Annotated in this window: 101 protein-coding genes, 2 tRNA genes and 7 pseudogenes (1 of these 110 running past the window's edge); 56 read left to right on the top strand and 54 right to left on the bottom strand. The window is 63.3% G+C overall.

Features of this window, described 5'->3' with window-relative positions; genetic code table 11:
• Positions 1–95: pseudogene (locus tag MU521_RS08820) on the top strand (IS5/IS1182 family transposase); the annotation flags it as partial.
• A 417-nt stretch (positions 96–512) separates the two neighbouring features.
• Here the strand turns inward: MU521_RS08820 and MU521_RS08825 are convergent.
• Both MU521_RS08825 and MU521_RS08830 read right to left on the bottom strand, forming a co-directional pair.
• A tRNA-Thr gene (locus tag MU521_RS08825) sits at positions 513–587 on the bottom strand.
• Between the two features lie 120 nt (positions 588–707).
• Positions 708–1,742, bottom strand: coding sequence for a class I SAM-dependent methyltransferase (locus MU521_RS08830; protein ID WP_092691430.1), 1,035 nt, complete (start codon positions 1,740–1,742; stop codon positions 708–710).
• Between the two features lie 81 nt (positions 1,743–1,823).
• Between MU521_RS08830 and dph5 the strand changes: the two genes are divergently transcribed.
• A complete protein-coding gene (dph5, locus tag MU521_RS08835) occupies positions 1,824–2,603 on the top strand; it encodes a diphthine synthase (RefSeq protein ID WP_092691433.1) in 780 nt (259 codons plus the stop codon).
• A 1-nt stretch (position 2,604) separates the two neighbouring features.
• Here dph5 and artA read toward each other — a convergent pair whose 3' ends face one another.
• Complete coding sequence (gene artA, locus MU521_RS08840) at positions 2,605–3,573, bottom strand: archaeosortase A (RefSeq protein ID WP_092691435.1); 969 nt, start codon at positions 3,571–3,573, stop codon at positions 2,605–2,607.
• A 166-nt stretch (positions 3,574–3,739) separates the two neighbouring features.
• The gene (locus MU521_RS08845; protein ID WP_175452854.1) at positions 3,740–7,009 is read right to left on the bottom strand and encodes a DUF7282 domain-containing protein; all 3,270 of its coding nucleotides are present in this window, start codon (positions 7,007–7,009) and stop codon (positions 3,740–3,742) included.
• 571 nt (positions 7,010–7,580) lie between these two features.
• Between MU521_RS08845 and MU521_RS08850 the strand changes: the two genes are divergently transcribed.
• Complete coding sequence (locus tag MU521_RS08850; RefSeq protein ID WP_092691438.1) at positions 7,581–7,868, top strand: hypothetical protein; 288 nt, start codon at positions 7,581–7,583, stop codon at positions 7,866–7,868.
• On the top strand, positions 7,865–8,302 hold the full coding sequence (locus tag MU521_RS08855) for a type II toxin-antitoxin system VapC family toxin (RefSeq protein ID WP_092691440.1): 438 nt from the start codon (positions 7,865–7,867) through the stop codon (positions 8,300–8,302). Before MU521_RS08850 ends, MU521_RS08855 begins: the two co-directional genes overlap by 4 nt.
• On the opposite strand, the gene MU521_RS08860 is transcribed toward MU521_RS08855, so the two are convergent.
• The 3 genes from MU521_RS08860 to MU521_RS08870 are packed head-to-tail and all read right to left on the bottom strand — an operon-like array spanning position 8,292 to position 10,724.
• Entirely contained in the window at positions 8,292–9,047 is a 756-nt protein-coding gene (locus MU521_RS08860) for a VOC family protein (protein WP_092691443.1), read from the bottom strand. The two genes, MU521_RS08855 and MU521_RS08860, sit on opposite strands and share 11 nt — an antisense overlap.
• Before the next feature lie 46 nt (positions 9,048–9,093).
• On the bottom strand, positions 9,094–9,612 hold the full coding sequence (locus MU521_RS08865; RefSeq protein WP_092691446.1) for a TIGR04206 family protein: 519 nt from the start codon (positions 9,610–9,612) through the stop codon (positions 9,094–9,096).
• A complete protein-coding gene (locus MU521_RS08870; RefSeq protein WP_092691448.1) occupies positions 9,612–10,724 on the bottom strand; it encodes an OBG GTPase family GTP-binding protein in 1,113 nt (370 codons plus the stop codon). The genes MU521_RS08865 and MU521_RS08870 overlap by 1 nt, the downstream gene beginning before the upstream one ends.
• 189 nt (positions 10,725–10,913) lie before the next feature.
• On the opposite strand from MU521_RS08870, the gene MU521_RS08875 reads away from it, so the two are divergent.
• Together MU521_RS08875 and MU521_RS08880 are read left to right on the top strand one after the other, a co-directional pair.
• Positions 10,914–12,374: an APC family permease gene (locus MU521_RS08875; RefSeq protein ID WP_092691451.1), complete on the top strand. Its 1,461-nt coding sequence runs from the start codon at positions 10,914–10,916 to the stop codon at positions 12,372–12,374.
• A 1-nt stretch (position 12,375) separates the two neighbouring features.
• On the top strand, positions 12,376–13,032 hold the full coding sequence (locus MU521_RS08880; protein WP_092691453.1) for a potassium channel family protein: 657 nt from the start codon (positions 12,376–12,378) through the stop codon (positions 13,030–13,032).
• Here the strand turns inward: MU521_RS08880 and MU521_RS08885 are convergent.
• Both MU521_RS08885 and MU521_RS08890 read right to left on the bottom strand, forming a co-directional pair.
• Entirely contained in the window at positions 13,010–14,254 is a 1,245-nt protein-coding gene (locus MU521_RS08885) for a cation:proton antiporter (protein ID WP_092691455.1), read from the bottom strand. The genes MU521_RS08880 and MU521_RS08885 overlap by 23 nt on opposite strands.
• A complete protein-coding gene (locus tag MU521_RS08890; protein WP_092691458.1) occupies positions 14,255–14,779 on the bottom strand; it encodes a cation:proton antiporter regulatory subunit in 525 nt (174 codons plus the stop codon).
• A 114-nt stretch (positions 14,780–14,893) separates the two neighbouring features.
• On the opposite strand from MU521_RS08890, the gene MU521_RS08895 reads away from it, so the two are divergent.
• Entirely contained in the window at positions 14,894–15,094 is a 201-nt protein-coding gene (locus MU521_RS08895) for a VNG_1110C family protein (RefSeq protein ID WP_092692014.1), read from the top strand.
• A gap of 124 nt (positions 15,095–15,218) precedes the next feature.
• A complete protein-coding gene (locus MU521_RS08900) occupies positions 15,219–15,701 on the top strand; it encodes a 50S ribosomal protein L11 (RefSeq protein ID WP_092691461.1) in 483 nt (160 codons plus the stop codon).
• Positions 15,702–15,718: 17 nt separating this feature from the next.
• Here the strand turns inward: MU521_RS08900 and MU521_RS08905 are convergent, their stop codons facing one another.
• Positions 15,719–17,272, bottom strand: coding sequence for a phytoene desaturase family protein (locus MU521_RS08905; protein ID WP_092691464.1), 1,554 nt, complete (start codon positions 17,270–17,272; stop codon positions 15,719–15,721).
• Between the two features lie 105 nt (positions 17,273–17,377).
• On the opposite strand from MU521_RS08905, the gene MU521_RS08910 reads away from it, so the two are divergent.
• From MU521_RS08910 to MU521_RS08935, 6 genes are all read left to right on the top strand, one after another.
• Positions 17,378–18,391, top strand: coding sequence for a Brp/Blh family beta-carotene 15,15'-dioxygenase (locus tag MU521_RS08910; protein WP_092691467.1), 1,014 nt, complete (start codon positions 17,378–17,380; stop codon positions 18,389–18,391).
• Positions 18,392–18,501: 110 nt separating this feature from the next.
• Positions 18,502–19,140, top strand: a complete 639-nt coding sequence (locus MU521_RS08915; RefSeq protein ID WP_092691471.1) for a 50S ribosomal protein L1 — start codon at positions 18,502–18,504, stop codon at positions 19,138–19,140.
• Position 19,141: 1 nt separating this feature from the next.
• Positions 19,142–20,191: a 50S ribosomal protein L10 gene (locus MU521_RS08920; protein ID WP_092691474.1), complete on the top strand. Its 1,050-nt coding sequence runs from the start codon at positions 19,142–19,144 to the stop codon at positions 20,189–20,191.
• Between the two features lie 31 nt (positions 20,192–20,222).
• The gene (gene rpl12p, locus MU521_RS08925; RefSeq protein ID WP_092691476.1) at positions 20,223–20,585 is read left to right on the top strand and encodes a 50S ribosomal protein P1; all 363 of its coding nucleotides are present in this window, start codon (positions 20,223–20,225) and stop codon (positions 20,583–20,585) included.
• Positions 20,586–20,741: 156 nt separating this feature from the next.
• Positions 20,742–22,706 carry a histidine kinase N-terminal 7TM domain-containing protein gene (locus tag MU521_RS08930; RefSeq protein WP_092691479.1) on the top strand — a complete coding sequence of 655 codons (1,965 nt, stop codon included), beginning with the start codon at positions 20,742–20,744 and terminating at the stop codon, positions 22,704–22,706.
• Positions 22,707–22,761: 55 nt separating this feature from the next.
• Positions 22,762–24,009: a tripartite tricarboxylate transporter permease gene (locus MU521_RS08935; RefSeq protein WP_092691482.1), complete on the top strand. Its 1,248-nt coding sequence runs from the start codon at positions 22,762–22,764 to the stop codon at positions 24,007–24,009.
• Here MU521_RS08935 and MU521_RS08940 read toward each other — a convergent pair.
• Positions 24,006–24,515: a type IV pilin domain-containing protein gene (locus tag MU521_RS08940; protein WP_092691485.1), complete on the bottom strand. Its 510-nt coding sequence runs from the start codon at positions 24,513–24,515 to the stop codon at positions 24,006–24,008. The genes MU521_RS08935 and MU521_RS08940 overlap by 4 nt on opposite strands.
• A gap of 57 nt (positions 24,516–24,572) precedes the next feature.
• Positions 24,573–24,845: pseudogene (locus MU521_RS08945) on the bottom strand (CorA family divalent cation transporter); the annotation flags it as partial.
• 390 nt (positions 24,846–25,235) lie between these two features.
• On the opposite strand from MU521_RS08945, the gene MU521_RS08950 reads away from it, so the two are divergent.
• Together MU521_RS08950 and MU521_RS08955 are read left to right on the top strand one after the other, a co-directional pair.
• Positions 25,236–25,760: a FlaD/FlaE family flagellar protein gene (locus MU521_RS08950; RefSeq protein ID WP_092691488.1), complete on the top strand. Its 525-nt coding sequence runs from the start codon at positions 25,236–25,238 to the stop codon at positions 25,758–25,760.
• A gap of 99 nt (positions 25,761–25,859) precedes the next feature.
• Positions 25,860–26,912, top strand: coding sequence for an actin-like salactin (locus tag MU521_RS08955; protein WP_092691491.1), 1,053 nt, complete (start codon positions 25,860–25,862; stop codon positions 26,910–26,912).
• On the opposite strand, the gene MU521_RS08960 is transcribed toward MU521_RS08955, so the two are convergent.
• The gene (locus MU521_RS08960; protein WP_092691494.1) at positions 26,906–27,091 is read right to left on the bottom strand and encodes a hypothetical protein; all 186 of its coding nucleotides are present in this window, start codon (positions 27,089–27,091) and stop codon (positions 26,906–26,908) included. The two genes, MU521_RS08955 and MU521_RS08960, sit on opposite strands and share 7 nt — an antisense overlap.
• Positions 27,092–27,281: 190 nt before the next feature.
• Between MU521_RS08960 and MU521_RS08965 the strand changes: the two genes are divergently transcribed.
• The 5 genes from MU521_RS08965 (at position 27,282) to MU521_RS08985 (ending at position 32,926) form a co-directional block, all read left to right on the top strand.
• Positions 27,282–28,670 carry a PH domain-containing protein gene (locus MU521_RS08965; protein WP_092691497.1) on the top strand — a complete coding sequence of 463 codons (1,389 nt, stop codon included), beginning with the start codon at positions 27,282–27,284 and terminating at the stop codon, positions 28,668–28,670.
• Between the two features lie 95 nt (positions 28,671–28,765).
• A complete protein-coding gene (locus tag MU521_RS08970; protein ID WP_092691498.1) occupies positions 28,766–30,943 on the top strand; it encodes an N-6 DNA methylase in 2,178 nt (725 codons plus the stop codon).
• A gap of 44 nt (positions 30,944–30,987) precedes the next feature.
• A complete protein-coding gene (locus MU521_RS08975; protein ID WP_092691501.1) occupies positions 30,988–32,286 on the top strand; it encodes a PH domain-containing protein in 1,299 nt (432 codons plus the stop codon).
• A 65-nt stretch (positions 32,287–32,351) separates the two neighbouring features.
• On the top strand, positions 32,352–32,516 hold the full coding sequence (locus MU521_RS08980) for a hypothetical protein (RefSeq protein ID WP_175452841.1): 165 nt from the start codon (positions 32,352–32,354) through the stop codon (positions 32,514–32,516).
• A 56-nt stretch (positions 32,517–32,572) separates the two neighbouring features.
• Positions 32,573–32,926, top strand: a complete 354-nt coding sequence (locus MU521_RS08985; RefSeq protein ID WP_092691504.1) for a hypothetical protein — start codon at positions 32,573–32,575, stop codon at positions 32,924–32,926.
• A 32-nt stretch (positions 32,927–32,958) separates the two neighbouring features.
• Here the strand turns inward: MU521_RS08985 and MU521_RS08990 are convergent, their stop codons facing one another.
• A complete protein-coding gene (locus tag MU521_RS08990) occupies positions 32,959–33,201 on the bottom strand; it encodes a DUF7120 family protein (RefSeq protein WP_092691506.1) in 243 nt (80 codons plus the stop codon).
• Positions 33,202–33,323: 122 nt separating this feature from the next.
• Between MU521_RS08990 and MU521_RS08995 the strand changes: the two are divergent.
• Both MU521_RS08995 and MU521_RS09000 read left to right on the top strand, forming a co-directional pair.
• Positions 33,324–34,238: pseudogene (locus tag MU521_RS08995) on the top strand (M48 family metallopeptidase).
• Between the two features lie 207 nt (positions 34,239–34,445).
• Positions 34,446–35,276, top strand: coding sequence for a hypothetical protein (locus tag MU521_RS09000; RefSeq protein ID WP_092691508.1), 831 nt, complete (start codon positions 34,446–34,448; stop codon positions 35,274–35,276).
• Position 35,277: 1 nt separating this feature from the next.
• On the opposite strand, the gene MU521_RS09005 is transcribed toward MU521_RS09000, so the two are convergent.
• The 3 genes from MU521_RS09005 to MU521_RS09015 all read right to left on the bottom strand — a co-directional run bounded on the left by MU521_RS09005 (position 35,278) and on the right by MU521_RS09015 (position 38,814).
• On the bottom strand, positions 35,278–36,687 hold the full coding sequence (locus tag MU521_RS09005) for a carotenoid oxygenase family protein (protein ID WP_092691511.1): 1,410 nt from the start codon (positions 36,685–36,687) through the stop codon (positions 35,278–35,280).
• A 64-nt stretch (positions 36,688–36,751) separates the two neighbouring features.
• A complete protein-coding gene (locus tag MU521_RS09010; protein WP_092691514.1) occupies positions 36,752–38,107 on the bottom strand; it encodes a cytochrome P450 in 1,356 nt (451 codons plus the stop codon).
• Between the two features lie 8 nt (positions 38,108–38,115).
• Complete coding sequence (locus MU521_RS09015) at positions 38,116–38,814, bottom strand: TIGR00266 family protein (protein ID WP_092691517.1); 699 nt, start codon at positions 38,812–38,814, stop codon at positions 38,116–38,118.
• A 187-nt stretch (positions 38,815–39,001) separates the two neighbouring features.
• Here MU521_RS09015 and MU521_RS09020 point away from each other — a divergent pair, with 187 nt between their 5' ends.
• Positions 39,002–39,583, top strand: a complete 582-nt coding sequence (locus tag MU521_RS09020; protein ID WP_092691520.1) for an FAD-dependent oxidoreductase — start codon at positions 39,002–39,004, stop codon at positions 39,581–39,583.
• 28 nt (positions 39,584–39,611) lie between these two features.
• On the opposite strand, the gene MU521_RS09025 is transcribed toward MU521_RS09020, so the two are convergent.
• Positions 39,612–40,250, bottom strand: coding sequence for a helix-turn-helix domain-containing protein (locus MU521_RS09025; RefSeq protein WP_092692017.1), 639 nt, complete (start codon positions 40,248–40,250; stop codon positions 39,612–39,614).
• A gap of 34 nt (positions 40,251–40,284) precedes the next feature.
• A complete protein-coding gene (locus MU521_RS09030) occupies positions 40,285–41,226 on the bottom strand; it encodes an alpha/beta fold hydrolase (protein ID WP_217630145.1) in 942 nt (313 codons plus the stop codon).
• A gap of 407 nt (positions 41,227–41,633) precedes the next feature.
• Between MU521_RS09030 and MU521_RS09035 the strand changes: the two genes are divergently transcribed.
• Entirely contained in the window at positions 41,634–42,623 is a 990-nt protein-coding gene (locus MU521_RS09035) for a tyrosine-type recombinase/integrase (RefSeq protein ID WP_281187042.1), read from the top strand.
• A 67-nt stretch (positions 42,624–42,690) separates the two neighbouring features.
• Here the strand turns inward: MU521_RS09035 and MU521_RS09040 are convergent, their stop codons facing one another.
• Positions 42,691–43,224: a hypothetical protein gene (locus tag MU521_RS09040; RefSeq protein WP_139171098.1), complete on the bottom strand. Its 534-nt coding sequence runs from the start codon at positions 43,222–43,224 to the stop codon at positions 42,691–42,693.
• Between the two features lie 174 nt (positions 43,225–43,398).
• Here MU521_RS09040 and MU521_RS09045 point away from each other — a divergent pair, with 174 nt between their 5' ends.
• Positions 43,399–43,740: a hypothetical protein gene (locus MU521_RS09045; RefSeq protein WP_092691528.1), complete on the top strand. Its 342-nt coding sequence runs from the start codon at positions 43,399–43,401 to the stop codon at positions 43,738–43,740.
• Positions 43,741–44,010: 270 nt separating this feature from the next.
• Here the strand turns inward: MU521_RS09045 and MU521_RS09050 are convergent.
• Both MU521_RS09050 and MU521_RS09055 read right to left on the bottom strand, forming a co-directional pair.
• Positions 44,011–44,085 (bottom strand) — tRNA-Val (locus MU521_RS09050).
• A gap of 42 nt (positions 44,086–44,127) precedes the next feature.
• On the bottom strand, positions 44,128–44,391 hold the full coding sequence (locus MU521_RS09055; protein WP_092691530.1) for a DUF7553 family protein: 264 nt from the start codon (positions 44,389–44,391) through the stop codon (positions 44,128–44,130).
• A 279-nt stretch (positions 44,392–44,670) separates the two neighbouring features.
• Here MU521_RS09055 and MU521_RS09060 point away from each other — a divergent pair, with 279 nt between their 5' ends.
• The gene (locus MU521_RS09060) at positions 44,671–45,618 is read left to right on the top strand and encodes an MBL fold metallo-hydrolase (RefSeq protein ID WP_092691532.1); all 948 of its coding nucleotides are present in this window, start codon (positions 44,671–44,673) and stop codon (positions 45,616–45,618) included.
• Between the two features lie 26 nt (positions 45,619–45,644).
• On the opposite strand, the gene MU521_RS09065 is transcribed toward MU521_RS09060, so the two are convergent.
• Positions 45,645–46,181 (bottom strand): cob(I)yrinic acid a,c-diamide adenosyltransferase, encoded by a 537-nt coding sequence (locus MU521_RS09065; protein ID WP_092691535.1) that lies wholly within the window; start codon positions 46,179–46,181, stop codon positions 45,645–45,647.
• A gap of 84 nt (positions 46,182–46,265) precedes the next feature.
• On the opposite strand from MU521_RS09065, the gene MU521_RS09070 reads away from it, so the two are divergent.
• Positions 46,266–46,856, top strand: a complete 591-nt coding sequence (locus MU521_RS09070; RefSeq protein WP_092691537.1) for a rhomboid family intramembrane serine protease — start codon at positions 46,266–46,268, stop codon at positions 46,854–46,856.
• Positions 46,857–46,920: 64 nt separating this feature from the next.
• Positions 46,921–47,088, top strand: coding sequence for a DUF7838 family putative zinc beta-ribbon protein (locus tag MU521_RS09075; protein ID WP_175452842.1), 168 nt, complete (start codon positions 46,921–46,923; stop codon positions 47,086–47,088).
• Positions 47,089–47,293: 205 nt separating this feature from the next.
• Here the strand turns inward: MU521_RS09075 and MU521_RS09080 are convergent.
• Positions 47,294–48,286, bottom strand: a pseudogene (locus MU521_RS09080) (transposase).
• 54 nt (positions 48,287–48,340) lie between these two features.
• On the opposite strand from MU521_RS09080, the pseudogene MU521_RS09085 reads away from it, so the two are divergent.
• Both MU521_RS09085 and MU521_RS09090 read left to right on the top strand, forming a co-directional pair.
• Positions 48,341–48,897: pseudogene (locus MU521_RS09085) on the top strand (IS6 family transposase); the annotation flags it as partial.
• A 103-nt stretch (positions 48,898–49,000) separates the two neighbouring features.
• The gene (locus MU521_RS09090; protein WP_139171099.1) at positions 49,001–49,252 is read left to right on the top strand and encodes a hypothetical protein; all 252 of its coding nucleotides are present in this window, start codon (positions 49,001–49,003) and stop codon (positions 49,250–49,252) included.
• Between the two features lie 133 nt (positions 49,253–49,385).
• On the opposite strand, the gene MU521_RS09095 is transcribed toward MU521_RS09090, so the two are convergent.
• A complete protein-coding gene (locus tag MU521_RS09095) occupies positions 49,386–51,200 on the bottom strand; it encodes an outer membrane protein assembly factor BamB family protein (protein ID WP_092691540.1) in 1,815 nt (604 codons plus the stop codon).
• A 261-nt stretch (positions 51,201–51,461) separates the two neighbouring features.
• On the opposite strand from MU521_RS09095, the gene MU521_RS09100 reads away from it, so the two are divergent.
• Positions 51,462–52,208, top strand: a complete 747-nt coding sequence (locus tag MU521_RS09100) for a protein kinase family protein (protein WP_139171100.1) — start codon at positions 51,462–51,464, stop codon at positions 52,206–52,208.
• 50 nt (positions 52,209–52,258) lie between these two features.
• On the opposite strand, the gene MU521_RS09105 is transcribed toward MU521_RS09100, so the two are convergent.
• The 4 genes from MU521_RS09105 to MU521_RS09120 form a co-directional block, all read right to left on the bottom strand.
• Entirely contained in the window at positions 52,259–56,848 is a 4,590-nt protein-coding gene (locus tag MU521_RS09105) for a beta-alanine-activating enzyme beta-propeller domain-containing protein (RefSeq protein ID WP_349356958.1), read from the bottom strand.
• A 96-nt stretch (positions 56,849–56,944) separates the two neighbouring features.
• Positions 56,945–58,234 (bottom strand): hypothetical protein, encoded by a 1,290-nt coding sequence (locus tag MU521_RS09110; RefSeq protein ID WP_092691544.1) that lies wholly within the window; start codon positions 58,232–58,234, stop codon positions 56,945–56,947.
• A 1-nt stretch (position 58,235) separates the two neighbouring features.
• Positions 58,236–59,687 carry a hypothetical protein gene (locus MU521_RS09115; protein ID WP_092691547.1) on the bottom strand — a complete coding sequence of 484 codons (1,452 nt, stop codon included), beginning with the start codon at positions 59,685–59,687 and terminating at the stop codon, positions 58,236–58,238.
• Between the two features lie 11 nt (positions 59,688–59,698).
• Entirely contained in the window at positions 59,699–62,827 is a 3,129-nt protein-coding gene (locus tag MU521_RS09120; RefSeq protein ID WP_092691550.1) for a tubulin-like doman-containing protein, read from the bottom strand.
• 439 nt (positions 62,828–63,266) lie between these two features.
• On the opposite strand from MU521_RS09120, the gene MU521_RS09125 reads away from it, so the two are divergent.
• Positions 63,267–66,476: an outer membrane protein assembly factor BamB family protein gene (locus MU521_RS09125; RefSeq protein WP_175452844.1), complete on the top strand. Its 3,210-nt coding sequence runs from the start codon at positions 63,267–63,269 to the stop codon at positions 66,474–66,476.
• 100 nt (positions 66,477–66,576) lie between these two features.
• Here the strand turns inward: MU521_RS09125 and MU521_RS09130 are convergent, their stop codons facing one another.
• The 5 genes and pseudogenes from MU521_RS09130 to MU521_RS09150 all read right to left on the bottom strand — a co-directional run.
• The gene (locus MU521_RS09130) at positions 66,577–67,611 is read right to left on the bottom strand and encodes a serine/threonine protein kinase (protein WP_092691555.1); all 1,035 of its coding nucleotides are present in this window, start codon (positions 67,609–67,611) and stop codon (positions 66,577–66,579) included.
• 15 nt (positions 67,612–67,626) lie between these two features.
• A complete protein-coding gene (locus MU521_RS09135; protein WP_139171102.1) occupies positions 67,627–68,040 on the bottom strand; it encodes a DUF8160 family protein in 414 nt (137 codons plus the stop codon).
• Positions 68,037–68,846, bottom strand: a pseudogene (locus MU521_RS09140) (ParA family protein). The gene MU521_RS09135 and the pseudogene MU521_RS09140 overlap by 4 nt, the downstream one beginning before the upstream one ends.
• A gap of 388 nt (positions 68,847–69,234) precedes the next feature.
• Positions 69,235–70,476: a tyrosine-type recombinase/integrase gene (locus MU521_RS09145; RefSeq protein WP_284731887.1), complete on the bottom strand. Its 1,242-nt coding sequence runs from the start codon at positions 70,474–70,476 to the stop codon at positions 69,235–69,237.
• A gap of 426 nt (positions 70,477–70,902) precedes the next feature.
• Positions 70,903–72,030: pseudogene (locus MU521_RS09150) on the bottom strand (transposase); the annotation flags it as partial.
• On the opposite strand from MU521_RS09150, the gene MU521_RS09155 reads away from it, so the two are divergent.
• The 4 genes from MU521_RS09155 (at position 72,002) to MU521_RS09170 (ending at position 80,287) form a co-directional block, all read left to right on the top strand.
• Positions 72,002–73,657, top strand: coding sequence for an outer membrane protein assembly factor BamB family protein (locus MU521_RS09155; RefSeq protein WP_092691560.1), 1,656 nt, complete (start codon positions 72,002–72,004; stop codon positions 73,655–73,657). The pseudogene MU521_RS09150 and the gene MU521_RS09155 sit on opposite strands and share 29 nt — an antisense overlap.
• A 464-nt stretch (positions 73,658–74,121) precedes the next feature.
• On the top strand, positions 74,122–77,430 hold the full coding sequence (locus MU521_RS09160) for an outer membrane protein assembly factor BamB family protein (RefSeq protein ID WP_139171103.1): 3,309 nt from the start codon (positions 74,122–74,124) through the stop codon (positions 77,428–77,430).
• A 522-nt stretch (positions 77,431–77,952) separates the two neighbouring features.
• A complete protein-coding gene (locus MU521_RS09165) occupies positions 77,953–79,554 on the top strand; it encodes a methyl-accepting chemotaxis protein (RefSeq protein WP_092691564.1) in 1,602 nt (533 codons plus the stop codon).
• Positions 79,547–80,287: a bacteriorhodopsin gene (locus tag MU521_RS09170; protein WP_092691567.1), complete on the top strand. Its 741-nt coding sequence runs from the start codon at positions 79,547–79,549 to the stop codon at positions 80,285–80,287. Before MU521_RS09165 ends, MU521_RS09170 begins: the two co-directional genes overlap by 8 nt.
• Before the next feature lies 1 nt (position 80,288).
• Here MU521_RS09170 and MU521_RS09175 read toward each other — a convergent pair whose 3' ends face one another.
• The 18 genes from MU521_RS09175 to MU521_RS09260 all read right to left on the bottom strand — a co-directional run bounded on the left by MU521_RS09175 (position 80,289) and on the right by MU521_RS09260 (position 98,725).
• Positions 80,289–80,720 carry a CopG family ribbon-helix-helix protein gene (locus tag MU521_RS09175; RefSeq protein WP_092691569.1) on the bottom strand — a complete coding sequence of 144 codons (432 nt, stop codon included), beginning with the start codon at positions 80,718–80,720 and terminating at the stop codon, positions 80,289–80,291.
• A 48-nt stretch (positions 80,721–80,768) separates the two neighbouring features.
• Positions 80,769–82,253 carry an aminomethyl-transferring glycine dehydrogenase subunit GcvPB gene (gcvPB, locus tag MU521_RS09180; protein WP_245681170.1) on the bottom strand — a complete coding sequence of 495 codons (1,485 nt, stop codon included), beginning with the start codon at positions 82,251–82,253 and terminating at the stop codon, positions 80,769–80,771.
• A complete protein-coding gene (gene gcvPA / locus MU521_RS09185; protein WP_092691573.1) occupies positions 82,250–83,587 on the bottom strand; it encodes an aminomethyl-transferring glycine dehydrogenase subunit GcvPA in 1,338 nt (445 codons plus the stop codon). Before gcvPA ends, gcvPB begins: the two co-directional genes overlap by 4 nt.
• Positions 83,588–83,667: 80 nt before the next feature.
• The gene (locus MU521_RS09190; protein WP_092691575.1) at positions 83,668–85,530 is read right to left on the bottom strand and encodes a cation:proton antiporter; all 1,863 of its coding nucleotides are present in this window, start codon (positions 85,528–85,530) and stop codon (positions 83,668–83,670) included.
• A gap of 455 nt (positions 85,531–85,985) precedes the next feature.
• Positions 85,986–86,402, bottom strand: coding sequence for an SRPBCC family protein (locus tag MU521_RS09195; protein WP_092691579.1), 417 nt, complete (start codon positions 86,400–86,402; stop codon positions 85,986–85,988).
• Positions 86,403–86,466: 64 nt separating this feature from the next.
• A complete protein-coding gene (locus MU521_RS09200; protein WP_092691581.1) occupies positions 86,467–86,667 on the bottom strand; it encodes a hypothetical protein in 201 nt (66 codons plus the stop codon).
• A gap of 45 nt (positions 86,668–86,712) precedes the next feature.
• Complete coding sequence (locus tag MU521_RS09205) at positions 86,713–87,708, bottom strand: metal ABC transporter permease (protein WP_092691584.1); 996 nt, start codon at positions 87,706–87,708, stop codon at positions 86,713–86,715.
• A complete protein-coding gene (locus tag MU521_RS09210; RefSeq protein ID WP_394327224.1) occupies positions 87,705–88,517 on the bottom strand; it encodes a metal ABC transporter ATP-binding protein in 813 nt (270 codons plus the stop codon). The genes MU521_RS09205 and MU521_RS09210 overlap by 4 nt, the downstream gene beginning before the upstream one ends.
• Positions 88,499–89,542: a metal ABC transporter substrate-binding protein gene (locus tag MU521_RS09215; protein ID WP_092691586.1), complete on the bottom strand. Its 1,044-nt coding sequence runs from the start codon at positions 89,540–89,542 to the stop codon at positions 88,499–88,501. Before MU521_RS09215 ends, MU521_RS09210 begins: the two co-directional genes overlap by 19 nt.
• 173 nt (positions 89,543–89,715) lie before the next feature.
• On the bottom strand, positions 89,716–90,099 hold the full coding sequence (gene gcvH, locus MU521_RS09220) for a glycine cleavage system protein GcvH (protein ID WP_092691589.1): 384 nt from the start codon (positions 90,097–90,099) through the stop codon (positions 89,716–89,718).
• A complete protein-coding gene (gene gcvT / locus MU521_RS09225; protein WP_092691592.1) occupies positions 90,096–91,199 on the bottom strand; it encodes a glycine cleavage system aminomethyltransferase GcvT in 1,104 nt (367 codons plus the stop codon). Before gcvT ends, gcvH begins: the two co-directional genes overlap by 4 nt.
• A gap of 75 nt (positions 91,200–91,274) precedes the next feature.
• Positions 91,275–92,735, bottom strand: coding sequence for a phosphomethylpyrimidine synthase ThiC (gene thiC / locus MU521_RS09230; protein WP_092691594.1), 1,461 nt, complete (start codon positions 92,733–92,735; stop codon positions 91,275–91,277).
• A gap of 96 nt (positions 92,736–92,831) precedes the next feature.
• Positions 92,832–93,530 (bottom strand): ABC transporter ATP-binding protein, encoded by a 699-nt coding sequence (locus MU521_RS09235; protein WP_092691597.1) that lies wholly within the window; start codon positions 93,528–93,530, stop codon positions 92,832–92,834.
• Positions 93,523–94,320 carry an ABC transporter ATP-binding protein gene (locus tag MU521_RS09240; RefSeq protein WP_092691600.1) on the bottom strand — a complete coding sequence of 266 codons (798 nt, stop codon included), beginning with the start codon at positions 94,318–94,320 and terminating at the stop codon, positions 93,523–93,525. The genes MU521_RS09235 and MU521_RS09240 overlap by 8 nt, the downstream gene beginning before the upstream one ends.
• Positions 94,317–95,432, bottom strand: a complete 1,116-nt coding sequence (locus MU521_RS09245; protein ID WP_092691603.1) for an ABC transporter permease subunit — start codon at positions 95,430–95,432, stop codon at positions 94,317–94,319. The genes MU521_RS09240 and MU521_RS09245 overlap by 4 nt, the downstream gene beginning before the upstream one ends.
• Positions 95,433–96,425: an ABC transporter permease subunit gene (locus MU521_RS09250; protein ID WP_092691605.1), complete on the bottom strand. Its 993-nt coding sequence runs from the start codon at positions 96,423–96,425 to the stop codon at positions 95,433–95,435.
• 1 nt (position 96,426) lies between these two features.
• Positions 96,427–97,701, bottom strand: coding sequence for an urea ABC transporter substrate-binding protein (locus MU521_RS09255; protein WP_092691608.1), 1,275 nt, complete (start codon positions 97,699–97,701; stop codon positions 96,427–96,429).
• A gap of 352 nt (positions 97,702–98,053) precedes the next feature.
• The gene (locus tag MU521_RS09260; RefSeq protein ID WP_092691610.1) at positions 98,054–98,725 is read right to left on the bottom strand and encodes a sulfite exporter TauE/SafE family protein; all 672 of its coding nucleotides are present in this window, start codon (positions 98,723–98,725) and stop codon (positions 98,054–98,056) included.
• Positions 98,726–99,062: 337 nt separating this feature from the next.
• Between MU521_RS09260 and MU521_RS09265 the strand changes: the two genes are divergently transcribed.
• From MU521_RS09265 to MU521_RS09325, 12 genes are all read left to right on the top strand, one after another.
• Positions 99,063–99,545 carry an urease subunit beta gene (locus tag MU521_RS09265; protein ID WP_092691613.1) on the top strand — a complete coding sequence of 161 codons (483 nt, stop codon included), beginning with the start codon at positions 99,063–99,065 and terminating at the stop codon, positions 99,543–99,545.
• Positions 99,542–101,245, top strand: coding sequence for an urease subunit alpha (gene ureC / locus MU521_RS09270; RefSeq protein ID WP_092691616.1), 1,704 nt, complete (start codon positions 99,542–99,544; stop codon positions 101,243–101,245). Before MU521_RS09265 ends, ureC begins: the two co-directional genes overlap by 4 nt.
• A gap of 2 nt (positions 101,246–101,247) precedes the next feature.
• Positions 101,248–101,643 carry an urease subunit gamma gene (locus tag MU521_RS09275; protein WP_092691619.1) on the top strand — a complete coding sequence of 132 codons (396 nt, stop codon included), beginning with the start codon at positions 101,248–101,250 and terminating at the stop codon, positions 101,641–101,643.
• A complete protein-coding gene (gene ureG / locus MU521_RS09280) occupies positions 101,640–102,254 on the top strand; it encodes an urease accessory protein UreG (RefSeq protein WP_092691622.1) in 615 nt (204 codons plus the stop codon). The genes MU521_RS09275 and ureG overlap by 4 nt, the downstream gene beginning before the upstream one ends.
• 1 nt (position 102,255) lies before the next feature.
• Entirely contained in the window at positions 102,256–103,143 is an 888-nt protein-coding gene (locus MU521_RS09285) for an urease accessory protein UreD (RefSeq protein ID WP_092691626.1), read from the top strand.
• On the top strand, positions 103,143–103,796 hold the full coding sequence (locus MU521_RS09290; RefSeq protein WP_092691629.1) for an urease accessory protein UreE: 654 nt from the start codon (positions 103,143–103,145) through the stop codon (positions 103,794–103,796). The genes MU521_RS09285 and MU521_RS09290 overlap by 1 nt, the downstream gene beginning before the upstream one ends.
• Complete coding sequence (locus tag MU521_RS09300) at positions 103,793–104,497, top strand: urease accessory protein UreF (protein ID WP_092691631.1); 705 nt, start codon at positions 103,793–103,795, stop codon at positions 104,495–104,497. The genes MU521_RS09290 and MU521_RS09300 overlap by 4 nt, the downstream gene beginning before the upstream one ends.
• A 208-nt stretch (positions 104,498–104,705) precedes the next feature.
• Entirely contained in the window at positions 104,706–104,858 is a 153-nt protein-coding gene (locus MU521_RS09305; RefSeq protein WP_175452846.1) for a hypothetical protein, read from the top strand.
• A 132-nt stretch (positions 104,859–104,990) separates the two neighbouring features.
• Positions 104,991–105,284, top strand: a complete 294-nt coding sequence (locus MU521_RS09310) for a HalOD1 output domain-containing protein (protein WP_092691634.1) — start codon at positions 104,991–104,993, stop codon at positions 105,282–105,284.
• A 95-nt stretch (positions 105,285–105,379) separates the two neighbouring features.
• Positions 105,380–105,826 carry an NYN domain-containing protein gene (locus tag MU521_RS09315; RefSeq protein ID WP_092691639.1) on the top strand — a complete coding sequence of 149 codons (447 nt, stop codon included), beginning with the start codon at positions 105,380–105,382 and terminating at the stop codon, positions 105,824–105,826.
• 40 nt (positions 105,827–105,866) lie between these two features.
• Positions 105,867–106,061 carry a DUF7557 family protein gene (locus MU521_RS09320; RefSeq protein ID WP_092691642.1) on the top strand — a complete coding sequence of 65 codons (195 nt, stop codon included), beginning with the start codon at positions 105,867–105,869 and terminating at the stop codon, positions 106,059–106,061.
• Positions 106,062–106,454 carry a PIN domain-containing protein gene (locus MU521_RS09325; RefSeq protein ID WP_092691645.1) on the top strand — a complete coding sequence of 131 codons (393 nt, stop codon included), beginning with the start codon at positions 106,062–106,064 and terminating at the stop codon, positions 106,452–106,454.
• 31 nt (positions 106,455–106,485) lie between these two features.
• On the opposite strand, the gene MU521_RS09330 is transcribed toward MU521_RS09325, so the two are convergent.
• On the bottom strand, positions 106,486–107,526 hold the full coding sequence (locus MU521_RS09330; protein WP_092691648.1) for a sodium:calcium antiporter: 1,041 nt from the start codon (positions 107,524–107,526) through the stop codon (positions 106,486–106,488).
• A 164-nt stretch (positions 107,527–107,690) separates the two neighbouring features.
• Here MU521_RS09330 and MU521_RS09335 point away from each other — a divergent pair, with 164 nt between their 5' ends.
• From MU521_RS09335 to MU521_RS21620, 4 genes are all read left to right on the top strand, one after another.
• Positions 107,691–108,533, top strand: coding sequence for a TatD family hydrolase (locus MU521_RS09335; RefSeq protein WP_092691650.1), 843 nt, complete (start codon positions 107,691–107,693; stop codon positions 108,531–108,533).
• A gap of 135 nt (positions 108,534–108,668) precedes the next feature.
• Positions 108,669–109,256: a DUF2150 family protein gene (locus MU521_RS09340; protein ID WP_092691653.1), complete on the top strand. Its 588-nt coding sequence runs from the start codon at positions 108,669–108,671 to the stop codon at positions 109,254–109,256.
• Between the two features lie 95 nt (positions 109,257–109,351).
• Positions 109,352–109,759, top strand: coding sequence for an archaellin/type IV pilin N-terminal domain-containing protein (locus MU521_RS09345; RefSeq protein ID WP_092691655.1), 408 nt, complete (start codon positions 109,352–109,354; stop codon positions 109,757–109,759).
• Between the two features lie 86 nt (positions 109,760–109,845).
• Positions 109,846–111,804, top strand: coding sequence for a PKD domain-containing protein (locus MU521_RS21620; RefSeq protein WP_092691658.1), 1,959 nt, complete (start codon positions 109,846–109,848; stop codon positions 111,802–111,804).
• A 3-nt stretch (positions 111,805–111,807) separates the two neighbouring features.
• Here MU521_RS21620 and MU521_RS21625 read toward each other — a convergent pair whose 3' ends face one another.
• Complete coding sequence (locus MU521_RS21625; protein ID WP_139171104.1) at positions 111,808–112,533, bottom strand: CAP domain-containing protein; 726 nt, start codon at positions 112,531–112,533, stop codon at positions 111,808–111,810.
• A gap of 201 nt (positions 112,534–112,734) precedes the next feature.
• On the opposite strand from MU521_RS21625, the gene MU521_RS09360 reads away from it, so the two are divergent.
• The 3 genes from MU521_RS09360 to MU521_RS09370 all read left to right on the top strand — a co-directional run.
• A complete protein-coding gene (locus MU521_RS09360) occupies positions 112,735–113,367 on the top strand; it encodes a hypothetical protein (RefSeq protein WP_139171105.1) in 633 nt (210 codons plus the stop codon).
• Positions 113,368–113,439: 72 nt separating this feature from the next.
• Positions 113,440–114,783, top strand: a complete 1,344-nt coding sequence (hmgB, locus tag MU521_RS09365) for a hydroxymethylglutaryl-CoA synthase (protein ID WP_092691665.1) — start codon at positions 113,440–113,442, stop codon at positions 114,781–114,783.
• 189 nt (positions 114,784–114,972) lie between these two features.
• Positions 114,973–115,343: the beginning of an MFS transporter gene (locus MU521_RS09370; protein WP_092691668.1), read on the top strand. 850 nt of this gene lie beyond the right edge of the window; 371 of the gene's 1,221 nt are visible here — the first part of the coding sequence; its start codon is at positions 114,973–114,975; its stop codon lies off the right edge, out of view.

Raw genomic sequence — 115,343 nt, forward strand, 5'->3', positions numbered from 1 at the left:
GCTTCGCCGTGCGAGCGCGTTCGTGGTTCCGTGAGTTCCGAGAAATCGCTCTGATGTGTGTCGTCTATAACATCAAGCGGGCTGTGAAACAGTGAATTCCATCGCAGTATGGCGATTCAACACAGCCTATGAGAGTGTAAAACACCGAGATGACCCGATTGAGCGGTTAGAACTTTATCATGCCTGGAACACGAGTGCAGCCCTAAAAAGAGGAGCAGTCGCTATTGCTATCTTGACAGCATTCATCTCTCGTAGCAAGCAAGGATACAGACTGGGTATCTTCGTTCTGGATTTTGTCACTCATAAATTGTATTTTGATGACGATAAATGGCGAGTAGATTAATTCCTGTAAACATCAGGAACGCGAGGCACCAGTGCCCTCGGAGCAATCATTTGCATCGAAACAAACAGGCAATATTGTCTGTGTAGCATGGGCAAATTGCTTCCTTCGCCAGCAGAATAATTAAGTAAGCGGGCCGCTGTCTATCCATTTGCGCTGTTCCGAGAAGGTAAGCCGGTGGAGGGATTTGAACCCTCGGCCTATTCCTTACGAAGGAATCGCTCTAGCCAGTCTGAGCTACACCGGCAGACTCGTTTTGGTCGTCTGCCGAGTCCTACATCGCTCTGCTCTGCAGGACACCGGCACGTGTCTGCGTGTATCAGACTGTGGGTGCATAACCGCAATAAGGGTTGCGAATCGGAGCGGCTCACCGCGTCAATCGCACGTCCAGCACGACGTTGAGTTCGTGTGGGGCGTACGACCGCACCGTGTGACGCGTTTCGACCGTCACGTCGTACGCCGGTTCGGCCGCCGCCCTGATCGCCCGCTCGCCGGGGCCGTAGGGATCCTCCTCGTGCTGGATGTCGTAGTAGTGCAGGACTGCCTCGTCGCCCGCCAGCGCCACCGCCGTGTCGAGGAACTCGTCGGCGCTGTGAGGCAGGTTCATCACGATCCGGTCGGCCCACCCCTCGTACTCGCCGGCCACCTCGCGAACACCGTCACTTCGCTGCGCTCGTGACGAGCCCGAGACTACGTCTCGGACGTCCCCCTCGATGGCCGTCACCCGATCCGCGACGCCGTTACGACGGGCGTTCTCCCGGAGGTACTCGATGGCCGTCCCGTTGAGATCGACGCCGACGGTCTCGGCCCCACGTTCCGCAAACGGGATCACGAACGGGCCGACGCCCGCGAACATGTCGAACGCGCGCTCGCCCTCCTGGACCTGTCTGGCGACCCGGTGGCGTTCGGTCGCCAGCCGCGGCGAGAAGTACACCTCGGCGAGATCGACCGCGAACTCACAGCCGTACTCGCGGTGAACCGTCTCCGTGGCGTTCCCGTCACCGGCTAGCACCTCCCAGTCTCTGACCCGGAGGTCGCCCTTGACCTTCGAGGCGCGGTTCAACACGGTGTGGACCGGCAGTGCCGACTCGACGATGGCGTCGGCCAGCGCGCGTGCGCGCTCGTCGTCGTCCTCGTCGACGATCGCCGCGTCGCCGATCCGTTCGTAGGAGACGTCGAAGTCGACCAGCTCCGCGGGCATCGTCTGTGTCTCGCGGACGGGTGCATCGTGATCGACCACCTCGAACTCGTCGGGCACGGCGACCGGGTCGACGACGGGGATGTACAGCCACCCGTCGGCGTGTTCGATCCCGTGAGTGTCGTCGATCAACTCGGCGGCCGCGAGGTCCTGGCGGGCACGCTCGCCGTCCTCGCGGGCGACACGCACGCATGGCACCGACATGTCTGTCCGTGGGCCACCGCGGGCGGTAAGCCTTCGGTTCCATGCCGGGCCGTTTAACCGCGCCGCCCGCCCAGCAGTGGTATGCTCACGTTCGTCGGTCTCGGACTGTACGACGAGCGCTCGATCACCGTCGCGGGCCAGGAACGGCTCCGCGACGCCGACCGGGCGTTCGCCGAGTTCTACACCTCCAACCTCGTCGGCACCACCATCCCGGAGCTGGAGGCCCACCACGGCCTCGACATCGAGGTCCGCGACCGCGCCGGCGTCGAACAGGACCCCGACCCGATCCTCGACGCCGCGGCCGAGGGGGACGCCGTCTTTCTGACCGCCGGCGACCCGATGATCTCGACCACCCACGTCGACCTCCGACTGCGCGCCCACGACCGCGGCATCGAGACCGATGTCGTCCACGGCACGACCGCACAGACCGCCGCGAGTTCGCTCACCGGTCTCCAGAACTACCGCTTCGGGAAAGCGACGACGCTCCCCTTCGAGCGCGCACACGGCGGCGACGGGGTCCCCGACAGCCTCGTCGAAACCGTCGCCGACAACGCGGATCGGGGCCTCCACACACTCGTCTACCTCGACATCAAGGCCGCCGACGGTGACTACATGACCGCCGACACCGCCGCCGACCTGCTCGCGACCGAGTACGACGACCGCCTCGCCGTCGCCGTCTGCCAGGCCGGCAGTCCGGACCCCACCGTCGTCGCCGACGACCTCGCCGCGCTGGCCGACCGGGACTTCGGCCCCCCGTTGCACCTGCTCGTCCTCCCCGGGGACCTCCACCTGCTCGAACGGGACGCACTGGTCGAACTGGCCGGGGCCCCCGAGACACTCGTCGAAGCGCGGACGATCTAGCTCACTCGCCGTCGGCACGGACCGGGGCGGCACCGAGTGCCCCCCGCAGGTCGTACTCGCTTCCAGTGGCCATGTACAGCAGGTCCTCGATGACGATCAGCACCTCGGGGAGTTCCCGCACGACCAGCCACGTAATCGCGACCAGCGCGAGGACGGACCCGCTCTGGGCGAGGATCCGGTCGGCCCAGTAGTACGACACCAGTCCCGGGTCCGCCGCCAGGTCGAACGCGAACACGCTGGCGGTCAGTTCCGGGACCAACTGCATCTTCATGTTGCCGAAGGAGAGCCCGATGAACACGTTCCGGACCAGGTTGAGCGCGTAGATCACGGGGATCGAGATCGCCAGCGCGCGGAATTTCCGCCGGAGCGGTGCGCGTACGGCCGCGATCAACCCCACGAAGATGGCCATACTCCCGATGCCGGTGCACGCGATGATGATCGTGTACGTGATCCGGTAGCCCGGTTCGGGGTTGAAGACGAACGTGTTCCGGAACGGTTCGTGGCTCGAATCGATGGCGCTCCCGAGAACGACCCCGGGCTGATAGCCCAGCAGGCTCATCAGGAACTCCGTCTGCCGGGTGACCATCTCGATGAGAACTTCCTGCAGGACGAGAATCGCCTCGAAGGGCAGGAAGACCGCCCCCATCACCGCGATGGCTCGCGAGAGGACGAACAGCGAGTCACGACCCCGTCGGAGCAAGAGTGCGACGTACAGACAGCCCGGGACCGCGATCAGCGTCCCGATCCCCTCGACGATGCTCTTCTGCACGAACGCGAAGTGGTAGATCTGGGTGAACCAAAAAAAGGCAAAGAGCCCCCAGGCGGCGACGGTGACGGTCCGGGCAACGTCACGGTGCAGGTCGTACCAGTCGAGGACTGCGCCAGCAGCGAACGTCGCGACCACCAGCCACGCCAACGGGTCCGACCACTGCGTGAACCACTCCAGGACGCCCAGCACCGTCTCGATCATTCAGGCAATCGTACGGCCAAGTCGGTCATATGTCTTGTCGTTGCTGGAGCGGCCGGTACACGACTGCGGGCTGGTTCGGTACCGCCGCGGTCACGGAGCGGCGCTGTCGCTACCCGAGTAGCGTCGAAAGAAAAGCGTCAGTTAGGGCCGGAAGGAATTCCGGTAGTTAGTCGCGGCGACGGACTGCGAGCAGCGCAGCGGCGACCAGTGCGACCAGTGCGAGCACGGCGGTGAAGCCGGGCCCAGTCTGGGTGGTCGTCTCTGCGGGCTCTTCAGTGGCAGGTGCGTCGGTTTCCGGTTCCGGCGTGTCCGTGTCCATGTCCGGCGTGTCCGTGTCCGGCGTGTCCGTGGTCTCGGGCGAGATCGTCGCGGAGTCGATCACGGCCGAGCCGTTCAGGACGTACGGACCGTCCGCAGTGCCAGAGCCGGCGAAGTCGAAGGCCTCGTTACCGTTCGTGTCCAGGTGCGCCATGGCCACGAGCGTGGTGTTTCCGGAGAGCGGGCTGATCTCGACTTCCGTCGTGAATTCGCCCGGACTGAGGTACTCGGAGTTGCCGATGATTTCACCGCTGGCCGAGCCGGAGTGGATGGCGATGAAGCCACCTTCCGACATCGTGCCAGTCACTTCGACGGTACCGTCACTGACTTCCTGGTCGTCGAAGGTGACCTGTGCCGTCGGCGCGCTGCCGATGACACCGGGGGTGTCGTAGTCATCGTCGAAGCCCTGCGCGTTTGCGACGAACGACGCGTTCTGTGCGCGGTCGGAGAGATCGACCGTGGTGCTGAACGTGCCGTTCCCGGAGACGATCGCCGTCGGGTCCTCGAGGAACGGACTGTCGCCCGTGGAGCGGAGCCGGATGTTCAGCTCCGTCCCGGGTGCGACGCTCGTGGAGCCCGAGATGACCTGACCCTGTGCGGCGGCGACGCGGATGACGTCACCCTGGTCAGTGTCGAAGTCGATGGACTGCTCGACGATGGCCGCCTCGTCGGTGACGGTCTGCGTCTCGTCACCGATGTCGGAGTCCTCGAAGGTAGTCCAGTTGGCGACGTAGTCCTCACCGTCAACCATTCCGAGGCTGGCGGCGCTGGGACTCGGAACGCTGTCCGAGAGATCCTGACGGATCAGCTGCGCGTTGGCTTCGTCGACGACGACGAACACCGAGGAGTTGCGCTCGTCCGGAACGACCTTCATGCCGTTACCGGTGGTGGCGCCCAGGAGCAGCTCCTTCTCCTGCTGGTTCGCGGCCGTCGTGCCTTCGGTCTGCACGACGCTGAACTTGTAGTCGCCGCTCTCGTCGTAGTTCGTGATCGTGTTGAACGCCTCGGCGAAGTCGTCGGAGGTCTGATCCTCGACGATCTTCAGGGCGCCGAACATGCTGGTCGACTGAACCTGATAGACCAGGACGTCGTCCTCCGCGATGGAGTTGTCCGTGGTCAGTTCGCCAGCGTTGGCGAATTCGTAGATCTCCGCGGGTTCGTCTTCGTCCACGTCGGAGAAGGCGTCGCCGGGCATCGTCCAGCTGGTGATGCCGGAGACCTGCGGTTCGACGATTTGGACCGTACCGACGTCGAGTTCGCTACCGTCCTTGGTAACGTTGACATCGTACTGTGCAGGTTCCATCGGGCCGTCGATACCGGCATCGGGCAGGTTACCGTCCTGACCGAGCGGACGCATGCCCGTGACCGAGACTTCGTCCTCGTTGTCGTCGGCCGTGACGGCGTACGTGAGCGAGAGGTTCGCTCGTGTGTTCCGTTCGGCTTCGGTGCCGGACGCGAGGGTGTTGAAGTTCACGCCACCCGAGGTCTGGACGAAGCTATTGAGGTAACTCGGGAGGTCGTCGTTCCGACCCGCGAGGTAGGTGTTGACGTTGACCGTGACGATATTGTCGTCGTTACCGTCCTCGATGTCGAACGTGGCGTTGAAGTTGACGTCGTTGAAGCCGAGGTTGACCGTCGCGGTGTCGGTCTCCTCGAGCCGGATCGGGATGACAGCGTAGTCACCCTGTGCGGCCGTGGAGACGCCACCGCGGAGGATGGTCGCCTCAACGTCTTCTTCTTCTTCGACCGTGACGGTCGAGGCGTCCGTGACACCGGTGTCCGTGACCTCGAACTCGAACTCGTAGTCGCCAACGTCGATGTCCGAGAAGTTGGCCGTGATGTTGGAGTCACTGCTCGTACCGTTGAACAGGACACCGTCACCGCTGACACCGTTCAGATCGCTCGCGTCCTTGATGCCGGTGAGCGAGTTGTCGTCGTCACCGTCTTCGAACTCGTCGTCGAAGACCTGGGTGATTTCGCTGTCGTCGAGACCGTCAGCCGTAACCAGCAGCTGGTAGCCGGTCCGTGCGGAGTCGGCCTCGAGGTAGATCTCTTCCTGTGCCGAGGAGTCGGACTGGAAGCCGACGTTCACGTTCTGGGACGTGACGGAGAAGGAAGCAGCCTGGACGACAGTGTTGATTTCGCCACCACTAGCGACTTGGCTGGTATCGACCGTACCGTCACTATCGAATTCGTCGCCGCCTGCTGCACTGTAGTCGCTGTTGCCTGCAATACCGTCGTTGTCGAAGTGGATGACGTTATTGTTACCTTGTCCGTCGGTGATCGCGTACGTCCCTTCGAGGTTTTCGGTGCTGATTATGGCTTCACCGTTGCTGTCGAGGGATACCTCTTGGACAAGAGAGCCGGACGGGATGCGTTCGCCACCGCCGTCGGCGGACTCGGTCTCGCGAATGTCGACCTGCTGGTTGGCCAGGTCGGTCTTTTTGATGACGAGGCGCTGGCCCTGCCAGTAGGTGTCACCGGAGGTGAGCGTCTCGTCGTACTGGTCGTTCTGTCGCTCGGTCGGGTTGGTGTCTTCCTGGGCTGCGATGCCACCGGAACCAACCGTCAGAAGACCGGACGCGGTCCGACCGGAGCTCTGCGGATTGATGTCGACGGTACCACCGTAGTCACCGTCGCTCGGGAACTGGACATTGGTGGCCAGCTGAACGGTGACCTGGTCACCGACGTCTAGGTCGCTTGAGCTGAAGGAGCTGGCGGCCTGGACGGTGATGGTCGAACCACCGTTGCTGACCTGTTCGACGGTCACGTCGTTGTTGTTGTTGAACGTCCCCGAACCGTCCTCAACGTTGTCAAGCCCATCGATGAAGATGGTGACGTCGCTGTCGTCGAGGTTACTGAACGCGTCCCCGAAGCTCGGGAACGAAATCTGTACTTGCTGGAAACTGTCGTCACTCTCGAGGTCAACCTCCGCGTGGAGGGTATCCGTTGAGCCTGCAGCCGGAGTACCACTTGGGTCGTCGACCCCGGAGGTACCGAACTGCGCGTTTGTAGCCGCTGCAGCCGTTCCCGAGAACGCGATGAAGCCGGCGAATACCGACGTGACCATCAGCGTCGCGAGGAACAGACTGCGAATCTTGTCGCGTGTTCCTGTCATAGTTTGTGTTTGTGCTTTTCGGGCGGTGCCAGCATCTTTCCCGAGTGACAGCCGCGGCCCGCACGACCGCCGCGGGGAGACTGCCAAACCGTACTCGATACTGTCACCATAGTTAGGGGTACGGACGGAGCAACTGGCGCTCATTATAAATGCTTTGTGGTCAAATACGCGGCTTGACACCGCCCCACATACCCAGATATCGCCGTTTCGAGCGCCTATTTCGGCGATTTGGCCTCAGATGTGAGGGTGTCAGTCGTTCGTGTCACAGGCGTCTGACACGAGCGGTCGGCTCACAGTCGTCCGCGCCTGGCGCGCAGTCGGGACAGTAGCTGGTGACTTCCGGACCGAACCCAGTATCCAACCGATAGATCGGACGGACGTTCGAGTGGGCCACCAAAGAGTACGGTGCCGAGCCTGTCGTGTAGCCGGTTCGTTCTCAGTTCGTGACGACCTCGACTTCGTGGCCGTCGAGAGCCACAATGAGCACCGGCTGGTGGTCCTACTGTTATCGGTGTCTGTTACAGCAGCAGGTGGAGAAACATTTACCCAGTAGAAGATACTACGGTTTCTCATGGCTACGTCCGTCAAGATGGACGAGGAAACCAAGTCCCGACTGGAAGAACTGCAAGCCGAGATCAAACTCGAAACGGGACGGAAGGTGACACAGCAGGAGCTCCTCGACAGGATCGTCACGCACGCGCTGGCGACCAGGTCTGAGGTCGTCGATTCCTTCAGAGAACGGACGGTCCCGCTGAGCGACGAGGAGATCGAGACGTTCAATCAAGGCACCTTCGACTCCGGGACCGAGACCGACGAGGATGACATCGACCAGCTCGTCTACGAGGAGGATCACCTGTGAGCGTCCTCGTCGATACCGGCGTGCTGTACGCCCACCACGACGAGGGCTCGTCCAGACACGACTCGGCGGTCGCGGCGGTGAACGCGATCAACCGAAGAGAGTACGGCCAACCCTACGTGAGCGACTACATCTACGACGAAACAGTCACGCTCACACGTGCCCGCGCGGACGACTTCGAACCTGCAAAGCGCGTCGGGCGACGAATCCGCGGCGCTGGCGAGTTCCCGTCTCCGTTTCGGATGCTCCACGTCACGACGGACCGCTTCGACGCCGCGGTCGAGGCCTTCGAGCGGTACGACGATCAGCCGCTCAGTTTCACCGACGCAGCCAGCGTCGCGCTCTGTGAAGAGGAGGGAATCGACCGGATCTGCAGTTACGACGACGATTTCGACGGAATCGTGGACCGATTCGACCCTTCGCGGATCAGTTCGTGACGACCTCGACTTCGTGGCCGTCCATGGTCTTCGTGAACGCGTAGCGGTTGCCACAGCTCTCGGGATCGCGGTAGTCTTCGGCGTGGCGAGTCAGCAGTGTGCCCCAGAACTCGTGGAGGTCGTCGGCCTGGACCGCGACGTGGCCCCAGGCGTCGCCGATGTCGTACGTGCGCCCGTCGTAGTTGTAGGTGAGTTCGACGGACATCTCCTCGGGGGCGGCGTCCTCGGGCTTGAGGAAATACAGCGCGAAGTCGTCGAACTCCTCCCGTCGAAAGAGCTGGTACTCCAGTTTCCGGGTGAACCAGCCGATAGCTTCGTCGGCGTCCGCCACCCGCAGCATGGTGTGATCGAGACTCCACTTCGCGCCGTGGTCGCGCTCGACGATCTCGATCTCGTGGCCGTCCGGATCGGTCACGAACGCGTACTGCCCGCCACAGGAGTCGGGGTCGCGGTAGTCCTCGACGCCGCTGTCCATCAGTTCGTCGTAGGCCTCGTACACGTCGTCACACCGGACGGCGACGTGCCCCCACGCGTCGCCGAAGTCGTAGGTCCGGTCGTCGTGGTTGTAGGTGAGTTCGAGCAGGGCCCCGTCCTCGTGTTTGTCCGCCGGGCCGAGGAAGACGTTGGTGAAGGTGTCGGCCTCCCAGCGGCCGTACTCCTCGTAGTCGAAGTGGGACTGGTACCAGTCCAGGGACTCCTCCAAGTCCTCGACGCGCATCATCGTGTGGTCGAGCGTCGCGTGCATATCCGTTGGCTGGGGTGGCGCGCCGAAAAGGATATCGACGCCGGGTTCAGTAGCGGAAGATCGACAGGAGATCCGTCCGGTAGTACCGCCAGACGAGCCCCCACAACAGGACCGTCCCGAACGGGAGGGCGAGGTACGGCCCCGGACGGCCGAAAAAGCCGAGCGCGAACAGCAACTGCCCGAACCCGGCGAAGACGAACATCGCCGCCGTGACCCGCGAGTCCTCCCGCCAGACCAGTCCGGCGAGCGCACTCGCCAGGCCCACCGCAAAGAGCAGGACGCCCAGTCCCCACGCGTTCATGTACTCCGGCCGGGCGGCCGAGAACCGAAAGTAGTAGTCGGTGATCAGCGCGACGCCCGCGGGATCGAAGTTGACGATGCCGAACGTGAAAAACAGCGAGAGGTATCCGTCGGTGAGAACGGCGTTCCAGGGCGCGAGGGCGACGGCGATCAGCACGGGAAGGCGGCGATACTGGCGGACAGCATCGGGAACAGTCCCGGACGACTCCCGTGCCTCGTCCCGAGTTTCGTCGGGTTGCCGTTCTCCGCCGTCGGTCCCGGCCATCACTTGCGGGTCACGAGTCGGAGCACGTCCTCGTCGGCGAGTTCGTGGTCCTGACCCACCTGTTGCTCGTCGTGTTTGGCGCTGGGCCCGGAGACGCGGGCGAAGCGGAACCGCTCCTCGAACTCGCCGCCGAGTTTCTCACAGGCGTCCTCGACGGTGTCGCCCGAGCGCAGGATGAGCGGCTCGTCGTAGTCGACGCCCCGACCCGGTTTGTCCATGTAGATCCGGATCAGCCCGAGCGCGTCCCAGATCCGCTCTTTCAGCGCGTCCAGCCCCTTCCCCTCCGTGGCGCTGATGAACACCGCCTCGTCGGGGTCGATGTCGTGGTCCCGGAGGTTCGCCTCGACGGTGGGCAGGTAGTCGGGTTCGATCAGGTCAGCCTTGTTGACGACCTCGATGGAGGGGAGGTAGACCCGGTTGTCCATCACGCCGTCGATGAGGCGGTCGATGTCGACCTGTTCGCCGACGGTCACGTTGGCGTTGACGAACCCCTGGTCGCGGAGGACCTGCTTGATCGTCTCCTCGTCCAGATCGAGGTCGGCGCTGGCGTTCACGTCGATGCCGCCTTTCCCCTTCCGGCGGATGGTCACCCGCGGCGGTTCCGTGTCGACCCGGACGTCGTTCTTGTATAGTTCTTCGCGCAGGCGCGCGTACTGGTCGATCTCGAACACGTCCATGACGAAGATCACGAGATCGGCCGTCCTGACGACCGAGAGGACCGCTTGCCCGTCACCGCGGCCCTCGGCGGCACCCTCGATGAGCCCGGGCACGTCCAGCATCTGGATGTTCGCGCCGTTGTACTGGAGCATGCCGGGGTTCACGTCGAGGGTCGTAAACTCGTACTCGCCGACCTCGCTGTCGGCGTTGGTCAGGGCGTTCAACAGCGTCGATTTGCCGACGCTGGGAAAGCCCACGAGGGCGACGGTGGCGTCGCCGTGTTTCTCGACGGCGTACCCGCCACCACCGCCCGAGCCGGACTGTTTTTTCTCGAGTTCCTCTTTTTTCTGTGCGAGTTTGGACTTCAGCCGGCCGATGTGGGCCTCCGTCGACTTGTTGTACGGAGTCTCGGCTATCTCCTCCTCGATCTCCTCGATCTCCTCCTCCAGGCCCATTAGGGGACAGTCGGCAACCGCGACTCAAAAGCGCTTTCGTTGGGCCCCGTCGTTGGGCCGTCGACCCCACTGACTGGGAATGACGCCGGGGAATTATGCGACACGGGTGAGCAAGCTACGGAGGGATGCACACCGGAACCGGCCGGCCTGTCGCTCCGATCCGGACTCACTGGTACCGGGAGGGTATCGATGAGTAGCGACAGTCACGGCGAACGCAAACCAGAGGCGGAACTCGGCCTGCTCGACGCGACCATGATCGGCATGGGCGCGATGATCGGCGCGGGCATCTTCGTGTTGACCGGCCTGGCCGCGGAGATCGCCGGCCCGGCCGCGATCGCCGTGTTCGCGTTGAACGGCGTCGTCACGGCCTTCACCGGCCTCTCCTACGCCGAACTCGCCTCCGCGATCCCGAAGAGCGGCGGGGGCTACGCCTTCGTCCGCGAGGTGTTCGACGACCTGAGTTCGTTCCTGATGGGCTGGATGCTCTGGTTCGCGTACATGATCGCCGGCGCGCTGTACGCGCTGGGTTTCGCCCCCAACTTCCTCGAACTGCTCCACGTCTACGGGTTCGCGCCGGCCCCCGATCAGGTGGGCGCGGTCGCGCTCCCGCTGCTCGACGCCGCCGTCCCGATCAGCGTTGGCCTGGCGTTCACCGCGGTCCTGTCGCTGGTCGCGCTGAACGCCGCCTCGGCTGCGGCCAGCGGGAGCGTCGAGACCATCTTCACCCTCGTGAAGGTCGGCATCCTCGTCGTCTTCGTCGCCTTCGGCGCGCTGTCGCCGATGTTCTCGACCGCCGAGTTTCAGCCACTTTTCCCCGCGGACGGCGGTGCCTTCGCCATCCTCCCCGCCATGGGTCTGACCTTCATCGCCTTCGAGGGGTACGATCTCATCACGACGGTGACGGAGGAGGTCGAGAACCCGCGCGAGAACATCCCCAAGGCGATCTTCCTGAGCCTCGCCGTGACCGTCGTGGTCTACCTGGCGGTGGTCACGGTCGCCGTCGGGACGCTCGGAGCGCAGGGCCTGGCCGAGGCCGGGGAGGCCGGCATCGCACAGGCGGCCACGGCATTCATGCCGACGGGGCTCCCGGTGATCCAGAACGGCGGGGCGATCATCGTCTTCGGCGCGGTGTTCTCGACGCTGACCGCACTGAACGCCGTCGTCATCGCGTCCTCGCGGGTCGCGTTTTCGATGGGACGTGAGGGACAGTTGCTCCCCTCCATCGGGCAGTTACACCATCGCTTCGGGACGCCCTTCGTCGCGATTCTCGCGAGCGCGGTCGTCATGCTGGGGTCCGTGGCCCTGCCGACCGAGAGCGCGGGCAACATGTCCAGCCTGTTTTTCCTGCTCTCGTTCATCGTCGTCAACGGCGCGGTCATCCGGTTGCGCCGGGAGCGACCCGACATGAGACGACCGTACGAGATGCCCTACTACCCGGTGCCGCCGATACTCGGAATCGTGCTGAACCTCGTGCTGACTGGTGTGCTCGTCTGGTATCTGGTGCGAACGGACCCGCTGGCGCTGGTCCTCAGCGTCGGCTGGATACTGCTCGGCGGGCTGGCCTATCTCGGCCTGAACCGGTGGCGGTCTGCCGGCGAGACCGGTGGGACCGGGACGCCTGCGGACGCGGTTCCACAGGAGGACGACTGACATGACTCAGGACCTGAACGTCATCATCGTTGGCGGTGGACGCGTCGGTTTCCAGACAACGGCCATCCTCGCGGACAGAGGCCACGACATCACCGTCGTCGAGCGTGACCCGGACGTCTGTGACGCGATGGCCGACGAGTACGTCGCGACGATCATCCAGGGTGACGCGACCGACCCGGCGATCCTCGAACAGGCCGACGTGGAACGCGCCGACGCGATCGCAGGCCTGACTCAAAACACCGGCGTGAACCTCGCCGTCTGTCTCGAAGCCACGGAGATGAACGGCGACGACCTCCGGACCATCGCTCGGGTCGACCGCCTGGGCGGCGAGGAGTACACCCGGTTCGTCGACGCCGTCGTGTTCCCCGAGCGCGCAGGCGCGCGCATGGCCGCGAACGAGATAATCGGTGGCGACGTGGAGAGCATCAGCGACGTGACCGAGACCCTCGACATCGTGCAGGTTCGGGTGGCCGAGGGTGCGCCGGCCGCGGGCAAACGGCTGGCGAACGTCAACTTCCCGACGGGGACGCTCGTCGTCTCCGACGACGACGGCGAGCGCATCGCCGGCCCGGACACCACCCTCGACCCCGGGAAACGCTACGTCGTCGCCGTCGAACCCGACGTGGCCGACGAGGTCATGAACCTGCTTCGGGGCTGACGGCGAGCTTTCGGACTCGCTCGATCGCGCTCGCGTTCTGGATCAACAGCGTTCCGACGATACTCATCACCAGCACGTAGCCCACGGCGAAGGCCGGCACGACCTCGCCGAGCGTTCCGGCGTTGCCCCCGGCAGTCGCCGCCAGCGTCGCGAGGATCAGGGAGAACTCGCCCCGGGGAACCATCCCGAGACCGACACGAAGCGACCGTCGGGGGTCGAGGTCGTACACTCGGCCCGAGGCGGTCCCACTCAGGAGTTTGCTCGCGGTCGTTACGACCACCGCGACCACCAGCAGGAGCGCCACGTCGGCCAGCAGAGTCACGTCGGTCGTCAGCCCGATAGCGAAAAAGAAGACGGCCGCGAAGAAGTCGCGGGAGGGGGCGATGACGTGTTCGATGCGTTCGGTGTGGTCGGTCCCGCTGAACGCGGTGCCGACGAAGAAGGCCGCGACGGCCTCGCTGACACCCATCACGAGCGCGACGCCCGCGACCAGCGTCGTCACACCGAGTACGCGCAACAGGAACAGTTCGTCCGAGCCAGTACTGAACAGCCGTTCGACGACGCCGGTCCCGTACCAGGCGGCGGCGAGCAACACGCCAAGGAAGGCGAAGGCGGTTCCGACCGAGACGGCGGCATCCGCCAGCGAGCCGCCGCCGAGCGCCACCGCCGAGAGGACGGCCAGATAGATCGCGATGAAGATGTCCTCGAACACCAGCGTGCCGAGGATCGGCCCGCTCTCGGGGTTTGCCACCCACCCCTCGTCGATGATCGACTTGGTGATCACGGCCGACGAGGAGATGTAGACGATCCCCGCGAGAAACAGCGTCTCGACGGGCCCGAAGCCGAAGGCCAACCCGAGTGCGAGGCCGATGCCGAAGTTGAGTGCCAGGTCGATCACGCCGATGGTCGCGATGCGACGGCCGTCCCCGAGCAACTGGGAGACGCTGAACTCCAGTCCCAAAAAAAAGAGGAGGAGGACGATCCCGAGTTCGGCCAGGCCAGCGACGAGGTCGCTGTTCGAGACCAGTTGCAGGGACACGTCGCCGACTGCGCCGAGCGCGACCGGGGAGAGGTCACCCAGCGTGGTCGGATAGTTCGGGCCCACGAGGACGCCGATCACGATGTAGGCGGGGATGACCGACAGGCCGAACCGGTGGACGAGGGAACCAGCGACCGCGAGCGCGGTGATCGCGATACCGATCTCGTAGAGCGCGACGGCCATCTATTCGTCCTGACCCTCGTCGCTGTCGGTCGCGTCGCCGGTGTCGCTCCCGCCGAGCATCGCCTCCAGGCTGTTCTGTTCCTCGCGGGTGCCCAGCGTGACCAGCACGTCGCCGCCGGCGAGTTCGAACGCCGAATCGGGGTTCGGGTGAGTGTGATCGCCGCGCTGGACGGCCAGCACGGAGATGCCCGTCTCCTGCCGGAGGTCGGTCTCGCCCAGCGTCTTGCCGGCCAGTTCCGAGTCGGCGTGCAGGTCGAGCCACTCGATGAAGGCGTCGCCGAGGGGGACCTGAACCTCGTCGGTCTCGACGGGCTGGAAGAACGCGCCCTCGATGATCGAGCCGAGCTGGCGGGCCTGCTTGCCGGCGACGGAGAACAGTTTCTCGCTGTCGGCGTCGGGGTCGGACCGGCGGTAGACCTCGCGTTTGCCGTCGTGGTGGATGAGGACGACCAGCCGCTCCCCGCCGCCGACCTCGAGCTCGAACTTCTTGCCCACGCCGGGCACCTCGGTCTCGTAGACGGTCATACCCTGAGAACGGAGTGGCTCGGGAATAAACCCAGTGTCACCAGCGACGATCGAACCCGAGTGTCGGCGACTGTTTCGATACACATATACGGCGAGATGGCGTTTTTCCCGATGATGCCCGACGCGGCTCTGCTGCGCGACAGTACGCAGATCCTGCTCCCGGAGGAAGCACTCGACGGCCTCCGGGAGGATCTGGAGCACCGGTTTACGCTAACGATTCGCTCTGAGGAGCAGGGGGTACGCATCCTCGGCAGTCCCGTCGAGATCAAGGAAGCGAGCGCGTACCTCTCTCGGAACGGTATTTCGGTCCAGTAGTCGGGCGACGCCGCCCACTGCCCCCGCTCTGTCCTCGCCGACCACGTCCGACCGCCGTGTGCCCGGTCGACACGCCGGCCGCGGAAAGCAACCGTTAAAAGCGCGCCTCCACGATAGGTTCGATATGGCTGGAACCATCGAAGTACTCGTCCCTGGCGGGCAGGCCAACCCCGGACCGCCGCTCGGCCCGGAACTCGGCCCGACGCCCGTCGACGTGCAGGCAGTCGTCCAGGAGATCAACGACCAGACCGAAGCCTTCGACGGCACCGAAGTCCCCGTCACCGTCGAGTACGACGACGAGGGTGACTTCGAGATCGAGGTCGGCGTCCCGCCGACGGCCGAACTCGTCAAAGACGAGGCCGGCTTCGAGACGGGCAGCGGCGAACCCCAGGAGAACTTCGTCGCCGACCTGTCGGTCGATCAGGTCAAGCAGATCGCCGAGCAGAAACACCCGGACCTGCTGTCCTACGACCTGAAAAACGCCGCCAAGGAAGTCGTCGGCACCTGCACCTCGCTGGGCGTCACCATCGAAGGAAACGACCCCCGCAAATTCAAGGAGCGCATCGACGAGGGCGAGTACGACGAGCAGTTCGCGGCCGAAGCCTGACCCGAACGGCCCACTTCTCATTCGCTCGTCAACCTACCCAGTAGCGACTGCGCCGTGGCGTCCTCCCGGACCGCCGTCGCCGTGTGTTCGGCACTGATCAGACACATCGGGAGTCCGATGCCCGGCGTGGTGTACCCGCCGACGTAGTAGAGGCCGTCGGCACCACCCCGGTGGCCCGGGCGGAGCGGCCCGGTCTGGCGGAGCGTGTGGGCCAGCCCCAGCGCGGTCCCGCGTGGCGCGTTGACCCACTCGGCGAACTCCGAGACGCAGGCTGTCTCCTCGAATTCGATCCGGTCGCGCAGGTCGACGCCGGTATGTGTCGCCAGATCAGCCAGCACCTGCTCGCGGAACCGGTCTCTGACTTCGGGACCGTCGTCCAGCCCCGGCGCGATGGGGACGAGGACGACGACGGTGTGGTGTCCCTCGGGGGCCGCGTCGTCGTCGGTCAGCGACGGAACGTTCACGTAGTAGGCCGGGTCCTCGGGCCAGGCCGGCTCGTCGAAAATCGTCTCGAAGTGTGGCTCCCAGTCCTCGGGGAGGATCAGCGTGTGGTGTTCGAGCGGAGCCACGTCGCCTTCGACGCCCAGGTACAGCATGTACGCCGAGGGGGCGTAGGTCCGGTCGATCCAGTAGTCGTCGTCGTGCCGACGCGCCCGTGTGGGCAAGAGGTCGCGCTCGACGTGGGCTGGGTTGGCGTTACAGACCACGCGATCCGCGCGCAGACGGTCACGCTCGGTCGTGACCGTCGCGGGCGGTCCGGGGTCGATGGCAGTGACGGTCTCGTCGGTCCGGAACGTGACCCCGTGTTCGCGCCCGAGGTCACGGAGGGCCTCGACGAGGCTGTAGATGCCGTTCTCGGGGTAGAACACGCCCAGTTCGAAGTCGACGTGGGCCATGAGGTTGTAGAGTGCGGGGGTGTTGTGGGGCGCGCCACCGAGGAACACGAGCGTGTACTGGACGAGTTGCCTGAGTTTCGGGTGGTCGAAGTAGTCGGCGGCGTGGTCCTGCATCGAGCCCAGGAAGGTCAGCCCGCGGGCGGAACGGGCCACGTCGAGGTCCACCCAGTCCCGGAGCCGGGGCCGGTCCTCGTAGACGAACCGCTCCATCCCGATCCGGTAGGTCTCGGCCGCCTCGTCGAGGTACTCGCGGAACGCCGCACCCGCGCCCGGCTCGTAGGACTCGAAGAGCTCCGCGACCGCCTCGGGGTCGTCCGGGACCGCAACCTCGTCACCGTCCTTCCAGTGGATCCGGTAGTGGGGATCGAGCCGTTCGAGCGCGTAGAAATCGTCCGGTTCGTGGCCGAACTGGGCGAAGTACCGCTCGAACACGTCGGGCATGAGGTACCAGGAGGGGCCGGCGTCGAACCGGAACCCCTCGCCCTCGATACGGGCCGCGACGCCGCCGAGGTCGTCGTTGCGCTCGATCAGGGTCACGTCGGCACCCATCGCCGCGAGGTACGGGGCCGTCGCCAGCCCGCCGACGCCGCCGCCGACGACGACGGTTCGCTCGCCGGCCAACGGGTCACCGACGAGGTCGGGACCGTCCGGTCCGCGGAAGTCCTCACCGTGCATAGTCATCCCGACTAGGGAGTGTCCCCATTTCGAGCCTGTGCCGAATTCCTGCGGGTCGGGAACGGCCACCCACCCTTTTTCCGACCGACTCCCTAGTTCGGGTCGATGTTCGGCGTCGTCGAGCGACGGCTTCCGACCGAGGACGACGGGGCGGCCGGTCGCCTGCTGGTGGCGTCGTGGGCGCTGTTCGCCGGCCTGACCGTCCTGTTCGGGGCCGCCACCGTCTCCGGGAGGACCGTACCGATACGCCTTCAGGCCATCGCGTATCTGGCGCTGATGCTCGGGGTCAGCCTCCCCCACGGCGGGTTCGAGCACGTCGCCAACCTCCGCGGGCGCGGAGAGTCGGTCCGAGCCCGCTATCTGCTGGCGTACCTGCTGTTGATCGGCGCGTCGCTGGCCGTGTTCGTCCTCGCACCGGTCGCGGGCCTGGCACTGGCGGTCGCCATCACCTGCCTGAAAGGCGGGTTCGGCGGGCTGCACGTTCTCGAATCGACGACCGGCGGCGATCACCTGCGGAGTCGGCCACAGCGGGTCCTCGGGGCGCTCGTCCGCGGGGGCGCGGTGATGGTGGTCCCGATGGTCTCGCACCCGGGCGTGTTCTACATGGTCAGCGACTACATGGTGTCGCTGTTCGAACCGGGCGCGATGGCCGGTGCCATCTGGGTGTTCGAGTCGCCCGCCCGCGACGTGCTCTGGGGCGTGTACCTGCTGGCTCTCCTGGCACATCTGGGGTGGGGGTACCTGCGGGCCGACGGCCCCGGTTCGTGGCTCCCGGAGGCCGGCGAGACGCTGTTGCTGGTAGCCTTCTTCGCGGTGGTCCCGCCGATCCTGGCCGTCGGCGTCTACTTCCCGTGCTGGTACGCGACCCGCCAGACTGCTCGGTTGAGCGCGGACGGCCGGTCGCTCCGGGCAGTCCTCGCCCGTGTCGCTCGCGGTGCCGTCGCGCCGTGGCTCGGCGCGCTGGTGCTACTGGCCGGGCTGGCGGTCGCGCTCCCGAGCGCACCGACGACCCCGACCGGGTGGGTCGCGCTGTACAGCGTGTTCGTCGCCGTGATCGCGGTGCCACACGTCCTCGTCGGGTCGTGGCTCGACCGCCAGCGAGGGATCTGGACGACGTGATCGGTCTGGTTCGACGGGTTTAAGTTTCACATTGGCGTCGTTCCGGGTGAGACAGGCTTCGCCTGTTTCACTGACCCGTAGGAGCGTTACGCGTACTACGGAGGTGAACGATGGCAGATCAGGACATAGAGCAAGCAGTATCTAGCGCAATTGAGGAGGCACCGCCGCGGAACTTCCGTGAGACGGTCGACCTCGCGATCAACCTGCGCGACCTAGACCTCGACGACCCGTCGAACCGCGTCGACACTGGCGTCGTCCTCCCCGAGGGGACGGGCCAGGAGACGAGTATCGTCGTCTTCGCGGAGGGCGAGACCGCCCTGCGTGCAGAGGACGCCGCCGACGACGTGCTGGACGGCGACGACCTCGAAGAACTGGGCGACGACGACGACGAGGCCAAGGACCTCGCCGACGAGACCGACTTCTTCATCGCGGAGCAGAACATGATGCAGGACATCGGTCGCTACCTCGGTACCGTCCTCGGCCCGCGCGGGAAGATGCCGGAACCGCTCGACCCCGACGACGACGTCGTCGAGGTCGTCAATCGAATGAAAAACACGGTGCAGCTCCGGAGCCGCGACCGGCGGACCTTCCACACGCGCGTCGGCGCGGAGGACATGGCCGCCGAGTCGATTGCGGACAACATCGACGTCATCCTCCGGCGCCTGCACGCCGAGCTCGAGAAGGGCCCGCTGAACATCGACTCGGTGTTCGTCAAGACGACGATGGGCCCGGCCGTCGAGGTGGCCTAACATGAGCGCAGAACGCAAGACAGAGACCATCCCACAGTGGAAAAAGGAGGAAGTCGACGACCTCGTCGCCACGCTGGAGCAGTACGACTCGGTCGGCATCGTCAACATCGCCGGGATTCCGAGCCGTCAGCTCCAGGACATGCGACGCAACCTCCACGGCACCGCCGAGCTCCGCGTCAGCCGGAACACGCTGATGGAGCGTGCCCTCGACGAAGTCGACGACGGGCTGGCGGCCCTCACCGAGTTCATCGGTGGCCAGGTCGGCCTCATCTGTACGAACGACAACCCGTTCACGCTGTACCAGCAGCTGGAGGCCTCGAAGACCTCCGCACCGATCAACGACGGCGAGGTCGCCCCCGACGACATCGTGATTCCGGAGGGCGACACCGGGATGGACCCGGGCCAGTTCGTCGGTGAACTCCAGGCCGTCGGTGCAGAGGCCCGGATCCAGGAAGGATCGATCCAGGTCATGGCCGACTCCACGGTGCTAGAGGCGGGCGAGACCGTCGACAGCCAGCTCGCCAACGTGTTGAGCGAACTGGGCATCGAGCCCAAGGAAGTCGGGCTGGACCTGCAGGCCGTGTTCGCCGACAGCGTCCTCTTCGAGCCCGACGAGCTCGAACTGGACGTCGAGGCGTACCAGGCGGACATCGAGGCCGCCGTCGCGGGCGCACGCAACCTCTCGATCAACGCCGTTTACCCGACCGCACAGACCGTGGGGTCGTTGCTCGGCAAGGCGTCCGGCGAGGCCAAATCGGTCGGCCTCCAGGCGGCCATCGAGGACGAGGACTTCATGCCCGACCTCCTGAGCAAGGCGGACGGGCAGGTCCGGGCGCTGGCGGCCCAGATCGACGACCCCGAGGCGCTCCCCGAGGCGCTCCAAGGCGTCGAGACGGCCGCGCCCGAAGCCGAGACCGAAGCCGAGCCCGACGAGGGCGACGACGAGGACAGCGAGGCGGACGACGAGCCCGAGGCTGAACCCGACGACACCGACGACGATGACGACGACGACGGTGATACGGGCGATGCGATGGGCGCGATGTTCGGCTAACAACTAAATACCACCAACCAGACTACGAACCATGGAATACGTTTACGCAGCACTCATCCTGAACGAGACGGGCGAAGAGATCAACGAAGACAACATCACGGGCGTCCTCGAAGCGGCGGGCGTCGACGTCGAGGAGTCTCGCGTCAAGGCCCTCGTCGCGGCCCTGGAGGACATCGACATCGAGGAAGCCGTCGAACAGGCCGCAGCGGTGCCGGCCGGCGGTGCAGCTGCCCCCGCGGGCGGCAGCGCCGACGGTGAACTCGAAGAGGGCGGCGACGAAGCCGAAGCCGAAGACGAAGGCGGCGACGAAGCCGAAGCCGAAGCCGAAGACGAAGGCGGCGACGACGAAGACGAGGGTGACGGCGGCGAAGGCCTCGGCGAGCTGTTCGGCTAATCGCGGCCCAGCGATCTTCTCCGTTTTATCTCCGTTCGGTAGTGGCGTCGCTTCGGTCCCACGCTGCCCCACAGACGGCGGTGGAACGGTCGTATCGGTACGTACTTTTACGTAGCTGTCTGTTCGAGACCGAAGCGAGGCCCGTTCTCGAACACGATGGAGGTGCAAGTAACGCCGTACACCCTGCCACTGGGGTTTGCGGTCGTGATCGCGACCGTCGGCGCGGTGATCGCCTGGCGCCAGCGGAAGGGCCGCACCGAGATCTGGGCGATGGGCGTGCAGATCTCGCTGGCGCTGTGGTCGCTGTTCACGCTGTTGACCGTCTCGACGGTGTCGCTGTTCTGGAAGCGGCTGTGGTTCGCGCTCTTTCTCCCGACGATTCCGCTGCTCGTCGTCACGGCCTGGCTGTTCACCGTCCACTTCGTGGGCCGTCGCGACTGGCTCACCCGGCCGCGAGTGATCGCGCTCCTGGCGTTCCCCGTGGTCACGCTCGCGTTCACCCTGACCGGCGGGATTCACGGGCTCTTTCTGGTCGACGTGTGCGTCGACCGGAGTGGGTCGTTCGCCCTGCTCACCTACGAGTTCGGGGTCGGGGTGTACGCGATGGGGGCTGTCGCCTACAGCATCGCCATCGGCTACAACGCGTTGCTGGCCCGGCGGATGCTCCGCTCCCGGAACGTCTATCGGCAGATCAGCGCCGTCGTCTTCGTGGCGACGCTCGCTATCGGTGTCGTGACGGTCCTCTCGTTGGTCGATCTCAGCCCGTTCCCCCACTTCATGCTCGTCCCGTTCGTGTACCTCGTGGTCGGCGTCGTCCTCCTGCTGGGGACGGGGAGCGTGACGTTCGTCCGGATGGTTCCCATCGACCGCGTACTCGCGGTGGTCGGGTCGCGATTCGACAGCACCGTCCCGCTGGCCCGTGACTTCGTCCTCGAAGCCGTCGACAACGGCATCATCGTCGTCGACGACGAGGATCGGATCGTCGACATCAATTCGACAGCAAAGCGGATGCTCGGACTGGACCAACCGGTCGGGCAGCACCTGGCCGCCGTCGTCCGGCCGGAGTGGGTGCTAGAGTGTGGTGAGGTGGGGCCGGTACTCTACGGGAACGAACCGGTCCACGAACTCGACGACGAGGCGTGGGTCGAGACGCCCGACGGCGAGCGGTGTTATCAGGTGACGATCTCCGCGCTGGGCGAGGGCGAGCAGGCACGTGCACACGTCGTCTTGCTCCACGACATCACCGACCGGAAGCGTCGGGCGGAGCAGTTACAGGAACAGAAGGAGACGTTGCGGTCACGGAAACAGCAACTCGAACACCAGAACGAACGGCTGGACCAGTTCGCGGGGATCGTCTCCCACGACCTGCGGAACCCGCTCAACGTCACGTCGGGCTACCTGGAACTGTTCGACGCACGGATCGAGGGCGACGACGATACCGTCGAAGTCGAGGCCGAAACGGTCCGCGAACTCGCACGAGCTACCGACCGGATGGAAGGCATCATCGACGACGCCCTGACGCTGGCCCGGGAGGGGAAAGCGGTCACCGAAACCGAAGCCGTCGATCTGGCCGAGACCGCCGAGACTGCCTGGGAGACCGTCGACACCGCCGAGGCCACGCTGACGGTCGACGCCGACGCCGTGATCGCGGCTGACCGTGGCCGGTTGCGAACCATCTTCGAGAACCTCTTTCGTAACGCCGTCGAACACGGTCGCGGGGACGTGACCGTCACCGTCGGCGCGCTGGATCGCAACGCGGTGACCGGATTCGTCGTCGCCGACGACGGGCCAGGCATCCCGGACGAAAAGAAAGACGAGGTCTTCGAACACGGGTTCACCACCAGCGACGACGGGACCGGGTTCGGACTGGCCATCGTCCACGACGTCGCCAGCGCCCACGGCTGGGACGTGACCGTCACCGACAGTGAGACGGGTGTCACCGCGAGTGAAACGAGTGGTGGCTCGGAAGACGAGCGGAGCGAGTCTTCCGGCGGTGCACGATTCGAGTTCACTGGCGTCGACCGGGCGGGCGGAGACCCCCGGATCGGCGGTACGCTCGACCGCGAACAGGACCCATCGCCACGACCCGAAGCCGACAATCAGCCGGCAACCGAGGACTGATACCGCCGACTGGCCCACGAGCGCTTAAGTAGGAAGGCGGGACCACCCGTTCTCGATGGCAGTCTCGACCTGGCTGGGTGTCCGGATCGCGGTCGCGCCGTCGGCCGCGGCTCTGGCGCTCGCCTTCGTCACCGGCGGTGCCGCACTCGGCGTCGTGAGCGGGTTGATCCCGGGATTACACGCCAACAACATGGCGCTGCTGCTCGCCGCGGGCGCGTCCGCGGTGCCCGGGCCACCGCGGCTGATCGGGGCGGCGATGCTGGCCGCCGGGACGATGCACACCTTCCTCGACGTTGTCCCGGCGCTGTCGCTGGGCGTTCCGGACCCCGCGATGGCCGCGAGCGCACTCCCCGGCCACGAGTTGGTACTGGCAGGCCGGGGTCGAGAGGCCCTGCGGCTGTCGGCGCTCGGGAGTGGGCTCGCGGTGGCGCTGGCCGTGCCGCTGGCGATGCCGGTCACCGAGGCGGTGACGGCACTCTATCCGACGATTCGGGCCAATCTGTCGGCCGTGCTGGCGGCCGTGGCGGTCGGGCTGGTGACGACCGAGGGGAGCTATCGTGCGAAACTCGGTGCCGGACTCGCCCTGACAGCCAGCGGTGTTCTGGGACTCCTGACGCTCGATCTCCCGACGAACGGGCTGGTGAACGCCGGCGGAACGCTGGCACCGCTGTTCGCGGGGTTGTTCGGCGCGCCAGTCCTGATCGACGCACTGGGTGGAGGGGGCGTGCCGCCACAGGACGACGCGACGCTCGCGCTCTCGAAGCCGGCAGTCGGTGGGCTCTCGGCCGCGGGCACGCTTTCGGGCGCAGTCGTGGGGTTTCTCCCCGGCGTCTCCAGCGCCGTGGCCGCGACTGGCGCGTTGCTGGCTGTCCCCTATCGGTTCGGCGCGCGGGGGTTCGTGGTAATCACGAGCGGTGTGAATACGGCGAATACGGTCTTCGCGCTCCTGGCGTTGCGCGCACTCGGGTCGCCACGGACGGGCGTGCTGGTCGCGCTCGAATCGAGCGGCGCGCCGCTGGCCTTCCCGCTCCTGCTGGCCAGCGTCGCGTTGACGGCCGCGCTCGGGTTCGTCCTCGTCCCGACGGTCGGGGACCGCTACCTATCGCTGGTCGGGGCGCTCGATTACTGGATCCTCTCGGTCGCTGTGCTGGCACTGCTACTCGGACTCTCGTTCGTCTTCGCCGGCCCCGTCGGAGTCGGCATCTTCACCGTCGCGACGGTGATCGGGCTGGTCCCGCCACGGTTCGGGTCGCGGCGGGCGACGCTGATGGGCGTGTTGCTCGTCCCGCTGGCACTGGGTTAGCAGTACGTGGCTGCCGGCCCGGTCGCCTGCCGTTCGATCTCGACCTCCTGCACGATGTGTGACGTTTCCTGGTCGGGGCGGTAGATCAACTGGTAGGTTTCGCCCGCGCAGGCGGCGTTGAGGGCACCGTCGCTGCCGTGGCCGTCGATGTGGACGTGATCGTCGGCCGTGATCTCCTCACTGCCAGTCCACACGTCGACCCAGGCCACGTCGTTCCCGTCGCTATCGACGACGAACAGTTTCGTCCCGTCGACCGTCTCACCGCCGGTGTGGGTGATGTTGAGATACGGCCGGTCGGCGTCGTTGCCCGCCCCGTCGGCCTGGTAGTGGGTGCTGACGGTGAACTGCGGCGCTGGCGTCCCCATCGACCCCCCGAAGCCGAGTGCGAGGTTCCCGACGACCGCGGCCAGGATCACGACGATCGCGACGACCAGAACGACGCCGACGACGTTCGAGACGGCGCGGTCCGCAGCCACAGACTCGAATCGGCGACGCGAGTCGCTCATTATCCGGGATAGCCGAGCGTGCCACTTAACCCCACGAACGGTGTCGACGGCCGAAAGCTACGGATATTCCATTCGTTTGAAATATACGAGCATCCCGCCGGGGATTACCACCATCAGGAGCAGGACCGCCGGGTAGCCGTACCGCCAGGTCAACTCGGGCACGTTGTAGGGGCTGGCGGCGAAGTTCATGCCGTAGACGCCGGCGACGACGGTCAGCGGGAGGACGCTGGTCGCGATGACCGTCAACACCTTCGTCACCTCGTCGGTCGACTACGAGGGTGTGTTGAGGTAGATGTCCCGGGTGTCGGTGGTCAGGTCGCGGTAGGTCTCGGCGGCGGTGCCGAATTCGTCCGGAGTCGCGTCGCTGACTCTGACTCAGGTCGTCCCGGCCACGTCCCTGGCGGCGGCGAGCGCCTCGTACTCGGTCGCGCCGTCGGGCCCGCAGACAGCCGCTACGATCACGGCCGTCTCCTCCCGCCCAGTGTGGCGGTGCGGGCCGTCACACCCCGACTCGGTTCGCCGTGCATACTCCGCCGCTCGCCCGCACGGATGATAAGCGTTCCCGGAACCGAGGGCGGGGCGAGCGGCTGTCGCCCGTCAGTCGCGCGTCGGACGCGTGACAGACGCTGTCCGATTTCCGGCGGAGAGAACCCACAGAGGGCACTCGGGCGGGTGTAAGGTTTAACATACTGGGGGAGAAATCTCTACGCAACGGAACACATGACGATCAATCCACGCGATTACGACCTCGACGAACTCCGGAAGATGGCCCGGGAGCGGGGTGACAGGCCCCGGTCGGGCGGTGACGGGAGTGACGCGCCCAGACCACCGACCGGAGACGGGGAAGAGAGCGCGCGCCCGGAGACGAACGGCTGGGACGGCCTCGACTCGGAGACGCCATCGCGCGACCAGTTCCAGAACGGCCTCTATCGGGAACTCCTGCCTCTGGAAGCCGGAGTCGACGATCTGGAGAAGCCGTATCTCGACGCGCTACCTGAGAGCTACGCCGCCGAGCACGTCGTCTTCGAGTGGCTGGAGTTCCTGCTCTCGAACTTCGGCTATCAGGGGACCAACGAGGCCCTGCAGTACTACGAGTCGGTCGGCTGGCTCACCGAGGACGTGGAGGCGGCGCTGAACGACTACCTGCTCGGGCTGGAGAGCCCCAGCGAGGAGCCACGCGGCGGCACCGTCGACGACCACAAACTCAGTCTCGTCTATATCGCGCGGCTCGTCTCGATGCAGTAGGCGGCCGACTGCGTCTCCGTCCGTCGTGGCCGCTACGTGTTTCGATTCCGAGTACAGGGAGAGAATATATACCAGAGCCGTGAGTAGCCGCGGCCGATCATGAGTGATGACGAAGATTCGGACGGACCAGTGCCGGTCGGGGTCAAACTGGGGAGTACCCGGACCGTGATCGCCCTTCCGGACGGCGAGGGCGACCTGGAGACGGTCCGGACGCTGACCTGTCTGGCCACCTACGAGGATCAACTCACGGGCGAGGAACGCGTGCTGTACGGCGACGAGGCGGCGACGGAGTATCCCGACCGCGCGCAATTCATGTTGCGCTCGGGCCTGCCCGAGGACGACGACCGGGCCGAATTGACCAAGAAGTTCTTCGACGCCCTGATCCAAGAACACGACGTGCCCGCAGACAGCGTCGTCGTCTACGCCATCCCGACCATCGACAACGAAAAGGGGCTGGCCAACCTCGAGTCGGTGATCGAGGAGAGCGCCGTCGGCGAGGCCGGCGTCCAGAGCTATCCCGAGTCGCTGTGTGGCTCGATCCCAGCCATCGGGGACGACCTGGAGGCGATCAGTGAGATCTTCACCGCAGTCAACATGGGCTCGACGAATCTAGAGGCCTCCGCGTACCGGCGCGGCGAGCAGTTGACGCCGTTCGCGACCGGCGCGGTGACGGGCAACGAGGTCGACCGGATGATCGCGAACAACGTCGAAGAAGAGACCCAGGGTCGGGTCAACATCGACAAGACGACCGCCCGGGAGTACAAGGAAGACCACGCCGACTTCGTCGACTTCGAGCCCTTCACCGACGTGATCCAGCAACCCGGCGGCGGCTCACACGAATTCACCATCGAGCGGAGCGTGATGGACGCCTGCAACGACTACCTCGACGAAGTGGTCGACGAGATCGCCAACAGCTTCCTGCCGGATCTGGCCAACGACTACATGAAGGTGTACCAGCTGGCGCTGGACCAGCCCATCGTCCTGACGGGCGGAATGGCCTGTGTCCCGGGCATCGTCGAGGAGTTCGAGGAGCGCCTGAGCGAGGAACTCCAGCGTGAGGTGACGGCCACCGCACCCGAGCGGCCCGACCTCTCGGCGACCGTCGGCGCACAGCGCATCGCCGCCCACCTGATCGAGAGCGACAGTTACTGATCGTCGGACCCGGCCCAGCACCGGTGCCAGCGGATGACCGTCGGACCGTCGGTCTCCGTCTCGGTCGCGGCCGCCGTTCGGGTCCGGACTGCGGACTCCTCGGTTCGGCTCTCGCCGTTCTCGCGACTGTTCTCGACACGTCCGAGGCCGTCGGGCAGGTCCAGCGCCAACCGTGGCATACCCCACAGGGAGGCGACGGATCCACCTAAACCCCAGTCAGACACGCGTCGGCGCTGTGGCACACGCAAGGGTTGCTCGCCGGTACCGCGGGTTTGTTTTAGTATATTCGGTGTAAATATAATGTCTGACGCACCATTGATCGAGCGCATGACTCATTATCAACGAGCATCATTGTAACTGTGCGAACCCATGTTGGCTTCCCAGGACGAGAACGCGATTTCCGACGAGGAGTTGCTTACAGGGACGGGTAGTGGGGGCGTTTTCGCGAGCGGCTACCTCCACGACAAGCCGCTCATCGAGTACCTGGGAGCCGCCGAACGCGTCGCGTTTCTGTTATCGAATAAGAAAAAGGGCGTCAGACGCGAGAACGACGAGGGCGCGACGGCGTACACGCCGGGCGACGGGTATCAGGCCATCGCGGCCATCACCGACACGCGCGTCCTGTTCGTCGTGGGCGACAGCAACGGGACGGGCGATACCTCGTTCGCGGTTCCGTACACGGAGATCGAAGACGTGAAGACCCGGAGTGGGATGCTCACGAAAGGCGTCGATATCTGGACGACCGAGGGTGTCAAGTGGCACTTCGCGGTCCGGAGTACCGTCGACATCGAACCCGCGGTCGAGTATCTGGAGCGGGCCGCGGTCGTCTGGTCGCGCGTCGAGAGTCAGCTCAGGCACGCGCGCAAGCACCTCGTGGACGTGGACGAGCTACTCTCCGAGGACGACCACGACGCGGCCCGCGCGGCCGCCAGCACAGCCAGGGATCACGTCGAGGAGGCCCAGCGGAAAGCGCCGGAGCTGACGACCAACCGGGACGACGCCGTCTGGGAACGCGTCCACGATGTCGAACGGCGCCTCGACGCGAGCGTGATGGAGATCCACGTCTCGCGGGCCGAGAAACACGCGACGGTCGCCAACGACGAGTGGCGACAGGAGCAGTACAACAACGCCTACGACGCGTTCCTGAAAGCGCGGACGGAGTACGAGCGGGCGCTGGACATCGCACGCGAACACGACTTCCCCGAGGAGAGCGACATCCGCGAGAACGCGGACACGGTGACACAGAGTCTGGACCACCTCTCGAAGTCGCCGCTCCGCCGCGCCGAGACGGCCGCCGAACGCGCCAGGGACGCGGACGCGCCGGCCGTCGTGGCCGAGCAGTTCGAGGTCGCGCTGGAACGGTACCAGACCGCGCTCGTCCTCGACTGGGGGAGCGATCGGCAGCGATTCGCGGGCGACAGCAACGAATTGCGCGGGACCATCGAACGGGTCGTCGGCGAGCTCGTCCACACGCGTCGCCTGCTGGCCGCGTACCACCTGGCGGCCGGGACCCGTCTCCTGGCGGCCGGTCACCCCGACGCCGCGAAGGACGCTTACGAGAACGCACACACGGAGATCGAGGACGCACGCACGGTCGCGAAGGAACTGAAACCCCAGCTGACGCCGATGCTCGAGGCGTCCGCCGACACGCTGGCCAGGTGTATCGAGGCCGCCGACGACCCAGTCGACGACGGCTTCGAGTTCGTCGGCGACATGGCCGACGGCGACCCGCGGACCCGCCAGCTCTCGAACGACTGAGCCCCCCACGTGCTCCGCTCCAGCCCGGCCGGTGCGCCGCCGGTCCGGACTGCGGACGAGAGGTATTTGACAGGCCCGTCCGAACCGGGGAGCGAATGGTTCCGTTCCGGGAGTTCGACATCGACGCCCAGCGCAGAGCCTACCGCAACGCGGCCCGGAAGCGACTCGCCGAGGACGGCCCACTCGCCGCCGCCCGCGACCGCTGGGCGTCGTACGTCCGAACCACCCACGGCGACGTGTTCGCCGACCTCGACGCCGACGACCCCGTCGACCGGGCGTTCGTCGAGACGTGCTACGTCGACTTTCTCCTGGATTGCCTGCTTGATGCCTTCGAAGGCAAAACTGGTGTGACGATCACCAACCGGGAGCCGGGTACGAACACGGGCGCGACCGGCGTCGCGCTCGGTGACCTCCACGATCAGGTGTTGCCGCCGGACCAGGGCCGAGAGTCGGTCGTGACGGCCGTCGACGCCGAGCACTTGTCGCGGGTGACGCCGGCCCAGCTCCGGGATCTCTACACCGATGTCGTCTCCCGGGACGTTCGACTCGCGCTCGGTGAATACTACACGCCCCGCGGCGTCGCCGACCTCGCGCTCGACGCGCTCCCGGTGTCGGTGACCGACACGAGCATCCTCGACCCGGGCTGTGGATCGGGGGTGTTCCTGACCGCCACACTGGATCGGATACGGCAGGAGCGGACCGGGCCTCCCGAATCGATCCTCGACGCCGCCGTCGGGTCGGTCGTCGGCATCGACGTGAATCCGGTCGCCGTCAAGTCGGCCACCCTCGCGTACTGCACGGCGCTGTTCGACGAACTCGACGCGACCGACAGGGAGCGATTCGCGGTGCCAGTCTTCCTGACCGACGCGCTCGGACTGACCCGCGACGACGAGATCGAGTTTCGCGGAGCGTCGCTCGATACGACATTCGATACCCTCGTAGGAAACCCCCCGTGGATTCCCTGGGAGCGCCTCTCCGAGCGGCTGAAGGACCGCTGGCGCGAGCGGTACGTCGAACCGCTGGACCTCCAGCCGCACGAGGGCGTCGCTGCCCGACTGGGCCACAGCAACGACGACGTGTCGGTGCCGTTCGCCTGGACCTGCGTCCACCGCTACCTTCGGGCCGGTGGAACTGCGGCGTTCGTGCTGAAACGCGACCTGATGCGGGGGCCGGCCGGGGCGGTCCTCCGGCGACTGCGCGTCGGCGACCGGTCGCTCGCGCTCGCGGACGTACAGGACCTCTCGGCGCTCGATCCGTTCCCGGCGGTCGGTGCCAACACCGCCGTCTACGCGTTCCAGGCCGACGCCGAGCCGTCATTTCCCGTCCCGACGACGGTCTGGACGCTTAGTGGCGGACAGGCGGACTTCGGCTCGGGGGACGCGTTGCGGGAGAGTGCGACGGCGACGGCGACCGAACTCGTCCCACTCGATCCCGACGACACGACGACGGCATGGCTCCGGGCCGACGCCGAGCGGGCGGCACTCGGCAGCTGCGTCCACGAGATTAGACACGGGCTGAAAGACGACGCCAACGACGTGTTCGGGCTCGCCCGGGACGAACTGGACCGGATCGAACCCGATCTGGTGTATCCGTATCTCAAGTCGCGACACGTCCGGAAGTGGGGGCTGACGGGGCACGACCTGCGGCTGATTCCCCAGACGCAGGCCGGCGAGGACAACGAGGCGTGGCTCCGCGAGGAGTACCCCGAGACCTACGACTATCTCGACGCCAACCGCGACCCGCTGACCGACCGGTCCTCGTCGTGGCTCGACCGCGGCCCCTTCTACTCGGTGTTCGGACTCGGCGAGTACACCTGGGCCGACTACAAGGTCGCGTGGTGTCGCCTGGGGTTCAAACCGCACTTCACCGTCGTCTCGACCCGGGACGATCCGGACCTGGGTGAGAAACAGGTGATTCCCGGCGATCACTACATGTTCGTTGCGACCGACGACCGGCGAACGGCCCACTACCTCTGTGCCCTGCTCAACGCCGCGCCCTACCAGCGGACGCTCCGGGACCTCTCCTCGAACGGAAAGGCCAGTCTCTCGAAGTCGGTCGTCTCGGAACTCGACCTGCCTGCACCGGCGGACTGCCCGCACGCAGACCGGCTGGCGGACCTGTCTGCCGAGGCACACGAGCGGGTCGCCGCGGTCGATGAATCCCCGGACGGAGACCCAGAACTATCGGCCATCGAGACGGAGATCGACCGTCTCGTCGAGGCGTGGCTGGCCGGCGACGAGGCTGTCGCCTCACCGGAGGTACCGGGCGAGTGATTGATTAGGGAGGAGTATCAATACCGAACAGTTACGGGATCACAATGGGGGGCAGCACGAACGTAGAGCACACGGTGTCCAGCGACGGCGGTGGGAACGGCTACCTCGCGGGGGCGACGCTCGAGGACTTCTTCGAGGGGACCGAGGAGCCGGCGTACGTCCTGACGAACGAGAAACGAGGGATCGAACACGAAGACGACGACGGCGAGCGGGTCGTCAAGCCCGGCGCCGACTACAACGCCGTGGCGGCGGTGACCGACGAGCGCGTCCTCTTGCTCGTCGGCGGCAACGAGGACGGCAACGGGCGAAACCGGAGCGTCTCACTGCCGTACACGGAGATCCGGTCGGTCGAGACCAGTAGTGGCATGCTCAAGAGCCGCCTGACGCTGACCGCACGGACCAGCGACCGCTACACGTTCTGGCTCGGCGGCCGCGAGGACTACGAGCACGTCGCGGAGTACGTCGAGCAGGCGATCTCCTACTGGGTGACCGTCGACCGCAGACTGGAGAAGGCCAGGGAACACCTCTCGGCGGTCGAGGACAAACTCGAAGACGGCGACCCGGCGACGGCCCGGACCGCGATCACCCGGACCGAGGAGTTGCTCGAGGACGCCGAGCAGGTGGCCACGGACTTCCGGGACGGCGACCACGCGATGCACCGGCGGATCGCCCAGCTGGAGACGCGGCTGTCGCTTGCGCGGATCCGAACCCACTGGACCCGGGCGCGCCAGCTCGCCGGCGACGCCGAATCCGCCCGGAGCGAGGGCGAGTACGTCGAGGCCTACGAGACCTACCGTCGCTCGCTGGCGGAGTACGAACGCGCCATCGACCGCTCGGAGGGCGTCGAGTACCACGCCGTCGACGACATGGACGCGGAAGTGGCCGGCGTCGAGAAAGCTATCGACGAAGTGACTGGGGCCCCGCTCAGAAAGGCCACCGAGGCCTGCGAGGCCGCGACCGACGCCACCGACCGAGAGACCGCCGTCGACCGCTGGGAAAGAGCGCTGGACGCCTGCCACGAGGCGCTCACGCTCGTCCTCCGTCGCGAGGACGTGTTCGACGGCGATCCCGACCCGCTTCGCTTCCAGGTCGAGTGGGCCGCACAGAAACTGGTCGAGGCCCACCAGGCCGTCGCGGACGAGGCCCGTGATCGCGGCGACACCGCACGCGAGACCGGCGACGCTGCGACGGCCCGCGACGCCTACGACCACGCCCGCGACCACTACGAGTCCGCCCGACGCGTCGCCGCCGAGTTCCGGTCGTGTGACCCCGAGCAGTTCGAGCGGGCCCTCGCGGACCTTCCCGACGACACGACCGCCGAGCCGGTCGACGCTCGCGCCTGAGCGTTCTCATCCCCTGAGAACCCCCGTCTCGTTCTTCACTCCCGGTCTGCAACTCCCGGGTACCAATGCGCGAGGATACCGAGCGACGCTGTACCGGATTCGAGGTCGGGAACGGCGACTACATCGTCTGCAACCCGGACAACGCCCACGCGTGGATCCGGTCGGACACGGTCGTCGCGCTGGACGGCGAGGTCGAGCAGGAACGGGACAGTTCGACCCGGCCACGCTGAGTCGACGGGCGTTCCAGACCGCCCATCTAAATACGTCCGGCCGACAACGGGCGACCATGACTCCCTACCACGTGCGGCGGGCGTTCGAGACGGTCGCGACCGAGAGTGCCGGCACGACGGGCACGGCCAAGAGCGACGCCGCCGAGTCGGTCCGCGAGTCGGTCCGCGAGGCGAGCGGCGAGACCTTCGAGTCGGTCACGACCGAGGCGACCGAGGTGTTCGAGTTCCCGGCCGGGCCGTTCGACCCCTACCGGATCACGGTCCAGGGGACGGTGACGGTGGCCGTCGAGAGCGACGACGAGACCAGCGCGACCGAGACCGGCGACCAGTTGATCGAGGACCTCCTGACGGCCGCAGGGCTGGACGGCTGGGAGTACCTGGACGAGGCGACGGTCGCGGGCACGGACTGAAAGTACGGACGGGAACGCGGGTCCCCGCCCGTTCAGAGATAGTCGTCGGGGTCGCCTGCCGCGGGGTCCTCTGCAGTGTCCCACATATCGTCTGCGTACTCGTCTGCGACGTCGGGCGCACCCCGGTCGTCGCCGGACACGTCGCGCGTGTACGCGTCCAACCCCGCCGAGAGCAGCTCCTCGACGGCTTCCTCCTCCGTCACGAACTCCTCGTCGACGAGGCGTTCGAACTGCGCGTGAACGTCCTGTGGAAGCGAGACTTCGACGGTCGGCACGTGTATCACTACCCGGTCGTGCGATTTCAATCTTTGGGCTTCGATGACAGGTTCGAGGCGACACGCCTTTGCTCGGGAGACGGCTATCCCCGCCACTGGGTCGGCTGGGACTGCGAGCGCTGATGGTCGGCGTCGGCCTCTCCCTGCTGGTCGGGTACGGGCTGGCCGCCTGGTTCGTCTACTCGATACTGGTGTGGTTCTGGGCGAGTCGACCACCGCTGGGAACGACGGTGGCCATCGTCGCGGTCACGACGCTGGTCTTCGGCTATCTCAGCTACCAGTACGGTACCAGCCAGTTGCTCGCGAGCGTCGACGCCGCCGACCTGTCGCGGGAGCGCGCGCCGGACCTGTACCGCCGTGCCGACCGACTGGCCGCGGCCATGCGCATCGAGACGCCGCGCCTCCTCGTCGCCGACATGACCGTGCCCAACGCGCTGGCGCTCGGCAGTCCCACCGACGGCGCGGTGGTCCTCGACCGGTCGCTGTTCCGCCTGCTCTCGCCCGCCGAACTGGAGGGCATCCTCGCCCACGAGTGCGCTCACCTGGAGAGCCGGGACAGCCTGGTCCAGACGCTGGCCTACAGCGGCCTGCGGACGGTGGTCGGACTCGTCACAATTCTGCTGTCGCCCGCGCTACTCTCTCTGACGGGGCTGGCCCGCGGCGTGGCCTGGATCCGCGGTCGGCCGACCCCGTAGGCCGAAGGGACCGTCGGCCAGTTTCGCCTGCTGGTCGGGAACGGTGTCGTCGTCCTCCTGTTCGTGTTCACGCTCGCGATCCGTGCCCACTCGCGCCGGCGGGAACTGGCCGCGGACGACCGCGCGGCGTCGGTGACCGGCGACCCGCTGGCGCTGGCCCGCGCGCTGGCGAAGATCGGCCGCGTGCGCGGTCCCGAGTGGGGCCTGCTCTCGCCGCTGTACACCCGCGGCGACGAGGAGGGGACGCTCGGCCAGGCGCTCTCGACGCACCCGGCCATCGACGAACGCATCGAGCGCCTCCGCGAGCCCGCCCGAGCGACCGATTCGCGGCGGGGTCGGTAGTTTCGACAGCCGACCCGAGCGACACCGCTAAGCCGCCGGGGTCGAACCTCGAGACGATGTGTCTTCCCACCCTGCAGACCTGTGCCGAGGACGGCTGTGACCGCGTCGCGATGACCGGGAGCCGCGTCTGTTTCGGCCACGCCGAGACCGAGGAGATCGTCGGCTGAGGACGAACCTTCATGTCACTCGGCCGTCTCCTGTCGGTCGATGACCGACGAGACGGGGGAGTCGTGGCTGGCCGACGACTGGCAGCGCGTGGCGCTGGGGGTCGTGCTCGCGGTCGTGGTCCTGCTGGCGGTCGTGATCGGCGCGGTGTGGCTCTACGGCGGCCACCTCTACCGCACCAGCTACGAGAGCGAGTACACCTACGAGGTGACGCTCGCGACCGACGGGACCCTGACGAACGCGACGCTCTATCTGCCAGTTCCGGAGGCGACCGACGCCGCCGACCTCGGTGGGGCCGCCGTCGAGCGAGGGACCGACCAGTCCGGACCGCTGGCCTACGAGGTGGTCGAGACCGAGCGGGGCCCGATGCTCGCCGTCTCGGCCGCCGAGTGGACGGTCACGCCCGAGTACTACCAGTTCGTCGAGCGGAACGGGCGCGGCGAGCGGGTCGAGATCTCCGAGTCCGAGTACGACACCGAGGATCCCTCGATGGTAGTCAACGACACGCGGAGCGTCCGCTTCGAGGTGACCGTCCCCGTCGACCGGAGCGTCGACACCGGGACGCCGTGGGCCGGCGAACCGTTGCTCCGCCCACGGGTCGACCGCCGACCGGGCGACTGTAACTCGCCCGGCCCAGACTGGCTCCGGTGCTACGCGTACGAGTCCGCGGTGTACGCGAGTTACGACACGGCCAGCGACACCGAAGTGTACGCGTCGACGACGCTCTATGGTACCAACGCCTGGTGGGTCTTCGGCTGGGGTTACGACGAGTACCGCGACGACGTGACGGTGACGCTGGACGGCCCACAGGCTGGCTGGACCGACGCGACTGGCACCCTCGAAACCGACACGGACCAGCGCGACCCGCCCTGACTCACAGGTCCGGAAAGTACCGCCCGTGAAAGCCGAAGGGGACGGCGTGCGGAAGGCGCGCTCGTGCCCTGAGCTGTAGCGTTTCGGCATCGAACACGAGCAAATAGGTCCGCTCGGCGTCGGTATCGAGCGCGGGCGCGAGGACCACCCCTTCGTCCTCCGCGTCGCCGTCGGGACGCTGGACCATCCGCGGTTCCTCGACGTAGGTTCCGTCTTCCCACCACTCGGTGGCAGTGCCCGCTTCCGCGTCGACTTTCACCAGTCCGTTGGCTCCCGCACGGTCGGTCGCCTGGCCGTAGGCGTACCGGTACGGCTTCGTCCGGACGGCCGGCGGCACCGTCGGGAGTTCGATCCCGCCCGGATGGCGGCGGTCGTCGGCGACTTCGCCCGTCCGCGGGTCGACCCGGTAGCGGTAGAGGTGGCCGTCCGGTGCGCCCGCGAAGCCACCCGAGCGGAGTTCCTCCAGGGCCAGCGCGTCCACGATGTCGGCGTCCTCGAAGGCCACGAGGTCGAGGACGACCGTGCCGTCGCGCTCGAAGGCGTTCACGTGGTGGAAGACGAAGAAGGGGTCGACGGTGGGATCGGCGACGATCTCGCCCGTCTCTCGGTCCAGCACGACGATCCGCGTCCCCGCGTCGGCGTCGTAGGAGAGCATCCCCGCGAAGCCCTCGGTCCAGGGCGCGAGTCCGCGAAGCACGTCGATGTGGAGCGGTGGCTCCAGCAGGACGACGTGGTTGGGCGTGACGGCGATATCGTGGACGTAGCCCGGCCCCTCGGCCGTGACGCGGCCGATCACCTCGCGCTGGTCGCTCCCGTGGGGGACCCGGTACACGTAGTACTCCGTCCGCCGGCCGAACGAGAGCCCGTAGCCGACGGACTCCCCGCGGTGATCGTCGACGACGAAGTGGGCCGTCGCCATCTGGGTCGAGACGCCGTCCTCGAAGCTGAACTCGCCGACGGTCTCCAGGGTGTGGGGATCGAACTCGATCCAGCGAGGGACCTCGGTCTGTGCGACGAAGCGGTCGCCGATCCGGGCGAGGTGGACGTTGGCGTTGTCGGTCGGTTCGGGCGGTCCCAGGGCACGAATCCATCGCCGGAGTTCGCTCAGCCCGCTCGCGCCGGTGGCGAACTGGCGGGTGGGCTCGCCGGCCTCGGCGCGGTCGTGGGCTTCGGTGCGGAGAAACCGGTTGGTGTACTCGATCTCGCCGTCTTCGAAGCTGTACCGGCGGAGCATGGCGAGGCCGTCGAACCAGTGGTTGACGTCGCCGCCGGCGTCGAACCGCCCCGGCCCGTTCCGGATGAGCGTCCCCGAGAGCCACGCCGGCACGGTGCCCGAGACCGGCAGGGATTCCTCCACTCGCTCCTCGGTCAGCGTCCGAAACCCCAGTTGCGCCGCCGTAGATCGTGACACAGGTAGAACAGGTGGTCGACGCTAATCAAATTGCGGGCGCTCCCTGCGTTCGGTGCAGGCGGTCCTACGCCCGGTCCTCGCGTGGCACCACTTCCATCGCCATCTCCTGGCGCGGATGGGCGGTCAGCGTCGGGAGCAGTTCCAGCGGAGACTCACCCTGGAAGTCGAGGCGGTACTGGTCCGCGACGGTGGCGACGATCAGCCGGGCTTCGAGCATCGCCAGGTGTTTGCCAATGCAGTGGCGCGGCCCGCCGCCGAACGGGAAGTAGGCGAACCGTGGCCGGTCCTTCCGGCGCTCGGGACTGAACCGCTCGGGATCGAAGGTTTCGGGGTCTTCCCAGTGCTCCTCCGAGCGGTGGACGGCCCACTGGGGAAGCATGATGCTCGCGCCTTCGGGGAGAGTGTACCCGTCGATCTCGACCGGGCGTTTGGGCGAGCGGAAGATCGTGTACACCGGCGGGTAGAGCCGCATCGCCTCCTTGATGGCCCAAGTGGTGTATTCGAGGTCGCGCACGTCGGCCATCGTCGGCTGGCCGCCGTCGAGTACATCGTCGAGTTCGGCGTGGACCCGGCGCTCGACCGCGGGGTGTTCCGAGAGCAGGTACCAGGTGTAGGTCAGCGTCAGCGCGGTCGTGTCGTGGCCCGCCAACAGCATCGTCATCATTTCGTCGCGCAGCTGCTCGTCGGTCTGTTCGCCGCGACTTCGGGCTCGCAGGAGGATCGACAGGAAGTCCATCGGGGCGTCGTCGTCGCCCTCGGTACCGATGTCGTCGCGGCGGCGGGCGACGATCTCCTCGATCACGGTCTCCAGTTCCGCGACCGCCGACTCGAACTCGGCGTCGTCGGGCATGGGCACCCAGTCGGGGAGGGCGAAGCGGATCGGGTCGGGCTCGAACCGCTTGCCCAGCGGCTCCAGTTGCTCGCGGACGTGGGCGACCCGCTCCGCGTCGAGTTCGACACCCATCATCAGGTCGAGGATGACGTCCAGCGTGACGCCGGTCATCGCCTCCTCGGCGTCGATCACGTCACCAGCCGCCCAGCCGTCGACCATCGACTCGGCGTGGCCGACGATGCGGTCGGCCATCCCCGAGAGCCGGGACATGTTGAACGCCGGATTGGCCAGATCACGCTGTTTCTGCCAGGTCTCGCCCTCGCTCAGCAGGAGTCCGTCGCCGAGCAAGTCGCCGAGGGCGTCGTCCTGAAACGCGGGTTTCTGGAAGTTCGCTGCGTCCGAGACGAGGATGCGCTGGATCGCCTCGGGGTCGGTGACCATGTACGTCTCCAGCGGCCCCATGTCGAACTGCGAGACGCCGCCGTAGGCCCGTTCCAGCGTCGTCACGAACGTGAACGGATCGCGGGCGTACTGGCGGCTACTTCCGAAGACGGGTTGCCCTTTGGGACCAGGTGGGGTCTGGGACATCGAGTTCACTAGGGGCTGTACCAATAAATATCTGGGTCCGCCAGTGATGCCGAAAAGTCGGTCGCGTCGCGACCTCGGAGGAAGTCGTCGACGCCGATTCCGTCGTCGTCGTCACCGCCGCCACCGCTGCCGGGAATCTCCCCGGCGACCTTCTCGGCGAGGCTCTCGAAGTCGCGGTTCAGGATCCAGATCTTCCCCGGCCCCGAGAACGTCACGACTTTCCTCTCGCCGCCGAACGCGCGGCTCTTGACGCCGCCCGGACGGACGGTCGAGTACTGGACCGTCGAGTCGAACGCGACGATGTGTTCGGTGTCGACGTTGAATTGCTCGCCTCGCTCCAGTTCGACCGTCTCCATCGCCCCGTAGCTGTCGACGAAGACCGTGCCCGTCCCCGTGAGCGTCAGAAGGAAGACGTCACCCCTCGTGAAGAACTTCGACGTACCCTGAAACTCCGTGCTGACCTCGACGTTGGGCTCGGAGGCCAGATACGATCCCGAGTCGGCGTAGATCGTCTCCTCGTCGAGAAAGCGGGCGCGCACGTCACCGGGGGCGGGTGGTGCGAGCGTCACGCTCCCGGGCTGTTGGGCAGTGAAGGTGTTCATGAATACCGATTCCCCGCCCAGCATCGACCGCTTGGCCGAGCCCAGCAGCCCACCGCTGCCGGTGTCCGTCCTCATCTCGATGCCGGGGTCGTGATTGGACTCCAAGCCTGAAACTCCCACCACTCGGGACTCCTCCGCGTTTACGCGGCGGAGGATGTCAACGTACAAAAACGCACACACTAGTATTTTTGAGACAGGAAAGAATCGGCCGCGAAGTCGGTCGAACAGGCGTCTCACGGCCGAAAGCTTCCGGAGGCCAAACGGACTTCCGTCCGCCGGTCGTGGATGGGGTATGGCCAACGCAGCAATCGTCGGCGGCGGTCCCGCCGGCCTGAGTGCCGCACTGTTCCTCCAGAAAAACGGCGTCGACACGACGGTGTTCGACACCGACGGCACCTGGATGCACAAGGCCCACCTGTTCAACTACCCCGGCGTCGGCTCCCAGGACGGCTCCGCGTACATGGAGACACTCCGCAGTCAGGTCGACAGTTTCGGCGTCGACCGCGAGCAGGGCGAGGAAGTCACCGACGTGGCGGCCGGCGACGATTTCACTGTGACGACGTCCGATGAAGAATTCGAGGCCGACTACCTGGTACTGGCGACCGGCGCGAATCGCGACCTCGCCGAGGAGCTGGGCTGTGACTTCACCGAGGAAGACGTGGTCGACGTGGACGTGGACATGGAGACCAGCGTCGCGGACGCCTACGCCACCGGCGCGATGGTGCGGGCCGAGGAGTGGCAGGCCGTCATCTCGGCGGGCGACGGCGCGGCCGCCGCCCTGAACATCCTCAGCAAGGAGAAAGGCGAGAACTTCCACGACTTCGACACCCCTGCCGATGCCGACGCGACGTTCGTCGAGATGAGCGAGGAGTGATCCCGGCGTCTGGCGGTCCACCTGGCTCCTAGCCGACGTGGGCCGCGATCACCGCCCCTTCCGCTTTTCGCAGGAGTTCCCCGGCCGTGCTGGCCGCACAGTCGAGTTCGGCCGCCACGTCCGCGACCGTCCCGTCGCGCGGGACCTCGTAGTAGCCCACCGCCAGCCCTGCTTCGAGCGCGGCCCGCTGGCGGTCGGTCAGCGTCGACGGCGAGCGCCGGCGCTCGAACTCGCGGACCCGCTCGATGGACACGTCGCCCAGCGTCGCGAGGTCGTCGTGGAACGCGCTGAGCGCCGTCGCCTCCCCGACCGCCTCGAACTGCACGACGCCGGTGTCGCGGAAGACGACCGGCGGGAGGAAGATCACGCCGGCGTCGGCGACCGCCGCCAGAATCGCCCCCGCGAACTCGTACTCGCGCTGTCTGAGGACGACGTAGGTTCCGTCGTCGTCCCCGACGAGCGTCCGATCCCGGACCGACTCGACGGCGTCGACCAGCGCCCCGGTCGCCGCCCGGTCGCCGTCACACCAGCACAGCGTCGTCGCGTCCGCCGTGGGACTCCACATCAACAGCTCCAGCCGCGTGACGACCGTCTCGTCGACGAGCCGTCGGTGCAGCGGATGCACGAACCGCTCCGGGTAGATCACCGAGAACCGAATGCGTTTCATCCCGTGTTCGGCCCCGAGTTCCCCCGCCACTGTCTTAATCGACGGGTTCGGCTCGTCGTCCGTCACGGTCGGCAGGTTCGGTCCGTCCCGAGCGGTGTCGGTCCAGCACGTCCGCACGGGTCCGGAGGAGCGTCCGGATGTGGTCGGCATCGTCGACCGTCTCCAAGTGTGCGTCGGGGATCCGCTCGGCGAGCCGACGAACGCCCGCTATCGGGACGTTCGCGTCGGCCTCGCCGTGCCAGAAGCGGACCGTGGTTTCGACAGCCTCGACATCGAACTCCCACGTCGCGGCCGCGTGCTGGAACTCGGTGATCGTACCCGACCGGTGTGTGGTCAGTGCCTCGACGAAGTCCGCGCGGACCACCTCGGCGGCCGCGTCCGGGATCGCCTCGGGGTCGTCGGTATACTGCCCGACGACGACGGACGGATCGCGACGCCGAGCCAGCCACGCCTGGCCGCGAAGGAGTCCGCCAAGCAACGTCGGCGTCGTCGTCGCCAGCCCACGCAAGAGTCGCTGTATCGCAGGCTCGGTCCCGCCACCGTCCGGCGGCGTCGCTCCGGCGATCACGTCGACCCGCTCGACACGTTCGGGCTCGGTGGCCGCCGTCGCGAGTGCGTAGGGACACCCGCCCGAGAAGGCGATCAGGCCGGCTCGTTCGACCCCGGCGTCGTCCAACACCGCAGTCACGACCCGTGCCGTGTCCCTGATCGACCGATTCGGCCACGGCGACGACGCCCCGAATCCCGGTCTGTCGGGCGCGAGAATCCGGATCCCGCGCTCCCGGGCCGCCGTGTCGAACAGTTCGCCCAGTCGCCGCGATCCCGGTGCCCCGTGGCAGAAGACGACCGGCCTTCCATCGCGCGCACCGTACTCCGCGTACGCGAGCCGTCGCTCCCCGTCCAGCGCAACTACGTTCGACCTCTCGTCACCGTCACCGACTCCGGCGCTGTCCCGACCGGTCTCGCGTGTCTGCATTGCCATACCCGTCGATACCCGCCTGTGGCGTGAGAGGGTAGTGGCGGATACATGCGGTGGTTTATATACTGCTAGGGAATCCCCGGTTGGCCCAGATGCTGGACGGCTACCGACCAACGCTTCACTCGCGGCGCTCGGGGTGAACCACGCCGAGACTCGCTCCGCTCGTCTCATCAGATTCAAACCCACCGGACAGTTTCCGTGACGCCGCCGCTCGCTTCGCTCGCGGTGTAGCGTCACGAAAATGGGTTGGGGCGGATTTGAACGCGCCGGCTCAGCGCCTCACGAGGGCCAAAACAGCAGATTTGGCCGTTCGGCGCTGAAAGCAAGTGGTGAACTTAGGTGTGTATAACACCGCCGTATCACGCAAGGCGGGGTCAGGTTCGGAGCAACCTATGCCCCGATCAATGGAACCAGAACGAGCTGTCGAACGGTATCTCAAAGAACGACGACCGGAAGTGGCTGAATCGACGTATCGCAACCACAAGTACGCGCTCAAACAGTTTATCCAGTGGTGCAACCAGATCGACCTCAACGATATTTCTGAATTGGACGGCTGGCATATTCACGACTTCAAAATTCATCGACGCGAGGAAGGCGGAGTCAATGAGGTCACCCTCTACAACAATCTCTGCACCCTGCGCGTATTCCTCCGCTGGCTCGAATCAATGGAAGTGGTGGACGGGGATCTAGCGGATAATATGGTCCTTCCGAATCCCGAAGACGACGCTCGGACGGACATGATCTCCGTTGCGCGAGCTAACGAGATGTTGGATTATCTGGAGAAATTCGAGTACGCGACTTTTCGGCACGCCCTGTTTGCTCTGATGTGGGACACTGGATTCCGGATAGGAACAGTCCGTGCGCTTGATCTGGAGGACTACCACTCAGAGGATCGCTTCATCGAGGTGGTGCATCGACCCGAGGAGGGGACACCCTTGAAAAACAAGCATCAAGCTGAGCGGCAGGTCAATCTCCACTCTTGGGTCTGCGATATAGTTGGCGACTATATCGAGATCCATCGAGAGGAATCAACCGACGACTTCGGGCGTGATCCGCTGTTCACAACGAAGCATGGACGGCCCGCACGGCCTACTTTTCGGCCGCACATTTCAGCGCTCACCCGTCCATGTCATTATACGGGTGAATGCCCGCATGACCGGGAGATTTTGGACTGTGAGGCATATGACTACAATTACGCCCAGCGCTGTCCATCATCAGTCTCTCCCCATGCGGTTCGTCGATCAGCTATTACCGCGTGGCTGAACGAAGGGCATCGGAAAGAACTGATCGGAGATCGAATGAACGTGAGTCCGAAAACGTTGGATAAGCACTATGACGCCCGGACTAAGGAGGAAAAACGCGATCTTCGCCGAGAAATGTTCGATATAGAATAGATAGGAATGCGTTGTATAAAACCATCATGCGAACCTGTTGACACGGGGAGGGGCCAGCAAAGATAGTTCACCCGGTCTGCCAAACATCAAACAGATACAGTGGTATCCAGATCATTACAGTAGTTGATCCAAGAATAGTCAACAAACCTGAGATCCTGAACCACCATACGAAATCAACACCCAAAGGATTGATTGGGGTAAACAGTGGAACTAGACTAATTATGGCACATAATATCCCAAGAAACCAAATAAAGAACGCCACAATCAATGTTCCTGTGGAGATACCTAGTGAATCAATCCACTGTTCTAGTGCCAATTTAACTTCATAGAGCCGGCGATTCGGTCGCCTCTGGCCTTCACCTTCCCACCGATAATAGGATCGTTCTTCCTGTCCGATCCGATCTTCATTGTTTGATAGTTGAGAGAGTTGATTTGCTACTGTACCAACCTTGCCAGCACGACAATCATTCTTGACAGCTTCAAAGACCTCCTGAGTTTCGTGTTCTGTGTCAGGATTTCTATATAGATATTCAATGATGGCACGTTTGGTATCTTGATTGGGCTTGTTGTACTCCTCCAGTAGTTCCTCTTTCTGCTTCATACAAAACCACCGGACAGAAACGGGCCATGATTCAAATCATACCCTCGAAGAACGCCTGTGATCAACATCACAACCATATATTCTTTGAACTATCTCGAACGCTTATATTATTACCGCCCGTTGTTGTGACTGGATCATGACGCTTGAATCTGAGACAACGGAGGTTGCTTGAATATGCCGGAGATCGAGCATGGGTATCGGCGGGGCGTTTCCGTAGTCGTTGAAGCAATAATCGTTGCTGTACTTATCGGAGAGGTTGTACCGAAACTCGTTGAGGCAGGTATCTTTCCAAAGGGCCTGTTCTCAATTGCAATTGTACTCTCAATTGCCGGAACAGTTATGACTATAGATAAATCCCGATACTGGTCTTTTGGATACTTAGCAGGATTCTGTATCGGGATTGCGATTGCACTGCCTCCCCTCATTCAGACTGGATTCCTTGGTCTGTTCGATCTATTGCTCTACGGAGGGACTGCCATAGCTACGATTTTCTTGCGGGTGAAGATACATATCTGATTCAGCGGGTACAGATAGGATTCCGGTCAAAGAGTCCACATATGACGAGTTGTGGCTGATTGTAATCCATCAAATCAATTTTAATTATCTCACGTCAGAATCTGTATAGGTATTGCCATCTACAAGCCGACTTCCTTCTGATGGCCCACCGCCGTCCCGCGCTCCGAGACAAATTCGAGTGGTTATTTCTCTGGTTCACAGCGAGAAAGCCGGGGTAAATTAAAGTAACCCCTACGCTGTCTTGTGGTTAGAAAAAACGAAGTGGGCGTATGGGTTGGGGCGGATTTGAACCGCCGGCTTTCTCCGTGTGAAGGAGATATCATAACCGGACTAGATCACCAACCCGGCGCTCGGTGTTACCCCTGCGCCGGACTTAAGGGTTACCTCTCAGGCTTCCGTCTGCCGGTAGGTCTCGATCTTTTCCCGGGCGTCCGCGATGGCCTCCTTGGCCTCGCCTTCCGCTCGCCCCTGAAGCTCTTTCAGGTCGGCGCGGATCTCCTTCAGCCGGTTTGGCTCCGGTTCGGTCTCGTCGCCGCCCATGACGGTGTCGATTCGGTCCTGAATCGGCTCCAGTTCCTCGACGATTCCTTTTTTCGCCGTCTCACCTGCACGTTTGAGGTAGTATTGCGCGTCTTCGAAGTGTTTGTTCATATTCGTTGGTACGCCGAGGACAGATAAAAGGTTTGTGGCGCTACAGCTCCTAACCGCAAGACAGCGGCCAGGTATTTGACCTGTAGCAGACCGACCACAAGGTTTTTCAATCTTTTAGGCATACCTAAAATCGGCTGGAACCCCGTCGGGGGGTCGGCCACGCGTCTGTCCCAACAACGCGTCCACCATGCCTCCGGCCGTCGAGGTGTCCGTGGGCATACCCTCGTCGGCCGGCTTTTCGACACAACCCTATTGTTCCACCGGCGGGTACGTGCTGCCATGTTCACACGCCTCACGGTTCCGACGCCGTTCCAGGTCGGGGCGGTCAACGCCTACCTCGCCGGCCGGACGCTGATCGACCCCGGGCCGGACAGCGAGGAAGCCTGGTCGCACCTGCTCGACGCGCTCGAAGAACGCGGGCTCTCTCCGTCCGACATCGAGCGCGTTCTCGTCACTCACCCCCACCCCGACCACTTCGGGCTGGCCAATCGGTTCCGCGAGGTCGGCGCGTCCGTCGCCGCCACGCCCGACGCCGCCGCGATCATGGCCGACTTCGAGGGCCGGTTCGAGCGCGAGCGTGCGTTCTTCACCGACTTCTTCGAGCGCTGCGGGATGGCACGCTCGACCGCCGAAACCGTCACCGGCCTCCCCGAGGTGTATCTCCGCTACGCGCCCGACGTGGCGACCGATCAGGAAATCGTCTCGGGCGATACCCTCGTCGTACAGGACACCGTCCTCGATATCGACGAGGTCATGGGCCACGCCGACGGCGAGTGTATCCTCTCCTACGACATCGACGGCGAGCGCCGCGCCGTCGTCGGGGACCACGTCCTCCCCGAGATTACGCCGAATCCGTTTCTCCTTCCGCCGGGCGACGACCGTGACGAGCGCCCGCGCGTCCTCCCCTCGTACAACCGCTCACTGGATCGTCTGCGCGACCGGGACTACGACCGGATGCTCCCGGGCCACCGCGAACTCATCGACGCCCCAGGCGAACGGATCGGCGAGATCCGCGAAGCCCACGAGGAGCGGACCGACAACGTCCGCGACCTCGTGGACGGCCCGACCACGCCCGTCGACGTGATGGACGGGCTGTTCGGCGACCTTCCAGTTACGGAGTCGTTCGCCGGCATGAGCGAGGCCGTCGGCCACCTGGACGTACTCGAAGAGCGGGGCGACGTGACGATGCGAGACCGGGGCGGCGTCCTCGTCTACGAACCGGTGTAGGTGGCCGCCGGGTCGCCCACGCCTTATCAGTACGTCGGACTCTCTTCGGGGACGCCCTCGCGTTTGTTGACCACGCGTGCGAGCGTGAACAGACAGTCCGAGAGCCGGTTGAGGTAGACGATGGCGGCGTCGTTGACGCCGGCTTCCTCGGAGGCGAAGGTGACCGCGCGGCGTTCCGCGCGGCGACAGACCGCCCGGGCCTGGTGGAGTTTCGCGCCCGGGTCGCTCCCGCTGGGCAGGATGAACCGCTCCAGCGGGTCGAGTTCCTCGTCGTAGTCGTCCATCCACGATTCCAGTTCGTCGACGTGCTCGTCGGTGACCTGCGGGTCGTCTTCCTCGAGATTCGGGTTGGCGAAGTCGGCCTGGACGACGTGGAGGTGGTTCTGGATCGAGCGCAACTGGTCGTCCACGTCGTCGTACCCCGTCGGCCGGACGACGCCGACCAGAGCGTTGACCTCGTCGACGGTCCCGTAGGCCTCGATCCGCGGACTCGCCTTCGACACCCGGTCCATGTTCCGGAGGTCGGTCATTCCCTCGTCACCGCGACCGGTATAGATCTTCATACCCCTACTGGGGCCGCCAGTTCCTTATAGTTCCCCGGCGGCGAGGGCGACGGAGTTTACTGGCGGGCGGCCCCCACTGATGGTATGGTTACCGGCCGGAGTCCGACCGTCACGACGCTCACTATCTTCGTCGTGGTCTTCCTGCTGGAATGGGTCGCGATCCCGCTCGGGCTGTTCGGCACGCTGTTCGTACTGACCCCACCTGTCGCGGCCAATCCCTGGACGCTCGTGACGAGCGTCTACGCGCACATGACCCTCCAGCACCTGCTGGCGAACTCGTTCGGGCTCCTGCTCACCGGCGTCGTCCTCGAACGCGCGACGACCCGCATACGCTATCACGCGTTCTTCGTCGGGACCGGAGCACTCGCCGGGATCACACAGATCACTGTCGGCGGGGCTCTCGGGACTGGCACCGGCGTTCTCGGCGCGAGCGGGGCCATCTTCGCGTTCGTGGGCTACCTCCTGGCCAGCAACCGGCTGACCGACACCGTCGTCGGCGGAATCGAGGTCTCCCCGCGCGTCCAGTTGTTCCTCTTCGTGCTCGTCGCCGCAGTCGTCACGCTCGCCACTGGCTCGGCCCGTGCGGCACTGATCGCGCACTTCACGGGGCTGTTCGTCGGATTAGTGGCCGGCCGGACGCACCTGCTGCAGGTCGACCGAGCCAGTTCGATATAGCACTCGGCCGTTTATCGCCCCCGAAACCGGGACGTTGAACTATCCCGCCGTGGAACCGTCGCGTATGGCCATGGAACTCGAGCGGTCCTGTCCGAACTGTGGCGAGACGAAGACGTTCTACCGAGCCGCGAGCACGGAGCTGCACCTCGGGCAGAAGGTCAAGTGGCACTGCCCGGACTGTGACTACGGCTTCGTCCAGATCGACAGCATCGAAACCGGCGCTGAAGCCTAACCGCTCGTTTTCCGTTCCGTCCGGAGCCATCGCGGAGCCGCTGCACTATCGTACCCCGTCCCGAGGGACCGCCACACCCGTCACAGCGCCGCAACCGCCGGAATCCCAACCAGATTCGAGAAGCGGTGTCGCCGTGACGACCAGCGAATGCGGCCGGGTGCCGTGCTGAGATAAATGAGATATCGAGGGTGTCATAGAACTCTTCTCACACCGTGATGATCGTGCTTCCCGGATTGTCTCCGCGTTCATAGTTGGTGATTGCGACGACGAGGCGAAGGCACAGCGCAAGAAACACTTGCGCTCGTGCGTGGACGCGGCCTCAGGCGTGCGTTCGCCCGAGGCCGCAGTCCTTGACTGATTCGTTGGTTCGTTCGACTCCTGTCCGGCGGTTATACGTCTCGTCTAGCGTCGATTGCTTCAGTTGAACGTCCTCGCTGTGTTCGGAGATACGGTCTTCGATCCTGTACTCAATATCTTTCGGATCGTCGGTGTTTCGCGCGTTGTACGGGGCGACTGGCACGACCCCTGCGGCCAGCAGGTGGTCGTGCCAGTCAAGCGTGTCGTAGGCGCTGTCACCGACCATCCACATCGGCGTGGCGACGGCGAGCGCGTCACGCGTGACGCGCATCGCCGTCTCCTCTGGCGCTTGCTTACTCTCGGTGAACTCAGCTGCAATCGGGATCTTTTGCCCGGTCGAGACGATCGTACAGCCGTAGCCGTAGTAGTACTCGTCGTCGGTTGGATCGTAGCACTTCGAGGCGTCTTGATCGGCGGGCATCGCCCTCACGTCGGTTGAATCGATGCAATAGGTCAGGTCGAGCAGGCCGCGCTGGGCGGCCTGCTCGACGAGTCGGTCGAAGACCTCGTCAACGACGTGTTCGAGGTCGGTGAGAAAGCGATCGACCGCATCTCTGGACGGCGGTCGATCGAAACCACAGCTGAGCCAAACGACCGTGTTCCGAAGCTCCCGCTCAACCGGACGAATCCCGTAGATGTCGTGGTAGTAGCAATGGAGGAAGCCACGCATCAGCTCTGGTGGTTCGTGCTCTCGTGTTCGCCCCGTCTCCTCCGGGGCGAACACGTCGAACTCTTCGAGAAACTCGAAGGAGAGATGCTCAAACAACGCTAGCGTCTCGGTCTCCGCGACATTGAAGAACGTCTCTACCGAAGGATCATCTTGCAGGGTCGCTGAGGCCATACCATCTCAGCGTTCACCCTGCTCTTTGGTGTGGTACTCGTTCTATGACACCCTCTTAGAGAAACTAAAGATATTCTCCGACTATTCGGCGTATAACGCTCTCATCAAGCGATTTTTCAGTGGGTATATCGCGTCTCTGATAGCGTTAGCGACCCGCCGGCGGCGCAGCCGTCAAGGTCGCGGTGGACGAAACCGCTATCAAAATCAACGGCGAGTGGTCTTGGTTGTATGCTGCAATAGACATCGATACGAAGTTGATTCTTGACGTGCAGCTGTTCGGGCGGCATGGCACTGATCCGGCGGCTGCGTTCCTGCTTGGTCGCCGCGAAAAACACGATCTCTCCGACGCAACGTTCCTTGTTAATCAGTTTGGAGATCGGACTGGCCTTACTCGATTAGGATTGAACGGTCGAGTTAATTATACCGACCGGTACCTCATCGAAAAGTGGTTCCACGGGCTCAAAATGCGCATCGACCGTTTCCATAATTCGTGGGTGGGCAGTCGGGTGAGCGCACGCGAGTGGTTTGATCAACTTGTGCATTACTACAACCATCAGAGGCCGCATCAATCGCTCGACGGTGGAACGCCAGCCGACGAGGTGCTAAACTAGACAGTGCCGATGGCATTTTTTGCGAGGCATAAACACTACTACTGCACCGCTACTAATATATAAAATGAAAAGAATTAATTGATTATAGCTATGTTGGTAGAATATGCCAGCAACGACCGGGGCATCGCATGGATTCGCTGCGTTCGCGACTCTAATAATAGGGACAGTGCTGTCAAAATTCGTGTGGGAACTCTTACCCCCGCTCGGGCAGTTTTCACTTACTGTGATTGAGTTTGTCCAGCGTACAACCGGTGCAAGAATACCGACGAACGAACAATTCGCCGGCGCTCTCATCGTTATGGTTGCTCTTTCGTTCTGCTGGGGCGTGATCTACCATGTCGGAAGACACTCCTAACACAGAAATTCACTATTCGTCTAAACGGATTGGACTCGATAGAAAACCTGTGCGAACCCATAGTAGCACGAAGCCGGGCGCAGTTGAGGGCAAACCGACATCTCCACAAATGTGGCCGGCGATGATCCAGATTCTAAAATGATGTCCCACTGTTATGCGGATCGTGCTGAAACATTCGCCACTCTCCGGTCACATCACCTGCAGATAACGCGTACACGTTGTCATCGTAACTTCCGACGTAGACTTTGCTATCTACCACCGCTGGCGACGATGATAACTTAAATCCCGCCTGAGAGGTCCATTGTTCGGTGCCCTCCGCTACGTCTATTGCATAGATGGCGCCATCGCGGCTTCCGATGTAGACAGAGCCATCTACCACCGCTGGCGATGATTCCACTTCCCCATCCGTCTGAAAGGACCACTGTTCGGTGCCATCTGCAGCGTCCAGCGCATACACGTTGCCGTCGTCACTTCCGACGTAGACCGTGTCATTCATTACTGCTGGAGAAGACTGGACATATCCGTCTGTCGGGAACAACCACTGTTCACTACCATCCGTTGCATCCAATGCATACACGTTGTTGTCCCAACTTCCGATGTAGACCATACCATCCACTACTGCTGGCGACGAGGATAATTTAATTCCCGTTTGAAAAGACCATTGTTCGGTCCCAGTCGTAGAATCTATTGCGTACAGGTTACCATCGTCATTTCCGATGTAAACAGTGTCATCTACCACCACTGGCGACGACCCAACTCCACTATCGGTTCGAAACTGCCACTGTTGGCTACCCTCCGCCCTATCCAGCGCGTACACTCTCTGATCGTAACTTCCGACGTATAGAGTGCCATCTACCACGGCTGGAGATGAATCCACCGTGCCGCCCGTCTGGACCGACCACTGTTCGGTGCCATCCCTCGCGTCTAGTGCATATACGCTATCATCCCAACTCCCGATATAGACTGTATCATCAACCACTACTGGAGACGACTGGACATATCCGTCTGTCGGGAACGACCACTGTTCACTACCATCCGTTGCATCCAATGCGTACACGTTGGCGTCCCAACTCCCAATATAAACCATACCGTTCACTACTGCTGGAGATGAGTTTACTGAATTGTCGGTCCGAAAAGACCACAAAGTCTCGCCAGCGGTAGTTTTAATACCAGTTTGAGAGTCAGATGGAACTGACCCAGAGTCAGATTGGGTAAACAGGTACCACCCTACAGTCCCCATAGCACCCACACCCAACAGGCCAGTGCCAAGTGCTGCACGGCGTGTCAGGCCGCTTTCTGTGTCAGTTTTCTCGCCAATTTCTTGATCGGTCGCACTTTCATCAGCAGTAGTTTCAGGTGCGGAACTAGCAGAACCGCTATCTCCATCAGAGTCAGATGTATCGCTGGCGTCGGACTCTGCGTCGCTGGTATCGGTGTCTTCTGCAACGGCGGATGCGGATCCCCCAGGAGCAGTGAGCGGATCTATGGGTAGCACGCGCTTGATCGCCGTTTTGAAAGCGTACGCGGAGTCGTAGCGGTCGCCGGGGTCGGCCGCCAGTGCTGTCAAGACCACGTCGTCAACCGCATCGTCAACACTTGGATGATCGGTAGCGTCACTCAGCACGGAGGGATCACTCTGCCCAACTCTGGCGGGATCGCCGGGTGGTTGTCCAGTGAGCACGTAGTAGGTGATGGCACCAAGACTGTACACGTCAGCTTCTTCAGACGCCATTTCGGAGTCGTCAGTAAGTTCAGGCGCAGTAAACGGCGTACTCACCGCCTGGTCTGCCGCAACCCGACAGGCCCGTTCAAGTCCCCAGTCGTCGACGAGGGCTTGTACGCCGTCATCGGTTTCGGTGGCCCAGACGGTCTCGGGACTGAGCGCACCATGGGTCGTGTTGTAAAGAGCGGCGTTGCGGAGTGCTTCGGCGATGACTTGAATTTCCATGCCCACAGCAGCGACACGACCGCTGCGGCTGCAGGCTCCAACACAACCGAAAAGAAGCCAGTGGAACCGGATAATGACGATGAGACCGCCGCTACTAGCGCAGCTCAATCAGAGTCCAAAATGTCGCCACAAGAGGGTGCCGTATCCGAAGAATCAGCGGAAATGACTAACAACGCGCCGACCCAGAACCCTACTGCGACCACCCCCTCTCGTGATCTCCCGGACCAGGAACCAGGTACCTACTGGTCGGACAGCGTCCGTATGCGGGACGGACCGATCCGGTACCACGACGGGAAGCTGGTCGACGAGACCACGGTTCGCGAAATCCGAGTCGCGACGCTTGAGCCAGTACTTGACGATGAGCCAAAAGATGCGTTTCAACAGACAGCCCGAAAATGGACATCAATCAGTCAGAATGCACCGATTGCAACGGTATTCGAGGCAGGCGATACGAATGCTCCCTACGTCGCCTTCGATGTCGGTGAGATCAGCCTCCAGAATGCACTGCCCGACCTCTCGACGACCGATAGAGTCGAATTGCTCGCCGATGTCGCCGAGGCACTCCGCCTGGGACGACTTTACAGCCACCGACACGGATATCTTTCACCAGATGTCGTCCACATCACAATGAGCGATGGCCCACCACAAGCGTCAGTCAGCGAGTGGGGTCTTCGGCGATCAGTTGAGGCAGCGCTCAACGAAGGAACTCCGATCACGCCCTATAGTGCCCCCGAGCAGGTGCGTGATAACCAACTCGGCGAATCAGTCGATATTTATCAACTCGGAGCACTGGGGTGTTACGTATTCACCGGTCAGCCACCGGTCGCCGATGAAGCCCCTGCGCTCGAAAGGGCCATACTTGAGGGGAACGTGCGGTCGGTTGCCGACGATGATCGTGTCCCCGAGGATGTAGCGCGGATCATCGACACGGCACTTTCAACAGAACCCGATCTGCGACAGAACTCTGTAAGAGCGGTCGAAGAGGCGTTCAAACGAGCACATGACTGACCTTACGTATGGAAGCCACAGGTTTCGTCACAACTGCCGGTCAGCATTTATTAGTCAAATATCGCAACGAGTTCTCGACGGAGTTCGTACGGTGAATCGAACCGCTTGTCTGGGTCCGTAGCCATCGCTGTTGCGACCAGTTCGTCAACAGCAGTTGGAAGTGATGAATCCACATTAGTCGGCCGTTCGAAGTCACGGTCTGCGATTGCGGATCGGAGATCGGCACCGTAGGCGAACGGTGGTTCATCGGTTAAGACACGATAGATTATTGCACCAAGCCGGTAGATATCGGTTGCAGTCCCGGCGGTCTCACCAGTGAGTTGCTCGGGGGCGGTATACGGTGTAACGGGTGGGTCCTCGATCCTTTTTTCGACAGTACGCTGCAACCCCCAGTCGGCCAGCGTTGCAATCAAACTGCCCTGCTCGTCTTCTGCAAGGAACACTGTCGTGGGTGTGATACCCCCATGGGCGAGGTTGTACATACTTCCGGTACGGACCGCCTCAGCGAGATCAACGAGAATGTCGATCCGTTTGGGTCGTTCTAAATTAGTCAGAGCTTCGTCTAACCGACCGATACCAGGATCAAAGGCGATCCACGGACGAGGGTCACTACCGTGGTCATAAACGGTTGCGACGTGGGTATTCTTGCTGATCCCCTGCCACTCCCGAGCAATTTTTTCGAAATCCGAGACTGACTCCTCCTCGGAGTGTTCGGGGGCGAGCGCGTACAGATGGGTATGCTCCTCACTGATCTGATCAACCAAGGTACCTCGGTAGACGTGGACTGGACCTGTGTCATCGACAACCGAGGCCGATTCGATGGAATCACAGTCGCGAGCGAACCGAGTCGCAACCGAATCCGGTTCGGCGTTCTCCAAATCCGAACTGGAGGTAGCGGTCACATCATCGGTCGTTTCCGTAGTCGACTCGGCAGCCGACGGATCCGTTTCGGGGTCGCTCGAACGGGTATGTAATTGCGGTTCGTCGCCCAGTTTTCCGGTGACCACGGTCAACGAGCCGTCAGCTGTTCGGCAAAACACACTGTTACCCACGACTATAGGTCGCGATAGGACACCGTCGAGTCCGTGTGTGAACTTGTAGGAACCATCCGCAGCATTGAGTGCAACCAGATCACTCTCTGTTCCCACGTAAACTGTGTCGCCGACGACGACTGGCCCTGTCGTCGCATCGATACTCGTCCGCCAGTTCTCGGTCCCAGTCCTAATGTCGAGTGCTCGGACATCCGAGTCAGTGGTTTGATAGATGTGACCGTGGGCGAGGGCAACAGCTGTCGGCTGGCCGCCCTCGTCCTTAGTCCACTGTTCCTTTCCTGTCTCGGGATCGTGAGCAGCTACTACCGAACGCGTCGTAATAATCAGTCTGTCACCGATCGCTAAGGAAGGGTTATGACCCCGTGTCTCAATTTGCCAGTGCTGGGTACCCGTCTCTGCGTCCAACGCGGTGATAGACGTGCCAGCCGCAATATAAACCGCCCCGTCAGCGACCGCGAGTGCTGTCACCTGTCCCTCACAATCGGTTTGCCACTTCTGACTCCCTCCAGCCAGGTGGTGACCCTGTACGCCCGTGTCTGTGCCGACGAAAACAGCATCGTCGGCGACGACGGTGGTGAGACCCTCGACCGATCGGGTCCAGCGTTCCTCACCATCTCGTTGTCGGTAGGCCTGAACGCCTTGGTCGGTGCCGACGACGACCAGTTGGTCGCTGACAACCGGTGGCGTCGGATTCTCAGCGTCGAGAGCGGTCATCAACTCGATATCACCCGATTCGAGTGCGACGCCGAGCAGAGCTCCCTCGTTGGTTGTGACGAACGCGTGGTCACCGTCGATTGCTGGCGAGGTGTCGACGGTGCTGCCCTCTGGCTGGATCCGGTGGGCAGTCTCGGGATCGGTACGTGGTTCCCGAGCGGTGGGAACGGCCGCTGTTTTCGTGGAGTCGTGGCCGGGGCAGGGCCAGTTGTCGACGCCGTGGTCGGTAGTGATCTGCGTGGTGGTCTTGGCGGACCCACGGCTATAGCGCCACGCACCCAACCCGGCGAGTGTCATGCCCGTGAGACCAGCCCCGCCACCTATCAGTAGATTTCTGTCGACGACGAACCCGTAGAGCGACTTGAGATGGCCCCCCTCTGTCAGCGCGTATACGTTGCCGTCTCTACTCCCGACGTAGACAGTCCCGTCGACCACCGCCGGCGACGAGGCCACCCGGCTGCCAGTCTGGAAGCGCCACTGTTCGGTCCCATCCGCCGCCGACACCGCGTACACGTTGCTGTCCCAACTCCCGACGTAGACAGTCCCGTCAACCACCGCCGGCGACGAGTACACTGCGGCGCCAGTCTGGAAGCGCCACTGTTCGGTGCCATCCGCCGCCGACACCGCGTACACGTTGCCGTCTCCACTCCCGACGTAGACAGTCCCGTCGACCACTGCCGGCGACGGGGGCACCTGGTTGTCAGTCTGGAAGCGCCACTGTTCGGTCCCATCCGCCGCCGACACCGCGTACACGTTGCCGTCTCCACTCCCGACGTAGACAGTCCCGTCGACCACTGCCGGCGACGAGGACACCCCGTATCTAGTCTGGAAGCGCCACTGTTCGCTCCCATCCGCCGCCGACACCGCGTACACGTTGCCGTCTCCACTCCCGACGTAGACAGTCCCATCGACCACCGCCGGGCGCGAGGACACCCTGTAGTCCGTCTGGAAGCGCCACTGTTCGGTGCCATCCGCCGCCGACACCGCGTACACGTTGCCGTCCCAACTCCCGACGTAGACAGTCCCATCGACCACCGCCGGCGGAGATCGCACCAGGTTGTCAGTCTGGAAGTGCCACTGTTCGGTCCCATCTGAAGCCGACACTGCGTACACGTTTGTGTCGTCACTTCCGACGTAGACAGTCCCGTCGACCACTGCCGGCGACGAGGCCACCTGGCCGTCAGTCTGGAAGCGCCACTGTTCGCTCCCATCCGAAGCCGACAATGCATACACGCTTGTGTCGTCACTCCCGACGTAGACAGTCCCATCGACCACCGCCGGCGACGAGTACACCCCGGCGCCAGTCTGGAAGCGCCATTGCCCACCGATATTCTGTGTGGGTCCAGTCGTATTTGGCGCGTGACCGGTGTTGGCGGTGTCGTACTGATACTGTGGCCAGTCGGAGACGGACGACTGTTCGCTCTGAGCGGCCTCGACGCTCACGTTCGTTTCGGTCGTGGCCATCGCTCCGTCGGCGGTGGATACGCGCAACCGAACTGTGTATTCGCCGGCCTCCTCGAAGGTATGAGTGACCTGCTGGCCTGTGGTGGTGAAATCGGAGTTGGCCCCGAACGCCCACTCGTAGGTTGCCGAACCTGGGTCGACGTTGGGCAACGTCGTGTTCAAAGCGTCGAAGGTAACCGCCGTGTTCGTCGTCACGGATTCGGAGTCGTATGACACCTGAGGTCTAATAACCGCCGACAACGCGTACACGTTGCCGTCCCTACTCCCGACGTAGACAGTCCCGTCGACCACCGCCGGCGACGAGTACACCCCGGCGCCAGTCTGAAAGCGCCACTGTTCGTTCCCATCCGAAGCCGACACCGCGTACACGTTTGCGTCGTCACTCCCGACGTAGACAGTCCCATCGACCATCGCCGGCGACGAGTACACCCCGGCGCCAGTCTGAAAGCGCCACTGTTCGGTGCCATCCGAAGCCGACAACGCGTACATAATGACGTCGTCACTTCCGACGTAGACAGTCCCGTCGACCACCGCCGGCGACGAGTACACCCCGTCGTCAGTCTGGAAGCGCCACTGTTCGTTCCCATCCGAAGCCGACACCGCGTACACGTTGCCGTTGGTACTCCCGACGTAGACAGTCCCGTCGACCACTGCCGGCGACGAGGGCACCCGGCCGCCAGTCCTGAAGCTCCACTGTTCGTTCCCATCCGAAGCTGACACCGCGTACACGTTGCCGTCTCCACTCCCGACGTAGACAGTCCCGTCGACCACTGCCGGCGACGAGGTTACCGCTCTGTTAGTCTGGAAGCGCCACTGTTCGCTCCCATCTGAAGCCGACACTGCGTACACGTTTATATCGTTACTCCCGACGTAGACAGTCCCGTCGACCACCGCCGGCGGCGAGTACACTGCGGCGCCAGTCTGGAAGCGCCACTGTTCGGTGCCATCCGCCGCCGACACCGCGTACACGTTGCCGTCCCAACTCCCGACGTAGACAGTCCCGTCGACCACCGCCGGCGACGAGCCCACCCATCCGCCAGTCTGGAAGCGCCACTGTTCGCTCCCATCTGAAGCCGACACCGCGTACACGTTGCCGTCCCAACTCCCGACGTAGACAGTCCCGTCGACCACCGCCGGCGACGAGTCCACCTGGCCGGGGGTCCGGAAGCGCCACTGTTCACCAATCGGCGCATTCGGCCCGGTTTCATCGGGATTGTGTCCCGAGTTACGGGCATCCACACAGTACATCGGATGGCCGCTGGTATCATCGACTTGCGCCTGGGCTCCGTCCACAGTCTCCTGACTACGCCCAGTGTTTGTACCAACACCCAACTGTGCGCTAGCCCCCGACCCCGCTAGGATCGATGCTGCCTGTAACAATCGCCGTCGTGATAGTGTTCCATCAGTCATACGAAAGGCCCCATTCAAATATTGAGTCCGGGTTCACGGAACCACTCGGTTGCGTCGGCACCCGGGAACAACGTACCAAGGTATACCCTTCAACAATCATTCTCCAGTCGGCAAGCTTACAATTTCAGCCTCTGTACTTGTGTTCTCATCAGTCTCCGTGGAATTTGTGCCCCTCGTGTTCGATGAGGAGTCATTTGTCGGCGTCACTGTGGATTGTGTACCGTTAGATTGGCTACCACTAGACTGGACTTCTGTCGCGTTCAGTGTGCCATTCCACACCATCTTCCGAGCGCCAGAGCTGTTTGTAACGTTGATCCGGTAGTCACCAGACTCTAAATCCGTCCATGATTTCGTAGCTGGAGAACTGTCGACTGTGTGGTTCTCTCCGATTTGGATCCCTGAGTTATTGAACAGACGGACAGTATGTTTGACATCGCTTGAGCCGTTCCAGCGGATAGAGATTGTGCTGTTCGCGTCGTAGGCAGTGACGCTATACGCTGAGACATCGAACTCACTCTGATTACCGGAGTCCGAACCGCACAAATCACCAACCACAGGCAAATCAACGCTCACGCCGAGGAAGCACGCACCATAGAGTGCACCGCCGACGAGCAGAGCGAGCACTGCGATTCCGAACGCCGAAATGAGACCGATACTGAGTAGTTTGTCTTTGCGGGTGAGGTCGTCGCCAGTCGAATCACCGCCCAGCGGTGACTGGTATCGTGAGTCGTTACCCCCCTGTGCACCACCGGCCAAGCCCCCTTGTTCTGAGCGCATGTTACTCCGGCGCTCCCGCGACAGTGCCGCTTCCGTATCACCGAGTGGAACCAGACCGGTATGATCTCCGGTTTCGATGACGATGTCGTAGCTCGATAGCTCGGAGCTCTCGGCATTGTCGGCGATGGCGACTTTGTTCGCCCTGCTGTTCCGCAATACATCCAGCAGCAGTGCCAGTGCCTCCCTGTAGTTCGAGACGCCAAATTGGGGCCGCTCACCCCGACTGATCAGTTTCGGGATCAAATCACGTGTCTTTCGATCGCCGGGGGGCGTCAACCGGGACGCCTCGGGAATCAGATCGAAGACCGTCGAGTCCTCAGTTGAGGACTCGAGGATCATATCGTATTCACGAGTGACCTTCTCCTCAACGTCCGATTTCAGGTTCTCGATCTCGCCAACGCTACTGGCCTCAAACTCGGCGTAGAACTGATCCAGGCGAGCGCCTTCCGACTCACGAGCTCTGAAGAAACAGTACGCCCGGACGGAGTCGATACTCTCTATCGCGAGACGGACACCGTCGAAGAAGAAATTGGCGATCCGCTCGTTTTTGGGTGCTCCAGGATCGTCTAGAGGTTGACCCTGAGAGTCGTAGATGGTGAGGTCAATCATATCAGGATCGCCTCCCGAACAGATCCAACAATTCGTCGAACCCGACTGTCATCACGGAGTTGGTGTCGTCTCTGATCGGAACGCGGTCACCGTTCTCGTTTACTTTCGTCTGGTAATATACAGGGTAAATTTCGGTCCCAGCAGTCTCCTGAATGAGACTCTCAACCTGCTGACTGCCGCGGAGCCGCTGGTTGATGTACTCCCTGAACTCTTCTTGATATCGATGCGCTTCGAGACCACGTTCCTCACGGAATTCCTCAGCCATAACGTCGGCTTTCGTCGCTACCAGAATCACACCGGTATTGTTTGCCTGGCGAAGAATATCGAAGTACTCAGTAATCTCAAGCGGTTCGTCGTTCATGAAGCGTTCTAGATCGAGTAGCAAGACCAGCGTATCAGCCTCTTCAACACCATCGACAAGTCGCTCAAGCGTCGCGTCAACCGAATCATCTGGAAGCGTTCCTGTGATTGCATCCGGCAATCGATTCAGATACTCACCTGCGTAGTCGATACTTTGCAGCCCAATGTTCGTCGGGAAAACACGTCCATGAACGTACTGGAACGAGAGGACATTCACCTCACCGCGGCCGGTAGCCTCAATGATCCACTCCGATTCTGGCCTGTCAAGTTCCTGAATCATGTCGACTAAGTCGTTACTTGGGTTCAGTGGTGTGTTGCTCGACGAATTAGACGTCTGTTCCAGCGCTTCTAGATAGGCCCCGATCAAAAAGAGACTCTTTCCCGACGCTCGTGGACCGAGAATGAAGAAATCGTGTTCAGCATCGTAAGTTACGAACTGTGCGAGAACGAATATGAACAGACCGCTAACGAGCATGTTTTTGAAGATTCCGGCCGTCTCGATGCCGATCCCCTCTGAGGATGCTGTTGCAGTCTGTATACCATCTTGCGTGACGGTGAAGAGCTCCGGATATTGAATATGGTACTCGAAAAAGGCCGCAACCACGATCAACACGAGAATACAGAAGATGCCAAGCGAGGCACGCCGAAACTCAAGTGCATCCGCCGTCTGGACTTGGAACAGTTTGCGTCCTCCGCCGATACCCAGGCCGATTATTAGCCCACCAATAAACCAGGGTGCTTCTGAAATGAAATTGATTTCAACGAGAAAGAGATTAAGCGAAAGTAATCCTACAAGCGAGATGAGCATACCCAACCACAGAAGAGTTGCCTGGACACGCTTTTTAGGATCTAAAGTCATGAGTACGAGAAACCCTAAGAACAGCCCCAAAAACGCCATATTGAGTGCCGGTCGTGACATGCCAATCAAATAATGTAGCCGAACTGCCGAGCGAGCTAGATGTGCATTTTCCCATGCTTGGCCAATAAAAGTGGCAAGGGAATACGCCAGCACAATTATAACTGCGAAATAGAGTAGTAATTTCAGCTTCTCCCGATTCTCCTGAACGAAGCCAGCAATGTTATTCCCACTCATAGTTTCCCCACTTACTCTGAAGTTTGAACCATCTCAATATATTCATCGAGTAATTCCTGCGTGATTTCAGGTTCATCTCGCAGGAAGAACGCGACATCATCTTCATCTTCCATGTTCATTAGATTCTTCCGCCGAACGTAGTAGCCATCACTCAGGCCGTAGCTGTGATGAACGAGGATGTCATCGCCGATATCTGCTTGTCGCTGTTGATACCCGCTGAAATAGCCGTCCGCCTGAACGGCTTTCTTTATATTGTCAAGAAAGACACCGGATATGAACACACAGATACCGATATCCCACGGGCCGCCTACGTCTGATGCCCAACTTGTGTACGGGCTACTGGCACGGTTACCACCGCTACCGATGTCGAACGCGCCGGTAAAGATGTCCTCGACATCGATTGTTCCCGAGTCCAGCTGCGAAATCGCGCGACTCAGTACCGATACCCGGACTTTCATGTCGCTGTATCGGGATCGGCCCCGGCTCAGCTTCCGTCGCTTGAGTGATGTGTATTCTTCGTTGCGTGCGTTTTTCGCTAACTCCTCCAGGTTCGCCCGAACACGCTGTGTCTCCTCTCGGCTGTTCAGGAGGTCGCTCTGCGCGAGGTCTTCACGTCCAGTGGCACGAAAGACATCTTCCGGTTGCATATTTTTGATGTAGACGTGCCGATCGGACTCCGTGGACACGCTCCGGCTGGGTTCGGCTGAGTAGTCGTCCTGTTGGGCTCTGAACGACGTGCTCTGTTCTTCGTAGACCTCGCGCTTGTTGTTCAACCGCTGGAACAGATCGATCGTCGGATCGTACACTTCGATCCGGTCTTCGACATCGGTCAGTTCGGCCTGCAGTTTGTCGCGACGCTCTTCGATATCGTCTGTCTCGCCAACTTCAAGTCTGAATACACGACGAACAATATCCCGTAGTTGGTCTTTGTCCGGATCTTCCGTAAGACTCGTTTCGAGTTCTCGGAGCAGGTCCTCGGGAGGGTCCTCAGCCTGCTCGCGCAACTGGTCCAAAACCCCGTCTCTAAGTGTGCGTTCCTCCCGTTCGACATCCTCGAGCACGTTCGACTCGTTGTAGGTCAATTCTGCGGTGAACTGGCCACCTGGTGGACCCACGGAGAAGATACCACGATCATCCAGCCGGTTGTTCTGCATCCGGTAATCCTTGTGGGCCTGTTCTTTCTCTTCTTCAGTGGAACTCTGCCACGGCGCGATGCTCTCGATTGTCCCTTCCTCCTGGTTCATATGGAAGAAAGCGACGCGACCCTGCTTGAGTTCCGAGAGCGAGCCCTCGATCGCCCGCCGATCCTCCTGAAAGTCGATTCCAACCTCGTTCAGGTCGTTTTGGACTCGATCCAACGCGTCTCGGACTCCGGATTCGGCGATTTGCTCCACTTCGTCTTCGGTATCGGCGTTGACGATGTTCGAGAGGAACTCATCAAGACGCGAACGGAGCGTGTTGAGGTCGGTCTCCAAGTCCATCCGAGCGATCTTTTGGAGGCGTGCAACGTCGTTTTCGACGTTGCGTTCCCAGTTGTTGACCAGACGCTTGACCTCCTCCGACTGCGCATCGCGTGCGTCTTCGAGTTCCTGAATCGCCTCTTCAAGCTCCGTCTCGAGTTGTTCCCGACGGTCTTCTAGGTCTTCGAGTTCCGATTCCAGTCGCTGGAGGCGGACACCGGGATTCGCGTTTGCACTGCCTGTCCCAATAAGGAATTCAAGTGCGTCGCGAATCTTCTTGTCGTCGACGGTTTTGATCCGACTAAGGATTTCCTTCCGCATCGCGATCAGTGTGAGATCCTTTTCTATAATCTCGGCCAGATGTTCATCGATGTTGTCGACGAACTGTCCCGTATCGCGACTGGTCGCATCGATAGCGCGAACCGACGCGGAGATCGTATCGACCTGCTGTGCGACGTCGCTGCTCTCCTCTTTTGCGTCCTCGATGATGTCCTCGAATATCGCAATGGACTCGTAATTCAACTCATTGAAGAGGTCGAACTCAAGCAACGTCGTCACCCGTTCGATCCGCTCGTTCAGGTCGGTTCGATCGAGATCACGGAGGCCGGTCTCCCCGTCTCCGAAGTGTTTGTCTAGGTGACGGTCGATCTCAGTGTAGATCTCCTCTTCGGCCTGTAGCGCTTCCTGTTTTTCGTCGAGAATGCCACGGAATGTCTGTCTGGCTTCGTTGATTGCCTCGACGTTGTATCGCAGGATCTGTGGGATCCCGATAGTAAAGGGCGCGTACTTCGGCGCATCGGCGAACGGATCTTCCAGTCCCTCCGTGTTGTAGTACGACGCCAGCATGTAGACGACCGCCTCGTCGAACTCCTCGAGGAACCGGTCAGTCTGGATGCGGTTGCCCGTTTTGCCGTCGAATTCGGTCGGGTCGATCGGCAGCAGAATACGGTCTTTGAACACCTGTTCGTCGGTAAGCGAGAGATACTCCAGTTCAGAAAGTGCCGCGAACGCGTTCGTGTTCTCTTTGAGCCCTTCGAGGTGATTTGGCAGGACCCCGAACAGCGTAATCTCAGCGGTCCGGTGGCGCTCTTTGAGGTGCTGAGCGAGGTCGGCAAGGATTCCCGAACCGGTCCCCCCGCCGAGGCCAGCCAGGACTGCGACTTTCCCTTTTTCGGGTAGATCGATGTACTTCGAGATCTGATCGTCTTCGGCGTAGGCTTTATAATAGATTGCTTTCCCGAGCCCCCGTTTTCGGACGACACCCTTCGCAAAGTCGAGGTTTTCGTTGATGTGTTGGGGCTTGATCCACCAGTTCTCAGGGTCCATTCCGTTCCCTTCCGCTATCCGCGGAACGGCCTCTTCACCGAGTAAATCAATGCTCCCGTCCAGCCTGATATCTTCGGTGACGAGTTTGTATTTGACCTCTATCGACCCGGGTCGCCCCTGATCTGTGTCCCGGACCTCTTCCTCAACCTCTGCGATACGTTGTCGGATGTCCGCGATCCGCTGTTTGTCGTTGTTCTGTTCGCCCTCAGCAGTATCCAGAATGGTAACGGTCAACGACGGCGGGTCTGGTCTAGGTTCCAGAATCCCACGCAACACCCACTCGGATTCGAGAAGTTCCATCGCGATGGCCTTCCCTGCACCGCCAACAGCAAAAATCCGGTCTGGAAACTTCATCTATGGGAGATTGACAGCGGGGCTGACATTAAGTTTTGGATTGTGTAAGACTACGGATAGTGATGTCGATGTTGCCAACGGCTATTCATACCACACTATTCTGTTGCACTAATGAATTTTATAAATATTTTATCTTGAATAATAGATGAAAGACAGTACTACGGGTCGACAGAAGTTTCCAAAAAATGTCAAATGGATAAAGATAAATTGATTCGTGATGTGGATTTCGATACTTACTATGAAGGAGTGCCCGAAGTCACGTCGGTCCGTGTTACAAACAGTCGCTGGGATAGGAACTATAGGCGCAGTAGGAACGGGGGTCGGAACGGGGCAAACGGAAACAGAATCGTGGCCTCAATTCGGGTACGGTGTGGCGAACTCGGGCCATGCACCCGAGAACTCAGGCCCCGAATCTGCAGTCGAAGAACAGTGGTTGACGATGACATACGATAGAGTCCTGTCCTCGATAACGGTAGAAAACGGAAAACTGTATTTTGGGAATCGCCACGGCCTCTACGTGCTTGACAACTCAGACGGTAGCAAAGAGTGGGATTTTGCAGAAGCAGGTATCGTGTCATCGACCCCGGCGGTCGTAGATGGATCTGTTTACTTTGGCAGTCATGATAATCATGTTTACGCATTAGACGCCAGCGATGGATCGCAACAGTGGACATACGAAACGGGGGATTACGTATACTCTTCACCCGTCGTCCAAGATGGGATGGTTGTCGTTGGGAGCGGCGACGGGAACGTGTACGCAATCAATCCATCTAACGGCAGGGAGCTATGGAGTGCCCAAACAAGCGGGCCCGTGAACGCTTCGCCAGCTCTGGCGGACGGAACAATTTATATCGGCAGCCGTGATGGAAATGTGTACGCTCTTGATGCTGATGATGGTGCCAAAAATTGGACATTCGAGACCGGCAGTGGAATAGACTCTTCTCCAGCAGTCGGTGACCGGCAGGTATACGTCGGGAACCGTGACGGAACCATGTACGCACTGAGTACCGATGATGGGTCACGAGAGTGGACGACTGTGACCAGAGGTACTATTAAATCCTCACCAGCAGTAGCTTACAACTCCGTCTACGTCGGAAACGGGGACGGTACAATCTACGCACTGAATACACGTGACGGGACGGAACGTTGGTCAGTAGGTACCGGAAGCGCCGTAGACACGTCACCGGTCGTCGTCGACGGAAGTGTCTACGTCGGAAACGCCGATGATAGACTCCTCGTATATGACCGGAACACAGGTGATATCCAGTGGGGCATCGATATCGGCTTAGTGACAAACACGTCGCCTGCGGTCGTCTATGACACAGTGTACGTTGGTGGTACTGATGGAAACGTGTATGCTCTTCGGGAGCAATCGGAAGTCTCTGAACCGTTTGGTAGAGATGTACCCACACCAGATTCCCCACCGCCGGAGCCAGATTCGTTGCCACCGACAGTGACAGCAATTTCGGGTTCTACTGAAGGAACTGGACCCCAAGGTTCCACCGGATCAAATCCGGATACAAACCAGGTACAGACGCCTGCTGAGGCGACGGATTCGGACCCCGGTGGGCCGCTAACAATTGTAGAGTACCTCGGTCTTGCTGGCATCATCGGGGGAGGCGTGTATGTAGCAGCACGAGCGTATATCAACTCGATTGATTCCTACACTTCGACATCGGACGAATCACTGGCTATCGATCTTGATGCTGGTGTTTCGTCCTGGCTCGTATCGGGAGCGTACTCAAACCGGTCAGCATCTGTCCCGACTGAACCAGGACCTGCCACCGCACCGACAACTGCCTGGAAAGCACTCCCGGAAGATGATGTAGTGGCAACAGAACCAACCGTGATGGGTGGGATAGCTTACGTGGTGACAGAGAGTGGTGATCTGCTCTCGATTGATGTAGAATCCGGTGACATTCAGGGGCGTACCGAACTTGATATTGAGGATCCAACACAACCGGTAATCGCTGAAGAGGGTGTCTTTGTTGGCTGTGAACAGGGGATTGTTGTACTTACAGTGCAGAATGACGATGTATATTGGGGCATAGACATTGATCGAGTTACTTCCCTCCTTGCTTCTGGGGATGCGCTCTGCGTTGGTTGCGACAACAGCATCCAATCACTGGAGTTGAAGACTGGTAACAAAAAGTGGCAGACGGTCGTGGATGGCATCGTCGTTTCAACCGCGGTTGACGAGGATACGGTCTACGCCGCGACTACAACGACAGTTATCGCTCTCGACCGTACAGATGGTGGACAGCGCTGGGTTGAGGACCACCAAGGACACCGACCGAGTCTTACGATTGAGGATGTACTGGTAGTTTCGACACAACAAACTCTCTCATTTCGTGATCCCGACACCGGCGTAGAACTGGAGAGGAAAGTGACGAAGACCCAACAGACACCAGTAGCACTCGCTCACAACTGTCTCTATCACGTGACGGAATCCACGGTTCGTGCGCTCAACTCCGAAGGTGAGGAAGTCTGGCAAAAACCACTGGACGCAACAACACCGCCGGTGGTCGTCGGTAAAACGGTATACGTCGGCACGGACAGTGACTTGGTCGCACTCGATGCCACGAATGGAGAGTACCGCTTCACGCACGAACTCCATAGAGTCCAGTCGCGGCCAGTTGTCGTTGGTAATACGATCCTCTGTCGGACTGCTGATGGTGCGTTAACAGCCATTTCTGGTGAGTTGGGTGAGCAACCCACTTCACCTCCGAAGACAAGTCTTGAGAAAGAAGAACTCGGTACGGATTCTGACGACAGAACGGGTTCTCTTGCTGACGGACAAGACGACGTATCAGCCACTGGTACGGATCGTTCAAGAGATACCATCGCCACTGCATTCTCTCGGGACTGTGGGCGTATTGCATCGGCTAGAGTTGTTGACGACACTGGGCCAGTCCACGTCTACGACGGACGCTTCGTCGACAGTCAGGTCGACAAAAATCACCGTATCTACGCTCTCGCCACGGACTGTAATCAGGATGCCGCGGTGACTGCGTTCCTCAACACTGCTCGTCAGTGGCGAGGTATCAGCAAGAATACCTATATCACATCGGTCATTGATGTGGGTGAGGAACCTCGCCCGTGGGTTGGGTTCGATCCCGGTATCGGTCACTTAGACGACCAGTTAGAGCCACTCAGTATCGCAGAACGAGTAGAAATCATTACCGATCTGGCTGAGGCTATTCGGACTGCAGGGATGTACAACGTCGTTCACGGGGCATTGCGACCAGAGGTCATTTATTATTCCCATAGGGGAGAAAATGATCGAACTGCGACAGTCGCTGACTGGGGCCTCCAATCTGCTGTTCAAAGAACCATGGGTGATGCCCAGGCTCTAACACCATACACCGCTCCAGAACAACTTAACAGCGAAAATAGTAACAATCAAACTGATGTCTACCGGCTCGGTGCAGTGGCATACTACATACTCACTGGGAATGAACCGTTCTCTGATGCTACTCAACTAAGAGCCGGAATTCGTAATGGTGATCTGACAGCCCCTAGCGAGCGAACCCCATCACTCCCACCCGATGTCGATGATGTAATCGCAACGGCGATGGCGGATGACCCTGAGCAACGATTTGCGTCGCCCTATGACCTCAAGCGCCAGTTGAGAGCCGCAATGCGCTAAGCGAGTTCCGAGTCCACTTGAAAAAAGCGGGAGTGTCTGTTGGTACGCACAAATTGGGATTATAGCACAGTAAAGTATTCAATCAAGGATACGGCGGGGATCAAATCGCGTTATTAAGATCACGTTTGAAATCATATGCTGAGTTGTATCGATGCGTAGAGTCTATCTCCATTGCCCGCACAATTGGTGCGTCAAGTTCAGGTGGGATATCAGGTGCTAGTTCGCTTGGAGGAACAAGCTCACTGTTCATAATCGCGCCAGCAAGGTCGGATTCATCTGCGAACGGTTCACGGCCAGTGAAGAGCCAGTACGAGATCGCACCGAGTCGGTAAATATCAGTTGCCTCACTTGTTGATCCGTCCATATTAGGAGTGACCTGTTCCGGGGCGGTAAACGGTGTAACATCCAAAGACTCATTGCTTTTTTCTATGGCATCGGTGAGCCCCCAATCGCCAACCAGTGTCTGTCCCTCGTTGCTGGTCCAGATAACATCCGGTGAGAGTGACAAATGGCGTGTATTATATAATCCAGCGTTGCGAATCGCTTCGGCCGCATCAGTGGCGATGGCTACTGCTTCTTTCACATCCAGATTGCCATCGAGGGATGATAGCCGGTAGCCCTCACTGGCCTCAACAACCACCCAGGGAAAAGAGGAGGTATCGTCCCAGTCATAAACGGTGACAACATTAGGGTGCGTACTCACGTTGCTCCACTGCCGGACGGCAGACAAGAAAACATCGGTATCATAGGATGCATCCTCTACTGGCGTCAGAATTCGGACCGCACTGTCCTCGGTAACCAGTGTCCCAGTATATGTAAGCAGGCCTGCTCGCACTCCTTTCCGCGTAACATCAACAACACCATCAACCGACGCTGGAAATGTATCAGCACTTGTCGATAAATCAGTTGTATTTGAGTTGTCTCTCGCTAATTTCTTGTCTTTAGTTGTACTATCTTCCTCAGTGGTTGAATCGATTTTCAGGTCATTGTTTGCCGTTGTGCGCGTGGACTCTCTGTTCGAAGGTTTACGCCCAACATAGAGGTAAGCGCTACCAAGTAAAATGACGCCAACGAACCCCAAGAAGCCGATTATCCGAATTAGGAGTGCTACCGAACTGCTATTGCTGATTATCATGTTTTTCAAATCTTGTTATTCATTTTCGCGTTGGTCGAGGACGATATCCTTGAGGTCAGGATTCTCGAGGCCGGCTTTGATCAAACCTTCGTAGAAGTGCTTGTTCAGTTCAATCTCCTCGCCATCGTTGATCATCAACTCACCGTTGATTTTTCGATACCGGTCTTTCATCCGATCAACGAGATCTGCGCTGATATACATCGCCGTGTGAGGGCGATCCCGACGAGTATCGGTTTTAGAGCTTCCAGCCGATTCACTTCCACTGTCTGTCTCATCCGTCTCAGATGTATTATCTATCTTATCCGTCTTATCCACACTATCCGAACTCTCCGTCTCTTCGGTCTGTGATGATTCAGACGCACTGCTCTCTTCTTCTTGATCCGGTTCAATGGGGTCAAATCGGTCCTTGAGGGGATTATTGTCGCTCACAGGAATTCCTCCACGTAGTTTGCGATTCGATTATAAGAAGCAATGACATCCTCCTGAGCGTCGGCGTCCCAGGGATAACCGGCTTCCTCGGGATCGTACTGGAATATCGAGGTCCGGTACTCGATTGCGTGTTCCACGACGTCACGCTCGGGAACGCTGAACACGTACTCCCTGCCGAACGTTTCGGAGAACCATTCCTCGACCTCGCGGGCAACATTCCCCTGAGAGGGGACTTCGTTCAGGACAGCGCCCATCGTCTTGATGTCGTACTGGTCGAACTTCTCCTCGATAGTCTCGATCTCGTCGAACAGGATCTCCAGACTGTCTCTTGCAATCGTATTCGGATGACTGGGGAACAGCACGTTCTCGCTGGCAATGAGTGCGCCGTCGGATAGTGGTCCCAAATTCGGCGGGCTGTCGACCAGAATCAGGTCGTAATCCGCATCCAGTCTGTCGACGGCTTTCCGCAGCGCTTCGTGACCACCAGCTTCGGAGTAGAGATACTTCTCGAGGTTGAAGTTCTTGAGATGACTGAGGACCATGTCGAACTCGTCAGTTTCGACGATCAACTGGTCTAAATCGCCGTATGTGAGCTGGCCCATGTCGCTCAGGACATCGAACAGTGCGTAGTCCGAGTTTCGGTACTCTTCTCGGAGCCCCATCTTGAGCGTGGCTCCGCCCTGGGGATCAGCGTCGACGACCAGTACGTCGTGCCCTCAAGCAGACATCGCGCCTGCGAGGTTGATTGTCGTCGTTGACTTGCCGACCCCGCCTTTCTGCATCGCGATTGTAATTCGGAATGTCATGGATTATCCGTCTTGCATGGATTATCCGTCCAATCCATCTTATCGATGTTAGTCATATGGTACACTACCCGTATAAACCTACGTCAGACGCTCCAGGAGAAGCGGATTCAACTTCAGAAGTTCTATCGGATTATCCACCTAATGCGTATTATACGTACAAGCCATAACTGGTGGTTTTCTTGGCTTACCCGAACTACACGGACTATGCTGGTAATCCATCTAAAACATATTATACGTATAATCCATAACAGACGGATTTCTCGGCTTACCCAGATTATATGTATTATACGGATTATACAGGTTAGAAGGGTGGCACGTATTTTCCGGGATTATCGAGCTCATGCGTATCATCTACTCACTTCGATCGATTCACAGAGGAAGAGGAGACCTACTCGCCTTCAGATGGAGAAGATCCGTCGTTTTCCGTCTCATTTTCGCGCACACGCTGGTCGCCGTCGTGTTCTTCGAAGGCTGTCGTCACGCGATCTGCGAGTTCAGCGGCCTCGATGTGGGAGTAATGCTCGCGAACGATTTGCTCAGAGTTATCCAGGACACGCGCAGCTTCGGCATGGCCGTATTTCCGGACGAGGACTTCACCGACACCCCGTCGTGCCCCGTGCGGTGCGAGGTAGCCGTGCCTGTCATCGTTGAGGTCGACGCCTGCGTCGGCTGTGAGTCGCTTCAGGATCTCACGACCACCGTGTGTCGTCAGTGCTGGCGGCTGCACGTCGTGTTCAGTACACAGCTCGATCATCGACAGCTCGCCGTCGGTGACGTTCTCCGTCCGAATTGCGTCAGCTTCAGCCGTATCGTAGCCTCGATCGGTTAGTTGCTGGGAGAACGTCTTCGCGAGTGTTGCGTGCGAGAGTGTGGGAAACACCGGCCACTCCTCGCTGGGCGGGTCGAGCGGTTTCCTGAGCTGCGTAAAGGCGGATTTCGCGAGATCAGGGAGCGCACGGTCGTCCCACTTCTGCTTCTTCGCGAAGACCTGGATGCTGTTGTCGTCGAGGGATACATCGGCCCACCGGAGGCCGTCACGACCACGTCGGTCGTCACTCGATTGTGCCAACACCTCGGCGCCGCGTACGCCCGAAAAACAGAGCAGGTACACGAGTGCCCGGTCGCGGCAGGCTTTGATCGCCCCGTGTCGATCCTCTCGGACAGTGTCGATCGCGTCGTGGGCCTGCTCGTCGACGAACGCGAGCAGTTGCTGGCGCTGCTCTGATGACCACGCCTGTTGCTCGCCGCTTTTCCGGCCGGTGTCCTCGGGAAGGAGCTCTTTTGTTCTGGTTCGTTGCGCGATGTTTCCAGCGAGATAGCCTTCTCTCGTCGCCCAACCGCAGAACGCCGAGATGTGGCTGTAGTAGTTCCGAACGGTCGAATCGGCCCAGCCCTGTTTCCCCAGGTACCGAGCGTACTCCCGGAGGTCGCGGACGTCCAGCTCGGCGAACGTCACGTCGCTCGACAAGTCATCGTCTTCGATAAAGTCGATGAAGCGGTCGAGTTCGCGAGAGGCGTCGCGACGATACGTGCCGCTCTTCCCCTCAGGGCCTTTCCCCTGGTCGGTGAGGTAGTCCTCGACGACGTCGACAATGGGCGTCGCTGCCGCATCTGGTCGCTGATCAGTCAACGAGATCGACCTCCGGCGATTTCCCCGGTCGAAACCAGGGTTTTGAGCGGTTGCATCTGACTCGCTTTGGTGGAGGGCAGCCACCCTCTTGAAACTGGTTACTCTTCCTCGACAAAGAGTAACCAAAAGTGCGAATCTAGCAAAAGTCGAATTCGCCAATTTCAGCACCTCTATCCCAGATATTCAGGCTTTTTAATTCCTATATACTATATATCGCTATACGGATTTTAGCAAGGAGAAGTTGAGACTACAGCGGGTATAGCGGGTGTATAATGCGTGGTTTCGGCCGATTCAGTGATCGGAAACCGACTCAGATTACCCTCCAGACGGCACATTCTGTTGAACTTCCAACCATATACGCGAATTTCCACGACTTTCGACAGCGTAGCCACTCAGACGCCGGGCTACCACGGGTAGAGCTCCTCGCTATCCGATTCCGGTTTCCTTCTTCACCAGCGTCAGCGTATTGTCGGCTGTTACAATCGGCGCGTGTTCGTATTCACCGGTCAATTGCACCTGTACCAGCAGATCAACCGCTCGCCAGACCGAGTACAGCAGACACGCGAACGCGAAATAGAAGAACCGCAGGCCGAAGTGCTTCGAGGTCGTCGCACCCATAAACCGCTTGATCGATTTGTAGCCGCTCTCAATCTCCCACCGATATCCGTACTCAGTAAGGAGCCCGCTATTCCGATTCGTCATGAACACCGAATACTGCCGGTGGTCGTCGTGTTCGGAGTCCTCTTTCCGTCGGTAGATCAATGTCGTCGAGTGCCACTCGTTATCGCCGAGATGTAACTTCCGATCGGTCTCATACCGATCCTTGTCGCGCTGTAGAAGTCGTTTCGCCTGTGCTTTCTCGCTGGTCTGCATCCGTTTGGGTACCACGTAGGACAGACCGCGCTGGCTGAGCATCTCCAGGATATGCTGGCTGTCGAACTCCCGGTCCATCAGCACATTATCGACATGAATAGCCGCCTCTGCCGAATCCAAGAGGTCCTCGACGATCTCCTTGCGTGTGTCCCCTTTGCGTACTGGCCGTGCGTCTAGCACGATTGGAACAGCATTCCCAACCAGTTGGACGGTCGCCCACTGGTAGGCGTATTCATCGGTTTTCTCCTTTGTCCCGATAATCTCGTCTTCGTGCCCAGTTCGATCGCCGGTGAACGGATCGGACTCGGTAATATCGATGGCAACGATGCCGGCCCGAAAGAACTCCTCCGTGTCTGTGACTCGATCTAAGAGGCGACCCACGGCTTGGCGGTACATCTCCCGAATCTGTTCGATGGAGAGGTCCCGCACATGCTCGCGATGGGCGTGGCCGAGCGGTGTCCGCTCCCGATTAGATTCGTGAATGAAGCTCCGAGCACCCTCATTGACGGCGAGGTTCCCTCGAAGCCCGAGATAGGTCTGGAGATCCCAGTAGGCGTTCTCGTGGATCTCACAGCCCTCGCCACGGTCCAGTGAGAAGGCAGGGAACGCAACATCACTGACCCGCTCAGTAACTGTCTCTGCCTGGTTCAGGATGGTCTGGTCGTCAGGGTCAGATTCCGTATGCTCGTCACCGTGTCTCCGGTGGAACGAACACACCGGTAGCGTTACTGCCCTCCTCGCTACCAAAAGTGCCCTCTACGTCGGCGGTAGCGACACCGTTCGATCGTTCGGGTTCGAGACGGGCACCGAAAACTGGGAAGTCCAGGTAGACGGCGACGTGGTTTCGATCGCAGTCTACGAGGACACAGTCTACGCCGCGACTGCAACGACTGTCGTCGCGCTCGATCGGACGGCCGGCGACTCACGGTGGACTGCCAATATTCGGGGACAGGGTCCGGCCCTCGCCATCGGTGACGTGCTCGTCATCTCGACACAGCAAACAGTGTCGTTCCGAGATATCGAAACCGGTGCCGAACTCGGGCACAGGGACACGGACAGTCGACAGACAGCCGTGGCGCTCGCTCACGGGTGTCTCTACCACGTGACGGACACCGCTGTCCGTGCGCTCGACTCCGCGGGTGAGGTGATCTGGCGAACACCGGTGGACGCGACGACATCGCCGGCAGTCGTCGGCGAGACCGTGTACGTCGGCACGGATAGTAATCTGGTCGCGCTCGATGCTACGGACGGTGAATACCGCTTCACGCACGATCTCCCCGGAGCGAAGTCACGGCCGGTCGTCGTCGGCAACACTGTTCTCTGTGCGACCGCCGACGGTGCACTCACAGCGATCACCGGAGAACTGGGTGGCTCGACCCCTTCCGATCCCACGAGTCTCCCGGAACCGGAGAGTAACACGGAGTCAAATGACGAGTTGGAGAAGGCCACTGACGACTCGACCGATGGATCGACGGGGACCGACGGCGACCGATCGGACACGGTCGCAACTGCGTTCGCTCGCGGCTGTGATCGCATCGCGTCGGCCACAGTTGTGGATGATACTGGGTCAGTCCACGTCTACGACGGACGGTTCGTCGACGCTCACGACGATGTAGTGTGTCGTATTTTCGCACTACGCTTAAACACCGGTGGGAACGGCGCCGCTCAGGCGTTCCAGAATGTGGCCCGGCAATGGCGCGGTATCAGCAAGAACACCCACATCGCGACAGTCGTCGATGTGGGCGAGACGCCGCGACCGTGGATCGCGTTCGATCCCGGTGTCAGCCAGCTCAACGACCAGCTGGAATCTCTTGAGACGACAGAGCGCGTCGACATCGTCGCCGATCTGGCCGAGGCGATCCGGACGGCGGGGATGTACAACGTCGTCCACGGCGCATTGAGCCCCGACGACATCTACCTGTTCGACGACGAGGCCAGTGGTCGAACAGCGACAGTCGCCGACTGGGGCCTTCATCGCGCTGTTCGTCGCGCTGTAGGCGAGAAACAGTCTCTAACACCGTTTACCGCACCAGAACAACTCGACGATGGGAATATTGACAGCCGAACCGATATCTATCGACTCGGCGCTGTTGCACACTACGTGCTGACAGGCACGGAACCATTCACTGGTGCAACTGGGCTGGAATCTGCAATCCAGAACAGTGAGCGCATACCGCCCAGCGAGCATATTCCATCGCTCTCAACCGATGTCGATGACGTGATCGCGACGGCGATGGCGCACAATCCCGACCAGCGATTCACGTCGCCCTACGAGTTCAAACGTCGTCTGCGAGACGCAATGCGCTAAAGATATGGATTGAAACAGTATTCGAACGGTGGTAAACGAACGGTAGCGAGGGTAGCCGTCGCTCGGGATGGAAGTCATTGCTACGTAGAACTGTGGACCGGGTCGCGAAGGAACTTCGAGGATGGCCCACTGACGGACCGAAAATATACACCCGGAACACTATCAGGAGAGATCTACTAGTAAGCCCGGTAGAAGGGAACCGGCATATGGCGAGGCGGATCTGTTGTATATAACTTTTATATGATATGATAACTTGCTGAATACAGAGGTGCAGTAAGCACGCGCGATCACCAGCAGGAACGCAATCGAGGGGCAGTCTCTCCTACCGATATTATTTTCAGCGTGTCACAAGTGCGGTACAAAACCCTTCCCACTACGTCAGGCAGCATTGTCGTGTTCGCCTTTCTTGGTACGTTGAGTAGTCACTTTTTTCAGGTAGACTAACAGGTACTTATCTAACGAATATGGATGACGAGCGACTATCTCGGCGAGAGGTATTACAGCGGGGGATGCTGCTAACCGGACTGGGTGTCACCGGCTCGGGCGATGCGATCGGCGTAGCTAGCGGTCGTGAGAAAGTCATCAGTCGACAGCAAATTTCGACCGACACCGACCAAACTGCCGAAGCTGCCCAGTCCACACAGTCCGGGTCGACATGGCCACAGTTTCAGTACGGTCCAGGGAACGGGGGGTCGCCATCGGCAAGTGGTCAGGCAGGAACCCAACAGTGGCGGTTTGGGACCGGCAACGTGTGGTACTCGTCGCCGGCGGTAGTGGATGGTACCGTCTACGTCGGGAGTGACGACAACAACGTGTACGCGCTGTCGGCGGACGATGGCACCGAGCAGTGGCGCTTTGATACTGGCAGCCCAGTAGAACAATCACCAGCGGTAGTGGATGGCACTGTCTACCTCGGAAGTTACGACAGAAACGTGGCACCGGAGAACGACGGCAATATGTACGCGCTGTCGGCGGACGATGGCACTGAACAGTGGCGTTTTGAAACTGGCGGCTGGATGATGTCGCCGCCAGCGGTGGTGGATGGTACCGTCTACTTCGGGAGTTACGACAGAAACGTGTATGCACTGGCGGCGGCGGACGGGAGCGAACAGTGGCGTTTTGAGGCTCGTTACGCGGTGAGGTCGTCGCCAGCAGTGGTGGATGGCACCGTCTACATCGGAGATTCCAGCAACGTGTACGCGCTGTCAGCGGACGATGGTACTGAACAGTGGCGCTTTGAGGCTGGCAAACCTGGAGAATCATCGCCGGCAGTGGTAGATGGCACCGTATACATCGCGGGTATTGACAATATGTACGCGCTGTCGGCGGACGATGGCACTGAACAGTGGCGTTTTGAGGCTGGCAACTTTGGAGGATCATCGCCGGCAGTGGTGAATGGCACCGTCTACATTCTGAGTAAGGGTAATGTCAGCAGCGTGTACGCGCTGTCGGCGGATGATGGCACCGAACTGTGGCGCTTTGAGGGTAGCTACACGGTAGACTCGTCGCCAGCGGTGGTGGATGGAACTGTCTACATCGGAGGTAAAGACGACGTGTATGCGCTGTCGGCGGACGATGGCACCGAGCAGTGGCGCTTTGATACTGGCAGCACTGTGATGTCGCCGCCGGTGGTGGTAGATGGTACCGTTTATATCGGAGGTTACAACGATGTGTACGCGCTTCCGCAGGATGGACCCACGGTGATATTCAAATTGATGGGACGTGCCTCTCAAAACGCGCCACTTATTGCAGGTGGCGGGGCAGCAATCGGCGCAACCGCACTTGCTGGATTGGGTATCCGACGGTACCGTCGTGGGAGTGATGAGCCAACGGATCCGATACGTACCGACAGTGGTGTCAACGCGTGGCCCACCTCCGGTCACGACCCAGGCCGAACAGCCGCCGTCGCCACGAAACCAGCCCCGGTTTCGAGCCCCGAGACGGCCTTCCAGTATCAGCCTGCGGACGGTGCCGTCGCCACGTCCCCCGTCGTCGCCGACGACCTTCTCTTTCTTGGAACGACCGACGACGAAATTCACGCGGTCTCGCTCGCCTCGAGAGACACCGAGTGGACGACCGCCCTCGATGGCGAAGATACGACATCACTGGCAGTCACTACAGACGCGGTTGTGGTAGCTACCGACGACGGCGTCGAAACCTACCGAGCCAGCGACGGCGAGCACCGCTGGAGTGACTCACCAGGAGCAGTCCGGGATATCATCGCTGCCGACGCAATCTACACTGGCACTGACTACGGCATTCGGGCCTATGAAGCGGCTGGAGGCAGTCAAAAATGGCGGACCAGTCTCGATGGCAGCGTAAGTGCCATCGCCGTCGGCGAGGAGACCGTCTACGCTGCGACCGCTCGAGATGCCGCCGCGCTTGATACCAAGACCGGCAACCAGCAGTGGACCTGCGGCACAAACGGTCGCAACCCGACTCTTACCGTAGCTAAGGACGGGATCGTGGTGTCGACACGAGCGGGTGTCCGCGTTTACGACCCCGAAACCGGCGAACAGGTGTGGGCCAACGACGAGGGTGGCCACTCCACTGCGATCGCACTTGCGCACAGACGGGTCTACCAGACCACTGATACGGCAGTTCGGGCGCTTGAGGGCCGAACTGGCACCGAAATCTGGCGCACCGCTATCGACGCCACGACTGGTCCGCTGGTCATCGGCGACACCGTCTACGTCGGCACCGAAGACGATCTGGTTGCTCTCGACGCCGAGGACGGCGAATACCGGTTCACACATGACCTGCCCGGTGTGTTGGGTGAACTGGCGGTAGTCGGGAACGCAATCCTGTGCCAGACCGGCGACGGCACACTCACGATTGTCACTGGCAATCTCGACGAGGCACCGGAACTACACGCGACCATACAGGCCATGGCCGACGAGGCAGACGAAACCGCCGACGAGAACGCAGGAGCGACTGGCACCGATCAGGAGACGGTGCCGGACAGTATGGCCGGCCGCTTCGCCCGTGACTGTGACGCTATCGAGGTGGACGACAGCGTCAGCACACGTGGCCCGGTCCACGTGTACGACGGCCAGTACGTTGACCAGCAGGGCGAAACCGACGCACGAATCTACGCGCTTGCACCCGAATACGAGGCAGAGGAGACTGCTGTCGATGCGTTCGAGACCGCGGCCCGGGAGTGGCAGGGCATCAGCAAGAACACCCACGTCACCACCGTTTACGACACCGGAGGCGAGCCCCGTCCGTGGGTGGCCTTCGATGCGGGTGAGGGCCGGCTGGATGATCACCTGGAGTCACTGGATCGGCATGAGTGTATTGATACCATCGTCGATATCACCGAAGCGGCCCGCACCGGCAGCATGTACAACGTCGTCCACGGGGATGTCTGCCTCGAGACGGTGTTCTTCGGGAGCGATCAGGCTGGTGAGCGTGTCGCAACGCTCGCAGACTGGGGTCTCCAGCGCGGAGTCGAGAGCTACAGCAACGACGCGATCGTCACGCCATATACGGCACCCGAACAACTCGACGGTAGAAGCAGCAGCGCGGCGACTGATATCTATCAGGTCGGCGCGCTAGCCTACCGGCTGCTGACCGGTGAGCCACCCTTCGCCGACGCTGCCGATCTGGAGGCTACCATCGTAAACGGTGATCTGACCCTGCCGACTACCGTGGACCCGTCGCTGCCTGCCGAGATCAACGAGATTCTCAACGAAGCAATGGCTGTCGATCCGGACGATCGACCCCAGCCATACGACTTCCACCAGCGACTCGTCGCTACCATGGATGACTGAGGGGGAGCCGAATCGTGCTGCACTCGCGCCCTGTATTCAGCAATCGCAACGTACTAAACTTTGAACACGCCACACCAGGGATCGCGGTCGCCATGAATCATCTGAGGATAATATCTATAACTTCCAGAAATGTACACCCGGAACACTACCGGGCAAGAATCTACTAGTAGGCCCGGTGGAAGTGGAAACGGCAGTTAGCGAGGTGGATCTGCTGTATATTACCAGTCGATGATTTGAATGGCTTGCTAAATACAGAGGGTCCATGCAGCACTCAATCATGGTTGGTTCCAAACTGCTACCGGTGAATTAACTGTTCAGTATGCAGATACACTGAGCAGGAGATTCGTCCCCGACGCTGTTGAAGTCAACCATCTTGGGAACTGTTCTATGACACCCCGGAGATATCGCGATAACAAATCCACGGAATACCCCTAAGACGGGCAGCCGGGTGCTGATACCGCGCGTACATCGAGCGCTGAAATCGCCGAAACCCGTAAGAAACTACTACGAAAGGACAACGCAATGTCTGAATCGTTCACGAACCGTATCGCCTCGCAATACAGTCAGCGGGTCGGTGTCTCGCTGGCCGCGACGCTGGCTGTGACGCTCGTGTTGGGTACGATCTTCACCTACCACGCGGCGACCACCGGGGCCGCGGTGTCGGCGCTCGCCGGCACCATGTTCGTCATCGTATTGAACCTGGGCTTGCTGGGTATCGTCCTCGGCGGCAACGTCGGCGTCGAACTCCGCCGGCTGACCGAGGTGGCCGAGGCCATCGAGGACGGCGACCTCGACGTGACCCCCGAGTCCGACCGCCCCGACGAGTTCGGCGAACTGGCGGCCACCCTCGACGATATGCGACTGTCGCTGGACTCGGCATTCGAGGAATCAGAACAGGCCCGCGAAGAAGCCGAACAGGCCAGAAAGGAGGCCGAACAGGCCAAACGGGACGCAGAAGAGTTGACCGAGACGCTGCTCGACCGGGCCGACGAGATCGGCGACGCGATGACCGCGGCCGCCGACGGCAACTTCACTCGATACCTCGACGACGACGCCGACGTGGAGGCCATCGAGCGCATCCTCGTCGCCTACGAGGAGATGGCCGACGGCCTCTCGGTGACGGTCGACGATATCCAGGACTTCGCGTCCGAGGTCCAGGAGGCCAGCGAGGCGGTCGCCGACGACGCCGCGACGGTCGAGGACCTCAACGGCACGCTGGCGACGGACATCCGCGACCTCGCCGAGGACATCGGCGATCAGGCCGAGCGACTGGACGCGGCCGTCAGCGAGGCCAACAACCTCTCGGCGTCGATCGAAGAGGTCGCCTCGACGACGGACGAAGTGGCACGTCAGGCCTCGGACGCGGCCGAGGTCGGCGAAACCGGGGCCGAACGCGCACAGCAGGCCATCGAGGCTATCCGCGAGGTCGAAGACGCCGTCGAACGCCTAGGCGAACAGGTCGGCGCACTCGACGACCGGATGGACGAGGTCGCGGCGACGACGGACCTCATCGACGAGATCGCCGAACAGACCAACATCCTCGCGTTGAACGCCAACATCGAGGCCGCCCGCTCCGGCGAGGCCGGCGACGGGTTCGCCGTCGTCGCCGACGAGGTCAAGGAACTCGCCCAGGAGACACAGGACTCCATCGACGAGATCGAGGACATCATCGCGGGCGCGCGGACGGACGTCGATACCGTCACCGACGAGATGGCGGCCACGCGCGAGCGGATCGACACGAGCGTCGACAGCGTCACGGAGACGGGCGAGACGCTCGAAGAGTTGATCGACACCGTCACCGACGTGGACAGCGCGATGGGCGAGATCGCCCGCGCGACCGAGGACGGTGCGGCCGCCACCGAGGAAGTAGCCGCGACCGTCGGCGACGTGCGCGACGCGGCGGCCGACGTGGCCGAGCGCTCACACTCGCTGGCCGACACCGCCGACGAGACCGCCGAAACCATGCAGGACGTTCGCGGGCGCGCGGACGACCTCGCGAGTCGGACCGCGGACCTCCAGGGCCGGCTGGCGACGTTCGAGACCCGGAACGTGGGCGACGCGAACGACCACGGGATGGGCGACGCGACCCACGCGGCTTCCAGCGTGGGTGGTAGCGATGATTAGCGCCGCGACGGTTTACGCCGCCAGCGCCGCCGTCTACGCCGTCGTAATCGCAGGGCTCGTGCTGTGGCTCCGCCGGATTCCCGACGCGTATCGGCAGTACTGTCTCCCGGTCCTCGGCATCGTCGTGATCTCGGGGATCGCAGTGGCGCTCGATGCAGCGGGAATCGGCACCGTCGTCGTGAACGAATACGCGATCACGATCCCGAGTCTGCTCGGCGACCTGATCGCCTACCCCGCGCTGTGGGCAGTCGCGGCCCTGTTGGCCGGCGTCGACCGGCGACTGTTCGCGATCACGATTGCGCTCCCGTTCGCCCAGCGAGCCGCCTTCACCATCGCCGCGATCACCGGCGGCCTGGTCGCGCTGGTGATGCTGGCCGTCCTCGTGGTCGGACACCTCGTCTTGCTGTATCTCTACCGGAATCAGATCTGGGAGGCGGCCCAGTCGGTTTCGGAGGAACAGCGGCTCCTCCACTGGAAAGCCCGGAACCTGCTGCTGTTCCTCATCGGGATGATCATCGTGTCGGCGGTACTGGGACTGGTCGGATTGTTCGACAACTTCGTCAGTTCGGTGCTGACCCAGTACATGAACCTCCTGATCCGCGCGGGCTTTGCCGGCTTCCTCTTTGCCAACGTCACGAACATCGACGTCGGCGACGCGGCCGGTGGCCTCCTCGACGAGATCGGCGGGGCGAACGACGCCGGCGGATCGACGAATCCCGGCCCCGCCGACTGAGTCAGTTCCCGCCGCTCAACGCCTCGTTCAGCCCGTCGACCGGAATGACGGAGTAATCGACAGTGAGCGTGTCCTTCGTCGCTCGGATCTTGCCCACGAAGGTAGAGATGTCCTCCAGGGAGCCTTCGAGGATGAACAGTTCCATACAGTACGCGTCGCCGACGTGGTTGTGGACGTTCGACTGGACCAGTTCCTCGTGTTGGTGGCGCAGATGCATCATCCGCTCCTCGACGCTGGTGGTCTCGTAGTTGAACAGAACGGTGACGACGCCCATCAGCCGGCGATCCTCCAGCCGACGGTCCTCGAACTCTCCCAGGAGGTTGCGCGCGGCTTCCCTGACGACTTCGCTGCGGCCCGTGTACCCGTGGCCGTCCGCGAACTCGTCGATTCTGTCGAGTTGTTCGTCCGGCATCGACACGCTGACGACGGTCATGCTGTTAACTCAGCGCCGCTCAGATATTAATGATTGGTAAGTCCCGAACTACGACCCGTCGTCGAGTGCCTGCCAGGACAGTCGGGGATTCCGGGCCGCCGCGACCTGATCGATCCGCCGGGCGCTGGTCTCGTGGGGGGCCGCGTCGAGCGTCGCGTCGTCCTCGCCGGCGACGGCGTCGAAGGCGGCTGCGAGTTGATCGAGCGTCCGTTTGCTCTCGACTTCGGTGGGTTCGGTCATCAGTGCCTCGCCGACGATCTCGGGCCACTTCGTCGTGGGCGGGTGGACGCCGTAGTCCAGCATCCGTTTGGCCACGTCGGCGGCGTCCTGCTCGCCCGCGCTCGCGACGAATTCGTGGTGGAACGGACCGAACGGGACCTCGTAGTCGACCTGCGTCGCGAGATAGTTGGCGTTCAGTACGGCCTTCGCGCTGGCGTCGGCGAGTCCGGGATCACCCAGCCGCGCGATGTAGGCGTAGGCCTTGATCAGGACGAGCCAGTTGCCCTCGAAGCCGTGGACCTTCCCGACGCTGTGTTCGGGCTCGTAGCGTTCGTAGCCGGACCCCCCGGCCCGCTCCCGGACGTGGGGACTCGGCAGATACGGAGCCAGATCGGATTTGACGCCGACGGGGCCAGCGCCGGGCCCGCCGCCACCGTGGGGCGTCGCGAACGTCTTGTGGACGTTGTAGTGCATGATGTCGAAGCCCATGTCGCCGGGGCGAGCCCGCCCTAGCAGGGCGTTGAGGTTCGCGCCGTCGTAGTAGAGCAGGCCGCCAGCGTCGTGGACGACCTCGGCGATCTCCTCGATGTCGCGCTCGAAGAGGCCGAGCGTGTTGGGGTTGGTGAGCATCAGCGCCGCGGTGTCCTCGCCGACCGCCGCCTCCAGCGCGTCCAGATCGACGCGGCCGTCCTCGGCGCTGGGCAGTTCCACCACGTCGTAGCCCGCCAGCGCCGCGCTCGCGAAGTTGGTCCCGTGCGCGCTGTCGGGGACGACCACTTCCGTGCGCTCCTCGCCGTTTGCTTCGTGGTAGGCTTTCGCGATCAGGATGCCAGCGTACTCGCCGGCCGCGCCCGCCGGCGGCTGGAGCGTCACCGCGTCCATCCCGCCGATCCGACCCAGATAGTCCTGCAGCCCGGCCATCACGGCCAGGGTGCCCTGCACGCTGTCGTCGGGTCGGTCCGGGTGGACCGCGCCGTCGGGCAGGGCCGCCACGTCCTCTGTGAACTTGGGGTTGTACTTCATCGTACAGGACCCCAGCGGGAAGGGACCGCTCTCGACGCCGTAGTTCATCTGGGAGAGCCGGGTGTAGTGGCGGGCCAGTTCCGGCTCCGAGAGGGCGGGCAGCTCCAGCGAGTCCCGTGTGAGGTCGTCGGGCAGCGGCGAGTCGTCGCCGCCGACCGCGACCTCGGTAGTGTCTTTCTCCGAGAGGAGCGGTTCGTACCGGTCGTCGGAGTCGGTCCAGCGGGCCTGCTGGTAGCCCAGCGTCCCCGATCCGTCGTCGCCCGGGTCGGACTCGGACGGGTCGTCGCTCATGGGGCCACCTCCGCCACCGCGTCGACCAGCCCATCCACGGCCGCCGTCGTCCGTTCGGTCACACAGACCTGCAGGAGGTGTTCACCCACGTCGTGGACCGCGTAGCCCCGATCGCGGAGGTCAGCCGCGACCGCCGTGGCGGGCTGGTCCGTCCGGGCCAGGAACTCCCGGAAGTGGTGCCGGTCGTGGACGGGTGCCTGCACGCCCTCGATCTCGTCGAGTCGGGCCGCCAGATCCTGGGGATAGCGCACGCAGTCCTCGGCCAGCTCGACCAGTCCGTCCGGGCCGAGCCAGGCCGCGTGGATCGCCGTTCGCAGCGCCACCCACGCCTGGTTCGTACAGATGTTCGAGGTCGCCCGCTCCTTGCGGATGTGCTGTTCGCGGGTCTGGAGGGTCAGGGTGTAGGCTCGCCGCCCGCTCTCGTCTTCGCCAGCGCCGACCAGCCGGCCCGGCACCTGCCGGAGGTAGTCCTCGTGCGTGGCGAACATCCCCAGCCCCATCCCGTAACTGCGGCCCAGCCCGAGCGTGCTGGCGTCACCGATCACCACGTCCGCGCCGACGCTGGCTGGCTCTTCCAGGAGCGCGAGCGCCACTGGATCCGAGCCCAGACAGAACAGCGCGTCCTGGGCCGCAGCGAGGTCGCCGACGGCCGACAGCGATTCCTCGATCACGCCCCGCACTGTGGGCGTCTCGGCGTACACCATCGCCACGTCCTCGCCCATACTGCCTTCGAGGGCATCGGTGTCGACGGCACCGTCGTCCATCGGATAGGCCTCGACGGTGACCCCCGCGCCGTCAGCGTAGTTCTCCAGCACGGCCCGCCGCCCGGCTGCGAGGTGGGCGGGGACGAGCACGCGGTCGCCCGAGACCGACCGGACGCGCTGGGCGAGCGTCGCGGCCTCGCCGAGCGCGGTGGCGGCGTCGTACATCGAGCAGTTGGCCACGTCCAACCCGGTGAACTCGACGAGCATGGACTGGTACTCGAAGAGGGCCTGGAGAAAGCCCTGAGCGACCTCGGGCTGGTACTGCGTGTACGAAGTCAGGAACTCCGAGCGGTCGGCCAGGTGGTCGACCAGCGACGGGACGTAGTGGTCGTAGTGGCCGCGGCCGAGCAGTTCGGTGAGGTCGTCGTTGCGCGACAGCGTGCGCTCGATATCGCGCCGAACCGCGCGCTCGCTTTCGGGTTCGATGCCGAGTTCGTCGGTGAAGCGGACGGCCTCGGGGATGTCGAACAGTGCTTCCTCGCTGTCGACGCCGACGGCGTCGAGCATGGTCGCCGTCTCCGCCTCGGTGTGGGGTGCGTACGGACTCCCGCGTGTATCGTTGTCGGTCATGGTAGCTGCCGCAGGACGGCGCCGCCGCCCTGTGTCCTTGGGGACTGTTACGGCCGGGCTGAAAAGAGTCTCCCGGTTGGTCACGCGGTACAGAACTCGATGGCGTCCCGAACGGCTTCCTTCCGACCGATGATCGTGACGTGATCGCCGTGTTCGATGCGATCCTCGGCGTGGGGGATCCGGTTCTCGTCGCCCCGGCTGATCAGGCCGACGTAACACCCCTCCGGGAGGTCCTCTGCGAGGTCGGCCACGGTCCGGCCGGCCGCCGCGTCGGCCGTGACCTCGATCTCCTGGACGTCGCCGGTCCGGTCGAGTTCGGTCATCCAGCGCGCGATGGCCGGCCGCTCGATCACGTTGTCCATCGACCACGCGACGGACATCCCCGTCGAGATGGCCTCGATATCGAGGTCCTGAAAGGCGTCCTCGTTGTCGGGCTGGTTGACGCGGGCGACGACCGTCGCCACGTCGTAGGTGTTTCGCGCCAGCTGGCCGACCAGCAGGTTCACGTCGTCGCTGGGCGTCGCGGCCGCGATCACCTTCGCGTTCTCGGCTCCAGCCGACCGCAACACCTCCCGGTCCGTCCCGTCGCCGTGTTCGACGCGGTAGCCGTCCTCCCGGAGTGATTCGACCACGTCCTCGTCGCGTTCGACGATGGTGACCTCCTCGCCGCGGTCTTCGAGTCGGTCCGCCAGCGCCTGCCCGATTCGTCCGCCGCCGACGATGATGGTTCGCATCGGAATCACGTCGAGTGCCTGCGCGATGTGACGGGCCAGTCCCCCTTGAAACGCGACGGTCGCGAAGATGACGAGAAAGACCGTACCGACCAGCGTCGTCGCCACCTCGGGCCGGCTGTCGCCGAGCTGGAGGGCGAACAGCGTCACGACGCTGGCGGGGATGATCCCCCGTGGCCCGATGGCACTGACGAACAGCCGCTCGCGGAACGTGAACCGCTCGCCGACCGTCGAGAGAAAGACCAGCAACGGTCGGATCACCAGCGCGACCACGAGGACGACGGCGATGCCACCGATCCCGAGCGACCGCAGGTCCGACAGCGAGAGCAACGAGGCCAGCACGACGAACACGAAGGTCAAGACCACCAGCGTCACGTCACCTTTGAACTGCTCGATCTGCTCGCGGTAGGGCAGGTCGACGTTGCCGAGCAGGAATCCGGCGCTGGCGACGGCAGCGATGCCCGACTCGGCGACGCCCAGTCCGGCCTCGGCGACGCCGTAGGCGACCAGCGCCGCCGCCAGCACCACGAGCCGCGCGTTGCGGGGCGCGTTCTCGGTCGGCAGTTCCAGGCGCGCCAGCAACAGCCAGACGACGCCGGCCACGGCCACGCCCACGAGGACGCCCGCCCCGAGCCGGTAGGCGAACTGCCCGATCAGCGTCGGCAGGCCCTCGCCCTCCAGCAGGAGGTACTCGAACATCACGATGGCCAGGATGGCGGCGGTCACGTCGTTGACGACGCCCTCGGTCTCCAGCGTCGTCGCCACGCGCTCGCGCACGGGGACGACCTCCAGAATCGGCGTGATGACCGTCGGCCCCGTCGCGATCAACAGTGAGCCGATCAGCAGCGCCAGTTCCCACGAAGTCCCCAGCGCAAAGCGGACGACGACGGCGGTCCCGAGGTGTGAGACGATCGCGCCGAACGTCACCAGCCGCAACGTCTCCCGTGGTGCTTCCCGCAACCGGTCGATCTTGAGCGCGAACGCGCCCTCGAAGACGATGATCGCGACCGAGAGCCCGACGATGGCCGACAGCGACCCGCCGTCGATGGCACTCGGCGTGATCAGTCCCAGTCCCTCGGGCCCGACGGCGACGCCGGCCGCCAGCCAGAACAGGACGCTCGGCACGCTCAGCCAGTCCGAGAACACCTGTGCAGCCACGCCGACACCGACGACGGTGACGACGAGCGCGATGAGTTCTGTCGAAGCGGACACCGGCGTAGTCGTTCGATTCCCGACACGCCAACGTCGAAAGTGTTCCGCTCGGTGGGTCTCCGGTTGGTTTCGTGTCTAACTACGAATCATAAACTCGTAATCGCTATAGCAAATTGGCAGGCGGTGCTGTCGTAGTCGGTGGTCGTGGCCGACCGAGCACTGTTTCGAGCTCTGAAACACTGGTTCGGCTCTTTTTATCATCCGGGGCCTCAAACCGAGTGCCGGGAGTGAACGTGGCCGTGCCGATACACGCTCCGTGCCGACCGACGGCCCGCTGCCGGCTGGTCCCCCATGAGCCACGAGACAGACGACCGCGATATCGCGGACCGGATTCGGACACAGCGTGTCCGGAAACGGCCCGGTCGCACCGACGACGAATAGCACTCGATCCCACCCTGCCCTATCCACACGCCACCCTCTCGTCACATTTTTTGCCGGTCACGACCCGTCGCGTCTCATCCATCCGTGACCGATTCCAGCCAGTCGAACTGTGCGGTCAACTCTTTTCGGCGCTGGCGCTTGATCACCGTCGCGTCGAGGACGGCACCCACGACGGCCACGTCCAGCGCGAACTCGGTCGTCGCCGTCACCCGCGTTCCGTCGTCCGCGTCGGTGATCTCATAGGTCGTCCACATTGCCTCGAAGATGCCGTCGTCCTGTTCGTAGGCCAGCTCGGCGTCCGGGCGGTCGACCAGGGTGAGGTCCAGCTCGATGGCGGCGAGACCGAACCCGTTGACGATGGTCATGTCGTCGCCGTCGACGGTCACCGCGTCGAAGCCGGCCGCGGCCATGAACCGCTGTACGTCGGCCATCGCCTCGCGGATGCGTTCCGGCGACGCGTCGACCGTCCGGGAGACACTGACGGAGTCCATGCGCAAGCGTTCTCGACCCACGCCCAATCAGTTTGTGGCGAACACGACCGGCTCCCCGCCCCGATCACGAGAGTGCCGACACGCCCACGTACGTGACGATGCCGACGGCGAGGCCGAGCGCGACCGCGAACGCCGCGATGGCCCGGAGCGGCGGGCCGCCGGGCGGGAACGAAAACGCGGCGGTCGCCAGGAGCGCACTCCCGAGACCGAACGCCGTGGCCGTCGTGATCGGGTGCCGGACGAAACGGTCGTCTGACGGTAACACAGATGCGCTTCGAGCGAGGGGCGCAAAACTGTTCTCCCGACTCGATCAGTCCGAGGTCGGTTCGTCGCCGGCGTCGATCGCACCGAGTGTCGGGGCCTCGTCGTCGCCGAGCGCCGTCCGGACCTTGCCGGCGACGACGGCGAGGACGTAGATCGCGACGGCGACCAGCACGATGACGCCGCCGGCGGTCGCCCCGGCGTAGTAGGCGACGCCGATCCCGAGCAGGACGGCCAGTTCCGCGAGGACGATCGAAACGAGGAGTGAGCCATTGAAGCTCCCCGAGATCTGTGCCGCGCCGGCGACGGGGACCACGAGCATCGCCGCCACGAGGATGACGCCCATGATCTGCATGGCACCGACGACGACGAGCGCGGTCAGCATCACCATCACGCGGTTGTACCAGGTGACGGGAATCCCGGACACCTCGGCGGCCGTCTCGTCGAAGGTGACGTAGAGCAACTGGTTGCGCGTGAGCGCGACCGTCGCGACGATGACGGCGAACAGCACGAGCAGGATGGCGGCGTTCTCGGGCGAGACCGTCGAGAGGTTCCCGAACAGGTACTGATTGATCCCGACGGCCAGCCCACCGGCGTTGATGCTGATGAGCGTCGTCCCCAGCGCGAACCCGGTCGAGAGGACGATGGCCATCGACACGTCGTTGTACGCGTCGGTCGTCTCGGAGATTACCTCGATCAACAGCGCGGCGAGCATCGCCACGACGACCGCCGTCAGGTACGGTGAGACGCCCAGGTCGATCACCGCGTTCAGGAACAGGCCAACGGCGACGCCAGCGAAGGCAGTGTGAGCGAGCGCGTCCCCGATCAGCGCGAGCTGGCGATGCACGAGGAAGGTACCGATCAGGGGTGCCATCACGCCGATGCAGAGACCGACCAGGATCGCCCGGTGGAGGAACTGGTACTGGAGCAGGGCCAGTCCCGTCAGGTCCCACAGCAGGAACATGAACGCCGACCACAGATCGAGCAGGACGTACAGCGGTGCGAGCAGGGGATCGAGCGGGCTGGCCTGCAGAACGGGATTCATCCGGCATCACCCACGATGCTCGCGGTGGTGCCGAACGCGCGGGCGAGCGCGTCGCTCTCGACGAACTCGGTGGTCGGGCCGTCGAAGTACACCTCGCGGTTGAGACAGACCACCCGGTCTGCGTGGTCGGTCACGGCGCGCAGGTCGTGTTCGATGAGCAGGATCGTGATGCCGCGCTCGTTGAGCGCGTCCAGCAGGTCGTAGAACGCCTCGACGGACTCGGCGTCGACGCCGACGGTCGGCTCGTCGAGGACGAGCAGATCCGCCTCGCTCGCCAGCGCTCGCGCGATGAACGCCCGCTGGCGTTGCCCGCCCGAGAGGTTCGTGATCCGCCGGTCGGCGAAGTCGCCCATCCCGACCGTCGCCAGCGCGTCGTCGACGATCTCCCAGTCGTCGGTCGAGAGCCGACCGAACCCGACGTGTGGGAACCGGCCCATCTTCACCACCTCTCGGACGGTGATGGGCATCTCCGTCGAGGCGCTGGCCTGCTGGGCGACGTAGCCGATCCGGTCGCCGTCGTCGAACGCGTGAGCCGGTTCGTCGAACAGCCGAACCGCCCCCTCGTCGGGCCGGAGAAGTCCGAGCATCAGTTTCAGCAGCGTCGACTTCCCCGAACCGTTCGGGCCGACCACGGCCACGTACTCGCCCGGCGCGACCGTCAGGGAGACGTTCTCGACGACCGGCGTCGCGGTGTAGCCGAAGTCGACGCCGGACACGTCGATCACCGCTTCGGCGGGCGACTCGCCGTTTCTCGCCGCAGCGTCGCTCGCGGCGCTGGATTGGGGCCCGGTCATTCGAAGTTCCTCCACTCCTCGGCCCAGCCGTCGGGGCCGACGTTTTCGGGCGCTTCGTTGCCGAGGACGACCTCGAAGGTGGGCATGTTGATGTTGTCCGCGATCTCCTCGTAGCCCCAGTCGTTCTCGACCCACTCCTTCCGGACGCCCGCGTAGGGCGTCACCGGGAAGTACGCCTCGACCTGCGTCTCTTCGAGCAACTGCCTGGCGGGGCGGCGCGATTCGAAGACGCCGTTACCGATGTAGCGGATGTCGTTCTCCCGAATGACCTCCTTGGCGCGGGTGATGTCCTGTGGCTTCACGTCGCCACTGGCCGCGAGGTTCGTGACCAGCGGCCGCATCTCGACGCCGTACCGGACGCCGATGTACTGGAAGGCGTTGTGTGCGGCGAGTTGCACCACCTTCCGGTCGGCCGCGTCGAAGATCGCCTGGTAGTCGCTGTCGATCCGGTCGAGTACGTCGGTCTTGTACGTCTGCGCGTTCTCCCGGAAGGTGTCCTCGTGGTCGGGCGCGACCGCGACCAGCCCCTCGGTGATATTGTCGACCGACTGTCTGGCTCGCTGGGGGTCGAGCCAGAAGTGTGGGTCCTTGCCCCGAGTGGCTCCGACGCCCTCCGCCTCGCGGTCGAGGCTGGCGGCCAGGTCGACGAGTTCGACGCCCTCGCGGACGTTGATCAGGTCCGTGTCGATGCCGTCGCCCTCGATAGTCTCGATGGCCCGGTCGGCCCACGGCTGGAAGCCGGGGCCGACGTGGATGAACGCGTCCGCCTCGATGATCCGTCGAGTCACGTCGAAGTTCGGTTGCCACCCGTGGCCGTGGAGCCCGGTCGGAACGAGGTTCTCGACCGCGACCGGCGTGTCCGCGGCGATCTGCCGACCGAAATCGTAGAAACTGAAAAACGACGCGACCGCGGTCGTGCCGCCCGAGCCACGCCCGCCCCCGAGACAGCCCGCCACTCCGGCCGTCAGCACCCCCGACCCCGCGACCAGCGCCTGCCGCCGCGAGAGCCGAGACGAAACACCGTGATTCGATTTGTCCATGTCAGTACTAGCGGGTTCATCGAAGTAAATAATAGTTCTGCTCCAAACTGATTGTTAGACAAGTCTAATCCACGCGGCTTCGGCCGGGGATCGACCTGTCGGTAGCGGTGGATAGCGAGGCTGCGCCGCGTCGCTGTGCAGCCGACTCGGAAGGCGGCGAGAGGAGAGAAGCGTCAGGCGATCTGGTCGTCGTACGCCTCGGGCGAGAGCAGGTCGTCCAGTTCGCTCTCGTCGTCTACCTCCACGTCGAGCATCCAGCCGTCGCCGTAGGGGTCCTCGTTGACCAGTTCCGGCGCGTCCACGAGGTCGTCGTTGACGGCGACGACGGTGCCCGAGACGGGGGCATAGAGGTCCGACACGGCTTTGATGCTCTCGATGACGCCGAAGTCCTCGCCCTTGGTCACCGCGTCGCCCTCGGCGGGGAGTTCGACGAACACCACGTCGCCGAGTTCGTCCTGTGCGAAGTCGGAGATGCCGATCCGCGCAGTACCATCCTCGCGGCGCGCCCACTCGTGGGAGTTCAGAAACCGGCAGTCGTCGGGAATCTCGAAGCTCATCTATCCAGAAATGGCAACGCCTGTGTTTGTGCCTTTTTCGGCTCGCCGCGGACGACCACCTGCACGTTGACGCCCGGACTGCGGTACTCCACCGGGAGATAGGCCAGCCCGATGGGCTGGTCGAGCGTCGGACTCATCGTCCCGCTCGTGACGGTGCCGATGGCCTCGCCGTCGAGATCCTGGACGGTGTAGCCCTGCCGGGGGACGCCCCGGTCGACCAGTCGGAAGCCCGTCAACTTCTCCGCGACGCCCTCGGCGTCGACCCGTTCCAGCGCGTCCCGGCCGACGAACTCCGTATCGAGTTTGACCGTGAACCCGACACCGGCCTCGTAGGGGTTGCGGGAGTTGTCCTCGGGGTCGAAGTCCTGCCCGGAGAGGAGAAACCCCATCTCGATCCGCAGGGTGTCGCGGGCGCCGAGGCCACAGGGCTGGCAGTCGAACTCACGCCAGACGGTCTCGACCGACTCGGTGGGGACGATCAACTCGAACCCGTCCTCGCCGGTGTAGCCGGTCCGGGCGATCAGGCAGTCGACCCCGCCGACGGTCGCGGTGATCGCCGAAAACCGCGAGAGGTCACAGATCGCCGTCCGCTGGCTCTCCGCGACTGGATCGAGCAGGCGCTCCTCGGCCTCGGGTCCCTGGAGCGCGAGCATGGCGTAGTCGTCGGTGCGGTTCTCGACGGTGGCGTCCAGCCCCCACTCGTCGCGGTGGTCGACCCAGCGGTCGGACAGCTGTTCGTCGTGGCCGGCGTTGGGGATGAACAGGTAGTCCGCGTCCCGATCCGCGGGGAGGTCGTAGACCACCGTGTCGTCGAGGATCGTCCCGTCCTCGTCGGTGATCATCGCGTACTGTGCCTGGCCGGGGTCCAGCGCGGTCACGTCGTTGGTCGTGAGCCGCTGGAGGAGGCGCTCGGCGTCCGGGCCGGAGACCGCGATCTCACCCATGTGCGACACGTCGAAGATCCCGGCCGAGTCGCGGACTGCCCGGTGTTCGGTGCGGATCGATTCGAATTCGACCGGCATCTCCCACCCGCCGAAGTCCGTGAATGACGCCCCCGCGTCCTCGTGGACAGCGTGCAGGGGCGGCGTCCGTTCGGTCATACCAGTATCGGTCCCGGCCAGCGACCTAACTCTTCCCCCTGCGACGACGGTGAAGTCGGACGCCGCCCGGCCCAGCTAGTCGTCGCCCGTCGCACTCTCGCCGTCCGCCTCGTCACCGTGGACCGGTTCCACGCCCTCGGGCAGGTCCGGCACGTCGCTGGTGTCGTGACTTCCCGTCGGGGGCAGGTTGACCTCTGCCGCCGCGGACTCGCTCAGGTCCGTCTCGTCGTCGATGGCCTCCATCTCGCCGTCCGCGTCGCGGGCGTCCTGGTCGATCCGCATCGAGCAGAACTCGACGCCACACATCGAGCAGAAGCGCGCCTCCTTGTAGTTGTCGCCGGGGAGGGTCTGGTCGTGGAAATCACGGGCGCGTTCGGGGTCCAGCGCCAGGTCGAACTGCCGCCGCCAGTCGAACTGGTACCTGGCCTCCGAGAGGGCGTCGTCCCAGTCGCGTGCGCCCGGCTTGCCCGCGGCCACGTCGCCGGCGTGGGCGGCGATCCGGTAGGCCGCCAGCCCGTCGCGCACGTCCTCGGCCTCGGGCAGACCGAGGTGTTCCTTCGGCGTGACGTAACACAGCATCGCCGCGCCGGCGCGGGCAGCCTCGGTCGCCCCGATGGCGCTCGTGATGTGATCGTATCCCGGTGCCACGTCGGTCACGAGCGGTCCGAGCAGGTAGAACGGCGCGCCGTCACAGACCTCCTGCTGGCGCTCGACGTTGTCGGCTACCTCGTCCATGGGGACGTGGCCCGGCCCCTCGACCATCACCTGCACGTCGTGGTCCCACGCGACCCGCGTGAGTTCTCCGAGGGTGTCCAGTTCCGCGAACTGGGCGTCGTCGCTGGCGTCGGCCAGCGAGCCCGGACGGAGCCCGTCCCCCAGCGAGAAGGTCACGTCGTGCTCGGCGAAGATTTCACAGATGTCCTCGAAGTGGGTGTAGAGCGGGTTCTGTTCGCCGTTCTCTTCCATCCACTGCGCGAGGATGGAGCCGCCCCGCGAGACGATACCGGTCTTGCGGCCGTCGGTCAGCGGGAGGTGTTCGGCCAGCACCCCGGCGTGGATCGTCTGGTAATCGACGCCCTGCTCGGCCTGTTTCTCGATCACGTCGAGCAACAGCTCGGGCGTGAGGTCGGCCACGTCGTCGACCTGTGTGACGGCCTCGTAGATCGGCACCGTCCCGACGGGCACGGGTGAGTGAGCGACGTTGGCCTCGCGGATCTCGTCCAGATTCGAGCCGGTCGAGAGGTCCATCACCGTGTCCGCGCCGTAGTGGACGGCGGCGTGGAGTTTTTCGAGTTCACCCGCAAGGTCGCTCGTGGTCTCGCTGTTGCCGATGTTGGCGTTGACCTTCGTCGCGAACTCGCGACCGATGATCATCGGATCGAGCGCGTCGTGACCGTGGTTGGCGGGGATCACCGCCTGGCCCTCGGCGACCTGCTCGCGGACGAACTCAGGTTCGCGATTCTCCCGGTCGGCGACCCGCTTCATCGCCGGCGTCACCTCGCCGGCGCGAGCGCGGGCCAACTGCGTCCCTGGCATCGACCACTAGATGATACCACTAGGTAATAAGCCTTGCTTCGGCCGTGGAACTGCGCCGCTGGAGTCGGTCGAGCGGCGGTGAGACGGGCGGTCGGCTCAGACCGCGAGGTACGAGGCGATGGTCTCCTCGTCTTCGAGGTCGGTCGCGCCGAGTTCGTCGACGATGGTGCCCCGTTCCATGGCGTAACAGCGGTCGGCCATGTCGCGAATCACAGAGAGGTTCTGTTCGACGAAGAGGATGGTCGTGCCGAGGTCCTCGTTGATCGCGCGCATGTCCTCGCTGATCTGCTGGACGATAGAGGGCTGGATGCCCTCGCTGGGTTCGTCCAGCAGGAGGAGGTCAGGGTTGGCGACCAGCGCCCGCGCGATGGCGAGCATCTGCTGTTGGCCGCCACTCATGGTTCCGCCCTTCTGGCCGCGGCGCTCGTCGAGGATCGGGAAGTAGTCGAACACGTCCTCGTACAGCAGGGCCGACGAGCCGTCGTTGATGGACTCGCCCATCCTGAGGTTCTGCTCGACGGTGAGGTCCGGGAAGATCTCCCGACCCTGCGGGATGTAGCCCATCCCCGACCGGGCCCGCTCGTGCGGCGGGGTGTCGGTCACATCACGGCCGTCGAACCGGACGGTTCCCTCGTCGGGTTCGACCAGGCCGACGATGGTCTTGACCAGCGTCGATTTTCCGACGCCGTTTTTCCCCATCACGCCGACGATCTCGCCCTCCTCGACGGAGAGGTCGACGTTCCGGAGGATCGGGGTCGAGTCGTAGCCCGCCCGGACCCCGTCGACTTCAAGCATCGGTCTCACCTCCGAGGTAGATCCGCTGGACCTCGGGATCGGTCTCGATCTCTTCGATGGAACCCTCCCGGAAGGTCTCGCCCTGGTGGAGGACGGTGACGTGATCGGCGATCTCGGCCACGAAGTCCGTGTCGTGTTCGATCACGACGAACGCAATCGATCGCTCCTCGTTGAGCTGGGTGATCCGCTCGGCGATCTCGGCGCGCTCGTCGACCGAGAGCCCCGCGACAGGTTCGTCGAGCAAGAGGAGATCGGGATCCAGCGAAGCCGCCATGCCGATCTCCAGTTGCTGTTGTTCGCCGTGGGACAGCGCCGACGCCGCCACGTCGGCCTTGGCCGAGAGCCCGGCGGCCGCCAGTGCGTCGGCCATCCGCTCGTCGCGCTCTGCACCGGAGGCCAGCCGCTGGATCGGCAGGCGAACGTTCTCGCGGACCGTGAGGTCCTCGTAGACGCTGGGCACCTGGAACTTGATGCTCAGACCGCGCCGGATGCGCTCGTGGGGGTCCATCTCCGTGATGTCGTGGCCCCGGAAGTAGACCTCGCCTTCGGATGGAGACAGCGCACCCGTGATGAGGTTCAACAGGGTGGACTTGCCCGCGCCGTTGGGCCCGATGAGACAGCGCAACTCGCCGGCCTCGACGTCGAAGTCCACGTCGTCGATGGCCGTCAGGCCACCGAAGCGCTTCGTGATACCCTCGGTCTTGAGGATGGTGTCGGTGTCGACACCCGTCGCCAGTTCCGCGCTGGTCTGTTTGACCGCGGGATCCATCCCGTCGGCGGTGTCGCTCATTCGATCACCTCCCCGCTCGGTTCGGTCGTGTCGTCGGTCCCGCCCTCGTCGCGGCGGTCACCGATCCAGGACACGAGGTCCCGGAGGCCCGGAACGAGTCCTTCGGGCAACAGGAGGACGATTACTAGCAACAGCAGCCCGTTGATGACGAACGCCCAGTCGCCGACGTTGACCGAGAGGAACAGGCCGAGCCGCTCGATGGCGACCGTCGCCACGATGGGGCCGAGCAGGGTCTTCCGGCCGCCGACGGCCACCCAGATCACCGGCAGGGACGCCGCGGTCAGACTCAGCTCGGAGGGGCTGATGTAGTTGAAATACGTCACGTAGAGGACACCGCTCAGCCCGGCGAGCGCACCGCCGAAGGTGAAGACGGTGAGCTTGACGCGTTTCACGTCGTAGCCGAGCATCTCGGTCCGATCCTCGTCTTCGCGGATCGCGACCATCACGCGGCCGTAGTCGCTGTTGAGCAGCGCCCGGAGCCCGAGGTACGTCACCAGCAGCGCGAGCAGGGCCGCGTAGAACAGCGTGAAGTCGTCGAAGACGAGGAACGGCTCCCCGATGCCCAGCGCCAGGTCGGGGATGCCCGGCATCCCGTTGAAGCCGCCGAGCGCGGCCTCGCCGATGGTCCACTTGTCACCAGCGGTCTGGTCGAGGAAGGTCTTGAGGACGAGGACGACCACGAGCGTCATGATCGTCACGTACACGTCACTGACACCGCCGTAGAACATGAAGTAGCCGAGTACGGCCGCGAACAGGGCCGCGACGCCGACGGCCACGAACAGGCCCGCCATCGTGCCGAGGGGGCCGGCGACGTTGATCCCGACGATCCCGTAGGTGTAGCCGGCGACGGCGAAGAAGGCCACCTGTCCGAAGCTCAACACGCCGGTAAAGCCCCAGACGACCGCGAGGCTCAACGCCAGCAGCGTCAGCGCGAGGTACTGGGACATGTTCGTGACGGCCGATTCGAGCATGTACAGGGGGAACGTCACCATGAGCAGCGCGACGACGCCGAAGGCGGCCCAGAACCGTCGGGACTCGCCCATCGTGTTGGGGCCGTGGATCGCGTCGACGAACCGTCCCAGGACGCCGGCGCTGTCGGCATCGGTCGCCATCTAGCTCACCTCCGCCCAGCGGTCGCGGATCCGTTCGACCAGACTGCTCAGGCCCTGGGGCACGAACCGGATCACGAGGATGGCGACGACCAGCAGCATGATCCGTCCGGCGAAGGTCCCCCAGACGTTGGCGAACAGGGCGTAGACGAACCCGAGCAGGCCGCCGGCCAACAGCGTGCCGACGACGACCGACGCGCCGCCGACGACGACGGCGACGAAGGCCTCGACCAGGAAGCCACCGCCCATGCCGGGAACGATGGTCTGGAGCGGCGCGTACAGCGCGCCCGTCAGCCCGGCCAGTCCGGAGCCCAGCGCGAACGTCGCCATGTAGGTCCGCTCGGTGTCGACACCGAGGGACTTGGCCATCCCCTCGTTCTGGATCGTCGCCCGGGCGCGCATCCCGTAGTCGGTCCGGACGAAGACGACGTAGAGCAGGAGCAGCACGAGCGCCGCGACGCCCGCGAGCACGAGCTTGTAGGTCGAGATCGACAGCCCGTTCCCGTAACTGAACTGGCCGAACGGGATGCCGATCCCGTTCAGTGAGTTGCCGTAGAGGTTCCGGACCAGCTGGACCATGATGAGGCTGATGCCCCACGTGGCGACCATGGAGTCGAGCAGGCGGTCGTACATCGGTTTGACGACCGGGCGGCCGATGGTCCGTTCGGCGATCCAGTTCGGGACCGCCCCCGAGATGACCGTCCGCTCGACGACGAGTCCGAACAGCGCCGTCACGAGGACGCCCGTCAGCATCGCCGCCGGGAGCTGTACCGCGCCCGGGAGGACGCCGATGGGATCGACCGGGACCAGCGGGAGCGCACCGAGCGCCCCGTTGTACGCGAGCGTCGTCGCGTACGCCCCGACCATGATGAACTCCCCGTGGGCGAGGTTGATCACGCCCATGATCCCGAAGATGATGGCCAGGCCGGTCGCGGCCAGGACGATCTTCGCGAAACTCGGGAAGAACTGCACGAGTAGGTCGACGCCGGGAGCCATCCTACCCTGCCTCCTCGTAGTAGTCCTGTGGGGTGTACTGTTTCTCCTCGTCTTTGGACGTGAGGTCACAGCCCACCGTGTCCTTGAGGAAGGTCTCGTCGATGACCCGGTCGTCGACGGCCTCGACGTTGTGGTTCTCGTCGGCCCGCATCACCCACATGTGGTGGTTCACGTGGTGGGTCTCGGGAACCAGTTTGATCTCCTCGCCGTCGGGCGCTTCGGGAGCGGGGTAGGTGATCCCCGACTCCAGAGCGGCCTTGACCTCTTCCTGATCGGTCGTCCCGGCCTGTTCGACCGCCCGCTTGTACATGTAGATCGAGAAGTAGTTGTTCTCGGCTTCCTCGTTGAGGTAGGGCGCGTCGGGCCACATGTCGTAGTAGCGGTCGACGAACCCGCCGTCTCTCGTGTTGCGGTTGGTCGGAATCTCCTGCATGTAGTTGACGCCGGCGTAGATGTTCGCCATCGCCGGCGGGTCCAGCCGCAGGTGTTCGTACCCCTGGGCCATCGCGGTCGAGGTGCCGATGGGGATGTCCAGTCCGGCCGAGGCCTTCTGTTCGTAGAAGGACGTGTGGTTCTGCCCGACCAGCATCGACATCACGAAGTCGGGGTCGGCGTCCTGGATGCGGTTGATCGTCGAGGAGAACTGCGAGTTGCTGAGCGGGATGAACTCCTCGCCGATCACTTCGGCGTCGTTCTCGTCGGCCAGGACCTTCACCCAGTCGGCCGACAGCTGGCCGAAGTTGTAGTCGGCCGCGATGGTGTAGATCCGTGGGCCGTACTCCTCGACGAGATACGGCAGGACGCTGCCGAGTTGCTGCCGAGCCGTCGGGCCGACCGCGAAGACGTTCTTGTCACAGACCCCGCCCTCGTACTGGGTCGTGTAGAAGTACAGCTGGTCCTGCTGGTCGATGTACGGCCGGATCGTCTCCCGGGTGGCACTGGAGTAGCCCGCCCAGAGGGCGTCGACGTCCCGTTGCTGGACCATCCGCCGAGTCAACTCGAGGTAGCGGTCGTTGCTCGACTGCGGGTCGGGGTCGTAGTACTCGATCTGTTGCCCGTTGATCCCGCCGTCGTTGTTGATCTCCTCGATGGCGAGCAGACTCGCCTTGTGCTTGGGCGACCCCACCAGTGCGAAGTTCCCCGACTGGTCTTCGAGGATACCGAGTTTGATCGTGTCGCTGCTACCGCCCCCCATCAGGGCACAGCCGGCCAACCCCGCCGTCGCGATACTGGCACCACCGGCGAGGAACTTCCGGCGGTCGACGCGTTTCGTCACGCCAGCACACCTCCGTACAGACGAGCGTCCACATCGGTCGCGAATAGGTTCGTGTTGTAACCAATACTTCCGCAGTTTTCCGAATATATGTCCACCATCGTTCGACGTGAGACTGTGATTGACACTTGCTTATAACAGTTTCCAAACGGGTATTAATTCTCTCCAGATTCTACAACATTGTATAAGGACCAGCCCAATACGCTCGCAATATACTCCGGGTTACCGGAATTACCGCAACGTTCGGTCAAAAATGGATTCGCAAATCGGGAATGATTAGATAACACTGGTTGGGGAACTGAGAGGACGAGTCGGGAGGGTGTTCGAGGGCTGGAAGCCGCCAGCGGCTGGCGGGTTAGAACAGGACTGGACCGACACCGAGCAGTTCGTTCGTGACGAGGAGGCCGCCGATGACGAAACTCGCGCTCCCGGCGACGACTTTCAGCGCCGACTGGAGGCGGGTGGTGAGCACCGAGCCCCACAGGTACGACAGGACGCTCATCGTCGCCACGGTGATGATCGAGAACGACAGGAGGAGCGAGAACGAGGAGGGGACCGTCGAGGCACTCGCAGCGAGTGCGACGACGATGGCCCCGCTCCCGGCCAGGCCGTGGACGATGCCGACGAGGAACGATTCGCCGTCGACGTGCGTGTGGAACGAGCCGACGGAGACGCTCCCGAGCGAGACGTGCGTGTGTTCGTGGCCGTCGTGCTCGTGGCGTTCGACGGTCAGCAATCCCGTGACCTCCAGCAACATCCGGAGGCCGAGATACACGAGGATCAGACCGGCCAGCACCTCGAAGGCCAGCGTGACGGAGTCGGGAAGCGACGCACTGAGGAAGACGAAGAGGAGTCCGACGGCGATGATCGGGAGTGAGTGGCCGACACCCCACGACGCGCCGACCACGCCGGGGCGATCCGTCTTTCGGTCGTCGACGAGCGTCGAGATCGCGGCGAGGTGGTCCGCCTCCAGCGAGTGCCGGAGTCCCACCACCGCGCCGGTGATCGCCGCAGCAGTGATTGCCATGTGTTCGGACACGGCGCAGCGGCGTTATTAATCCACCGATCCGATCAACATCTTCGTCGCATTTCCGGCCGAAAACCGAACGAGTTCGTCGTACTTCCAGTCGAAAAAACACAAACGCACATGGAACCGAGCCAGTTCCGCGCATGATGGAACTCCTGTCGGACCAGCCAGACCCCGGATTTCGACGGGCGTTCAGAAATTGTCTTCCGTTCGTCCACTAATTGACGACATATTCAGTTGTTTCGTTCGCCGTAACCGGCACAGATTAGTGGTTGCTCTAAATATTCACCAGTGAACATGGACAATCCGACAGTAGTAGTCGCGAGAGGTGGACGCGATGGGGAGTGACCTGATTCCCGGCGAGGTCGAGCCGGGCGAAGGCACAGTCCGAATCAACGAGGGTCGCGAGACGGCCACGGTGTCGGTCGCGAACACAGGCGACCGGCCCGTACAGGTCGGCTCGCACTTCCACTTCTTCGAGGTCAATCGGGCGCTCGCCTTCGACCGCGAGACGGCGTTCGGGATGCGTCTGGACGTGCCGGCGGGGACCGCGGTCAGGTTCGAACCCGGCGACGAGCGCGAGGTCGATCTCGTGGCCTACGGCGGGAAACAGCGCGTCACCGGCCACAACGGACTGACCGACGGCGCGACCAGCGACGGCGAGGCCGGCGACGCGCTGACCCGGGCACGGGAGCGCGGGTTCGGCGACAGCGAGGACGACCGGCGGGAGTCCTCGGAACATGCGAGCGGTGGAACCGCGAGCAGCGTCGGCGCGGAGAGCGAGGCGGCGGACGACGCCGACACGGAGGCGACGGAATGAGGGACGTATCCAGACGCCAGTACACGGACCTGTACGGCCCGACGGAGGGCTCCCGGGTTCGACTGGGCGACACGGAGTTGTTCGCCGAGGTCACCGAGGACCTCGGGACGCCCGGCGACGAGGCGGTCTTCGGCGGCGGGAAGACGCTCCGCGACGGCATGGGGATGGCCAGCGGCGTCACGGCGGCAGAGGGTGCGCTGGACTGGGTGCTGACGAACGCGGTCGTGATCGACCCGGTGCTGGGGGTCGTCTCGGCCGACGTGGGGATCAAAGACGGCGAGATCGCCGGCGTCGGGAAGGCGGGCAACCCGGACACGATGGACGGCGTGGACATGGTGGTCGGCGCGTCGACGGACGTGTACGACGCCGAGGGGATGATCGCCACCCCCGGCGGCCTCGACATTCACATCCACTTCAACAGCGAGAACCTGTACGAACACGCCATCACGTCGGGCATCACGACGATGATCGGCGGTGGGTACGGCGGCGGCGCGACCACCTGCACGACCGGGCCGACGAACATCGAGCGGTTCCTGCAGGCCGCGGACGACTGGCCCGTCAACGTCGGCTTCTACGGGAAAGGCAACAACAGCGATCCCGAACCGCTCCGCGAGCAGATCGAAGCCGGTGCCTGTGGGCTGAAGATGCACGAGGACTGGGGGTCGACACCCGAAGTGATCGACACCTGCCTGAGCGTCGCCGAGGAGATGGACGTACAGACCGCGATCCACACGGACACGCTCAACGAGTCGGGCTTCGTCGAGGACACCTTCGACGCCATCGACGGCCGGACGATGCACATGTTCCACATCGAGGGGGCCGGCGGCGGCCACGCCCCGGACATCATCGAACTCGTCGGGGAACCCAACGCCCTGCCGTCCTCGACGAACCCCTCGATGCCGTTCACGGAGAACACCGTCGACGAGCACCTGGACATGGTGATGGTCTGTCACCACCTCGACGACGATGTGCCCGAGGACGTGGCCTTCGCGGAGTCGCGCATCCGCCCGGAGACGCTGGCCGCCGAGGACGTGCTCCACGACCTCGGTGCTGTTTCGATCATGACCTCCGACTCGATGGCGATGGGCCGGATGGCCGAAGTCATCGCCCGCACCTGGCAGACCGCGGACAAGATGAAGCGCCAGCGCGGTCCCCTGCCCGGCGACGAGGGGACCGACAACGACAACGAACGCATCCTCCGGTACGTCGCCAAGTACACGATCAACCCGGCCATCACGGCGGGTATCGACCAGTACGTCGGCTCGCTGGAACCCGGCAAAGTCGCCGACGTGGCGCTGTGGGACCCCGCGTTCTTCGGGATCAAGCCCTCGATGGTGTTCAAGAGCGGCTTCCCGGTCATGTCGAGCATGGGCGAGGCCAACGGGTCGCTGATGACCTGCGAGCCCATCGTCCAGCGCGAGCGGGCGGGGGCCGTCGGAAAGGCCAAACACGAACTCTCGCTATCCTTCGTCAGCGAGGCCGCCGCCGAGCGCGGCGTCGGCGAGGCGTACGGCCTCGACAGCCGGGTCGTCCCGATCTCGGGCACCCGGACGGTCGCCAAGTCCGACATGGTGCGCAACGACTACTGTCCCGACGACATCGACGTGGACCCCGAGACGTTCGAGGTGACCGTCGACGACGACGTGATCAGCTGTGAACCCGCCGAGGAAATTCCGCTGGCTCAGCGGTACATGCTCTAAACATGAAACTCACACCCAAAGAACGCGAACGATTGACGATCTTCATGGCCGCAGAGCTCGCACGACGCCGCCGGGAACGCGGCGTGAAGCTGAACCACCCCGAGTCCGTCGCGCTCATCTCGGACTGGGCCTGCGAACGCGCCCGCGAGGGGATGGGCGTCGCCGAGATTCGCTCGGCGGCACAGGCCCTGCTCACCGAGGAGGACGTGATGGACGGCGTCCCCGAGATGATCGACACGGTGCAGGTGGAACCGACCTTCCCCGACGGGACCAAACTCGTGACCATCCACGACCCGATCCGGTTCGAGACGGCCGAGCAGGCCGACGAGATGGGGCTGGCCAGCGATGGCGGGCGACCGACGGGCGAGGAATCCGCCGACGGGGAGGAGAAAACATGAGCCGGCAGGTTGCCACCGTCGGCATCGGCGGCCCGGTCGGCTCCGGGAAGACCTCGCTGGTCCGGGCGCTGGTCCCGCGACTGCGCGAGGACGGCCTGCAGGTCGGTGTCATCGCCAACGACATCCTCACACAGGAGGACGCGGACGTGCTCCGGGAATCCTTCGCGGGCCTGATCCCCCCCGAACTGGTGGCCGGCGTCGAGACGGGAGCCTGCCCCCACACCGGCATCCGGGAGGACCCGTCGATGAACCTGGAGCAGATCGACCGGTTCCTGGAGATCGAGCCCGACCTCGATCTCGTCTTGCTGGAGAGCGGCGGGGACAACCTCGCGGCCACGTTCAACCCGGAACTGGCCGACTACTTCATGTACGTCATCTCGACGGCAGAGGGCGACGACATCCCCCGAAAGCGCGGACCGGGCGTCACCGAGGCCGATCTCCTCGTGATCAACAAGACCGACCTGGCACCCCACGTCGGGGCCGACCTGGACCTGATGCTCGACGACGCCGACGAGGTCCGGGACGGACCCGTGGTCACGACCAACTGCAAGACCGAGGACGGGATCGACGAGGTGGCCGCGGAGATCCAGGGCCAGGTGTTGTTCGCCTGAGATGGCCGCCACGAGCCCACAGGACGCCTTCGAGGCGTACGCGGCCGAGCGGCTCCCCCCGGCGGCCGACGGTGCGGTCGGCAAGGAGGGTCGGCTGGACGCGGCCTTCGCCGCCGTCGACGGGGAGACGCGGCTGGTGCAGGACTACGCGACCGTCCCCTTCCACCTGACCGGCGGGCTGGACCACGACGAGGCCCTGCCCGACCTGGCGACGGTGTACCTCCAGTCGCCGACCGGTGCGGTGGCGCAGGGCGACCGCCACGACCTCTCGGTGACGGTCGGCGAGAACGCAAAAGCCCACGTCACGACCGGGAACGCGACGAAGGTCCACGGCATGGACCGCAACTACGGCCGCGTGGACGTGGCCCTCTCGGTGGCGGCGGACGGCTATCTCGAGTACCTCCCGGAGCCGACGATCCTGCACGCCGACGCCCGCTACCGCGGCGAGACGACGCTCTCGGTGGCCGACGGTGCGAGTGCCATCGTGGGCGAGATCGTCGTGCCGGGTCGACTGGCCCGGGACGAGGCCTTCGAGTTCGAGCGCGCGTACACACGCTTGCAGGCACGCGACCCCGACGGGTTGCTGTTCGAGGACGCCACCGACCTGCACCCGGCAGAGCGCGACCCGCGGCGGCCGGGCGTCATGGGCGATCACGACGTGCTGGGGACGCTGTACGTCGTCGGCGACGCCGCGGCCGATCCGCTGCACGAACGCGTCGCCGACGCGACGACTGCCCGCGCCGGCGCGACCGCGCTCCCGAACGACGCAGGCGTGATGGTCCGCGCGCTGGGCGACCGGGGGGCCGTCTCGGGCGCGCTGGACGCCGCGTGGGACGCGGCCCGCCGGACGCTCGTCGGTGCCCCGGCACCGGAACGGAGGAAGGACTGATGCTGATCAGCGAGTCGGTCCTCGGGAACGTCGCGGACGACGCCGAGCTGCGGGCGGCGGTCGAGGCGCGTCCGGCCGACGAGGTCGAACGGGTCGTGCTGGACGAGCGCGAGCGCCGGCGCTCGCGGATCCGGACGACCACGGACGCGGGCACCGAGGTCGGCGTCGTGGTCGAGGACGAGCGCGGCCTCGAACCGGGGGACGTGCTGGTGAACGACGACGAGCGGGTCGTCCTCGTGGAGTTCGCCGACCGCGAGGCGCTGGTCGTCGCCTTCGAGGGTGGCGACGCCGCGGCGATGGCCCGGGCGGCGGAGCTGGGCCACGCCATCGGCAACCGCCACCGCGATCTGGCTGTCAGAGACGGCGAGGTGCTGATCGCGCTCGACGCGGACGGCGACCGGACCGTCGAGACGGTCACGGCGATGGTGCCCCAGGGGACCGAAACCCGGCGCGAACGGGTCGACCCCACGCTGTTCGACGGCGCGGGTTCCGCCGACCACGATCACGGCCACGATAGCGACGACGGTGACGGACACACGCACGACCACGGGAGCGACGGCCACACCCACGGGCCGGGGACCCACGATCACGCACCCGGCTTGGACATCCGGACGCTGGGCGAACCGAGCGCGGGCGAGGAGGGCGACGGATGACCGACGAGTCCCCGGTGGACGAATCGCCGGTCGCGGCGCTGCAGTTCGCGGACTCGTTGCTCCCGGCGGGGTCGTTCACGACCTCCTACGGGGTCGAGCAGTTCGTGGCGGCCGACGAGATTACGGACGCCGACGACCTGCAGGCGCTGGTCGAGACCTACCTCGACCGGCAGATCGGGCCCTGTGACATGGTGGTCGTCGCGGCGGCCCACGAGGCGGCGAGCGACGGCGATCACGACGAACTCCGGCGCGTCGACCGGCGGTGTTCGGCGGCACAGTTGCCCGCGGAGTTCCGCGAGAGTTCGACCCGGACCGGCGGGCAGTTGTGCTCGCTGGTGGCCGAGACCGAGGACGCTCCGTTCCTGGCGGCCTACGACGAGACCGTGGAAGCCGGGGACGCGCCGGGCAACTACGCGGCCGTCCTCGGCGCGGTCGCCGCCTGCACCGGGATGACTGCGCGCGAGGCGGCCATGGTCCAGGGGTACTCGTTCGTCACGGACCTCGTGGCGGCGGCCCAGCGCGTCCTCCGGATCGGGCACACCGACGTGCAACGGATCGTCACCGAGAGCCGCCCCGCCATCGTCGCCGCGTGGGAGGCGAACGAGGACCGGACCGTCGACGAGTTGAGCCCGTTTGCACCGCTGGTCGACGTACTGTCGGCGGAACACGAGCGCGCCGAGCGCCGACTGTTCCTCAGTTGAGCCCACCACGTGGTTCCGACGGTCGGAGAGTATTCGACGAACGTTTCCTCAGATTCTGTTCAGTGACTGTTTCGAAAAAAGTCCGCCACCGTATTCGGTCTGCTTCGACGAACATCCGGACGGTGGTGACCGAACGCTGTATCAGGATAAATCATGAAGGTTTATACTACTGGGAGTCACATGGCGAAACGAAGACGACAGAGCTACTATGACTCGGCCTCGATCCAACGAAATCGACCCGATGGTGCCCGAGCTCGCAGCCGCGACCGACCGGACCGACAGTGGGGGACGCGTAGCGTCCGACGGGGGCGTCGCTCGGGCGGCGGAGGCGGACGCGCCGCTGGTGCCCGACCTCACCTGAGTCGGTGGATGGACTCTTTTCGGTCGTCGCAGGACCGGGAGCTTCGCCGCTGGCGCTGTAACGGGCCGGTTGTGGAGCGAGTCCCGGTTCGCAAGCACAACCTTTGATTACCCACTCGCTGTAGCCGAATGTATGGGGTCTGATCGGAACGACGACGGCGGCGAGGAGGGGGGCCGGTTCCGGGCGACGTGGAATCCGGACGATCCGGACTCACTGACCGACACCATCGTCAACACGGTCGCCGAAGCGCGCGGCGTCGACGGGATGGAACTCTCCGAACTGCTCAACGACGTCCTCGACCCGGACGCGCTCGCCCGCGTGCTCGCGTCGGGGTCCGGAACGGTCACCGTGACGTTCACGCTGGACGGACAGTCGGTGACGGTCGACAGCGAGGGCTCCGTCATCGTCGAACCGGCGGCGGAGTGAGTCCGGGCGAAGCGAGCCGGTTTTCCCGCGACGATCACAGGACCCGTCGCGGTCGTCTCGAAAACCGTTTACCGCCGGCCCGCTCTCGGGGCAGTATGGGACTGCTGGATCGGCTGGGAGCCGGCAACGGGCCAGTACGGGTGGGTCTGTTCGTCGACGGCCCGAACGTCCTGCGTTCGGAGTTCGACGTGGACCTCGCGGATATCCGCGCCGTGGCCGGCGAGCGTGGCCGACTCGCCATCACGCGACTCTACCTCGACGAGAACGCGACGCCGGGCCTGATCCAGGCCGCCGAGGCCAACGGCTTCGAGGTCGCGACGACCAGCGGCGACGTGGACGTGAAACTGGCGGTCGATGCGACCGCCGCGGCCGCCGAGGGCGACATCGACCTGCTTGCCATCGCCTCCCGCGACACGGATTTCAAGCCCGTCGTCGAGGCCGCCGCTCGCCGGGGGGTCGAGACCTTCGCCATCGCACCCGGCGAGTACGGCCGCTCGGACGCGCTCCGGACCGCCGCCCACGACGCCGTGACGCTGGAGTGACGGCGGAAGATTCAACAGTATAAATTCACTATAAATTCTCATGAGCAGGACGTCGATCCCGGTTGATCACGAGACCAAGGAGCGACTCGATAGACTCAAGAAAGACGACGAAACGTGGGACGAGTTTCTGGAACGGACGGCGCTGAGTGACGAGCCTATCGAGAAGGGCTTCCTCTCCGAGGAGGGGGCGGAGGCAGCGAAAGAGAACATTCGGAAGACACGTGAGAGCTTCTGAATGCTCTTTCTCGATAGTTCGACGCTCATCGCCTATAGCAACGACGTGACCGAAGTAGTGGAGTACGTCGACGACGAAGGACGACTGTTCACCGCTTCGATCTGCGTGTACGAGGTCGTCGAGGGAGAGATGTGGGCGACTGGGAAAAGCGCCCACGTCGTCAGGCAAGGGTTCGGTGGCGTGCAGTCGGTCGACCTGAACGAAACCATCGCGATGGAGGCCGCGAGAATACAGAACGAGTTGCGGGGAGACGGTGCAGAGATGGCCGTCAGGGACCTCTTGATCGCGGCGACGGCCAGATCGACCGGTGCGGAACTCGTCGTTGCGGACTCGGACTTCGAGACCGAGCATCTGACCGATTTGATGACAGTGACGAACCTGGCGAGCGAGTAGAGAGATCGAGCGTCCGGTTCCCGTAGTACGCTTACCCCGCCGGCAGGATGCCCACGATGACGCCCGCGGATTCGAGCACCACCCAGACGACGAAGACGACGTATGCCAGGAGCAGGCTGTAGGATTCGAGCTGTGTGAGCGAGAGGTCGGTCCGGAGGACGGTAAAGAGGTGGATGGTCGCCAGCGTGAGGACGGCGAACATCGGGACGGCCATCGCGAAGTCGATCGAGGCCGAGCCGACGATGAGGACGCCGACGGGAATCGCCACGAGCAGGTCGAACGTATTCGAGCCCAGCACGTTCGCGACGGAAGCGACCCCGCGGTCGTCCTGTGCCGCCCGGATGCTCACCAGCGCGTCGGGGAGACTCGTCGCCGCGGCGATGACCGTCACACCCATGATGAACTCCGGCACGCCCAGCGCGGCCCCGATCAGGTCGACTGAGTGGACCAGTCGCTCGACGGCGATCAGGATCACCACGAGACCGGCCGCCAGAAAGCCCCACTCCTTCCGGACCGCGATGTCCGCGATCCCGTCGGTGTCGGCCACGTAGTCGCCGGTGTCCTGCATCTGGATGAAGATGTACAGGCCGTAGAGCCCGATGGGGATCATCGCCAGCGGCCGCGTCACGAAGCCGGCGAGGTCTGGCGCGCCCGCGGTGGTGTCGGGGTAGTAGATGACCGCCAGCGCGAACGTGATCACCAGCACCGAGACCGCGAGCATGTAGAACTGTGCCTCCTTGTACACCAGCGTCCGATTGGCCTCGATCTGGTCGTCCTTCGCGATGCCCGACAGCGCGGGGATCACGAGGATGTTGAAGATCGCCGAACCCACGATGGCCCCGACGCCGAGTTCGATGGAGTCGGTCAGGATGGCGGCAAAGACCACGGAGGCGAGTTCCGGGAAGCTGGAGCCGACGGCGGTCACGATGGCTCCCTGCACGACCTGTGGCAGGCCGTAGTACGTCGAGAGTTCCTCGCTGGCCTCTTCGAGCCAGCCGCTCCCGATCCAAATGCCGACAGTCGCCACGACGACGATCCCGATGTCGACCAGTGAGACGCCGGCCTCGCTCATCGAGTGAACGGTCAGATGGCAGGTCAATAGGTATTCCGCCGGTCGGGACGACCCCGGTAGGGAGACGCTGCGTCGTACAGGTAGAAACCTGGGAAGCTCGGATCCCCCGCGGCTGGCGTTGCCCGAGACGAACGGTTTTTGCGCCGGGCGCGACCAGGACGGGTATGGACGACCTCGACACGCCGGTACTGGACGATCACCTGCATCTGGACCCGGTCAACGGACGCAACACGGAAGCCGTCGAGGAGTTCGCGGACCACGGTGGGACCCACCTGCTGGTCCTCAACAAACCCTCCTGGGGCCTCGGCGTCGAAGTCGAGGACGCCGAGGACTTCCGGGAGGTGTTCGACCTCACGGTGCAGGCAGTGGAGGACGCCACCGAGGTCCTGGACGGCCGGGCCTGGCCCGTGCTCGGGGTCCACCCGGCGCTGATCTCGCAGTTGCTCGACCGGGGCTACGAACCCGAGGAGGCCCGCGACCTGATGCAGGCGGGGCTGGACGTGGCCGCCGAGTACGTCGCCGAGGGGCCGGCGCTGGCCATCAAGTCCGGCCGGCCCCACTACGACGTGGACGAGGCGGTGTGGGCGGCCTCGAACGACGTGATGAAACACGCCTTCGAGCTGGGCGGGGAGGTCGGCTGTGCCGTCCAGTTGCACACGGAGGGCGGCGAGGACTTCGCCGACGTCGCCGAGTGGGCCGAGGACCGCGGCCTCCCGCGCGAGCGCGTGGTGAAACACTACTCCGGTGGCCGGATGGAAGGGCCCGTCCCGAGCGTCCTCGCCGACAAGGACGAACTCGAAGTCGCGGTCGAGCGCGGCGAGCCGTTCATGATGGAGACGGACTTCATCGACGACCCGGATCGGCCGGGTGCGGTGCTGGGGCCGAAGACCGTGCCCCGCCGCGTGCGCTGGCTCTTGGAGGAGGGTCACGACGAGGCGATCCGCAACGCCCACGTCGAGACGCCCGCGCGGGTGTACGGTATCGACACCGAGGCGACGCTGGAGTGAGATCGGTGCTCGTGGCTGCCTTGGCGGTTTAGGTCCCAGCGGACACGGTTTCGTCGTATTCGGGAGGTCCCACCGCAGTCGGTCGGGGTGTGTTGACCTCGAAGTCTTTAACCCCGGCCGTACATAGGGGCAGGTATGAGCGATAGCGACCCGCCGGGGACGTTTTACACCGAGGAGCGGTGGCAAAACTGGATCGAGCGGATCGACGAGGAGGAGATCGACCCCGAAGACGAAGACTCCGCGCGGCTCCTGCTCAACCTGCAGGACGACACGGCCATCGCGGTCGCGAAGATCATCACGGCCTACGAGGACGGCGACATCGAGGCCGAGGCGGCCCGCGAGAAACTCGAAGACATCCGGGAGATCGTCCTCTCGGAGGTCCAGCTGGACGACGAGGAGAAGCTAATGCTCGTCGACGGCGTCCAGACCTCGCTCGTCTGTGTCTTCTACGCGGCAGAGGAGTACGTCGCCGGCGGCGTCGCCGAGGACGGGAGCATCGAGGAGTACGTCCGCGCGGCCGCCGACGCCGAGGCCGAAGAGGACCCCGACGCGGCGCTTGGCTACTGCGCGCAGGCCGGGACCCGCATCATCGACGGCGACGAACTGTCGATGGAACTGGCCGAGGAACTGGAGTTCGGGCTGGTGGCCGAGTGGGTCAACGGGCTGGACAGCCTCCAGACGGCGATGAGTGACCCCGAGGTCGTCGAAGAGGACGAGGACTGAGCGGGACTGGACGCTGACGTGGTCGGCACGCGGGTCGTGGCATCGATACGTCCACAATACTATTGCGCGTCGGGCGACGAAGGTCCGTATCTCGGATGTCCCGCAGTCGTGCCCAGTCGGAAGTCGTCGGCGTCGTCATTCTGATCGGCGTCGTGGTCACGATGGTCGGGATCGTGAGCGTCGTAATTCTCTCTGATGCCGGGACCGACGGGTCGGTACTGGCAGACGTGTCCGTCGAGGCCAACGGGACACACCTACAGATCGTACACATGGGTGGGGACGAAATCCCGATCGACGACCTCGAGGTCGTCCTCGACGGGACCGACGAAGCGGACCGTATTCGTGTCGACCCCACGAACGTGACCGGCGGCGACGGTCAGTTCGGCCCGGGGGACCGGCTCGTGCGGACACACGGCCTCGCGGGTGACCGGGCCAGAATCGTCGTCGTCCACAGTGGCGAGAACGCCGTCGTCGCGGAGGCGACGGTCACGCTCGACGGGTGAGAGCGACCGAGATCGCCCAGCAGGTGTGTTTCGGCCTCGGGAACAGCCACACAAGTTTTACTCTCAGCGGTTATAGGGTCGAAGACGTGACTCTCCGGGACGACACGAGAGGCCAAGCGATCCAGATCGGAGCGGTGCTCCTGTTCGGTACCCTCATCATCGCGTTCTCGTCCTACCAGGCGTTCGTCGTCCCGGACCAGAACCGAGAGGTCGAATTCAAACACAATCAGGAGGTCCAGGGGGACATGCAGGACCTCCGAAACGCGGTCGTGTCGATGACGGGGAATCAAAACGGCCGCTCCGCCTCGGTGACGCTGGGCACGCGGTACCCGAGCAGGCTGATCGCACTCAATCCCGGGCCACCGGCGGGGACGTTGCGGACGGTGGGGACGACGAACCGGAGCGTGGCGTTCAACCTCACGAACGCCGTCGCCACTGACGGTGACACCGACGACTTCTGGAACGGCGACCGACGGTCGTACAATACGGGGAGTATCGTCTACGACCCCAATTACAACCTCTACGACAGTGCGCCGACGACGGTGTACGGGCAGACGGTTCTGTACAACCGGTTCGACGACGGCGCTGCAGCCAAAACGAGCCAACTCCTGATCGACGGAACCGACCTGTCGGTCGTGACCGTCAACGGATCGCTCAGTCGGACGGCGGCCGACGCCACCGCGGTCGACGTACGCCCGATCAGCACCGGCGGGGGCGCGATCGACGTCGAGGACGGGAGCAACCCGATCGAGTTGAACTTCCAGTCGGGGCTGCCCGCCACCCAGTGGGAGCAACTCCTCGAATCCGAGTACGATCCGGACGGCTCTGCGCCCGACAAGTACGTCAGCGGCATCAGTGGTACACCGCTCTCTGATCGGTTCTACGAGATCACACTGACCCTCGAACCCGCCGAGTACGACCTCACCATGACGAAAGTCGGGGTCGGTGTGGGGGCGACCGAAGAATCCGACGCGTATCTGACCGCTGTGACGGCCGACCCGAGTGCGACGACGGGCTCGACGACCGATGTCGTCCTCGAAGTCCGCGATCAGTACAACAACCCGGTCGAAGGCGTGACGGTCGAGGGCGGAGTCGCACCCGGGAACGACGGGACCGTCGATCCACAGGCCGAGTCCGACGACGACGGGCGTGTGCAGTTCGAGTACGCGGCCCCGGACTCAACGGGGAGCAACCAGCTCAACTTCAGCATCGACGAGCTCAACGGAACGTTCGACGACGGGACGCCCGAAGACGTGTCTCTAAACGTCGAGGTGACGGCTGGCGGTACGTCGGGCCCCAATGGCCCCGAGGAGAGCGGGCTGATCTACAACGACGACGCGACACAGGATCCGACCACTACCGGCGGTGTGGGCTTTACCGTCACCAACGAGGTCGGGGAGGAGATCGAGATTACCGATGTGACGATCGATCCAGTCGACGATGAAATCTCGTTACTTGACGATACTGTTGCGAACCCAATCTCCCCACCGTCGGCAACAGAGAGCGAGCTCTACATCTCTGCGGACAGTGACGGGTACGTCGATACAGCGGCAGAAGCCGAACTCCCGGTCTCGTTCGACCTCGACGACGGGAGTTACTACTGGAGCAACGGGAACCCGGTACTCTCGGCCGGGTCGGACGCGACGTTCGACCTGTACGAATTCCGGAACTCGGCTGGCGATCAGTTCGACATGGACGGGCGGAGCGTCACCCTCACGGTGACCTACCGGCCGACGGCGGGCGGCCAGGCCGAAACCTCGACGTTCACCATTCGGCCGGGCGGAACCGGTGGCAACCAGGTGCCGACCGCGGAGTTCCAGATCAGCACTGCGAGCGGGAACAACCAGTACAACATCGACGGGAGCGGGTCGTCCGATCCCGACGGGTCGATCGCGACCTACGAGTGGGACCTGGACGATGACGGAATCTTCGACGACGAGACCGGGCAGACACCTGGAAAGACCAAAATCGATGCAGATCGCGTCTCCCTCCGCGTGACTGACGACAGCGGGGATGCGGACACGGCGACGAAGGCCGTCCCCTGACCGTCAGCAAAGCGCGACGGTGACGTAGACGATCCCGTCAGCCGTCGCGACCCCGGTCCCGACGTGGTCGGCGTTCCGGATCGTCAGGGTCTCCCGCGACGCTCGATCAGCGAACCAGCGCTCGACGACGGCGTTCGCCGTCACCGTCGCGTTCGCGCCGTTGGGGTCGACGCTCGTGACGAGTTCGAGGTCCGAGAGCGGGCGCAGGTACGACTCGTACTGGTGGCGCATCCGACAGTCGAGGCCGGCCGCCGCGTAGCGGTCGGCCGTCGTCGTCTCGCCAGCCGTCGGCGCGGCGAGGTGCAGACGCGCCATCCGAGCGCTGTGGTTGCGCGCGAGCGTGGAGAGTCGCTGTGCAACCGTGGTGTTCGTTTCGAGCGTCCCGTCGAAGGTGTCGCTGCGGATCGGGTTGTCGCGGTAGCCGTTGATCGCAGCGGCCAGCGCTCGTTCGAGCCGTGTTTCGTTCAGCGCCATCGAGTCGTCGGCTTCGGTCGCGGACACGACTGCCGCGGCCTGCGGCGGACGGTCTGGTGTGGGTTCGACGGCCGTTAGATCGGCGGCGGCGGTCGCTTCCGAGACTGTCGTCGTCTCCGGTGGCAACGTCGGGGACGACACCGATCGGTCACGGTCGGGGCCGGGCGTCAGTCCATCGACGACGAGCGGCAGTGACACGGCGACTGCGAGCAGGAGGAGCGACGCGGCGAGCGCGCGCTTCATGCTGTCGAGCACGGATCTGTGGGGCTATCGATGCGAGTACGCGTGCGCCGGTCCAGCGGTAGGCCAGTCGTCATAGAGAAGGTGTTCTCCCGGGAGAGTCGACCGCCGCGAGGAAATATGTTTCGCGTATTTCACTGGCGGATACGTTCGGAAACGACACTCTCGGCCCGATACGCCCGAAAGCATCTTTGCGCTGGGTCCGAATGCTGACCTATGAGAGGGTTGTCGCGTCGCCGGTTCGGGCTGGCCGTTCTGTCTGTACTCTCCGCCGGCTGTGTCAGCGAGCAGTCGTCCCGAGACGACGGAACGACCGAACGGGAGGCAGGGGCCCCCAAGGCGGAACCGCAGCCGACGACCACAGTCGATCGAGCGACCGACACCGCTGTCCAGTCCGAGGCCGAGACTGAGACGACGGCCGAGGGGGGACCGGAAGCGCGGTTCACCGTCGGCGACCGACAGCGTCGATCCCGGACGACTGGCGGAGAGTTCATGCTCAACGAGGACACCTACGAGAACTTCGCGGTGACACCCGAAACGACCGCAATTCTCACCTACGATATGATCGTTCGGCGCGGTCCACCGGTCGACGTTCTCGTGTTCAGCCCCGAGGAGTTCGGCGCGTTTCAGCGCGGGCACCGCGCGCGTCACCTGGGCGAAGTGAGTACTTTCCACACGACGAACGTGGCCAACAAGACGGTGACCGTCCCGCCCGGCGAGTACCAGATCGTCGTCAACAATACTGACTGGCCACGGGCCATTCCGAGCGGTGGCGAAGAGTACTCCCAGCTCGAAGACGACGCCTTCGTCGATTTCGAGATCCAGTGGGAACCGGCCGATACACCGTAGTGATCGATATTTTCGACAACTGTCGATAGTTTAGTCGACAATATATTATACCACGTTCACCGAGATGTAGGTATGACAGCGGTCGGCATCGACGCCGTGGAGATCAGGACGGGGAAGTTAGAACTGGACCTGGCGGAGACGTTCGCGCCCGCGAAGGGCGAGTCGCCGGAGAAGTACACGAAGGGACTGGGCCTGCACGCCAGTTCGTTCCCGGACGCCTACGAGGATATCGTGACGATGGGGGCCAACGCGGCCCACCGGCTGATGGAGCGGAAGGGGCTCGAACCCGACGACGTCGGCCGGATCGACGTGGCGACCGAGAGCGCGTTCGACAACTCCAAACCAGTCTCGACGTACATCGCGGGCTGTCTGGAGCAGGTGTACGACGGTGACTTCCACCACGCGAACAAGGGCGAACGGAAGTTCGCGTGCGTCGCGGGCACCCAGAGTATCGACGACGCGTACAACTGGATTCGCGCGGGCCGACACCGCGGCCGGAAGGCCATCGTCGTCGCGACGGACACGGCGCTGTACGCCCGTGGCGACCCCGGCGAGGCGACCCAGGGCGCGGGCGCGGTGGCGCTGTTGATCGGCGAGGACCCGGATCTGGTGGAACTGTCGCCCGAGCAGGGCTTTGGCAGCGCCGACGAGACGGACTTCCTGAAGCCGAACCAGCAGTTCCCCTCGGTCGACGGGAAGCGGTCGGTGCAGGTGTACCTCGCACGGATGCGCGAAGCCGTCGAGGACTTCGAGTCGGTGTGGGGTGAGATCGAACCAGAGGACTTCCAGCTGGTCCCGTTCCACACGCCGTTCCCGGGCATGGTCCAGAAGGCCGCACTGCTGGGCTTCCGGCACATGACCCGGAACACGGGCATCGAGGAGGCACTGGCCGCGGAGATCGGTCGCCAGCCCCGGCCCGAAGCGTTCGACGACGAGGACGCGTTCCGGGACGCCATCAGCGAGTACACGGACAAGCTCAAAGAAACCGAGACCTACGCCGAGTGGTACGACGACGTGATCGAACCCACGCTCACGATCTCCCGCCAGGTCGGGAACTGGTACACCGGCTCGGTCCACGTCGCCCGGATCAGCAGTCTCAAGCAGGCGCTGGAGGCTGGCGAGGACCTGACCGGCAAGCGTCTGCTCGTCGGCTCCTACGGCAGTGGTGCACAGGCGGAGATCCACGCCGAGACCGTCCAGCCCGGCTGGGAAGCGGAGATCGCCGAGCTGGACGTCGACGAACAGCTCGAATCGCGGTACTCCATCTCCTTCGAGGAGTACGAACACATCCACGACGTACACAACCACGACACGGACACCCAGGCCGACGCTGAGGAGTTCACGACGCCCGAAGAAGAGTTCGTCTTCGACGGGTGGGGCCGCATGGGCGAGCGGAAGTATCGCTACGTGGAGTGATTTCGGTGGACCGGACGCGAACGGAGTGAGCAAGCCGCTACGAACTGGTATTTTCGAACCTGATACGCCCAATTTGTCAATTCAGCGCCAGTGTCGGCCGATCCTATCAAATTTCGCCGTCCAGTCGAAAGTATTGATAACGATAAAATTAACGAGGGATTCAAATCGGATGGGGGACTACTCCGGGGTATGGCACATCCAGCGGAGAGCGCGTTCGTGGGCGCGATCATCGGCCTGGTCACGGCGCTGATCGCGTTCCCGACGCGAGTCGGACGATTGCTCGCGCCGGCGGGCGGAGCCGTCGTCGAGGGGATCCGCTGGACCAGCGAGACGCTCCCTTACTGGGCGTTCATCCTGACGATCTTTCTCGGGACGCTGATCGTCGCCGTGGTCGTCGCCTACGAGTTCGCCAGGGTCGGCTACGCCGCGGTCCGACGGGCCGGCCCCCGGACGAAGCGGATCATCCGCTTCGTCACGCCGAACACACCCATCGGGAAAGCGGCCTTCGCCTTCTGTTTCACAATCCTCTTTCTCATCGGCTCGGTCTGGGCGCTCCCGTA

It is taken from the genome of Halorientalis regularis, assembly GCF_023698535.1.
Classification (GTDB): domain Archaea; phylum Halobacteriota; class Halobacteria; order Halobacteriales; family Haloarculaceae; genus Halorientalis; species Halorientalis regularis.

Excerpts from the sequence above, each read along its gene's own strand:
- MU521_RS08830 (WP_092691430.1), bottom strand. The coding sequence starts at position 1,742 with ATGTCGGTGCCATGCGTGCGTGTCGCCCGCGAGGACGGCGAGCGTGCC.
- dph5 (WP_092691433.1), top strand. The coding sequence starts at position 1,824 with ATGCTCACGTTCGTCGGTCTCGGACTGTACGACGAGCGCTCGATCACC.
- artA (WP_092691435.1), bottom strand. The coding sequence starts at position 3,573 with ATGATCGAGACGGTGCTGGGCGTCCTGGAGTGGTTCACGCAGTGGTCG.
- MU521_RS08845 (WP_175452854.1), bottom strand. The coding sequence starts at position 7,009 with ATGACAGGAACACGCGACAAGATTCGCAGTCTGTTCCTCGCGACGCTG.
- MU521_RS08850 (WP_092691438.1), top strand. The coding sequence starts at position 7,581 with ATGGCTACGTCCGTCAAGATGGACGAGGAAACCAAGTCCCGACTGGAA.
- MU521_RS08860 (WP_092691443.1), bottom strand. The coding sequence starts at position 9,047 with ATGCACGCGACGCTCGACCACACGATGATGCGCGTCGAGGACTTGGAG.
- MU521_RS08865 (WP_092691446.1), bottom strand. The coding sequence starts at position 9,612 with ATGGCCGGGACCGACGGCGGAGAACGGCAACCCGACGAAACTCGGGAC.
- MU521_RS08870 (WP_092691448.1), bottom strand. The coding sequence starts at position 10,724 with ATGGGCCTGGAGGAGGAGATCGAGGAGATCGAGGAGGAGATAGCCGAG.
- MU521_RS08875 (WP_092691451.1), top strand. The coding sequence starts at position 10,914 with ATGAGTAGCGACAGTCACGGCGAACGCAAACCAGAGGCGGAACTCGGC.
- MU521_RS08880 (WP_092691453.1), top strand. The coding sequence starts at position 12,376 with ATGACTCAGGACCTGAACGTCATCATCGTTGGCGGTGGACGCGTCGGT.
- MU521_RS08885 (WP_092691455.1), bottom strand. The coding sequence starts at position 14,254 with ATGGCCGTCGCGCTCTACGAGATCGGTATCGCGATCACCGCGCTCGCG.
- MU521_RS08890 (WP_092691458.1), bottom strand. The coding sequence starts at position 14,779 with ATGACCGTCTACGAGACCGAGGTGCCCGGCGTGGGCAAGAAGTTCGAG.
- MU521_RS08895 (WP_092692014.1), top strand. The coding sequence starts at position 14,894 with ATGCCCGACGCGGCTCTGCTGCGCGACAGTACGCAGATCCTGCTCCCG.
- MU521_RS08900 (WP_092691461.1), top strand. The coding sequence starts at position 15,219 with ATGGCTGGAACCATCGAAGTACTCGTCCCTGGCGGGCAGGCCAACCCC.
- MU521_RS08905 (WP_092691464.1), bottom strand. The coding sequence starts at position 17,272 with ATGCACGGTGAGGACTTCCGCGGACCGGACGGTCCCGACCTCGTCGGT.
- MU521_RS08910 (WP_092691467.1), top strand. The coding sequence starts at position 17,378 with ATGTTCGGCGTCGTCGAGCGACGGCTTCCGACCGAGGACGACGGGGCG.
- MU521_RS08915 (WP_092691471.1), top strand. The coding sequence starts at position 18,502 with ATGGCAGATCAGGACATAGAGCAAGCAGTATCTAGCGCAATTGAGGAG.
- MU521_RS08920 (WP_092691474.1), top strand. The coding sequence starts at position 19,142 with ATGAGCGCAGAACGCAAGACAGAGACCATCCCACAGTGGAAAAAGGAG.
- rpl12p (WP_092691476.1), top strand. The coding sequence starts at position 20,223 with ATGGAATACGTTTACGCAGCACTCATCCTGAACGAGACGGGCGAAGAG.
- MU521_RS08930 (WP_092691479.1), top strand. The coding sequence starts at position 20,742 with ATGGAGGTGCAAGTAACGCCGTACACCCTGCCACTGGGGTTTGCGGTC.
- MU521_RS08935 (WP_092691482.1), top strand. The coding sequence starts at position 22,762 with ATGGCAGTCTCGACCTGGCTGGGTGTCCGGATCGCGGTCGCGCCGTCG.
- MU521_RS08940 (WP_092691485.1), bottom strand. The coding sequence starts at position 24,515 with ATGAGCGACTCGCGTCGCCGATTCGAGTCTGTGGCTGCGGACCGCGCC.
- MU521_RS08950 (WP_092691488.1), top strand. The coding sequence starts at position 25,236 with ATGACGATCAATCCACGCGATTACGACCTCGACGAACTCCGGAAGATG.
- MU521_RS08955 (WP_092691491.1), top strand. The coding sequence starts at position 25,860 with ATGAGTGATGACGAAGATTCGGACGGACCAGTGCCGGTCGGGGTCAAA.
- MU521_RS08960 (WP_092691494.1), bottom strand. The coding sequence starts at position 27,091 with ATGCCACGGTTGGCGCTGGACCTGCCCGACGGCCTCGGACGTGTCGAG.
- MU521_RS08965 (WP_092691497.1), top strand. The coding sequence starts at position 27,282 with ATGTTGGCTTCCCAGGACGAGAACGCGATTTCCGACGAGGAGTTGCTT.
- MU521_RS08970 (WP_092691498.1), top strand. The coding sequence starts at position 28,766 with ATGGTTCCGTTCCGGGAGTTCGACATCGACGCCCAGCGCAGAGCCTAC.
- MU521_RS08975 (WP_092691501.1), top strand. The coding sequence starts at position 30,988 with ATGGGGGGCAGCACGAACGTAGAGCACACGGTGTCCAGCGACGGCGGT.
- MU521_RS08980 (WP_175452841.1), top strand. The coding sequence starts at position 32,352 with ATGCGCGAGGATACCGAGCGACGCTGTACCGGATTCGAGGTCGGGAAC.
- MU521_RS08985 (WP_092691504.1), top strand. The coding sequence starts at position 32,573 with ATGACTCCCTACCACGTGCGGCGGGCGTTCGAGACGGTCGCGACCGAG.
- MU521_RS09000 (WP_092691508.1), top strand. The coding sequence starts at position 34,446 with ATGACCGACGAGACGGGGGAGTCGTGGCTGGCCGACGACTGGCAGCGC.
- MU521_RS09010 (WP_092691514.1), bottom strand. The coding sequence starts at position 38,107 with ATGTCCCAGACCCCACCTGGTCCCAAAGGGCAACCCGTCTTCGGAAGT.
- MU521_RS09020 (WP_092691520.1), top strand. The coding sequence starts at position 39,002 with ATGGCCAACGCAGCAATCGTCGGCGGCGGTCCCGCCGGCCTGAGTGCC.
- MU521_RS09025 (WP_092692017.1), bottom strand. The coding sequence starts at position 40,250 with ATGAAACGCATTCGGTTCTCGGTGATCTACCCGGAGCGGTTCGTGCAT.
- MU521_RS09030 (WP_217630145.1), bottom strand. The coding sequence starts at position 41,226 with ATGCAGACACGCGAGACCGGTCGGGACAGCGCCGGAGTCGGTGACGGT.
- MU521_RS09035 (WP_281187042.1), top strand. The coding sequence starts at position 41,634 with ATGGAACCAGAACGAGCTGTCGAACGGTATCTCAAAGAACGACGACCG.
- MU521_RS09040 (WP_139171098.1), bottom strand. The coding sequence starts at position 43,224 with ATGAAGCAGAAAGAGGAACTACTGGAGGAGTACAACAAGCCCAATCAA.
- MU521_RS09045 (WP_092691528.1), top strand. The coding sequence starts at position 43,399 with ATGCCGGAGATCGAGCATGGGTATCGGCGGGGCGTTTCCGTAGTCGTT.
- MU521_RS09055 (WP_092691530.1), bottom strand. The coding sequence starts at position 44,391 with ATGAACAAACACTTCGAAGACGCGCAATACTACCTCAAACGTGCAGGT.
- MU521_RS09060 (WP_092691532.1), top strand. The coding sequence starts at position 44,671 with ATGTTCACACGCCTCACGGTTCCGACGCCGTTCCAGGTCGGGGCGGTC.
- MU521_RS09065 (WP_092691535.1), bottom strand. The coding sequence starts at position 46,181 with ATGAAGATCTATACCGGTCGCGGTGACGAGGGAATGACCGACCTCCGG.
- MU521_RS09070 (WP_092691537.1), top strand. The coding sequence starts at position 46,266 with ATGGTTACCGGCCGGAGTCCGACCGTCACGACGCTCACTATCTTCGTC.
- MU521_RS09075 (WP_175452842.1), top strand. The coding sequence starts at position 46,921 with ATGGCCATGGAACTCGAGCGGTCCTGTCCGAACTGTGGCGAGACGAAG.
- MU521_RS09090 (WP_139171099.1), top strand. The coding sequence starts at position 49,001 with ATGCCAGCAACGACCGGGGCATCGCATGGATTCGCTGCGTTCGCGACT.
- MU521_RS09095 (WP_092691540.1), bottom strand. The coding sequence starts at position 51,200 with ATGGAAATTCAAGTCATCGCCGAAGCACTCCGCAACGCCGCTCTTTAC.
- MU521_RS09100 (WP_139171100.1), top strand. The coding sequence starts at position 51,462 with ATGCGGGACGGACCGATCCGGTACCACGACGGGAAGCTGGTCGACGAG.
- MU521_RS09105 (WP_349356958.1), bottom strand. The coding sequence starts at position 56,848 with ATGACTGATGGAACACTATCACGACGGCGATTGTTACAGGCAGCATCG.
- MU521_RS09110 (WP_092691544.1), bottom strand. The coding sequence starts at position 58,234 with ATGATTGACCTCACCATCTACGACTCTCAGGGTCAACCTCTAGACGAT.
- MU521_RS09115 (WP_092691547.1), bottom strand. The coding sequence starts at position 59,687 with ATGAGTGGGAATAACATTGCTGGCTTCGTTCAGGAGAATCGGGAGAAG.
- MU521_RS09120 (WP_092691550.1), bottom strand. The coding sequence starts at position 62,827 with ATGAAGTTTCCAGACCGGATTTTTGCTGTTGGCGGTGCAGGGAAGGCC.
- MU521_RS09125 (WP_175452844.1), top strand. The coding sequence starts at position 63,267 with ATGACATACGATAGAGTCCTGTCCTCGATAACGGTAGAAAACGGAAAA.
- MU521_RS09130 (WP_092691555.1), bottom strand. The coding sequence starts at position 67,611 with ATGATAATCAGCAATAGCAGTTCGGTAGCACTCCTAATTCGGATAATC.
- MU521_RS09155 (WP_092691560.1), top strand. The coding sequence starts at position 72,002 with ATGGTCTGGTCGTCAGGGTCAGATTCCGTATGCTCGTCACCGTGTCTC.
- MU521_RS09160 (WP_139171103.1), top strand. The coding sequence starts at position 74,122 with ATGGATGACGAGCGACTATCTCGGCGAGAGGTATTACAGCGGGGGATG.
- MU521_RS09165 (WP_092691564.1), top strand. The coding sequence starts at position 77,953 with ATGTCTGAATCGTTCACGAACCGTATCGCCTCGCAATACAGTCAGCGG.
- MU521_RS09170 (WP_092691567.1), top strand. The coding sequence starts at position 79,547 with ATGATTAGCGCCGCGACGGTTTACGCCGCCAGCGCCGCCGTCTACGCC.
- MU521_RS09175 (WP_092691569.1), bottom strand. The coding sequence starts at position 80,720 with ATGACCGTCGTCAGCGTGTCGATGCCGGACGAACAACTCGACAGAATC.
- gcvPB (WP_245681170.1), bottom strand. The coding sequence starts at position 82,253 with ATGAGCGACGACCCGTCCGAGTCCGACCCGGGCGACGACGGATCGGGG.
- gcvPA (WP_092691573.1), bottom strand. The coding sequence starts at position 83,587 with ATGACCGACAACGATACACGCGGGAGTCCGTACGCACCCCACACCGAG.
- MU521_RS09195 (WP_092691579.1), bottom strand. The coding sequence starts at position 86,402 with ATGGACTCCGTCAGTGTCTCCCGGACGGTCGACGCGTCGCCGGAACGC.
- MU521_RS09205 (WP_092691584.1), bottom strand. The coding sequence starts at position 87,708 with ATGAATCCCGTTCTGCAGGCCAGCCCGCTCGATCCCCTGCTCGCACCG.
- MU521_RS09215 (WP_092691586.1), bottom strand. The coding sequence starts at position 89,542 with ATGGACAAATCGAATCACGGTGTTTCGTCTCGGCTCTCGCGGCGGCAG.
- gcvH (WP_092691589.1), bottom strand. The coding sequence starts at position 90,099 with ATGAGCTTCGAGATTCCCGACGACTGCCGGTTTCTGAACTCCCACGAG.
- gcvT (WP_092691592.1), bottom strand. The coding sequence starts at position 91,199 with ATGACCGAACGGACGCCGCCCCTGCACGCTGTCCACGAGGACGCGGGG.
- thiC (WP_092691594.1), bottom strand. The coding sequence starts at position 92,735 with ATGCCAGGGACGCAGTTGGCCCGCGCTCGCGCCGGCGAGGTGACGCCG.
- MU521_RS09235 (WP_092691597.1), bottom strand. The coding sequence starts at position 93,530 with ATGCTTGAAGTCGACGGGGTCCGGGCGGGCTACGACTCGACCCCGATC.
- MU521_RS09240 (WP_092691600.1), bottom strand. The coding sequence starts at position 94,320 with ATGAGCGACACCGCCGACGGGATGGATCCCGCGGTCAAACAGACCAGC.
- MU521_RS09245 (WP_092691603.1), bottom strand. The coding sequence starts at position 95,432 with ATGGCGACCGATGCCGACAGCGCCGGCGTCCTGGGACGGTTCGTCGAC.
- MU521_RS09250 (WP_092691605.1), bottom strand. The coding sequence starts at position 96,425 with ATGGCTCCCGGCGTCGACCTACTCGTGCAGTTCTTCCCGAGTTTCGCG.
- MU521_RS09260 (WP_092691610.1), bottom strand. The coding sequence starts at position 98,725 with ATGGCAATCACTGCTGCGGCGATCACCGGCGCGGTGGTGGGACTCCGG.
- MU521_RS09265 (WP_092691613.1), top strand. The coding sequence starts at position 99,063 with ATGGGGAGTGACCTGATTCCCGGCGAGGTCGAGCCGGGCGAAGGCACA.
- ureC (WP_092691616.1), top strand. The coding sequence starts at position 99,542 with ATGAGGGACGTATCCAGACGCCAGTACACGGACCTGTACGGCCCGACG.
- MU521_RS09275 (WP_092691619.1), top strand. The coding sequence starts at position 101,248 with ATGAAACTCACACCCAAAGAACGCGAACGATTGACGATCTTCATGGCC.
- ureG (WP_092691622.1), top strand. The coding sequence starts at position 101,640 with ATGAGCCGGCAGGTTGCCACCGTCGGCATCGGCGGCCCGGTCGGCTCC.
- MU521_RS09285 (WP_092691626.1), top strand. The coding sequence starts at position 102,256 with ATGGCCGCCACGAGCCCACAGGACGCCTTCGAGGCGTACGCGGCCGAG.
- MU521_RS09290 (WP_092691629.1), top strand. The coding sequence starts at position 103,143 with ATGCTGATCAGCGAGTCGGTCCTCGGGAACGTCGCGGACGACGCCGAG.
- MU521_RS09300 (WP_092691631.1), top strand. The coding sequence starts at position 103,793 with ATGACCGACGAGTCCCCGGTGGACGAATCGCCGGTCGCGGCGCTGCAG.
- MU521_RS09305 (WP_175452846.1), top strand. The coding sequence starts at position 104,706 with ATGACTCGGCCTCGATCCAACGAAATCGACCCGATGGTGCCCGAGCTC.
- MU521_RS09310 (WP_092691634.1), top strand. The coding sequence starts at position 104,991 with ATGGGGTCTGATCGGAACGACGACGGCGGCGAGGAGGGGGGCCGGTTC.
- MU521_RS09315 (WP_092691639.1), top strand. The coding sequence starts at position 105,380 with ATGGGACTGCTGGATCGGCTGGGAGCCGGCAACGGGCCAGTACGGGTG.
- MU521_RS09320 (WP_092691642.1), top strand. The coding sequence starts at position 105,867 with ATGAGCAGGACGTCGATCCCGGTTGATCACGAGACCAAGGAGCGACTC.
- MU521_RS09325 (WP_092691645.1), top strand. The coding sequence starts at position 106,062 with ATGCTCTTTCTCGATAGTTCGACGCTCATCGCCTATAGCAACGACGTG.
- MU521_RS09330 (WP_092691648.1), bottom strand. The coding sequence starts at position 107,526 with ATGAGCGAGGCCGGCGTCTCACTGGTCGACATCGGGATCGTCGTCGTG.
- MU521_RS09335 (WP_092691650.1), top strand. The coding sequence starts at position 107,691 with ATGGACGACCTCGACACGCCGGTACTGGACGATCACCTGCATCTGGAC.
- MU521_RS09340 (WP_092691653.1), top strand. The coding sequence starts at position 108,669 with ATGAGCGATAGCGACCCGCCGGGGACGTTTTACACCGAGGAGCGGTGG.
- MU521_RS09345 (WP_092691655.1), top strand. The coding sequence starts at position 109,352 with ATGTCCCGCAGTCGTGCCCAGTCGGAAGTCGTCGGCGTCGTCATTCTG.
- MU521_RS09360 (WP_139171105.1), top strand. The coding sequence starts at position 112,735 with ATGAGAGGGTTGTCGCGTCGCCGGTTCGGGCTGGCCGTTCTGTCTGTA.
- hmgB (WP_092691665.1), top strand. The coding sequence starts at position 113,440 with ATGACAGCGGTCGGCATCGACGCCGTGGAGATCAGGACGGGGAAGTTA.